This is a genomic window from Lysinibacillus halotolerans (genome assembly GCF_003711845.1).
Taxonomy (GTDB): Bacteria; Bacillota; Bacilli; order Bacillales_A; family Planococcaceae; genus Ureibacillus; species Ureibacillus halotolerans.
The window spans coordinates 1-115343 of the sequence record NZ_RHLQ01000001.1 but is presented as its reverse complement, the minus strand read 5'-3'; the positions used below and the strand labels follow the sequence as shown (position 1 = coordinate 115343).

At 36.2% G+C, this 115343-nt stretch carries 111 protein-coding genes, 2 pseudogenes and 1 other annotated feature (1 of these 114 running past the window's edge); of the genes and pseudogenes, 11 read left to right on the top strand and 102 right to left on the bottom strand.

All coding sequences use genetic code 11. From position 1 onward, the window contains the following. From dprA to EC501_RS00545, 6 genes are all read right to left on the bottom strand, one after another. Nucleotides 1-686, bottom strand: the 5' portion of a protein-coding gene (gene dprA, locus EC501_RS00570) for a DNA-processing protein DprA (protein WP_122970345.1). The gene continues 202 nt to the left of window position 1, outside the view; only the first 686 of its 888 coding nucleotides appear in the window; its start codon is at nt 684-686; its stop codon lies off the left edge, out of view. Nucleotides 687-896: 210 nt separating this feature from the next. Continuing rightward, nucleotides 897-1799, bottom strand: coding sequence for a succinate--CoA ligase subunit alpha (sucD, locus tag EC501_RS00565; protein WP_122970344.1), 903 nt, complete (start codon nt 1797-1799; stop codon nt 897-899). Between the two features lie 18 nt (nt 1800-1817). Beyond that, nucleotides 1818-2978, bottom strand: coding sequence for an ADP-forming succinate--CoA ligase subunit beta (gene sucC, locus EC501_RS00560; protein ID WP_122970343.1), 1161 nt, complete (start codon nt 2976-2978; stop codon nt 1818-1820). A 164-nt stretch (nt 2979-3142) separates the two neighbouring features. Further along, nucleotides 3143-3442 (bottom strand): EscU/YscU/HrcU family type III secretion system export apparatus switch protein, encoded by a 300-nt coding sequence (locus EC501_RS00555; protein WP_122970342.1) that lies wholly within the window; start codon nt 3440-3442, stop codon nt 3143-3145. Continuing rightward, the gene (locus EC501_RS00550; RefSeq protein ID WP_122970341.1) at nt 3439-5337 is read right to left on the bottom strand and encodes a hypothetical protein; all 1899 of its coding nucleotides are present in this window, start codon (nt 5335-5337) and stop codon (nt 3439-3441) included. The genes EC501_RS00555 and EC501_RS00550 overlap by 4 nt, the downstream gene beginning before the upstream one ends. Further along, a complete protein-coding gene (locus tag EC501_RS00545; RefSeq protein WP_122970340.1) occupies nt 5334-6122 on the bottom strand; it encodes a ribonuclease HII in 789 nt (262 codons plus the stop codon). Before EC501_RS00545 ends, EC501_RS00550 begins: the two co-directional genes overlap by 4 nt. 176 nt (nt 6123-6298) lie before the next feature. Here EC501_RS00545 and EC501_RS00540 point away from each other — a divergent pair, with 176 nt between their 5' ends. Then, a complete protein-coding gene (locus EC501_RS00540) occupies nt 6299-6829 on the top strand; it encodes a PCYCGC motif-containing (lipo)protein (RefSeq protein ID WP_122970339.1) in 531 nt (176 codons plus the stop codon). Nucleotides 6830-6967: 138 nt separating this feature from the next. Here the strand turns inward: EC501_RS00540 and EC501_RS00535 are convergent, their stop codons facing one another. The 24 genes from EC501_RS00535 to EC501_RS00420 all read right to left on the bottom strand — a co-directional run bounded on the left by EC501_RS00535 (nt 6968) and on the right by EC501_RS00420 (nt 30600). Next, complete coding sequence (locus EC501_RS00535; protein ID WP_122970338.1) at nt 6968-7465, bottom strand: VanZ family protein; 498 nt, start codon at nt 7463-7465, stop codon at nt 6968-6970. Nucleotides 7466-7735: 270 nt separating this feature from the next. Further along, on the bottom strand, nt 7736-8614 hold the full coding sequence (gene ylqF, locus EC501_RS00530) for a ribosome biogenesis GTPase YlqF (protein WP_122970337.1): 879 nt from the start codon (nt 8612-8614) through the stop codon (nt 7736-7738). 96 nt (nt 8615-8710) lie between these two features. Further along, nucleotides 8711-9274 (bottom strand): signal peptidase I, encoded by a 564-nt coding sequence (gene lepB / locus EC501_RS00525; protein WP_122970336.1) that lies wholly within the window; start codon nt 9272-9274, stop codon nt 8711-8713. 104 nt (nt 9275-9378) lie between these two features. Then, nucleotides 9379-9723, bottom strand: a complete 345-nt coding sequence (gene rplS, locus EC501_RS00520) for a 50S ribosomal protein L19 (RefSeq protein ID WP_036171707.1) — start codon at nt 9721-9723, stop codon at nt 9379-9381. 135 nt (nt 9724-9858) lie between these two features. Further along, nucleotides 9859-10587, bottom strand: a complete 729-nt coding sequence (trmD, locus tag EC501_RS00515; protein ID WP_122970498.1) for a tRNA (guanosine(37)-N1)-methyltransferase TrmD — start codon at nt 10585-10587, stop codon at nt 9859-9861. Continuing rightward, entirely contained in the window at nt 10587-11105 is a 519-nt protein-coding gene (gene rimM / locus EC501_RS00510) for a ribosome maturation factor RimM (RefSeq protein WP_122970335.1), read from the bottom strand. Before rimM ends, trmD begins: the two co-directional genes overlap by 1 nt. A gap of 329 nt (nt 11106-11434) precedes the next feature. Beyond that, a complete protein-coding gene (locus EC501_RS00505) occupies nt 11435-11668 on the bottom strand; it encodes a KH domain-containing protein (RefSeq protein ID WP_122970334.1) in 234 nt (77 codons plus the stop codon). A gap of 14 nt (nt 11669-11682) precedes the next feature. Further along, on the bottom strand, nt 11683-11955 hold the full coding sequence (gene rpsP, locus EC501_RS00500) for a 30S ribosomal protein S16 (RefSeq protein WP_122970333.1): 273 nt from the start codon (nt 11953-11955) through the stop codon (nt 11683-11685). A gap of 105 nt (nt 11956-12060) precedes the next feature. After that, nucleotides 12061-13419, bottom strand: coding sequence for a signal recognition particle protein (gene ffh / locus EC501_RS00495; RefSeq protein ID WP_122970332.1), 1359 nt, complete (start codon nt 13417-13419; stop codon nt 12061-12063). Between the two features lie 15 nt (nt 13420-13434). Continuing rightward, a complete protein-coding gene (locus tag EC501_RS00490) occupies nt 13435-13770 on the bottom strand; it encodes a putative DNA-binding protein (RefSeq protein ID WP_122970331.1) in 336 nt (111 codons plus the stop codon). Nucleotides 13771-13878: 108 nt separating this feature from the next. Next, nucleotides 13879-15072: an MFS transporter gene (locus EC501_RS00485; RefSeq protein WP_122970330.1), complete on the bottom strand. Its 1194-nt coding sequence runs from the start codon at nt 15070-15072 to the stop codon at nt 13879-13881. Nucleotides 15073-15220: 148 nt separating this feature from the next. Continuing rightward, on the bottom strand, nt 15221-16450 hold the full coding sequence (ftsY, locus tag EC501_RS00480) for a signal recognition particle-docking protein FtsY (protein WP_122970329.1): 1230 nt from the start codon (nt 16448-16450) through the stop codon (nt 15221-15223). Nucleotides 16451-16469: 19 nt separating this feature from the next. Beyond that, entirely contained in the window at nt 16470-20024 is a 3555-nt protein-coding gene (smc, locus tag EC501_RS00475) for a chromosome segregation protein SMC (protein WP_122970328.1), read from the bottom strand. A gap of 1 nt (nt 20025) precedes the next feature. Next, nucleotides 20026-20787 (bottom strand): ribonuclease III, encoded by a 762-nt coding sequence (rnc, locus tag EC501_RS00470; protein WP_122970327.1) that lies wholly within the window; start codon nt 20785-20787, stop codon nt 20026-20028. A 153-nt stretch (nt 20788-20940) separates the two neighbouring features. Beyond that, nucleotides 20941-21177, bottom strand: coding sequence for an acyl carrier protein (gene acpP, locus EC501_RS00465; RefSeq protein WP_122970326.1), 237 nt, complete (start codon nt 21175-21177; stop codon nt 20941-20943). A gap of 188 nt (nt 21178-21365) precedes the next feature. Then, a complete protein-coding gene (gene fabG, locus EC501_RS00460) occupies nt 21366-22112 on the bottom strand; it encodes a 3-oxoacyl-[acyl-carrier-protein] reductase (protein WP_122970325.1) in 747 nt (248 codons plus the stop codon). Further along, nucleotides 22105-23055, bottom strand: coding sequence for an ACP S-malonyltransferase (gene fabD, locus EC501_RS00455; RefSeq protein WP_122970324.1), 951 nt, complete (start codon nt 23053-23055; stop codon nt 22105-22107). Before fabD ends, fabG begins: the two co-directional genes overlap by 8 nt. 32 nt (nt 23056-23087) lie before the next feature. Then, nucleotides 23088-24077 (bottom strand): phosphate acyltransferase PlsX, encoded by a 990-nt coding sequence (gene plsX / locus EC501_RS00450; protein WP_122970323.1) that lies wholly within the window; start codon nt 24075-24077, stop codon nt 23088-23090. Continuing rightward, nucleotides 24061-24651, bottom strand: a complete 591-nt coding sequence (gene fapR / locus EC501_RS00445; RefSeq protein ID WP_122970322.1) for a transcription factor FapR — start codon at nt 24649-24651, stop codon at nt 24061-24063. The genes plsX and fapR overlap by 17 nt, the downstream gene beginning before the upstream one ends. 109 nt (nt 24652-24760) lie before the next feature. Continuing rightward, on the bottom strand, nt 24761-26806 hold the full coding sequence (gene recG / locus EC501_RS00440; RefSeq protein WP_122970321.1) for an ATP-dependent DNA helicase RecG: 2046 nt from the start codon (nt 26804-26806) through the stop codon (nt 24761-24763). Continuing rightward, complete coding sequence (gene sdaAA / locus EC501_RS00435) at nt 26799-27692, bottom strand: L-serine ammonia-lyase, iron-sulfur-dependent, subunit alpha (RefSeq protein ID WP_122970320.1); 894 nt, start codon at nt 27690-27692, stop codon at nt 26799-26801. Before sdaAA ends, recG begins: the two co-directional genes overlap by 8 nt. An 11-nt stretch (nt 27693-27703) precedes the next feature. Next, complete coding sequence (gene sdaAB / locus EC501_RS00430; protein WP_122970319.1) at nt 27704-28366, bottom strand: L-serine ammonia-lyase, iron-sulfur-dependent subunit beta; 663 nt, start codon at nt 28364-28366, stop codon at nt 27704-27706. Nucleotides 28367-28566: 200 nt separating this feature from the next. Further along, entirely contained in the window at nt 28567-30219 is a 1653-nt protein-coding gene (locus tag EC501_RS00425; RefSeq protein ID WP_122970318.1) for a DAK2 domain-containing protein, read from the bottom strand. 18 nt (nt 30220-30237) lie between these two features. Further along, nucleotides 30238-30600, bottom strand: coding sequence for an Asp23/Gls24 family envelope stress response protein (locus EC501_RS00420; RefSeq protein WP_122970317.1), 363 nt, complete (start codon nt 30598-30600; stop codon nt 30238-30240). Nucleotides 30601-30925: 325 nt separating this feature from the next. On the opposite strand from EC501_RS00420, the gene rpmB reads away from it, so the two are divergent. After that, nucleotides 30926-31114: a 50S ribosomal protein L28 gene (rpmB, locus tag EC501_RS00415; RefSeq protein ID WP_036202868.1), complete on the top strand. Its 189-nt coding sequence runs from the start codon at nt 30926-30928 to the stop codon at nt 31112-31114. Between the two features lie 204 nt (nt 31115-31318). Here rpmB and EC501_RS00410 read toward each other — a convergent pair whose 3' ends face one another. The 15 genes and pseudogenes from EC501_RS00410 to EC501_RS00340 form a co-directional block, all read right to left on the bottom strand. Then, the gene (locus tag EC501_RS00410; RefSeq protein WP_122970316.1) at nt 31319-31420 is read right to left on the bottom strand and encodes a stage V sporulation protein SpoVM; all 102 of its coding nucleotides are present in this window, start codon (nt 31418-31420) and stop codon (nt 31319-31321) included. A 15-nt stretch (nt 31421-31435) separates the two neighbouring features. Next, nucleotides 31436-32086, bottom strand: a complete 651-nt coding sequence (locus tag EC501_RS00405; RefSeq protein WP_122970315.1) for a thiamine diphosphokinase — start codon at nt 32084-32086, stop codon at nt 31436-31438. Between the two features lies 1 nt (nt 32087). Continuing rightward, the gene (gene rpe, locus EC501_RS00400) at nt 32088-32753 is read right to left on the bottom strand and encodes a ribulose-phosphate 3-epimerase (protein ID WP_122970314.1); all 666 of its coding nucleotides are present in this window, start codon (nt 32751-32753) and stop codon (nt 32088-32090) included. A gap of 2 nt (nt 32754-32755) precedes the next feature. Beyond that, complete coding sequence (gene rsgA, locus EC501_RS00395) at nt 32756-33637, bottom strand: ribosome small subunit-dependent GTPase A (RefSeq protein WP_122970313.1); 882 nt, start codon at nt 33635-33637, stop codon at nt 32756-32758. A gap of 11 nt (nt 33638-33648) precedes the next feature. Further along, complete coding sequence (pknB, locus tag EC501_RS00390) at nt 33649-35652, bottom strand: Stk1 family PASTA domain-containing Ser/Thr kinase (protein WP_122970312.1); 2004 nt, start codon at nt 35650-35652, stop codon at nt 33649-33651. Between the two features lie 2 nt (nt 35653-35654). Then, nucleotides 35655-36404, bottom strand: a complete 750-nt coding sequence (locus tag EC501_RS00385; RefSeq protein WP_122970311.1) for a Stp1/IreP family PP2C-type Ser/Thr phosphatase — start codon at nt 36402-36404, stop codon at nt 35655-35657. A gap of 13 nt (nt 36405-36417) precedes the next feature. Then, nucleotides 36418-37557, bottom strand: a complete 1140-nt coding sequence (rlmN, locus tag EC501_RS00380) for a dual-specificity RNA methyltransferase RlmN (protein ID WP_122970310.1) — start codon at nt 37555-37557, stop codon at nt 36418-36420. Nucleotides 37558-37588: 31 nt separating this feature from the next. Then, nucleotides 37589-38944 carry a 16S rRNA (cytosine(967)-C(5))-methyltransferase RsmB gene (gene rsmB / locus EC501_RS00375; RefSeq protein WP_122970309.1) on the bottom strand — a complete coding sequence of 452 codons (1356 nt, stop codon included), beginning with the start codon at nt 38942-38944 and terminating at the stop codon, nt 37589-37591. Continuing rightward, nucleotides 38941-39882 carry a methionyl-tRNA formyltransferase gene (gene fmt, locus EC501_RS00370; RefSeq protein WP_122970308.1) on the bottom strand — a complete coding sequence of 314 codons (942 nt, stop codon included), beginning with the start codon at nt 39880-39882 and terminating at the stop codon, nt 38941-38943. Before fmt ends, rsmB begins: the two co-directional genes overlap by 4 nt. A 2-nt stretch (nt 39883-39884) precedes the next feature. After that, nucleotides 39885-40376 carry a peptide deformylase gene (def, locus tag EC501_RS00365; RefSeq protein WP_122970307.1) on the bottom strand — a complete coding sequence of 164 codons (492 nt, stop codon included), beginning with the start codon at nt 40374-40376 and terminating at the stop codon, nt 39885-39887. A gap of 61 nt (nt 40377-40437) precedes the next feature. After that, nucleotides 40438-42852, bottom strand: a complete 2415-nt coding sequence (gene priA, locus EC501_RS00360; protein WP_122970306.1) for a primosomal protein N' — start codon at nt 42850-42852, stop codon at nt 40438-40440. Between the two features lie 5 nt (nt 42853-42857). Continuing rightward, a pseudogene (gene coaBC, locus EC501_RS00355) lies at nt 42858-43403 on the bottom strand (bifunctional phosphopantothenoylcysteine decarboxylase/phosphopantothenate--cysteine ligase CoaBC); the annotation flags it as partial. A 156-nt stretch (nt 43404-43559) separates the two neighbouring features. Next, nucleotides 43560-43784, bottom strand: coding sequence for a DNA-directed RNA polymerase subunit omega (rpoZ, locus tag EC501_RS00350; RefSeq protein ID WP_122970304.1), 225 nt, complete (start codon nt 43782-43784; stop codon nt 43560-43562). A gap of 4 nt (nt 43785-43788) precedes the next feature. After that, nucleotides 43789-44406, bottom strand: a complete 618-nt coding sequence (gmk, locus tag EC501_RS00345; protein WP_122970303.1) for a guanylate kinase — start codon at nt 44404-44406, stop codon at nt 43789-43791. A gap of 180 nt (nt 44407-44586) precedes the next feature. Next, a complete protein-coding gene (locus EC501_RS00340) occupies nt 44587-45462 on the bottom strand; it encodes a YicC/YloC family endoribonuclease (RefSeq protein ID WP_122970302.1) in 876 nt (291 codons plus the stop codon). Between the two features lie 257 nt (nt 45463-45719). On the opposite strand from EC501_RS00340, the gene EC501_RS00335 reads away from it, so the two are divergent. Together EC501_RS00335 and EC501_RS00330 are read left to right on the top strand one after the other, a co-directional pair. Beyond that, the gene (locus EC501_RS00335; RefSeq protein WP_122970301.1) at nt 45720-47402 is read left to right on the top strand and encodes an Rqc2 family fibronectin-binding protein; all 1683 of its coding nucleotides are present in this window, start codon (nt 45720-45722) and stop codon (nt 47400-47402) included. A gap of 289 nt (nt 47403-47691) precedes the next feature. Further along, nucleotides 47692-51372, top strand: coding sequence for a S8 family serine peptidase (locus EC501_RS00330; RefSeq protein WP_122970300.1), 3681 nt, complete (start codon nt 47692-47694; stop codon nt 51370-51372). An 82-nt stretch (nt 51373-51454) separates the two neighbouring features. Here EC501_RS00330 and pyrE read toward each other — a convergent pair whose 3' ends face one another. From pyrE to EC501_RS00115, 43 genes are all read right to left on the bottom strand, one after another. Then, entirely contained in the window at nt 51455-52087 is a 633-nt protein-coding gene (gene pyrE / locus EC501_RS00325) for an orotate phosphoribosyltransferase (RefSeq protein WP_122970299.1), read from the bottom strand. Continuing rightward, nucleotides 52088-52795 (bottom strand): orotidine-5'-phosphate decarboxylase, encoded by a 708-nt coding sequence (gene pyrF / locus EC501_RS00320; protein ID WP_122970298.1) that lies wholly within the window; start codon nt 52793-52795, stop codon nt 52088-52090. It abuts the gene before it with no gap. After that, the gene (locus EC501_RS00315; protein WP_122970297.1) at nt 52796-53707 is read right to left on the bottom strand and encodes a dihydroorotate dehydrogenase; all 912 of its coding nucleotides are present in this window, start codon (nt 53705-53707) and stop codon (nt 52796-52798) included. Then, nucleotides 53704-54477 (bottom strand): dihydroorotate dehydrogenase electron transfer subunit, encoded by a 774-nt coding sequence (locus tag EC501_RS00310; RefSeq protein WP_122970296.1) that lies wholly within the window; start codon nt 54475-54477, stop codon nt 53704-53706. Before EC501_RS00310 ends, EC501_RS00315 begins: the two co-directional genes overlap by 4 nt. Then, nucleotides 54477-57674 carry a carbamoyl-phosphate synthase large subunit gene (carB, locus tag EC501_RS00305; RefSeq protein ID WP_122970295.1) on the bottom strand — a complete coding sequence of 1066 codons (3198 nt, stop codon included), beginning with the start codon at nt 57672-57674 and terminating at the stop codon, nt 54477-54479. Before carB ends, EC501_RS00310 begins: the two co-directional genes overlap by 1 nt. Beyond that, nucleotides 57667-58767 carry a carbamoyl phosphate synthase small subunit gene (locus EC501_RS00300; protein WP_122970294.1) on the bottom strand — a complete coding sequence of 367 codons (1101 nt, stop codon included), beginning with the start codon at nt 58765-58767 and terminating at the stop codon, nt 57667-57669. The genes carB and EC501_RS00300 overlap by 8 nt, the downstream gene beginning before the upstream one ends. After that, entirely contained in the window at nt 58767-60041 is a 1275-nt protein-coding gene (locus EC501_RS00295; protein ID WP_122970293.1) for a dihydroorotase, read from the bottom strand. Before EC501_RS00295 ends, EC501_RS00300 begins: the two co-directional genes overlap by 1 nt. A gap of 2 nt (nt 60042-60043) precedes the next feature. Beyond that, complete coding sequence (locus EC501_RS00290; RefSeq protein ID WP_122970292.1) at nt 60044-60919, bottom strand: aspartate carbamoyltransferase catalytic subunit; 876 nt, start codon at nt 60917-60919, stop codon at nt 60044-60046. Between the two features lie 151 nt (nt 60920-61070). Then, nucleotides 61071-62360, bottom strand: coding sequence for a solute carrier family 23 protein (locus EC501_RS00285; protein WP_122970291.1), 1290 nt, complete (start codon nt 62358-62360; stop codon nt 61071-61073). Between the two features lie 19 nt (nt 62361-62379). Further along, nucleotides 62380-62925: a bifunctional pyr operon transcriptional regulator/uracil phosphoribosyltransferase PyrR gene (gene pyrR / locus EC501_RS00280; protein WP_122970290.1), complete on the bottom strand. Its 546-nt coding sequence runs from the start codon at nt 62923-62925 to the stop codon at nt 62380-62382. Between the two features lie 408 nt (nt 62926-63333). Beyond that, a complete protein-coding gene (locus EC501_RS00275; RefSeq protein WP_122970289.1) occupies nt 63334-64248 on the bottom strand; it encodes an RluA family pseudouridine synthase in 915 nt (304 codons plus the stop codon). Further along, nucleotides 64245-64724 (bottom strand): signal peptidase II, encoded by a 480-nt coding sequence (gene lspA / locus EC501_RS00270; RefSeq protein WP_122970288.1) that lies wholly within the window; start codon nt 64722-64724, stop codon nt 64245-64247. The genes EC501_RS00275 and lspA overlap by 4 nt, the downstream gene beginning before the upstream one ends. A gap of 109 nt (nt 64725-64833) precedes the next feature. After that, nucleotides 64834-67593 carry an isoleucine--tRNA ligase gene (gene ileS / locus EC501_RS00265; RefSeq protein WP_122970287.1) on the bottom strand — a complete coding sequence of 920 codons (2760 nt, stop codon included), beginning with the start codon at nt 67591-67593 and terminating at the stop codon, nt 64834-64836. 74 nt (nt 67594-67667) lie between these two features. After that, nucleotides 67668-67951 (bottom strand) — a binding site (T-box leader). Between the two features lie 81 nt (nt 67952-68032). Then, complete coding sequence (locus tag EC501_RS00260) at nt 68033-68569, bottom strand: DivIVA domain-containing protein (RefSeq protein WP_122970286.1); 537 nt, start codon at nt 68567-68569, stop codon at nt 68033-68035. A 97-nt stretch (nt 68570-68666) separates the two neighbouring features. After that, nucleotides 68667-69449, bottom strand: coding sequence for a YlmH family RNA-binding protein (locus tag EC501_RS00255; protein WP_122970285.1), 783 nt, complete (start codon nt 69447-69449; stop codon nt 68667-68669). Between the two features lie 133 nt (nt 69450-69582). Then, complete coding sequence (locus tag EC501_RS00250) at nt 69583-69864, bottom strand: YggT family protein (RefSeq protein WP_122970284.1); 282 nt, start codon at nt 69862-69864, stop codon at nt 69583-69585. Between the two features lie 138 nt (nt 69865-70002). Continuing rightward, entirely contained in the window at nt 70003-70479 is a 477-nt protein-coding gene (locus tag EC501_RS00245) for a cell division protein SepF (protein WP_122970283.1), read from the bottom strand. A gap of 16 nt (nt 70480-70495) precedes the next feature. Then, nucleotides 70496-71164, bottom strand: a complete 669-nt coding sequence (locus EC501_RS00240) for a YggS family pyridoxal phosphate-dependent enzyme (protein WP_122970282.1) — start codon at nt 71162-71164, stop codon at nt 70496-70498. A gap of 76 nt (nt 71165-71240) precedes the next feature. Then, entirely contained in the window at nt 71241-71477 is a 237-nt protein-coding gene (locus EC501_RS00235) for a PRC-barrel domain-containing protein (RefSeq protein WP_122970281.1), read from the bottom strand. Nucleotides 71478-71577: 100 nt separating this feature from the next. Continuing rightward, nucleotides 71578-72360, bottom strand: coding sequence for an RNA polymerase sporulation sigma factor SigG (sigG, locus tag EC501_RS00230; protein ID WP_097072057.1), 783 nt, complete (start codon nt 72358-72360; stop codon nt 71578-71580). 210 nt (nt 72361-72570) lie between these two features. After that, entirely contained in the window at nt 72571-73278 is a 708-nt protein-coding gene (gene sigE, locus EC501_RS00225) for an RNA polymerase sporulation sigma factor SigE (protein WP_122970280.1), read from the bottom strand. Nucleotides 73279-73413: 135 nt separating this feature from the next. Next, nucleotides 73414-74238 (bottom strand): sigma-E processing peptidase SpoIIGA, encoded by an 825-nt coding sequence (locus EC501_RS00220; RefSeq protein ID WP_122970279.1) that lies wholly within the window; start codon nt 74236-74238, stop codon nt 73414-73416. Between the two features lie 256 nt (nt 74239-74494). Then, on the bottom strand, nt 74495-75664 hold the full coding sequence (gene ftsZ / locus EC501_RS00215) for a cell division protein FtsZ (RefSeq protein ID WP_122970278.1): 1170 nt from the start codon (nt 75662-75664) through the stop codon (nt 74495-74497). Nucleotides 75665-75697: 33 nt separating this feature from the next. Beyond that, on the bottom strand, nt 75698-76990 hold the full coding sequence (gene ftsA, locus EC501_RS00210; protein ID WP_122970277.1) for a cell division protein FtsA: 1293 nt from the start codon (nt 76988-76990) through the stop codon (nt 75698-75700). Nucleotides 76991-77088: 98 nt separating this feature from the next. Then, on the bottom strand, nt 77089-77457 hold the full coding sequence (locus EC501_RS00205) for a small basic family protein (protein ID WP_122970276.1): 369 nt from the start codon (nt 77455-77457) through the stop codon (nt 77089-77091). Nucleotides 77458-77464: 7 nt separating this feature from the next. Then, entirely contained in the window at nt 77465-78181 is a 717-nt protein-coding gene (locus EC501_RS00200; protein WP_122970275.1) for a DUF881 domain-containing protein, read from the bottom strand. A gap of 53 nt (nt 78182-78234) precedes the next feature. Continuing rightward, nucleotides 78235-78945, bottom strand: coding sequence for a DUF881 domain-containing protein (locus EC501_RS00195; protein WP_122970274.1), 711 nt, complete (start codon nt 78943-78945; stop codon nt 78235-78237). Further along, complete coding sequence (locus tag EC501_RS00190; RefSeq protein ID WP_122970273.1) at nt 78923-79765, bottom strand: cell division protein FtsQ/DivIB; 843 nt, start codon at nt 79763-79765, stop codon at nt 78923-78925. The genes EC501_RS00195 and EC501_RS00190 overlap by 23 nt, the downstream gene beginning before the upstream one ends. Nucleotides 79766-79836: 71 nt before the next feature. Continuing rightward, the gene (locus tag EC501_RS00185; RefSeq protein ID WP_241559245.1) at nt 79837-80928 is read right to left on the bottom strand and encodes an FtsW/RodA/SpoVE family cell cycle protein; all 1092 of its coding nucleotides are present in this window, start codon (nt 80926-80928) and stop codon (nt 79837-79839) included. Between the two features lie 111 nt (nt 80929-81039). After that, complete coding sequence (gene murD / locus EC501_RS00180) at nt 81040-82389, bottom strand: UDP-N-acetylmuramoyl-L-alanine--D-glutamate ligase (protein ID WP_122970271.1); 1350 nt, start codon at nt 82387-82389, stop codon at nt 81040-81042. Next, nucleotides 82386-83360, bottom strand: a complete 975-nt coding sequence (gene mraY, locus EC501_RS00175; protein ID WP_122970270.1) for a phospho-N-acetylmuramoyl-pentapeptide-transferase — start codon at nt 83358-83360, stop codon at nt 82386-82388. The genes murD and mraY overlap by 4 nt, the downstream gene beginning before the upstream one ends. 76 nt (nt 83361-83436) lie before the next feature. Then, nucleotides 83437-85359, bottom strand: coding sequence for a stage V sporulation protein D (locus EC501_RS00170; protein ID WP_122970269.1), 1923 nt, complete (start codon nt 85357-85359; stop codon nt 83437-83439). 66 nt (nt 85360-85425) lie between these two features. Beyond that, nucleotides 85426-87633, bottom strand: a complete 2208-nt coding sequence (locus EC501_RS00165) for a penicillin-binding protein (RefSeq protein ID WP_174232623.1) — start codon at nt 87631-87633, stop codon at nt 85426-85428. Beyond that, nucleotides 87630-87998, bottom strand: coding sequence for a cell division protein FtsL (ftsL, locus tag EC501_RS00160; protein WP_122970267.1), 369 nt, complete (start codon nt 87996-87998; stop codon nt 87630-87632). Before ftsL ends, EC501_RS00165 begins: the two co-directional genes overlap by 4 nt. Next, entirely contained in the window at nt 87999-88949 is a 951-nt protein-coding gene (rsmH, locus tag EC501_RS00155) for a 16S rRNA (cytosine(1402)-N(4))-methyltransferase RsmH (RefSeq protein WP_122970266.1), read from the bottom strand. 32 nt (nt 88950-88981) lie between these two features. Beyond that, nucleotides 88982-89413 carry a division/cell wall cluster transcriptional repressor MraZ gene (gene mraZ / locus EC501_RS00150; protein WP_122970265.1) on the bottom strand — a complete coding sequence of 144 codons (432 nt, stop codon included), beginning with the start codon at nt 89411-89413 and terminating at the stop codon, nt 88982-88984. A gap of 299 nt (nt 89414-89712) precedes the next feature. Next, nucleotides 89713-91329 (bottom strand): bacillithiol biosynthesis cysteine-adding enzyme BshC, encoded by a 1617-nt coding sequence (bshC, locus tag EC501_RS00145; protein WP_122970264.1) that lies wholly within the window; start codon nt 91327-91329, stop codon nt 89713-89715. A gap of 131 nt (nt 91330-91460) precedes the next feature. Then, nucleotides 91461-91844: a DUF3397 family protein gene (locus EC501_RS00140; protein ID WP_241559244.1), complete on the bottom strand. Its 384-nt coding sequence runs from the start codon at nt 91842-91844 to the stop codon at nt 91461-91463. A gap of 5 nt (nt 91845-91849) precedes the next feature. After that, complete coding sequence (locus EC501_RS00135; RefSeq protein WP_122970262.1) at nt 91850-92752, bottom strand: ketopantoate reductase family protein; 903 nt, start codon at nt 92750-92752, stop codon at nt 91850-91852. 353 nt (nt 92753-93105) lie between these two features. Beyond that, the gene (locus EC501_RS00130) at nt 93106-93489 is read right to left on the bottom strand and encodes a transcriptional regulator (protein WP_122970261.1); all 384 of its coding nucleotides are present in this window, start codon (nt 93487-93489) and stop codon (nt 93106-93108) included. Between the two features lie 157 nt (nt 93490-93646). Next, nucleotides 93647-94396, bottom strand: coding sequence for an enoyl-CoA hydratase/isomerase family protein (locus EC501_RS00125; RefSeq protein WP_406927683.1), 750 nt, complete (start codon nt 94394-94396; stop codon nt 93647-93649). Between the two features lie 197 nt (nt 94397-94593). Next, a complete protein-coding gene (gene rpmF / locus EC501_RS00120) occupies nt 94594-94767 on the bottom strand; it encodes a 50S ribosomal protein L32 (RefSeq protein WP_036202717.1) in 174 nt (57 codons plus the stop codon). 24 nt (nt 94768-94791) lie between these two features. Next, entirely contained in the window at nt 94792-95325 is a 534-nt protein-coding gene (locus EC501_RS00115) for a YceD family protein (RefSeq protein ID WP_122970259.1), read from the bottom strand. Between the two features lie 143 nt (nt 95326-95468). Between EC501_RS00115 and EC501_RS00110 the strand changes: the two genes are divergently transcribed. Beyond that, nucleotides 95469-96677, top strand: coding sequence for a nucleotidyltransferase (locus EC501_RS00110; RefSeq protein WP_122970258.1), 1209 nt, complete (start codon nt 95469-95471; stop codon nt 96675-96677). Between the two features lie 28 nt (nt 96678-96705). Here the strand turns inward: EC501_RS00110 and EC501_RS00105 are convergent, their stop codons facing one another. Beyond that, complete coding sequence (locus tag EC501_RS00105; protein WP_421930377.1) at nt 96706-97761, bottom strand: SepM family pheromone-processing serine protease; 1056 nt, start codon at nt 97759-97761, stop codon at nt 96706-96708. 213 nt (nt 97762-97974) lie between these two features. On the opposite strand from EC501_RS00105, the gene EC501_RS00100 reads away from it, so the two are divergent. Beyond that, nucleotides 97975-98772, top strand: a complete 798-nt coding sequence (locus tag EC501_RS00100; RefSeq protein WP_241559234.1) for a hypothetical protein — start codon at nt 97975-97977, stop codon at nt 98770-98772. Nucleotides 98773-98813: 41 nt separating this feature from the next. Here EC501_RS00100 and coaD read toward each other — a convergent pair whose 3' ends face one another. From coaD to EC501_RS00085, 3 genes are read right to left on the bottom strand one after another with little or no spacing between them, the layout of a single operon-like run. Further along, on the bottom strand, nt 98814-99302 hold the full coding sequence (gene coaD, locus EC501_RS00095) for a pantetheine-phosphate adenylyltransferase (RefSeq protein WP_122970256.1): 489 nt from the start codon (nt 99300-99302) through the stop codon (nt 98814-98816). A gap of 26 nt (nt 99303-99328) precedes the next feature. Further along, a complete protein-coding gene (rsmD, locus tag EC501_RS00090) occupies nt 99329-99886 on the bottom strand; it encodes a 16S rRNA (guanine(966)-N(2))-methyltransferase RsmD (RefSeq protein ID WP_122970255.1) in 558 nt (185 codons plus the stop codon). Nucleotides 99887-99907: 21 nt separating this feature from the next. Then, nucleotides 99908-101320 (bottom strand): RNA polymerase II, encoded by a 1413-nt coding sequence (locus tag EC501_RS00085; protein ID WP_122970254.1) that lies wholly within the window; start codon nt 101318-101320, stop codon nt 99908-99910. A 54-nt stretch (nt 101321-101374) separates the two neighbouring features. Between EC501_RS00085 and EC501_RS00080 the strand changes: the two genes are divergently transcribed. Further along, nucleotides 101375-101764, top strand: a complete 390-nt coding sequence (locus tag EC501_RS00080) for a DUF7147 family protein (protein ID WP_122970253.1) — start codon at nt 101375-101377, stop codon at nt 101762-101764. Nucleotides 101765-101787: 23 nt separating this feature from the next. On the opposite strand, the gene EC501_RS00075 is transcribed toward EC501_RS00080, so the two are convergent. Continuing rightward, complete coding sequence (locus EC501_RS00075) at nt 101788-102060, bottom strand: YlbG family protein (protein WP_122970252.1); 273 nt, start codon at nt 102058-102060, stop codon at nt 101788-101790. A 212-nt stretch (nt 102061-102272) separates the two neighbouring features. On the opposite strand from EC501_RS00075, the gene EC501_RS00070 reads away from it, so the two are divergent. After that, nucleotides 102273-103205: a glycerophosphodiester phosphodiesterase family protein gene (locus EC501_RS00070; protein WP_122970251.1), complete on the top strand. Its 933-nt coding sequence runs from the start codon at nt 102273-102275 to the stop codon at nt 103203-103205. Nucleotides 103206-103270: 65 nt separating this feature from the next. Here the strand turns inward: EC501_RS00070 and EC501_RS00065 are convergent, their stop codons facing one another. From EC501_RS00065 to EC501_RS00055, 3 genes are all read right to left on the bottom strand, one after another. Further along, nucleotides 103271-103717 carry a YlbF/YmcA family competence regulator gene (locus tag EC501_RS00065; RefSeq protein WP_122970496.1) on the bottom strand — a complete coding sequence of 149 codons (447 nt, stop codon included), beginning with the start codon at nt 103715-103717 and terminating at the stop codon, nt 103271-103273. Nucleotides 103718-103878: 161 nt separating this feature from the next. Next, nucleotides 103879-105357, bottom strand: coding sequence for a UDP-N-acetylmuramoyl-L-alanyl-D-glutamate--2,6-diaminopimelate ligase (locus EC501_RS00060; RefSeq protein WP_122970250.1), 1479 nt, complete (start codon nt 105355-105357; stop codon nt 103879-103881). A gap of 121 nt (nt 105358-105478) precedes the next feature. Beyond that, on the bottom strand, nt 105479-106543 hold the full coding sequence (locus tag EC501_RS00055) for a CAP domain-containing protein (RefSeq protein WP_122970249.1): 1065 nt from the start codon (nt 106541-106543) through the stop codon (nt 105479-105481). A gap of 149 nt (nt 106544-106692) precedes the next feature. Here EC501_RS00055 and EC501_RS00050 point away from each other — a divergent pair, with 149 nt between their 5' ends. Next, nucleotides 106693-107058 carry a YugN family protein gene (locus tag EC501_RS00050; RefSeq protein WP_122970248.1) on the top strand — a complete coding sequence of 122 codons (366 nt, stop codon included), beginning with the start codon at nt 106693-106695 and terminating at the stop codon, nt 107056-107058. Between the two features lie 91 nt (nt 107059-107149). On the opposite strand, the gene EC501_RS00045 is transcribed toward EC501_RS00050, so the two are convergent. The 6 genes from EC501_RS00045 to coxB all read right to left on the bottom strand — a co-directional run bounded on the left by EC501_RS00045 (nt 107150) and on the right by coxB (nt 112697). Further along, on the bottom strand, nt 107150-107611 hold the full coding sequence (locus EC501_RS00045) for a DUF420 domain-containing protein (protein ID WP_122970247.1): 462 nt from the start codon (nt 107609-107611) through the stop codon (nt 107150-107152). Between the two features lie 50 nt (nt 107612-107661). Next, nucleotides 107662-108588: a cytochrome c oxidase assembly factor CtaG gene (ctaG, locus tag EC501_RS00040; protein ID WP_122970246.1), complete on the bottom strand. Its 927-nt coding sequence runs from the start codon at nt 108586-108588 to the stop codon at nt 107662-107664. Nucleotides 108589-108728: 140 nt separating this feature from the next. Further along, nucleotides 108729-109070: a cytochrome C oxidase subunit IV family protein gene (locus EC501_RS00035; RefSeq protein WP_122970245.1), complete on the bottom strand. Its 342-nt coding sequence runs from the start codon at nt 109068-109070 to the stop codon at nt 108729-108731. A 1-nt stretch (nt 109071) separates the two neighbouring features. Beyond that, a complete protein-coding gene (locus EC501_RS00030) occupies nt 109072-109695 on the bottom strand; it encodes a cytochrome (ubi)quinol oxidase subunit III (protein ID WP_122970244.1) in 624 nt (207 codons plus the stop codon). After that, the gene (gene ctaD, locus EC501_RS00025) at nt 109695-111587 is read right to left on the bottom strand and encodes a cytochrome c oxidase subunit I (protein ID WP_122970243.1); all 1893 of its coding nucleotides are present in this window, start codon (nt 111585-111587) and stop codon (nt 109695-109697) included. The genes EC501_RS00030 and ctaD overlap by 1 nt, the downstream gene beginning before the upstream one ends. A gap of 39 nt (nt 111588-111626) precedes the next feature. Beyond that, nucleotides 111627-112697, bottom strand: a complete 1071-nt coding sequence (coxB, locus tag EC501_RS00020) for a cytochrome c oxidase subunit II (protein WP_122970242.1) — start codon at nt 112695-112697, stop codon at nt 111627-111629. A gap of 1118 nt (nt 112698-113815) precedes the next feature. Between coxB and EC501_RS00010 the strand changes: the two genes are divergently transcribed. Beyond that, nucleotides 113816-114748: a COX15/CtaA family protein gene (locus EC501_RS00010; protein WP_122970240.1), complete on the top strand. Its 933-nt coding sequence runs from the start codon at nt 113816-113818 to the stop codon at nt 114746-114748. 180 nt (nt 114749-114928) lie between these two features. Continuing rightward, a pseudogene (locus EC501_RS00005) lies at nt 114929-115343 on the top strand (transposase); the annotation flags it as partial.

Sequence of the window (115343 nt, the reverse complement as noted above, 5' to 3'; positions counted from 1 at the left end):
ACAACAATTGCATTACTAATACCGCTAATAATACGATTTCTCATCGGAAAATGCCATTTCTGAACCCCAACATAAGGAGGATATTCTGTTATAAGCAAATGATTTCCTTCCATTTGTTCTGCAAGTTTTTTATTTTCTTTCGGATAAAGGTGGGAAAAACCGTGTCCAAGTATTCCAATTGTTTTACCACCATATTTGATCGTAGTAGAATGAGCTAAACTATCCGCCCCTTTTGCCAGCCCACTAACAATGACAATATTTTGTTCAACTAATGGCGGGATAATACAATTCATTGCTAAAGAGGAATAATTTGTCGCTTTTCTAGAACCAATAATAGCAATCTTAAATGGTTGGGTTAACAATGAAACGTCTCCCTTTGCATATAAAATGGTTGGAGGGTCTGTTAATTGTAATAAATTACTTGGATAATATTTACTGTAATAAGGAATAATTTTTATATTAGCAGAATCGTAGACATTTTTTAAATTCTTTTTTACTACCCTGTGATAACGTGTTAATAGCTTTTCTGCAGAATTTGTCGAAATGATTAATATCTCCGCTAATTCTGTCGGATGGAGTTTGCCGATATTTCGTATAGAACCGAGAGTTTTCGCTAATTTTTGGAATTTGTTTAAAGTGAGAGGATAAACATAATGGAGAGAAAGTAGTTCTTGTGAATACTCCACTTAATCACTCCTTTTATCCATATTCCATAAGTAGTAGGTTTCAAAAAGTTGAGCTGAAGATGCAGGGAAATATACTACTTTGAAGAAGTCCAAATAGCCCCATTCCTAATTAATAAGATAGAAATTCGGCTATTTATGAGGGAAGGCTATTCTTAAAAAACGTGACCGCAAAATAGAAAGGTGTAGCGTGAGGACGCTACACCTTGTATTTTAATTGGTTTTACATTTGTCGTATAGGCCTTTTTCTTTTAACACTTTTATTAAAGTCTCACCAATTACAGATGGTGTTGCAGCGACTTCAATACTGGCATTATTCATTGCCTTAATTTTTTCCTTCGCTGTTCCTTTACCACCTGAAATAATCGCACCTGCGTGTCCCATTCGTTTGCCAGGAGGGGCAGTTTGTCCACCAATAAAGCCAACAACCGGTTTTGTCATGTTTGCTTTAATCCATTCTGCCGCTTCTTCTTCTGCAGTACCACCGATTTCACCAATCATTACGACTGCATACGTTTCAGGGTCATTATTAAATTCACTTAATACATCGATAAAGTTTGTACCATTAACCGGGTCACCGCCTATTCCAACAGCTGTTGATTGACCGATACCCGCTTGCGTTAATTGATGTACAGCTTCATATGTTAATGTTCCGGAACGGGAAACGACGCCGACATGACCTTTTGTATGAATATAGCCAGGCATAATTCCTATTTTGCATTCATCAGCGGTAATCACCCCAGGACAGTTCGGACCAACTAGGCGTGTTTTCTTGCCTTCCATATAGCGTTTTACCTTCACCATATCCAATACCGGAATATGTTCCGTAATACAAATCGTTAAGTCTAATTCCGCATCTACTGCTTCCATAATCGCATCTGCCGCAAAAGGTGCTGGTACATAAATAACCGATACATTAGCGCCAGTTTCTTGAACAGCCTCTTGTACTGTATTAAAAACCGGTACTCCTTCGATTTCTTGTCCTCCTTTACCAGGAGTTACACCAGCTACAATTTTCGTGCCGTATTCTAACATTTGTTTCGTATGGAAAAGAGCTGTTTCCCCTGTAATACCTTGAACAATTACTTTTGTGTCTGCATTAATATAAACACTCATGTATTCTCCCTGCCTTCCTTAACCTACGAGTTCCACAATTTTTTCAGCGCCATCAGCCATTGAATCTGCCGCCACTATATTTAAACCAGATGCATTTAATAATTCTTTTCCTAAATCCACATTCGTTCCTTCTAAACGTACAACTAAAGGTACTTTCAAACCTAGTTGTTTAGCAGCAGTGATAACCCCTTCTGCGATTACATCGCACTTCATAATGCCGCCGAAAATGTTAACAAAAATACCTTTTACGTTTGGATCCGATAAAATAATTTTAAATGCTTCCGTTACTTTTTCTGTTGTTGCACCGCCGCCAACGTCAAGGAAGTTTGCAGGTTTCCCACCGTAGTAACTAATCGTATCCATTGTAGCCATTGCAAGGCCTGCACCATTTACCATACAACCGATATTGCCATCTAACGGAATATAACTTAGATCGTATTTTGATGCTTCGATTTCTTTTGGATCTTCTTCATCATAATCTCGTAGTTCAACAATATCTTTATGGCGATATAATGCATTTGCATCGAAATTGAATTTAGCATCTAGCGCTACGACTTCTTCATTACCAGTTACGACCAATGGATTAATTTCTAGAATGGATGCATCTTTTTCAACAAAGGCTTCATAAAGTCCTAACATTAATTTTGCCGCTTTATTCACAAGCTTTGCTGGTATATTCATATTAAACGCCATTCGTCGAGCTTGGAATGGAAGTAATCCTGTAACAGGGTCGATCACTTCTTTGAAAATTTTTTCTGGAGAAGTTTCAGCTACCTCCTCAATATCCATACCGCCTTCTTCTGAGCCCATTAAAGTAACTCGTGAAGTTGCTCTATCTAAAACAAAACTTAAGTAATATTCTTTTTTAATATCTGATCCTTCTTCAATGTAAAGTCGTTTTACTTCTTTACCTTCCGGACCCGTTTGATGAGTAACTAAAATTTTCCCTAGTAACTCTTTCGCGTAAGTACGAACTTCTTCTAAGTTCTTCGCGATTTTGACACCCCCTGCTTTACCTCGACCCCCAGCATGAATTTGGGCTTTGACAACGATTACATTTGAACCGAGCTCCTTCGCCACTTTTACTGCTTCTTCGGGTGAAAAGGCAACTTTTCCATTTGGAACAGCTACTCCATATTTTCTAAGGATTTCCTTCCCTTGATACTCATGGATATTCATGATACATCCTCCCATCAATCTTGTGGAAATAATTTTGTTAACCATAACCATTCTATACAAATATTCTGATAAAGTCTATATTAGTATTATTTGTATGATATTAGTTATTTTATTACAATATTATCTATTTTATCGCTATCAGTCTATCTATATTTTCTATTTTTTTATAACAATTTTTTATCATTATTCTCTTGATAGTTGCGATCAAGTCTATAAATGAAAGCAAATACTTCAGCAACTGCTTCGTATAATTCTTCCGGTATTGATTCGTTTAAATCTAGATTTCCTAATAGTTCGACAAGATTTTTATCCTCATAAATAGGAACATTATGGGAAGATGCTTTTTCTAAAATATTATCTGCTATCTTCCCTTTCCCTTTTGCAATAACTTTTGGACTTTGTTTTCCTTCAGGATTATAAGAAAGGGCAATAGCCTCTTTTCGAACAAACTTTTTTTCCCTCATATCCGAATATCGACTCCATTTTGACTTTTAGCTTCCTTGCTCTTTTCAATCGTATTAGCTGAAACTAGGCGGGAAACTGTTTTTTCAAAAGGTTTAATAAATATTCCTGAAAGATGATAATTTTTTTCTAAAAGTCCTGTTTTTAACATTTCTTTTAATGGCTCCGCTAATTGCTCTAATTGAGGATGATCATTATATAAATGTAGTGTGATGATACGATTTTGCACTTGCATGTCAACAACCGTTTCCTTTATTGCATCCATATTTAAATAAAATAAAATTCTTGCGTAATTAGCATCAATTTTTCCATTTTCCTTCATGCGACCATTCCACTGGATAGTTGCTTCCGTTTGTTTTCCTAAAAAATGAAGGGGAATTTGCATAATAAGTTGATGTTGATGTCCATTTTCCCCTGAAAGTAGTTGCATCCCATTTAATCTTGAAACAATATTGTCAGCAGCATCTTTTAAAGCTTGAGAGGTTTGCGAATCGTTTATAATCGTTAACAATTGTGGTTTTAATGATTGTACTGCTTCTTGAAAATCTTGAACTTTACTATTGAAAGATGCTTCATAACTCATCCCTAAACCTTTTAAAATCATTTTAAGAGCTTGTTCTATTGCCTTACTATCAATCGCTTTTTGAACCTCTGCTTCTGCTTGAAGAAGCATATTTTGTAATACGGGTTGAGACGATTCATTCATGATTTTAACTAAGTTTAACAACGGAGATGAAGTATTTATCATTTCCGGTTTCAATAAGGATAAAAGTTGGTCTTTTATCGTGATACTATTTTGTTCTTTTGAAAAAATAGGCATTGTATTTTCAGAAAAAGCTATAATCAATTGTTTGTGAAGTTGTTGTGCAAACCATTCAACTGTCCCTTTATTTAAAGGGAGGGTTTCAAAACGGGATAATAAATGTTGTAACTCAATTTTTTGGGTGCTTTGCAATTGATTTTGATTCGAAATCCATGATTCAACTTCTTTTACCATTTGAGACATTTCATTTGGTTTAGCATTTACCACATTGTGGATGAGTTGACTTGCAGAAGATTGATTGGAATAATTCGCTAACGTTTTAATTTGCTGAAAGCTTTCTGATATCCAATTTTCTATCGTTGCATTTTTAGGGAAAATTTCTGCCGCTTTTAAAAAATTGACTAATTGAGTCTTTTGAATAGAATTGGCATCAGTTACTAAAGTTTGAATAGCTTTTGATAATACAACACCTCCAGTTTCTAAACTAAAAGGTTTTGAAATCGTTTGTAATTGTTGCATTAATTGGGATTTTACTGAACTTGGAATGGTCTGATTTTCCATTACTAAGATAGTGAAATTTAAAATGGCATTGGACATCCCAGTCGTTTTACTACCAAAAAGAAATCCTTTAAATATTTCGTTTGTAAAGGGCATTTTCATTTCCACCATTTTTTGTATAGCTTGTAACCCCTCTTGTTTTGAAGTATTTGCAGGTAGATTATTTAACCAATTTTCCGCTTGTATCAATTGTTCTTTTGATAACGGTAGTTGATTTCTTAAAAAATAGGCAACTAATTGTTGCATTTCAGCCGTTTTTGGCAAGTTCATCATTTCAAGTAATTGATTCACTTGCTGGGCTACCGTTTGAGATTGCTGAATTGGACCTGAAACTACTTTTAACTCTGCTTGAGGGTTCATCCCCGTTACTTGGAAAAAATGCGAATCTCCAGCTTTTAAAGGGGTTTCAAGCTTGGCAAAAAATTTCGTTTGCCCAATTTGTACCTCTGCCATTTGATCTGGATATAATTTCTTAATCGTTCCATGAAAAACTTGTCCTTGTTTCAATACGAGGGGCTGTTGTTGTGTACGATTCGTTTGTTGGATTTGTATCGGACTAAACGAGGTGAATGTCATATCGGTAACCTCTCCTTACTTTCCATCATCGATTTAATTGGTTCAAAACTTTTCCGGTGTTCTTTTATCGGCCCATATTGCTTAAGGGCTTCAAGATGTTGTTTCGTTCCATATCCTGCATTTTGATCAAAGCCATATGCGGGATATTGAAGATGAAGCTTTTCCATATATTCATCCCGAGCATTTTTAGCTAATATTGAAGCTGCTGCAATCGACAAACTTTTGGCATCCCCTTTAATAATTGATTGTTGAGGGATATCGATTGGCAAAACAAGGGCATCTACAATACAAAAGTCTGGACGAATTGTTAAACTTTCCACACATTTTTTCATCGATTGTTTTGTTGCTTCGTATATATTGATTTCATCAATGACTTGGGCACTTTGAAAATGAATCGAATAGGCAAGGGCATGCCCTTTAATAATTTGAGCAAATTCCTCCCTTACTTTTTTTGAAAGTTGTTTCGAATCATTGATTCCTAAAAAAGGTTCACAATCCTTTGGAAGAATGACCGCAGCGGTAACGACTGGTCCTGCTAACGGCCCCCTTCCTGCTTCATCTAGCCCTACTAACAACTGTTGATCCGAAGACAAAAAGGAACGATCAAACTGTATTTTTTTCTCGTGCTCTTCTCGCTTTTTCTTCTCCTTTTCCCTACGACTAACCCATTGTTTCCAAGCTTTTTGAACTCCAGCCCGCTCATCCTTTTCGATATCCTTCATCCAGCTGGCATAAACTTTCGCAGCTTGTAAAGCTTCCGTAATCTCTTTCACTGTTTTTGTCATATGTATTACACTTCCCTAAATAAATCTATTTTTTATATCGGCATCTTTTATAAACATACAAGAGTTCGATTCAATATGTATTTATACTTACCCATTATTAATTTAACATAGTTGTCATTGTTCTTTCATACTTAGTGAGATTATAATGAAATGGATTGAATGGAGGAGACGATAATATGAAAAAAATATTTCCTCTTTTTGCTAGCATTCTCCTTCTTTTATCCGCTTGTGGAAATGCTACAAAAGATGAACAACATACGGAAGAACATACAGCTGAACATACTGATCAACATCTAGAGAACGATTCAACAACTAGCCACAACCATCTTTCTGGGGACCTTCAAGAAGTGACTGATTCTGTGAAACAATTACCTTCTTTTTTAAACTCCCAACCGGAAGATATTCGACTTGTTTATGAAGTAGCAGGACAAGCTACCGATATATTAAAATGGATTCCTTGTTATTGTGGGTGCGGGGAAAGTGCAGGTCATCGCAATAATTTAAATTGCTTCATTGCAGAAAAACGGGATGATGGATCCGTTGTATGGGATGACCACGGCACTCGTTGCCAAGTCTGTTTAGAAATTGCAGTAGCATCTGTCCAAATGTATCAACAAGGAAAGTCTTTAAAAGAGATACGAAATGCAATTGATGCGACATATGAACAAGGTTACGCAACGCCTACTCCTACGGACATGCCTGCATAATCATTTTTTCTTTTAGCATCTATTACCTAATAATAGCTTAGATAGCACTACTTAAACCACGCTATTGATTTTAAAACAAAAAGGGAACCCCGTTATTTGGGAGTTCCCTTTTAAAGTATTTTATTTACAAAAACCAAATTAATGGACACTGTTAATTGAAGAATACTTATTAGTTCTACTTAAGTATCTTTCAACAACCTTCCAAATACTATAACCTATAAAAGCACCGAGCATATTTAAAATGACATCATCAATATCAAAACTTCCTCTTCTTGTAACTAATTGTATGAATTCAATAACAAATAACAGTAAAAACATAAAAATAGAAAACCCACTTATTATGTTTACTTTTCTTATAAAATATGGAAGATAAATTCCCATAGGTAAAAACAAAATTAAATTACCAAAAAGATTTTTTATAGGTATATCCATATTCATACTTCCATCAAATATAGCCATGATATATGTATTTATTGTTTTGAAGGGAACAATATTAGATGATTTTTTTATATATTCAAACAGCGAAAAATCTGTATATACATAACCTCTCCTTGTCCCTAAAAACAAAGTAACAACCAATGCTAATAGATAGATAATAAAGCTAATGCTTAGTGCTATTTTAATTACTTTTTGCATGTATCCTCCTTTCCGACCCAATTTCTCTTTAACTATCTAGCTAAGGAAAAACTAATCATTCGGGAAATTTTGATAACTATAGTTTATCATTGGTCGTATCCTTAGAAAACAGATAGCTTTATATTCTCATCTTAACGGTTGATTTGGTCTGAAAATTGGAACTAAGTCAAATAATGAACGATACCAACATTGCTTAAAAAAGAACTATCCCTCATTTTTCCATTAAAAGGGATAGCTCTTCGTTTACACAAAGTTCAATTGTAATAGCTTTTAACTTTCAGCTACTGCTTCCTTTTCTAATTGTTCATCAACGATATCAAAGCTTAATTTGCCAAAATGTTGATTGCGTATATCACGAACGATAATTTCTGCCACTTGGTCATAGTCGATTTCTCCACCTGGACCAAATACATTTCTTCGTTTTCCAATATGATCAAAGGTTTCAACTAAATTTTCATGAACAAAGGTAATTCCATAACGTTCTTCCATTCGTTTCGGATAATGGATCGATAAAAAGCGTAATCCGTACACTGCTAAATCTTCCATATTGATAATCGTATCTTTAATGGCACCTGTTAAAGCAAGTTTTAACCCTACCTCTTGATCTTCAAATTTCGGCCATAAAATTCCTGGCGTATCTAGCAACTCTAACTCTTTTCCTACTTTAATCCATTGTTGGGACTTCGTTACCCCAGGTGTATTTCCTGTTTTTGCAATATTTTTCTTTGCTAAACGGTTAATTAATGTTGATTTACCGACGTTAGGGATGCCTACAATCATTGCTCGGATTGCTCTAGGCTTCATTCCTTTTGCTTTCATGCGTGCCCATTTATCAGCTAAAATTTCTTGAGCAGCTTTTGTCACCTTTTGCAGCCCTTTTCCATCTAATGAATTGATAGCAACAGCCATATGACCTTTATTTGCAAAATACTGAACCCATTTATGCGTTTCCGTTTCATCGGCCATATCAGCCTTATTTAAAATGAGAAGTCGAGGTTTTTGATTAATCACCTCGTCAATCATCGGATTTCTCGAAGAAAGAGGTAATCGGGCATCGATTAGTTCAAAAATAATATCAACAAGCTTTAGTTTTTCTTGAACTTCACGTCTAGCTTTCGCCATATGTCCTGGAAACCATTGAATCGTCATGTTGTTTTCCTCCTTATGTAATCTTGATGTTTACTACTTTTTTCTTATGTATCAAAAAGAAAAGGAGATTGCATAGAACCTCCTTCAATCGAAAAATTAATCTACAATTTTCATTTCGCTTAATGGCCAAAATACGATACTTGTATCTCCGATAATTTCATCTTGACTAACAACCCCAATATGGCGGCTATCTTTACTATAACGACGATTATCCCCCATGACAAATACGTATCCTTCTGGCACAACTTCTAAATTTGGATCAATTTCTTCTAAAGTGAAGTCTTGTGTTAGTGTACCCTCAGTTATTTGGGATTTATACTCGTCTAAATAAGGCTCATCAATTGGTTCTCCATTAATATAGAGCTGATCGTCTTTATATTCGATATGATCCCCTGGAAGTCCAATTACCCGTTTAATGTAATCCTTACCTTCTGGTGCATGGAATACTACAATATCAAATCGATCCGGTTCCCCGATTTTATAACCAATTTTGTTTACAATCATTCGGTCACCATTTTTTAATGTAGGCATCATGGATTCACCATCAACTACAATTGGTGTAAAGAATACATAGCGAATAATAAGAGCTATTCCAAAGGCAATAACGAGTGCTTTAATCCATTCCCAAAGTTCATTTTTTTCTTTTTTTGTTTTCTCCACGAGAGAAATCCCCCCATCTAACACTATTTTATTGTAAATGGATGATCTATGACAAGCAAAAAGAAAAGGGAGCTTGCAAACAAGCCCCCTTTCTTAAAAAGTGATTATCGAATTTCTTTAATACGAGCTGCTTTACCACGTAGGTTACGTAGGTAGTAAAGTTTAGCACGACGTACTTTACCACGACGGATAACTTCTAATTTAGCGATTTTTGGAGTGTGTACAGGGAATGTACGTTCAACACCAACACCGTAAGAAATTTTACGAACTGTGAAAGTTTCGCTAATTCCGCCACCACGACGTTTAATAACAACACCTTCGAAAACTTGGATACGTTCACGAGTACCCTCTACTACTTTCACGTGTACACGTACAGTGTCACCAGGACGGAAAGTTGGTAGATCAGAACGAAGTTGTTCTTTTGTAATTTCTGCAATAATATTTGACATTGTTTTTCTCTCCTTAGACAGATGCTCTTGCAGTCCTCTTTGGCCACAGCGGAACACCGTAATTCAGCACTTCATAAAAGAAGCACAGATTGAATATTACCATAAAACTATTGATTTATGCAAGTAATATATAAATTATTTTTGGTTCTTTAAAGCTTCAATAAAAGCTTGTTGGTCCTTTGTTAATTCCATTTGTTCTAGTAAGTCAGGACGTCTTTCAAACGTACGTTTTAATGACTGTTCTTGTCGCCATTTTTCAATGTTTGCATGATTACCAGATAATAAAACGTCAGGCACTTTCATCCCTCTAAACTCTGCTGGACGTGTATAGTGAGGGTGTTCAAGTAACCCCGTGGAAAAGGAGTCATGGATATGGGAATCTTCTTGTCCTAAAACGCCAGGCAGTAGTCTTACAACAGCATCAATAACCGTCATCGCAGGTAATTCTCCACCCGTTAAAACAAAATCACCGATGGAAATTTCATCTGTAACAAGATGTTGTCGTATTCGTTCATCATACCCTTCATAATGCCCACATAAGAAAACAAGTTCTTCCTCTTTAGCAAGCTCTTCTGCCTTCTTTTGAGTAAATCGTTCACCTTGAGGGCACATGAGGATAATTCGCGGTTTACGGCCTTCTGTAATCGTCTCTACCGCTTGAAACATTGGTTCCGGTTTTAATACCATCCCCGCTCCTCCACCGTAAGGATAATCATCGACTTGTTTATGTTTATTATTACTAAATTCACGAATATCCGATACGGATAATGTTACAGCTTCTTTTTCTTGAGCTTTTTTCAAAATAGATGAACCGAAAACACCTGTAAACATCTCTGGGAATAAACTTAAAACATGTATATTCATCATAAAAGCCCTTCCATAACGTGAATCGTAATCTTTTTCTCATCTACATCTATTTCTTTTACAATATCCTCAATGTACGGAATATAATGTTTTTTCCCGTTTGGTGCTTTAATCTCCCATACATCATTGGCACCAGTTTGTAAAATATCTGAAACCGTTCCGATTTTTTCTCCCTCTTCAGAGAACACTTCACAGTCCATGATTTCAAAGTAGTAATATTCATTTTCCTCTAATTCGTCATCCGCAAGTTGATCTTTCGTTACTTTTAGAAGACCTTCTTTAAATGGCTCTACAAGATTAATGTTATCGTAACCTTTAAACATTAATAATATAAAGTTTTTATGGCGACGAGAGCTTTCTACCGTAACCCACGTTGGTTTATTTTCATCTTTTTTGAATACCGCCAGTTTACTCCCTGGGGCAAACCGAACTTCTTCAAAATCTGTAGAAGAAAGAACCCGAACTTCACCACGAATTCCATGTGTATTCACGATTCTACCTACATTAAACCATTCCATAGTCATTATTCCACCCTTCAATCCGTTCTACTTCAGAATAACTGTCCCCTAATCCGCTCACATTTCTTACTTAAAGGGAACTGCCAAAACTGAAGTATTTACATGTAGTCGATTATTTTTCTATATTTATATCCTTCACTCTATCGACTTTATCATACTAAAAAGAGTAATAAAAAAGAAGGGATAGCCTAGGCTCCCTCCTATTTTATGTCCAGCTTTGGTGGTTAGCTGTTACGGTCACTTCAGTATGAACTAACCTATGCGAGTCGCATGCTAGAATCAAATCTTCAAGCACCTTCATAGCTCATCAAGCCACCTTCGCTTTTCTTTTAATCCAATATATCGACGTAAGTCTTTTTCTTATGGTGACTGCCTGCAGCTGAATAAACAATTGTACGAATTGCCTTTGCAACACGACCTTGCTTGCCTATGACTTTCCCTCTGTCTTGTGGATGGACAAAAAGTTTATAAACAATTCGACTCGAATTCTCATCCGTCTCAATACGAACTTCCTCCGGATAATCGACTAACGGTTTTACGATTGTTTCAATCAGCTTCTGCATGACGCCACCTCCGATTATTTACTGAATTTTTGGTTGTGGAATTTTTCCATAATACCTTGTTCTGAGAACAGGTTACGTACAGTATCAGATGGTTTTGCTCCATTAGCTAACCATTTAAGAGCTTTCTCTTCATCGATGTTTAATGTAGCTGGTGAAGTAAGTGGGTTGTAAGTACCAACTGTTTCAATTTGACGTCCGTCACGTGGTGAACGAGAGTCAGCTACTACGATACGATAGAAAGGAGATTTTTTAGCTCCCATACGTTTTAAACGAATTTTAACTGCCATTTTTTCTTGCACCTCCGAATAAGTTTCACACAAGATAGTATATTATCAATGTTTCTGTAGTTTGTAAAGTGTTTTTTCTTAACAGTAAAAAAAACCTTCAACTTTTTACTTAAATAATGAATCTAAACCAGGTAATTTCATCTTTTTCTTCCCTTTTCCTTGGGACATTCCTGTCATTTGTTTCATCATTTTTTTCATATCTTCAAATTGCTTCAGTAAACGGTTCACTTCTTGAATCGAAGTACCTGACCCTTGCGCAATCCGTTTTTTACGGCTTGCATTGATAATATCAGGATGTTTTTTCTCTGCAGATGTCATGGAATAAATGATTGCTTCAATTCGTCCCATTTGTTTTTCATCTACTTTAACGTTATCAAGACCTTTAATTTTATTGGCACCTGGTAACATTTTCAAAATTTCATCAAGGGGCCCCATTTTTTTCACTGCTTGAAGCTGCTCAACAAAGTCATCAAAGGTAAAGCTTTGGTTCATGAATTTCTCTTCCAATTCCTTCGCCTTTTCCATATCAACATTTGCTTGTGCTTTTTCAATTAATGAAAGAACGTCACCCATCCCTAATATACGAGAAGCCATTCGTTCTGGATGGAATGGTTCAAGGGCATCCATTTTTTCACCCATACCGACGAATTTAATCGGTTTTTCTGTTACAGCACGAATAGATAGCGCAGCACCACCGCGCGTATCACCATCAAGCTTCGTTAAAACAACGCCTGTAATTCCAATTGTTTCGTTAAAACTTTGGGCTACGTTAACGGCGTCTTGCCCAGTCATCGCATCAACAACTAAAAATACTTCATCAGGCTCTTTTAACGCTTTAATATTTTTCAATTCATCCATTAGTTCTTCATCAATATGCAAACGACCGGCCGTATCGATAATGACAACATCATGGTGTTCCTCTTTTGCTTGCTCTATCGCTTGGCGTGCAATCTCCACAGGGGAAACTTGATCGCCCAAGGCAAATACAGGAATGGAAAGTTGCTTCCCTAATGTTTGAAGTTGTTGTATGGCAGCTGGTCGATAAATATCCGCAGCTACTAATAAAGGTTTACGATTATATTTTTTTCGTAATACGTTCGCTAATTTACCAGTAGTTGTCGTTTTACCGGCACCTTGTAAACCGACCATCATAATAACTGTCGGTGGTTTTGTATTAAATTTAATTGGGCTTTGTTCGCCACCCATTAATGATGTTAACTCATCTTGAACGATTTTAATTACTTGTTGACCTGGCGTTAAGCTTTTCATCACTTCAGTGCCAACTGCACGTTCACTTACTTTTTTAACAAACTCTTTAACAACCTTTAAGTTAACGTCTGCCTCGATCAATGCAAGTCGAACTTCTCGCATCATCGCTTTAACGTCTTGTTCGGTAACGAGACCTTTACCTTTAATCTTTTGGATTGTTCCTTGGAGTCGTTCTGCTAACCCTTCAAATGCCATGTTTAGTTTAGCCTCCTAATCCGTTTCTTTTAGTTGATTAATTAATGTAAGACGATCTTCAACCGTTTTCGTTTCGTCTTTTATTGCAATTGTTAATTGCTCTAAGATTTGCTGACGTTCACCAAATTTTTCAAATAATCTTAGTTTATCTTCATATTCCTCAAGCATCGCCTCTGTACGACGGATATTATCATATACAGCTTGACGGGAAACTTTATAGCTTTCAGCAATTTCACCTAACGAAAGATCATCTAAATAATAAAGTTCCATATAACTTCTTTGTTTATCTGTTAATAATGCTTGATAAAAGTCGAAGAGAAAGTTCATGCGTGTTGTTTTTTCAATAAGCATCAAAATATCTCTCCAATCATAATTTGTCTACTGTATCATATATGTTTTCAAATATACTGTCAAGGAAATTTCCTTGTCCAAAAAGGTTTTCTATGTAGAATTTATTCGCTAGTTTTCTAACGGTAGATGTTGGCGAATACTCGCTTTACGACCATGGAATACAAAATAAACAACGATAGAAAGTAAAATCCAAATTACCGTCAAACTATACACCGAACGATAACTCATTTGCCCTAATAATAACCCATAAATATATGGCCCTACTCCAATTGCCAAATCCATAAAGATGAAAAAGGTTGAAGTTGCCGTCGCTTTCCGGTGTGAATCAGCTTCCTTAATAGCAATAGCTAAATAATTGGATTGAACTGTCCCGTAACCAATTCCGATGAAGACACTAGATAGCAAAATCATCCAACTACTATTTGCTTGACTGAGGACAAAAAAACCGACTACTAATATCGTAAGCATTGGATACGTTAATTTATTTTCCCCTAAACGGTCAAATAACCGTCCAGTAATTGGTCTTGTCAAAACTAATGCAATCGCGTACACAACAAAAAAATATGTTCCTACTGATGCATAACCAATATCGGCTGTATAAAGGGATAAAAAAGAAAGTAAACTCGAGTAACCAAGTGCTAACGTAAAAATACAAAGGGCAATCGGTAATGCTTTTTTCTCAAATACATCATTCCATGTAAAGGTTAATGATACCTTTTGATCCCCTTTTTGTTGTATTGGCGTAGCAACGGTTAAAAATATACCGATTAAATTACAAAAGGCTACTATAACTAAAATCCATATCAACATTTCAAAAGTAGCCGTTCTCATAATGATTATCCCGATAAAAGGTCCAATCGCCATCGCAATGTTCATTGCGGTTGCATAATAGCCCGTTCCTTCTCCACGACGTTCATCCGGCACTACATCGGCCATAATCGCGCCAGCTGCTGTCATTAAAAAGCCAAAGGTAAACCCATGCATTGCTCGAATGATCATGAGGAGGGAAAAGGATGAGGCGAATTGGTGGGCTAAAACCGCTATAAAGAAAAAGATTGCCGAAATAACAAGAATTTTTTTACTCCCAACTACTTCTACGATTTTCCCTGCAAATAAACGTGCAATGAGCGCCGTCAAAACATAAATCCCAACGGCTAATCCCGCTGCTCCTTGACTCATTCCAAAATTGGTAGTCACATGTAGAGTAACAGTAGCTAACAAGCTATAAAACACAATATGTGTAAAAAAATTAATACCCCATATCATAACGAAATTTTTCGTCCATAATTTTGGACGCTTCATATTGTAATCCCCCTTACGTTTCACCCAACATTATACTAAATCTTCTGTCAACAATCAGCATTACTTAAAACAAAATATTTCGGGTAAATATAAAAAGTGTAGATAAAGCAATACAACACTTTATCTACACTCAAGGTAAATTCATTTTTTAATCGTCAATTTTCTCTAATTCTTTTTCTAAACCTTCAGCAAATAACCCGTAAACATAACGTTCTGCATCAAATGGTTGAAGATCATCCATTTTTTCCCCTAGACCAACAAATTTAACTGGGATATGAAGTTTGTTACGAATCGCTAGTACGATACCACCCTTAGCTGTCCCGTCTAGTTTCGTTAATACAATACCCGTTACATTCGTCGCTTCTTTAAATGTTTGGGCTTGAACAAGGGCATTTTGTCCAGTTGTTGCATCAAGGGCTAATAACACTTCATGAGGTGCATTCGGAATTTCTCGGGAAATAACACGATGTACTTTTTCCAGCTCTTTCATTAAATTAACTTTGTTTTGTAAACGTCCCGCTGTATCACAAATTAATACATCCGCTCCACGTTTTCTAGCAGCCCCAATTGCATCATAAATAACTGCAGCTGGATCAGACCCTTCTGATTGTTTAATTACTTCACAACCAACTCGATCTCCCCAAACTTGAAGCTGATCAATAGCACCTGCACGGAATGTATCTCCTGCAGCAAGAATAACCGACTTCCCTTGGGACTTTAAACGATGGGCTAATTTACCAATCGTTGTTGTTTTACCAACACCGTTTACCCCTACAAATAAAATAACGGTTAATTCGCCATCCGGTTGTAAATTTAATTCTGCGATATCTTCCTCTCCTGCTTCGTAAATTTCAACAAGCTTCTCAGAAATAATCGCTTGAATACCTTCTGTATCTTTTATGTTTTTACGTTGTACTTCGAAACGTAATTTATCCATTAATTCCATTACTGTATCGAAGCCAACATCTGCTTGAAGTAATACTTCTTCTAATTCCTCGAAGAAGTCTTCATCTACTTTTCGGTAACGGGCAACTAAATCGTTTACTTTAGATGTAAAAGTATCACGAGTTTTAGAAAGTCCCTGTTTAAATTTTTGTGTAATAGACCATGCTGAAGGTTTTTTCTCAACTACTTCCGCTACAGGCTCGAGTTCATTTTCACGATTCGTATCAGATTGAGCTTTGTTTTCAGCCTCTTCAATTTCCTCGATTACTTCATCTACTATTTCTTCAACCGATTTTATTTGTTCACCCTCTTCAATTAACAGGGATGAATCATCGGATTTAACTTCTACCTCGGAATTTTCCAACTCTTGTTGAACTTTTTCTTCTTCGGTATTTCCAATAAGTTTTTCCTTCAATCGTTTAAAAAAGCTCATTTTCTTCCGCTCCTTTGTCCTACAATACAGCTTCCTCTTCAAGTTTTACTGAAACAAGTTTTGATACACCGGACTCTTGCATCGTAATACCATACAATACATCTGCCCCTTCCATCGTCCCTTTCCGATGGGTTATGACGATAAATTGTGTATCACTACTTAATTTTCGTAAATATTCACTATAACGTTGTACATTTGCCTCATCCAGCGCTGCCTCAACCTCATCGAGGATAACAAATGGAACTGGACGAGTGTTTAAAATAGCGAACAATAGCGCAATCGCCGTTAACGCCCTTTCCCCACCGGATAAAAGACTTAAATTTTGAAGTTTTTTCCCTGGTGGTTGTGCAACGATTTCGATTCCAGTTTCAAGTAAATTTTCAGGATCCAATAATACTAGATCTGCTTGTCCACCACCAAAAAGTTCTCGGAATACGTGTCTAAATTGAGTTTGAATCATTGTGAACGACTCTCTAAAACGAATAGACATTTCCTCATCCATTTCTCGAATCGCTTCATGCAATGTCTCTTGAGCTTCTAATAAATCATTACGTTGTTCTGATAAAAACGTATGACGTTCTAAAACTCTTTCATATTCTTCGATGGCTGTTAAATTTACCGGACCTAATTCTTCGATTGATTGCTTTAACAATTTTACTTTTCGACGTACTTGATCAACGTTTTCAAGTTCAATTGCATGTTGCTGAGCTTCTTCAAAATCAAGCTCATACTGTTCTTCCAACAATGTATGTAAACGATTGATTTCAAATTCTACTCTACTTCGTTTTACTTCAACTGCTCGTAAACTTTCTAAGTAACCTTTATGAAGTCTTTGCAGCTCTTTTAGTTGTTCTTCTAGTCGAGATAAAGTTTGTTGATGCCCTAAACGTAATCCACGATTTTTTTGGATTTCTTTTGTTAACAAATCCTTTTTAATCGACCATTGTTGAACAGTTGCTTCTATTTCCTCTTCAGAAGGACCGTTTACCTCGTCGTTTTGAATCCATTGAATTTCTTGCGTAATGGAAGTTACTTGTTCCTTCGCTTTAGAACGTTGCAGGGCGAGTTCAGCAGTCGCAATTTGAAGCTGACTTAACTGTTCTTGTACAACGGCAAGTTCAGAACGTTTTTGGGCCGACGTTTCTCGAAGAACATCCTTTTCTGTTTCCACTTGAGATTTTAACTGGGTAAGTTGATCAACGGTTTGATTCACTTCCTCCAGTTCCGTTTTCAGCTGTTCAAGCCGCTCCATCGCCTCTTCTTTTTGTTGTAGAAGTGTCGATTTTCTAGTCGTCATAGAAGTTTGTTCTGAAGAAGCAACATTTACTGTTGCCTTCAATGATCTTTCTTCCACTTCAATTGCGTGTAACTTTGCCTTTTGCTCGATTTCCTCGCTACGTAGGGCATCACCTTCCAGCTTCAATTCTTCTAATTTTTCCCGTAAAACCGTTAACGTCTCTTTTTCAACTGAAACAGATTTTTCTGCTTGCATAATGGAATTTTCCATTTGTTCAAGCTTCACTGTTAATTGATCAAGTTCAGCTTTTCGGGTAAACAATGAAGATTGCTGCTTGGAAGCACCACCAGTTAACGAACCACCAGCATTGACAATATCCCCATCAAGGGTTACAACTCTATATCTAAAGCCACAACTTCTTGCAATTTGACTAGCCCCTTCTAGATTCGAGGCGACAATTACATTTCCAAGTAGATTTTCTACAATGGAGCGATTAGATTCATCGAACTCGACTAGTTCATAAGCAAGACTGACGAAGGATGGATGATCAAGTGCTGATGCATATTGCGTATGCTGAAGTTTACGGGATTTCATTACCGTTTTCGGTAAAAAAGTTGCCCTTCCTGCTCGTTTTGCTTTTAACCAACCGATCGCTTTTTGAGCATGTTGCTCCGTTTCTGTGACGATATGTTGGGATGCTGCTCCTAAAGCTGTTTCAATCGCTTTTGAATATTTTGCGTCAACATGAACTAATTCTGCTACAGCACCTTCAATACCGCTTAGTTCTCCCCGTTCACGGGCTAACAAAATTTCCTTAACCCCTTGGAAGAAACCAGAAAAGTCTGCTTCAAGCTCTGCTAATGTTTCTTTTCTTGCTTTTAACTGTTGCTGATGTTGATAAGCTTGATATAACAATTGTTGCTTTTCTTCAAAGGATGATGAAGTGCTCTTCAATTTTTGTTGCATTACTTCATATTGTTCAAGCTTTTCTTTCAGTTTGTGCTCTAAATTTTGAACGATGGATTGAAGCTCCTGTCTTTGGGCAGTTACTTGTTCTAGTTTTTTAGCCATTTCTGCAGAACGATCATTCATCCGTTCAGCTGTTTCCAGCTGTTGTGTTAATTGCTGTTCAATATGCTTTAATTCATTTTTAACTGTAGCTTCTTCATTCAATAAATCAATGTATTTATCCTTTGATTGTTCAATTTCTTTTTCAATTTCTACTGCAGAAGAATTTAGCGTTAACTCTAATTGCTTAATTTCACTTTTTAGCTTTTGGACTTCCTTTTGCTTTTCAGCAAATTGTAATTTTTTCTCTTCTTCACTTACTGCTAATTCTTTCTCTTCGTTTTTAGCTTGTTGTAATGCTTGTTCCAATTGGGATAGTTGTTTTAATACATTGGATCGCTTTTCCTTTGTGAGGGCTTTCCGACCTTCCCAACGTTCTACCTCTGAGCTAGCTTCCACTAGTTGTTCTTGGGCACTGTCTAAAACTGTATCGATATCTTTTAATTTTCCACGGATATCATCAATCTGCCCTTCGTAATTAGCAATTTCTAAAGCATGTTGTTGTTCCGTCGATTGTAATTGTTTATGTTCTTCATTGATTTGCTCTAAATCTTTCCCATTATTCAATAAATCGTGGACCGTTAAAGCTATGTCGGACTCCCTTAATTCTTCCGTCATCCGTACATAGTCATTGGCAGCAGATGCTTGCATTTGTAATGGTTCAAGACGACCATCTAATTCATGGAGAATATCTAATACCCGATGTAAGTTTTCATCGGTTTCCACTAATTTATGTTCTGCTTTTTTCTTACGAATTTTATATTTTAAAACTCCTGCTGCTTCTTCAAAAATCGTTCTTCGATCATCTGGTCGGCTATTTAATATTTCATCGACTCGTCCTTGAGAAATAATCGAAAATGCTTCTTTCCCAAGTCCCGAATCCATAAACAAGTCCGTAATATCCTTCAGGCGACATTGCTGATTGTTCAGCAAATATTCGCTATCACCTGAACGATACACACGTCTCGTTACACTAATTTCCGAATATGGTGTTGCTACTTGCTCATCTTCATTATTTAATACAAGGGTTACTTCAGCAAAATTGAGTGGTTTCCTTGATTGACTACCTGCAAAGATAACATCTTCCATTTTCGCACCACGTAAACTTTTTGCCGATTGTTCTCCTAATACCCATCGAATGGCATCGGTTACATTACTTTTGCCACTTCCATTCGGACCAACTACCGCTGTAACACCTGGTACGAAATCAATACCAATACGATCAGCAAACGATTTAAAGCCTATTACTTCAAGTCGTTTAAGGAACATACTACTCCTCCTTAAAACTAGACTGATTTAATGCAACCATCGCATTTTGCGCCGCTTGTTGTTCAGCCTCTTTCTTCGATTTCCCACGTCCTATTCCTAGTTCTTTGTCGTTTAATAAAACGCGCGAAACAAAGGTACGGTTATGTGCTGGTCCTTTTTCATCGACAATTTCATAATGCAATACACCATTGTTTGATTGTTGAACCATTTCTTGCAATTGACTTTTGAAATCCATCACATGCGAAAAAGCACCGACTTCTACTTTTGGGAACACGATTCGTTCTAAAAATGCTACAACGATTTCTAACCCTTGATCTAAATAAAGAGCACCAATGAAGGATTCAAAAACATCCGCTAAAAGGGCAGGACGTTCACGACCACCTGTAAGCTCTTCCCCTTTCCCTAAAAGAACATATTTACCGAAATTTAATTCGTTGGCAAAAATAACAAGGGACGGCTCACATACGATCGATGCCCGTAATTTTGTTAACTCTCCCTCACTCATATGGGGATATCGCTCAAAAAGGTATTTAGATACAGAAAGTTCAAGAACAGCGTCTCCTAAAAATTCTAGTCTTTCGTTGTCTGTAAATAATTTGCGACGATGCTCATTCACATAAGATGAATGGATAAATGCTTGATAAAGTAAACTTTTGTTTCGAAAATAAATATTTAATTCCTCTTGTAAATATTCAAATTGATGTCTTACCTTTTCAGGTAATACCCCAACTTTTTGATGATTCCCTTTTTTTCTTATTGTCATGAACAATCTGCCTTCCTAATAGATTCTACCGTTTAGTTTACCTTGTTCAGTGATAGAAATTCAACTTTTCTTTGTATAATCAGTAAACTAATATAAAAAGAGGCACAAATTAACGCTTTACTTAGAATGCGAAATGTGTGCCTCTTTAAATTTTTAGCTTATTTTACTTTCAATGTAACTGATAGCATCGCCAACAGTTCCAATTTTTTCAGCATCATCATCTGAAATTTCCATATCAAACTCATCTTCAAGTTCCATTACTAATTCAACAACGTCTAATGAGTCTGCACCTAAATCCTCACGGAAAGAAGCTTCTAATTTCACTTCGCTTTCGTCAACGCCTAAACGGTCAACGACTACTTTTGTAACACGTTCTAATACTGTAGCCAAGTCGGTCACCTCCCCTCAAATAGTATATTCGAAATAGCTAATTTATCGCAAATGGATAAATTCGATATTTTCGTTATACAAATTTAAAAGTTTATATGAAGTTATTCATACAATCAACAATAAATTGTAAAGAAGTAAACTATTAATTACTTTCGTATTAATAATATTTTACTAACTTCAGTTTTTTATTACATATACATTCCACCGTCAATATGAAGAGTTTGACCTGTCATATAACTTGCATCATTAGAAGCTAAGAATACAACCGCCTTCGCGATGTCTTCTGGTTGTCCTAATTTAGCTAATGGAATTTGATTTAACATTGAGCTTTTAATGTCTTCTGGCAATTCATCAGTCATTTCCGTTGTAATAAAGCCTGGAGCAATGGCGTTTACTAAAATGTTACGGGATGCTAATTCTCTCGCCGTTGTTTTTGTTAACCCGATAACACCAGCTTTTGCAGCAACGTAGTTTGCTTGACCGGCATTACCCATTACACCTACGATGGATGAAATATTAATGATACGACCTGAGCGTTGTTTCATCATTTGACGAGTAACAGCTTTTGTACAAAGGAATACGCCTTTTAAGTTCGTATTCATTACTTCATCCCACTCTTCTTCTTTCATACGCATAAGTAGGTTATCTCTCGTTATACCAGCGTTATTTACTAAAACGTCAATGGAACCAAATTGTTCAATTGCAGCCGACATTAAATTTTGTACAGACTCAGTATCTGAAACATTCGCTTGTACTGCAATAGCTTTTGTACCAAGTTGTTCGATTTCATTTACTACTTCCTGTGCTTTTTGTTCACTTCCACTATAGTTTACAACTACATTCGCACCTTCAGAAGCAAGTTGCAATGCGATTGCACGTCCAATTCCACGGGAAGCACCTGTTACTACTGCCGTTTTTCCTACTAGTTTACCCAATTAGCTCTCCTCCAATAGCTTCCACTACTTCGTTAAAAGAAGCTTCATCATAAACACAATATGTTTTAACTGAGCGATCTATTTTTTTCACTAAACCTGATAATACTTTACCTGGTCCACATTCGATAAAAATAGAAACTCCTTGTTCAATCATATATTTAACGGAATTTTCCCACTGTACCGGAGAATATACTTGTTCAACTAATTCATGTTGGATTGAAGAAACATCTTTCAACTCTTGTGCCCATACATTTCCTACAACAGGAATTTGAGGGTCAGTTAGTTGAACATTTTTTAATTCTTCTCCTAATTTTTCGGAAGCACCGCGCATCAACTCTGAATGGAATGGACCACTTACTACTAATGGAATAGCACGTTTTGCACCAGCTTCTTTTGCTGCTACACAAGCTTTTTCCACCCCATCTTTAGTGCCAGAAATTACAATTTGACCAGGACAATTTAAATTAGCAAGCTGTACTGGATCACCTTCGCTAGTAATTTTGTCGCAAACTTCCTTTAAAGGTTCTGCCGCTAAACCTAAAATCGCCGCCATCGCACCTTGACCAGCAGGAACTGCTTCATTCATATATAGTCCACGTTTATGAACGATTTGAACAGCGTCTTCAAAGGAAATGGCTCCAGAAATCACTAATGATCCATATTCACCTAGAGAGTGACCAGCTGTGTAATCTGGTTGAATACCTGCATCCATTAATTTTTTTGCAACCATCACACCAGTTGTTAATAAAGCTGGTTGTGCGTTATAAGTCAATGTTAATTCCTCTACCGGACCATTTAACATTAATTTGGATAACTCAAATTGTAAAACTTTATCTGCTTGATCGTAATACGCTTTACTCTCTTCACTATTTTGAACAAACTCCTGTCCCATCCCTACTTGTTGAGAGCCTTGTCCTGGAAAAATAAAAGCTATTTTCGTCATGTTAATCCCCTTTTCTAACATCCCTTTTGTTATTACTTTTGGCTTTCCGCAATTGTCTCTTTAATAACTTCCGTAACATGGTGTTCCACCATAATTGAAGCTTGACGAATAGCGCTATAGATTGCCCTTGCATCGGAAGAACCGTGGGCTTTAATGACTGGTGCTTGTAACCCAAAGAGCGCTGCGCCGCCATACTCTGAATAATCTAATTTACCTTTTAAGTTTTTCAATTCATTTTTCATGAGCAATGCACTGATTTTCGTTTTTCCTGAAGACATGAATGCTTCTTTTAACATCGTCATCATTGCACCAGCTGTACCTTCGATGGATTTTAAAACCATATTCCCTGTGAAACCATCTGTTACAACGACATCGGCCACATTATTTAATAAATCACGCGCTTCCACATTGCCGATAAAATGAATGTTGGATTCTTTTAATAAAGTGAACGCTTGTTTCGTTAAGTCATTCCCCTTTTTATCTTCTGTTCCGATATTTAATAATCCTACTCGAGGATTGTCGATACCTCTTACTTTTTTTGCATAAACATAGCCCATAATGGCGTATTGTAAAATATTTTCTGGTTTTGCATCGGCGTTTGCACCTAAATCTAGCATTAAAAATCCTTGGCCATCAATTGTCGGTAAAGTTGTCGCTAATGCCGGACGAGCTACCCCTTCAATACGACCGACTTTAAATAAGCCACCTGCCATTAAAGCACCGGTATTGCCTGCCGATAAACAAGCGTCCGCACGTTTCTCAGTGACCGCTTCTAAAATTTTCGCCATAGAAGAATCCTTTTTACGACGTACAGCCCGAGCTGGGTCATCATCTCCTTCGACAACTTCTTCACAGTGGATTACTTGTAAACGCTCATGTTGTTTTAAATACGGTTGCAACTCTTGTTGTTTCCCGTATAGTTGAATTTCAATATTTGGAAAGTCTTCTAATGCTAACAATACACCTTCAACGATTGACTTCGGTGCATGATCGCCACCCATACCATCAATTGCTATTTTCATTTTGGTCACCTAAACCTTTCGTGCGATACATCTCAAATTCACCTTTAAAAACAGTTTCATTATTTACAGTTGATACAACATCTATATATGTACGATTTTTTTGATCGTCTTGGCCGCGTACTGTTGCTTTCGTTATCACACGGTCACCTGCTTTCACAGGTTTTACAAAGATGACATTTGATTTTACAGTCAATGCCAGTTCATCATTAATTACCGCAACCGCTAACGAGTTTGCTTGTGCAAATAAATGATGTCCCCTCGCAATGCCATTACGTTGGAAAACATGCTCCTCTTTCACATCAAAAATAGATAGGGCACGTTGATCTAATTCAATATCAATAATTTCTCCAATTACTTCATCAATTGGTAGAGCCTTTACTTCGTTCTCATAATTTTTAGCAGCTACGTCTTTTATACGTTCACGCAATTCAGGAATAGAAAGTTCCATCCTATCTAGACGTATGGTTTGAACGCTGACTCCAAACTCGGAAGCTAACTGTTCATCGGTGACGAATGGGTTCTGTTCAATTGTTTCCGTTAGTAGTCGTTGACGTTCTTTTTTTGTTCGCTTCAATCCCTCGTCACCTACTTCTAATTTTTTTAGCACTTGGTACTAATACCAGTATACATTTCAAAAAAAAAGAACGCAACAAAAAATGTTACGTTCATAAAAAAGCATTTATTTAGTCAATTCGTTCTCCCGTTAAAACTCCGGATTCCTCTAACATTTCACGCAAATAACGATATTCCGCATCTTGCCAAAACTGCTCATCATAAATAAGCTTTGCAGCATCCTGCCTTGCTACTTCTAACGTTCGATAATCATGGACTAAATCAGCCATTTTAAAATCTGGCAATCCACTCTGTTTCTTTCCAAAGAAATCTCCTGGTCCCCGCAATTCCAAGTCCTTTTCAGCAAGTTTAAAACCATCGTTTGTTTGGGTCATGGACAACATTCGCTCTTTCCCTTCATCTGTTTTCGGGTCTGCGAGCAAAATACAATAGGACTGATGCTGGCCACGCCCAACCCGGCCGCGTAATTGATGAAGCTGAGACAATCCAAATCGGTCGGCATCATAAATAGCCATAAAAGTAGCGTTTGGAACATTTACCCCTACTTCCACGACGGTTGTAGAAACAAGTACATCGATCTTACCTTCTGTAAATGCTCGCATCACTTCATCCTTTTCTTCTGAAAGAAGTCTGCCGTGCATTAAACCTACATTATAGCGACCATTAAAAATCGTCGCCAATTGTTCATATACTTCCACTGCATTTTGAACGTCCAATTTCTCCGATTCTTCAATAAGGGGACAGATTACATAGGCTTGTCTTCCCTGTCGTATTTCTAATTCCATTTTTGAAATGACAGCATTTAATTGTTCTTTCTTCAACCAATGGGTCTCGATTTCTTTACGTCCAGCTGGTAATTCATCGATTATCGAAACGTCCATTTCACCGAATGCAGTAATTGCTAACGTTCTTGGGATTGGAGTTGCAGTCATAAAAAGTACGTCGGGATTCATCCCTTTGTCTCTAAGAATTCTACGCTGTTCTACTCCGAACCGATGTTGCTCATCGGTAATGACAAATCCAAGATTAGAAAAAATAACATCCGGTTGTATTAACGCATGGGTCCCTATTAAAATATTAATTTCTCCATTTTGTAATTGTTCTAATAAAAGCCGTCTTTCTTTCGTTTTAGTAGAACCTGAAAGCAGTGCAATTTTCACCCCAATCGGTTCAAACAACGATTGTAAAGACTTAGCATGTTGTTCAGCTAAAATTTCTGTAGGTGCCATTAAAGCTCCTTGATAGCCCGCTGTAACGGCAGCATAAAGACAAATGGCAGCAACAATCGTCTTACCAGAACCAACATCCCCTTGTAATAGACGATTCATACGATGGGGCTCTTTTAAATCTTTACAAATTTCATTTACGACTCTTTTTTGAGCATTCGTAAGCTCAAATGGAATCCTTTGTATAAATTGACGCACTTTTTGTAAATCATAGGCAATGGCAATGCCCTTTTCATTTTCTTTCCTTGCCTTACGCAAAGATTGAATACGTAATTGGAAATGCAACAGTTCCTCATATACAAAACGTCTTCTAGCCTGTTTCGCCTGGTTTGCATCTTTCGGGAAATGAACTCCTTCCAAAGCATCTAAAATCGGGAGCAACTGATATTGCTCCAAAAGATGCTTCGGAAGTGTTTCATCCATGTCGCCACCGATTACATCTAACGCTTGTCGCATATATTTACGAAACTTATTTTGGTGAATGGATCCCTTTAAACTGTATACCGGTTCAAAATCTGCATTATCGGTTTTCGGGCCAAATTTGATGGATGTACCATTGATGACCTGTCTTCCTCTATCCCATTTCCCTGATACGGTTACGATTGTACCTGGCGTTAATTTTGTTTTTAAATAATTTTGATTAAAAAAAACAACTTTTACGAGATGTCTTCCTGCTAAAACGGTTACTTGAATTCGTGACTTATTTTTCCCTAAATAAAGGACAGAAGGGACACTTTCTACCCTTGCTTCAATGGTTACTTTCTCATTGTGAGGTGTTGTAGCCAAATCCTTCAAACGATAATCTTCATGTCGATATGGAAATGTCCAAATTAAATCTTCTATCGTATAAATTCCCATATCACCGAGGTGATCAGCCGTTTCTTTCCCAATTCCTTTTAAAGCTATAACCGGATCAGTAATACTAGTCAACTTTTACCGCGCTCCCAAAGATTTTCGCAGCAAGAGCCTGACCAGTAGGCGTTGCAGCTAAACCACCACGGGCTGTTTCTTTTAAGCTCGGGTGCATCGTTTGACCGATTCTAAACATCGCTCCAATTACTTCATCACAAGGAATCCGACTTGTTATCCCAGCAAGTGCCATATCAGCGGCAACCATTGCGTTGGCAGCACCCATCGCATTACGTTTTACACACGGCACTTCAACGAGTCCTGCAACGGGGTCACAAACTAATCCAAGCATGTTTTTCAACGTAATAGCAAAGGCTTCTGCACTTTGAGCTGGTGTTCCACCCGCCATTTCTACAATAGCAGCAGCTGCCATCCCTGCAGCAGAACCGACTTCAGCTTGGCAGCCTCCAGCTGCACCAGAAATAAAAGCGTTGTTCGCTACAACAAATCCAAAAGCACCAGAAGTAAATAAAAAGCGAATCATTTGCTCTCTGCTAGGATTCAATTTATTTTTCACGGCAAATAGAGTTCCCGGAACAACTCCAGCTGATCCCGCAGTTGGTGTTGCACAAATTGTTCCCATAGCAGCATTGACTTCATTTGTGGCAACCGCTTTACTTACTGCATCTAACAGTAAGTCTCCAGATAAACTTTTACCTGATGATATATATTTTTGTAGTAATACAGCATCTCCACCTGTTAAACCAGATACGGATTGAACACCATTTAACCCCCGTTCAACCGCCTGCTCCATTACAACTAAGTTTTTATCCATTTGTTCAAAAATGGCTTCCCTTGAACGTCCACTCATGTTCATTTCTTGTTCAATCATAATATCAGAGATGAGCTTATTTTCTTTATCCGCAAGTTCAACCAATTCTCGTACGTTTCGAAATAATACGTCCATCTAGCTCACTCCTAATTGTTAATTTTAGATACTTTCGTAATGTTTGGTATCATTGAAATTTGTTGTATGATGCGATCATCAACATTTTGGTCCACTTCGATGACCATTAATGCGGTTAAACCACGCTCAATTCGCGATACTTCCATATGACCGATGTTGACATGATGCATTGCCAAACAATTGGCAACGTTTGCAATACAACCGGCACGGTCGTCATGAACAACTAGTAAAGCCGGCATACCCCCCGTTAAACGTAGCTTAAATCCATTTACTTCACTGATTTCAATTTTTCCGCCACCGATAGAAATTCCTTCAACCGACAACTCATCTATTTCATCCCCTAAAACAATGCGTGCCGTATTCGGATGCTCCTTATTAGCCGTCTCTGGAATAATTTCAAATTCTAACCCCGCTTCTTTTGCAAGCTCAAAGGACGTTTTAATACGTTCATCAAAAGTATCAAAATCCAGCAATCCACCTACAATCGCTACGTCCGTTCCATGTCCTTTATACGTCTCTGCAAAAGAGCCATATAGATGAATTTTTGCCCATTTAGGTTTTCGACCAAATAAATCTCTCGCCACTCGTCCGATGCGTGCTGCACCAGCCGTATGAGAAGATGAAGGGCCAATCATAACCGGTCCTATGATGTCAAATACAGATGTGAATTTCAACCTATCTCCCCCTTAAACGATTATTCTATTCCAGATTCATAGAAAATCATTTCGATAATGTCTTTTAATTTAAGCCTAGTTTATCATGAACATTCTATGACATTCAAAATAAATAGTTTTCTAAAAATTTGTACACCCACGGTTGTCTTTATAAAAAATATAGCCTTCCCTATAATTTATGAGAAGGCTATCAAGATGGATTATTCGATTGATAAAATAAACGGATATAAGGATTGTTTTCCCTCTACAATTTCTACTTCAGCATCTGGATAATGACTTTCGATAAAGCTTGAAAGTTCATTCGCTTGCTCTGCTGTTGCATCTTCTCCGTATAAAATAGTAATAATTTCTGAATCTTCATCAACTAATTCAGAAACGACCTTTTTTGCTGCCTCTAACATTTTAGGCGTTGATAAAATGATTTTTCCTTCTGCTAAAGCCATATAATCATCTTTGCGAATTTCGACACCATCAATGGAAGTATCACGTACCGCAAAAGTTACCTGGCCAGTCTTCACATGGGAAAACGCCTCAGTCATTCCTTCTTTATTATCTTCTACGGAAGCTTCAGGATTAAAGGCTAAAATAGCAGCCATTCCTTGAGGAATTGTTTTCGTCGGTACGACTGCAGCTTCTATATCTAATAATTCTACAGCCTGCTCAGCAGCCATTAAAATATTTTTGTTATTCGGTAAAATTAATACACGTTCAGCTTCAATTTCTTTCACCGCTTTAACAATATCTTCTGTAGAAGGGTTCATCGTTTGTCCACCTTCTATAACATAAGAAGCGCCGATGCTGCGTAAAAGATTCGCTATTCCTTCACCCATGGCAATCGTTACAACCGCATATGGATGTTTTTCTTTTTTCTTTGCTGGAACCACTGCTGAATCGGAATGGTCATTGACAATAGCAGAATGTTGCTCTCGCATGTTATCTACTTTAATTTTAATTAAGCTACCATATTTTTGACCTGCAGAAAGTACAGCTCCCGGTGTTTCAGAGTGAATATGTACCTTTGCAATTTCGTCATCGGAAACAACTAGTAAAGAATCTCCCATGACATTTAACTCTTCACGGAACTTCATTTCATCAAACGGCTCTTTATCTTTTTCTAATCGAACCATAATTTCAGTACAATAGCCAAAAACAATCTCTTCCGTACTCATAAAATCTTGTGCCCGGTGATGTTCAGCACTAATTAAATCATCAAGGGATGCATCGTTACGTTCTGGAAGCGCTTCACCTTTTAGAGATGCAAGAAAGCCTTCATAAACGAAAAGTAAACCTTGTCCACCACTATCTACTACACCAACTTCTTTTAAAACCGGCAGTAAGTCAGGGGTACGATCCAATGATTTTTTCCCTTCAGCAACTAATGCTTCCACCACTTTAATAATATCAGTTTCCGTTTCTGCAACTTCTACTGCTTTTGCAGCAGCTTCACGGGCAACGGTTAAAATTGTACCTTCTACAGGTTTCATTACAGCTTTATAGGCCGTATCAACACCCGCTTGAAACGCATTTGCTAAGCGATAGGCATCAATTTCTTCTTCTTTTTCTATCGCTTTTCCGAATCCACGGAATAACTGGGACAAAATAACCCCCGAATTTCCTCGGGCTCCCATTAATAATCCTTTTGATAAGCTCTGGGCAGTTTTCCCAATATGTTTTTGTGCATTTACTTCTGTTTCTTTAGCACCAGATGTCATGGACAAATTCATATTCGTACCAGTATCTCCATCGGGAACTGGAAAAACATTTAACGAGTCAACATAACTTGCATTTTGTGATAGGTGATGGGCACCCATCTGCACCATTTCGGCAAATTTGATTCCGTCTAGTGACTTCATCCGATTTAAATCCTCCTCTTACACATTCATAACACGAACGCCTTGAACAAAAATGTTAACTGATTTAACGCTCATACCTAATGTTTTATTTACTGTGTATTTTACTTTTGATTGAACTTGATAGGCTACTTCAGAAATTTTCGTTCCATAACTAACTATAATATACATGTCAATATGAAGGTCTTGTCCTTCTTGACGAATAATAACGCCTTTAGTAAAGTTTTCTTTTCGTAAAATATCTGTTAAACCATCTCGAATTTGGTGTTTTGATGCCATACCAACAATACCGTAGCATTCAATTGCAGCTCCACCAGCTATTTGTGCAATTACATCATTTGAAATATCAATTTGTCCGAAATCATTATTAATTTCTACTGACATAAATTTGCCCCCTTGGCTCTTTTTGACTAATCTATATTGTACTACACAAAAATTCATTATAAAAGAAAACGTTAGCATCCGTCTACTTAATTACTGGAATCCGTCGATTTCCCTTCTATTCCAATATGCTTTATGTATACTATGATAGTGCTTTTATATAGCATTTCCATTTTCTCCGACTTTTTTCTAACTGTAAAGGATTTTTTCTTGAAAGGTTATGTGAAATAGGTTGCAACGATTTGTTGTCTATGTTAAATTATTATAGTATGTGAAATAAAGAACTGAAAAACAATCTTTCAGATTCATCTGTAAGGAGGGAATATACATGCCTAAACAATGTGTAGTAACTGGTCGTAAAACTCGTTCAGGCAACAACCGTTCACACGCTATGAACGCTAACAAACGTACTTGGGGTGCAAACTTACAAAAAGTTCGTATTCTAGTGAATGGTAAACCAAAACGTGTATGGGTATCTGCTCGTGCTCTTAAATCTGGTAAAGTTGAACGCGTATAATCAACTTCCATCATTGAAAACATCGGTTTTTACAAATTATGTAAAAGTCGATGTTTTTTTATGTACTAGAAAAAACTATATTAAAAAAGAACTGCCCTATCAATTTTAGAGGACAGTTCCTTCTTTTTTACTGAAAGTATTCCCAAATGCATTTGTTTTAATTTATAGGCGTTTTGGAAAATCAAATAAGTAATGAAATAAAAATTATTCCTTTTTCTTCTTCTTCCCGCCGCCTGTAAATAAATTAATGCAACTACGTGTAAGGCTACTAACAATTTTCGGCAATTGAAATGTATAAACTCTCAAACGCTGGCCTCCTTTTTAATCACTGCTTCTTATCATTAAACATATGCCTGATGAAAAAGAGATATACCCAAGCTCAGAAATCAATTCATTACTAGTAAAGCGAGATGTACCAATTTCAATTGTTTCATTTGTAGTCTCGTATTTTACACCACGTAATGTCACATTTTCTACTTCCTTTTCATAAGCAAAAAATGAAATATATCGATACTTTTCATCTCGTAATATAGTATGTTTGCCAGGCAATAGTATGCAAATTTCGTTATGGGAGTTTATAATTTTTATTTTTGTTTTTTGATTTAACATTTGAAAGCGATACATGGAACGAATGGCTGCCTCAAAATGATCTAAACGTCCACCTGTTACACCCGTTAAATAGATTTCTGACGGGTCGTATTTCATTGCCTTTAATAAAGCTAAATCGGTGTCCGTTTCATCTTTCTCAGCTTGAACTTTTTCAACGTTTTCAACGAGTGTAGATACTTTGATCCATTCTTCTTCTGATAACGAATCAAAATCTCCGACAATTTCCTTTGGCATAATTCCTTCTTCAATTAAATAAAGAGACCCTCTGTCAGCACCAATAAATATGACATCTTTTAATTGAAACGGTTTAAAAGAACATAGCTCCTGCTTCGGTCCACTAGAACAAATTACAACAGTTGTCATACTATTGAACAACGGCCTCGCCAGCTAATTTAATCTCTTGCAAAGCCTTCGTGCGATCTTCTTTGTTAAATATTGCTGAACCTGCCACAATCATCGTTGCTCCTGCTTTAGCACAAGGTACAACCGTTTCTGCCGTAATTCCACCATCAACTTCAATTTCAATGTTTAATCCACGTTCTTTAATGATTTTAAATAATGCCTCAATTTTTGGAACGACTGAAGAAATAAACTTTTGACCACCAAATCCAGGATTAACGGTCATAAATAATACAAAATCAATATCCTCCAAAATATGTTGAATCGATTCGATTGGTGTATGAGGATTTAATACAACGCCCGGTTTCACATTAAAGGATCGAATCAATTGAATCGTGCGATGCAAATGTCGACATGCTTCCACATGTATTGAGATATAATCAGCACCAGCTTTCGCAAATTGTTCGATATAACTTTCTGGGTTTTCAATCATTAAATGAACATCAAGAGGTAAGTTCGTAATCGGACGTAAAGCTTCCACAACGATAGGACCCATTGTAATATTCGGAACAAAATGGCCGTCCATTACATCGATATGAATGAGTTCAGCTCCTGCCTTTTCTACTTCTTTTACGTCTTGTCCTAATTTTGCAAAATCGGCTGCAAGAATGGATGGTGCAATTTTAATCATCATTAGTACCTCGGCTTTCGATCAAGTATTTCTTGTAAAAATTGTTGATAATGTTCATAGCGGTAAGAAGGAACTTCTTCCCTTTCTAGCGCTCCCTTTACAGCACATTTCGGCTCTTTTATATGCAAGCAACCTCTAAACTTACATCCTTCACTAAGCCGCTCAAATTCAGGGAAACAAGAAGTTAACTCTTCTTTTTCAATTGTATCAAAATCAAAGGAGCTAAAACCAGGTGTATCAGCTAATAACCCACCACAAACTTCAATTAGCTCTACATGGCGGGTTGTATGTTTTCCTCGACCAAGACTGTGGGAAATATCACTTGTTTGTAACTTTAATTCTGGTAATAACGTATTTAGCAAAGTAGATTTACCAACTCCAGATTGACCGGCTAAAACAGAAGTTTTCCCTTCTAAAACCGGTTGCAATCGTTCAAGTAAAGTTTTGTCATTTTTATAAGTTTCAATGATTTCATATCCAATGGATTTGTAATCATCGATATATTTTGTTAACTTAACCCGTTCTTCTTCATCCAATAAATCCATTTTTGTCAAACAAATAATTGGATTTACACGGAATGATTCCAGTACAACTAAAAATCGATCCAATAATATCGTATTAAAATCTGGTTCTTTTACTGAAAAAACTAAAATTGCTTGATCAACGTTAGCAATAGGGGGGCGTACTAATTCGTTCATTCTCGGATGAATTTTCATTATGTAGCCATCCGATTCCCCTTCTTTTGTATAATCGACAAAGTCGCCGACAAGCGGTGATTCCCCTCGATTTCGGAAAACACCGCGCCCTCGGCATTGAATTAACTCACCGTTTTGGTAAACATAATAATAACCGCTTAACGCTTTACGGATTTGGCCTTCAGCCATTTTTTCACTCCTTATTCTGCCCTATCATAGGGTATTGTCTCTTCTGCAATGTTAGTGGAATCACGTTCAATTCGATAGGCCGCTGTTTCTCCCTCAGCAATTTCTAATTGAATTCGATAATTCGTATCCTCCGTTATCGTGAATTCGTCATAAGGCTCCACCATCGAATGGGTCTTGTCTTCAATGAAAATTCGAACTGATTGTATTTCACCTAATTGAAACGGTTCGTAAGGAATTACAATATCTTTATAATACATTTTTACTTGTTTTTCAGCAGGACCTTTAGAAAGAACGACTTCAATTGTTCCGCCTTCTTCTAAACTTGAATTCGCCTTTGGATTTTGGGAAATTACTTCACCAGCGGGAACCGTATCAGAGTTTTCTTCACTATCTATTTCAACATTAAAGCCTGAGCTTTTTTCATACTCTTCTAATTCCGCCTCATCATACCCTGTTAAGTCTGAAACAGTTACTTCATTTTTTCCTTGACTTACTTTTAAAATAATTGTCGTTTCACTCGGAACAACCTCTTCTCCAGCAGAAGGCTGTTGTTCAACAATTGTACCTTCCGGCTCATCCGAATAGACTTGTTGAATATCAAAATCTTGATAATCGCTATTCTCTAAAATTGAAGTGACTTGATTAATTTGTTTTCCAACATAATCATCCACTTCAATTTTTTCATTACCTAAGCTAACAACTAATTCGATTTCTGTCCCTTCAAGACGGCTTAAACCAGCCTTCGGATTCGTTTTTATTACTAACCCTTCTTCTACTTCATCAGAATGGGCTTCTTTTTGTTCACCTATAGCAAATCCTTCACTTTCAAGTATTTCAATGGCTTCTTCAACTTCCATATTCGATACATCAGGAATTTCTATTTTCTTTGGACTTAACAAATTAAAGGCAAGGACAGAACCTAGAATAATAATGGCAATAATGGCCACAATAATGGCTACCATTTTTCGACGATTCTTTTTCTTATTGTTGTTCTTATTATTTTTCTTATCTTTTTCTTTAACAGGTACTTCTTTTTGAGCTTTTTCCGGCTTTACTCGTTCTGCCTTTTCCGTTTTTTGAGAATTCACCTTCGTATTAGCAATGTCGCTAAACGGTAAAGAATCTTTAATAATAGGAATTGCCTTTGTTTCATCATCATCAACGGGTGGTTGGAATTTCTTTTCCGACAAACGTTCTGGAGATAATACTGTTTGTAAGTCCTCTTCCATTTCCTCTACAGAAGAATAACGATGTAGGGGATTTTTAGCTGTTGCCTTCAAAATAACATTTTCCAAACTTTGTGGAATGGATGCGTCCAAAGCTCTTACAGAAGGTGTTTCCGTTTGTAAATGTTTTAATGCGATAGATACTGCCGATTCACCAGAAAACGGTAATTCCCCCGTTAATAACTCATACAACACAATCCCTAACGAATAAATATCCGATTGATTCGTCGCAGTACCACCCCGTGCTTGTTCAGGAGATAAATAATGGACTGTTCCAATAACAGAGTTTGTTTTCGTATAGCTTGTAGCACTTAAAGAAGTTGCGATCCCAAAGTCTGTTACTTTCACATTTCCTTCATTATCCACTAAAATGTTTTGCGGTTTAATATCACGATGAATAATTTGATTTTCATGGGCATGGGCAATGGCAGAAGTTAATTGTTTCATAATTTGAACACTTCTAGCTGGTGATAAAGGCGAAAACTCATTTATGTATTGTTTTAATGTTTTGCCTTTTATATATTCCATGACGATGTAGTGCATATCTTGATCTTCCCCAACATCGTAAATACTAACGATATTTGGATGAGTTAAACTTGTCGCCGATAATGCTTCCCTTTGAAAACGCCGATGAAATTCTTCTTCGTTTGACGCATCATAACGTAAAACTTTAACCGCCACATCACGATTTAAAATCATATCATGAGCCAAATAAACATTCGACATTCCACCGCCGCCGATAAGCTCCAGTATTTTATAACGGTCATTAATTCTTTTTCCCTTTAGCATAGTTACACCTCCTCATCGTTCATTGATAATAAAATGACCGATATATTATCTTCTCCACCTGAATCGTTTGCTAACTGCACTAGTTTTTTTCCTTTATTTTCAATTGAAAGGGGTAAAGTTAGAATAGCAGCCATTTCATCAGTTGAAATTTTATTACTTAAACCGTCTGAACAAATTAATAAATAGGACGGTTGAAATAGGCTTAATTCGTAAAAATCAGGTTCTATCGTCGATTCAGTTCCAAGGGATTTTACGATAAAGTTTTTTTGCGGATGGTTTTCTGCTTCCTCTTCACTAATTTCTCCATTCTCAACTAGTAAATTAACGTAAGAATGATCTCTTGTAACAAGAGATACATTTTCAGAAGTAAAATAATAAACTCTACTATCTCCGATATGGCCAATTAAACATTGATTACCGTCGATTAAAACCGCGATTAATGTTGTCCCCATACCTTGGCAACCTTCAGTAATGAGAGAGTGATTATATATTTTTTCATTGATTGCTTTAATCACTTCCAACATCCATTGTTTTTTTGCTTCAATCGTGTTTAATTGTGTGACATTTACATTAAGAAAGTGGGTTTTCATTTCCTCAATCGCCATTTCACTGGCCACATCACCAGCATTATGTCCACCCATACCATCTGCTAATATCGCAAGTTTAAAGGAATCGGGATGCTCTAAAAAAGCAACCCGATCTTCATTTACCATCCGTTTTCGTCCAATATCACTTTCGACTGTATACTTCACAGTAGTCACCCACCTACTTTATTTCATCTTGGCGTTCTTGCGCTCGTAACTGGCCGCATGCTGCTGCAATATCAGCACCTTGTTCACGACGAATTGTTACGTTAATTCCACGTTTCTTCAAAGTTTTTTCAAAGGCAAATATACTGCTACGTGAAGTTCTTACATAATCACGCTCTGGTACATAGTTAATAGGAATTAAATTAACATGACACTTAATCCCTTTAATTAAATCCGCTAATTCCTCTGCCACTTCAACAGAATCATTTTCACCTGACATTAAACCATATTCAAAACTTACACGACGACCCGTTTTCTTCGTATAATAACGTACCGCTTCTAAAAGTTCATCAAGTTTATAGGCGCGAGCAATAGGCATTAATTTTTGACGTGCTTCTTGGTTTGGTGCGTGTAAAGAAACAGCGAAATTAATTTGTAATTCTTCATCTGCAAATTTGTAAATCTTCGGTACGATTCCTGATGTGGAAACGGTAATATGACGAGCACCGATATTTAATCCTTTATCATTATTGATGACCTTTAAGAAATTCATCATCGCATCATAGTTATCAAACGGTTCCCCAATTCCCATGATAACGATATGGGATACCCGTTCACCTGCTTCATCTAATTCTTTTTGTACTTTTACAACTTGCTCTACAATTTCACCTGCTAATAAATGACGTTTTAAACCACCAAGGGTTGATGCACAAAATGTACAGCCAATACGACAGCCAACTTGCGTTGTTACACAAACAGAATTTCCATAATCATGGCGCATTAATACCGTTTCAATGGAATAACCATCTTGAAGTTGGAATAAAAACTTAATCGTTCCATCTTTCGATTCTTGTTTAATGATGGTTGATAGTGTTGTTAAAGCAAAGTTTTCTTTTAATTTTTCACGAAGGGATTTTGATAGATTCGACATTTCGTCGAAGGTTTTCACTCGTTTATCATATAACCATTCATAAATTTGACCAGCTCGGAAAGGTTTCTCCCCATTCTCTTTCAACCATTCTTGTAACTCATCAATTCTTAACGAATAAATGGATTCCTTTAGTTGAGGTTTTTCTTTTTTCACACGTCGAGCTGGCTTTTGTTCAGCCTCTTCTACTAGGTCTTGAATACGTTCATTAAATTTATTTTGATCCATTTGTGTTAGGATTCTCCTTTTTTATTTCTAACTAATCTTGCTTTTTTCTAAAAGTTGCTACAAAGAAACCATCGCTGCCGAAATCTTGAGGGAATACTTGTAGCATTCCACTTTGACTGCGATCTACAAGTTCCTTCGGTAAATTTTCTATTTCAATCGATTCCATTTCTGGATGGGTCGCTAAAAATGCCGATACAGTGTCTTCATTTTCTTCCTTATTGACTGTACAAGTGCTATAAACTAATCGCCCACCTTTTTTAAGGACTTTCACAGCATTGTTTAATAGTTCAAGCTGAATCGTATGGAGGCGAGACAAGTCTTCTTCCCGTTTTGTATATTTAATGTCCGGTTTACGTCTCATCACACCTAATCCTGAGCAAGGAGCATCAACTAAAACGGCATCAAAGGATTCAGCTTGTAAAAGTTCCGCAGCCTTCCGACCATCGATTGGTGCCGTTTGAATAATATCTAACCCTAAGCGGACACTTGTTTCGTCGATTAAATCTAATTTATGTGGGTGTAAATCTGTTGCTAAAATAGAACCTTCATTGGCCATTAATTCAGCCATATGAGTTGTTTTTCCGCCTGGTGCCGCACACATATCAAGGACACGCCATCCTCGTTTTGGATTTAACGCATTTGCCGGCATCATCGAACTTTCATCTTGAATCGTAATAAAACCATCTTTAAATGCTTTTGTCCTCGATGGTTGACCTGTTAAGAAATGTAAACACTCAGGCATTATTTTACTTTGTTTTGCTGAAACACCTTCTTGTTCCAGCATTAAAAGTACTTCTTGAACCGATGCTTTTGTCATATTCACTCGAACGGTTGGAATTGGTGGAACATTGTTTTCTTGTAACATTTCTGTTGTGCGCTCAAGACCATAAGAATTAATAAATCGCTCGACTAGCCATTTTGGATGACTCGTTTCAATAGCTAATCGATGAATAGGATCCGTAATCCCCTCTGTTGAACGTACACCTTGACGTAAAATCGACCGGAGGATGCCATTTACTAATGAAGCGATTCCTTTATGTCCTCTACGTTTTGCAATTTCCACTGATTCATTCACGACCGCATGATCAGGAACCCTGTCTAAGTACAGCATTTGATATAGGGAAAGGCGAAGAAGCCAATTTACCCAAAGGTCTATTTTCCCGCGGATAAAAGGCTCTAAATAATAATCTAATGTATATTTATGTTGCAAGGTTCCGTAAGTTAATTCGGTTAGAAGGGCTCGATCTTTTGCTTCAATTTTATATTTATTAATCGTTTGATTAAGTAGTAAATTACTGTATGCTTGATCTTTATCAACTGCTAAAAGGATGGCTAATGCGGCATCGCGCACATTACCGTTCCAAATTGGTACTTTCTTTTTTGTCATTCAAATTGGTCCCCTATCACAAGTTTTGACCCCGTTCCGCGCAAGTAATCTTGCGCCGTCATCCGTTTTTTGCCCGCTGGTTGAAGTTCAAAAACAATGATTGTTTTTCCGTCACCACAAGCGACCTCAAAACTATCTTTATTAATTTTCACAACTTTACCTGGCGCATCCTTTGTTAAAGTATCTCCCTCTTTAACTAACCAAATTTTCACATTCTCACCTTGAAAAGTTGTGTAAGCGGTTGGCCATGGCGTTAATCCACGAACTTGATTAAAAACAGTTCTTGCACTATTGGACCAATGAATTCGTTCTTGCTCCCTTGAAATATTATGGGCAAAGGTTACCTTTTCTTCATCTTGTGGAATACGTTCATTTTTCCCTTCAATAATAAGGGGTAACGTAGATTTTAAAAGATCTCTTCCGACAAGGCTTAATTTTTCAAACATAGTACCTGTATTATCAGTATCCTCAATAGCAATCTCAGCCTGAGAAATAATATCCCCCGCATCTAATTTTTCCGCCATGTACATAATCGTTACGCCGGTTTTCTCTTCCCCATCTATAATTGCTTGATGGATTGGTGCTCCACCACGATATTTCGGTAATAAAGATGCATGAACATTAATACAACCGAAACGAGGTGCATCAAGTAAAGTCTTTGGTAAAATTTGACCAAAGGCAGCAGTTATGACAATATCAGGATTTAACGATAAAATTTGTTCCAATTCTTGAGAACCACGTAATTTTTCTGGTTGGATGACAGGTAAACCTAAACGTAATGCTTCTTCTTTTACAGGAGGAGGTGTTAATACCTTTTTCCGGCCGACCGGGCGATCGGGTTGAGTGACGACTGCTAATACGTCATACCCTTCCTCATGAATCATTCGTAATATAGGTACTGAAAAAGAAGGTGTCCCCATAAATACAACTGAAGTCATTTTTACTCCTCCTCACCATACATTTCTGCTAGCTCTTCCTCCGGTACAACACGAATTAATTTTGAATCAAATAAAACCCCATCTAAATGGTCAATTTCGTGTAAAATGGCACGAGCATCAAAACCGCCAGCTTCCAATTCGTATACTCTTCCTTCACGATCACAAGCTTCAATTTTTACATATGTCGGTCTTTCTACTTCTCCAAAAAGATTTGGAAAGCTTAAACACCCTTCTATATCAACTTCTGACCCAGAAGTTTCTAAAATAGTTGGATTAATCATTTCTAATATATCTCGTTCTCCACCTAATTCAACAATTGCTACACGTAATGGAACATTAATTTGAGGCGCCGCTATTCCAACACCATCATATTCCACCATTGTGTCGTATAGGTCATCAAGAAGTGTAATAATTTCTTCGTTAATTACTGTAACTTCTTTACATTTTTCTGTTAGTACCTTTGCAGGATGTTTTACAACTTCTTTAATTGCCATTATTTTACCTCTTTCTACACTTCTTTAAGCAGCAAGGAAATATTCCTAACCAAAAAATCGTTTAAATCATTGTTGGATCTAAATCAACAGTCAGGATAATTCCCTTTTTAATCCAATCCGAACGGTATAACTTAATAAGTTGTAATAATGTCGGGATTAAATTTGGTTCTATTTTGTATTTTATCAAACATTGATAGCGATATCTATTTTGGAGACGACTGATTCCAGCTGTAGTCGGCCCAATGATGGAAATGTTAAAGGACAGTTTTGAACGTAACCAATCAGCAGCTTTTCCAGCATATTCCGCCGCCATCATGACATCATGATGGGATATTTGAATTAACGCTAAATAGTAATATGGAGGGTATCCAGCTTGATGACGCATATGCATTTCCCGTTCATAAAACGGTTCATACTCCTGGGACTTAGCTAATTCAATAGCATAATGTTCTGGTGTATATGTTTGAATGACTACTTCCCCTGGCTTACTATGTCGTCCAGCTCGTCCACTTACTTGAGTTAATAATTGGAATGTCTTTTCCGCAGCACGGAAATCTGGTAAATGGAGAGATGTATCCGCACTTAACACCCCTACTAATGTAATATTTGGATAATCAAGTCCTTTAGCAATCATTTGAGTGCCTAATAAAATATCCGCTTCCCCGTCACCAAAGGCTTGCAATAGTTGCTCGTGGGACCCCTTAGTTTTCGTCGTATCCACATCCATTCTTAACACTCTAGCTTCAGGAAATAATTTTGCAATCTCTTCTTCCACTTTTTGTGTTCCTGTACCAAAAAATCGGATATGATCACTTTGACATTGGGGGCATGTTTTAGGGACATGAATTTCATAGCCACAATAATGACATTTACATTTTTCATTACTACGATGGTAAGTTAATGAAATGTCACAGTTTTCACATTGGAGAACCGTTCCACAGTCTCTACAAAGAACAAAGGCCGAATAACCTCTACGATTTAAAAATAAAACGATTTGTTCTTTTCTTTCTAATCGAATTCGAATGGATTCTACTAATTGTTGAGAAAACATCGAACGATTTCCCTGTTTCAATTCATCTCGCATATCGACTACTTGAACAGTTGGTAATGACTGTTTTAAAGCACGTTCTTTTAATGTTAATAATGTATAAACCTTTTTCTTTGAGCGGGCAAAGGATTCTAATGATGGTGTGGCACTGCCTAATATAACTGGACATGAGTGGTAATTACTACGCCAAATCGCTACGTCTCTTGCATGATATCGTGGTGAATCTTCTTGTTTGTAAGTGGACTCATGCTCTTCATCTAAAATAATGATACCTACATTTTCAAAAGGAGCAAAAATAGCGGAACGGGCCCCGACAACAACTTTTACTTTCCCTTGATGTACCTTTCTCCACTCATCATATTTTTCACCAACGGATAATCCGCTGTGCATGACCGCAACTAGCTCTCCAAAACGGGAACGGAATCGCTCCGTCATTTGAGGGGTTAAGGAAATTTCCGGAACAAGTACAATCGCTTCTTTTCCTTCTTCTAAACATTTAGCAATCGCTTGTAAATATACTTCCGTTTTCCCACTACCTGTAATACCGTGCAATAAAAAGGTTTCAGGTTGTTTACGGTTCATTGCATCAGTTATTTTATAAAGGGCCGTAGACTGCTCATCTGTTAAATTTAAAAAATCTGTTTTTTTCACATCTTTTGTAAATGGATCACGGTACACTTCTTGTTGAATAAAAGAAGCGGCACCTAATTCAATTACAGCCTGTAACACTTGAGAAGATGTATTTAATTCTTTATAAATAATATCGGGCTCCATTATTTCCCCTACATGATTGAACATCCACTCCACAAGGAGCTTTTGTTTTTTAGCCCGTTTCGAAATGTTGTTAAAGATTTCAGTTAATGTTTCACGTTCTGGACAAATTCGTACTTTTCTTACTTCCTTCACTTTTCCCTTTTGTTGCACGACATTTTCCAAAGAAACCATTTTTTCTTTTAATGCTTTCTTAATGTCCGGAAGTAGATTATTTTTTTCAAATTGTTTCAAATATACCCGTTCAGATTTCTCAAACCATTCTTTTAATGAAGATGGTAAATGTTCAACATCCGTTTGCAATGTAATAACCTTTTCATATTTTGCACGCAAAGCAGAAGGTAGCATAACTTGCAAAGCATCAATTTCGTAACAAATTGTTTCATTTTTTAACCATTTGGCCAACTGTAACATTTCACCCGTTAAAACAGGTTCAATATCAAGTATTTGAGTAATAGGCTTAATCTTTTCAAGAGGAACATCTGTATCGTTTTTTAACGCCACAACAAATCCAAGTACATTTCGTGGTCCAAATGGTACTTTTACTCGACTACCGCACTCCATAATATTTGTCATTTCTGCAGGGACTAAATAATCGAAGGGGCGATCGACAGGATAGGCTGCGACATCTACGATTACCTCCGCAACGGTTATCATCCCTTTTTCGCTTCCCCTTCAAAAAATTCGACCACAATTTGTGTAATTTTTTCTGGTTCTTCTAAACGACCCTTTCCAACATACCCACACGCTAAAAAACCTTCCGACGGTTCGATAAATGAACAACCATCTTCTGCTAATTGAGCAATATTTCGTTTCACAGCTGGATGATCATACATATGTACATTCATGGCTGGAGCAAGCCAAACGGGACAAGTTGCTGCAAGTAAAGTAGTTGTGACCATATCGTCTGCAATACCATTTGCCAATTTTCCGATGACATTAGCCGTTGCTGGCGCTACTAAAATTAAATCAGCCCAATCCGCTAAATCAATATGGGCTATGACCTTTGAATCTTTTTCATCAAATGTATCGTAATAAACGTCGTTTTTAGACATCACTTGAAAACTTAATGGTGTGACAAATTTACGAGCTGACTCTGTCATAATGACTTTCACATTAAAATTTGCCTGTGTTAGTTTACTTACAAGGGCTACCGCTTTATAAACCGCAATGCCACCTGACACACATAATAATATATTTTTTTGCATGACTCACTCATCCTTTCAAATGACAAGCTCCCAAAGAATAATTCTCCGGGAGCTAATAGATCGTCATATCTTCAACTAATTATAAACAAAAAACCATTTAGAACTTCAATGAAAACGACTTAAACAAATAGAAGTTACTTCGTAAACTTTCTGAAATTAAATTTCGTCCTCGTAAATTGTAGAAGCATCTTGTTTCTCTTTCTTTAATAGACCAGCTGCTACTTCTTCTAAAGCTTTCCCTACTGGTTTATGGGAAACGTAGGATTCTAATTGCTCGTCACCTTGTTCTTGCATTTGACGAGCACGTTTTGATGCAAGACTTACTAAAGAATATTTTGAATCGATTTTACTTTTTAAAGCATCAACAGATGGGTACAACATAAAATTATTCTCCTCTCAACATAGACAAATATCTTTTTTCAACACGGTCACGACGACAATGTTCCGCAACAATGATAGCATTTATTTTATCACATGCATTCTGAATTTCATCATTTTCTACAACGTAATCATATAAACTCATCATTTCGAGCTCTTCCCGTGCTGTTTCAATTCTTTTTTTAATAATTTCCTCTGTTTCAGTACCGCGTCCAATTAAACGATTCTGTAACTCGGTAATACTTGGGGGTGCTAAAAATATAAAGAGGGCTTCAGGAGCTTTTTCACGAATTTGTGCCGCTCCTTGAACTTCTATTTCTAAAAATACATCTCGGCCTGCATCCAATGTTTCATTGACATAAGCAAGCGGAGTCCCATAGTAGTTACCAACAAACTCGGCATGTTCTAACAAACCGCCTTCTTCGATAAGCGTTTCAAACTCTTCCCGAGTTTTAAAAAAGTAATCCACACCATCGACTTCACCTTCACGCGGAGCACGAGTTGTCATTGAAATCGAATATTCATAATTTGTGCCGGCCTTTGAAAAAAGTTCTTTACGTACTGTCCCTTTACCGACACCGGATGGGCCCGATAGAACAATTAATAAGCCTCGTTCTTTTCTCATTGTTCTCAACTTCTCCCTTGCTAAACTACTATTACAATTATTTTATGATGTTCCTTATTAGAAACATTAGAAATGACTGGAGTAGTCGAATCGTCTAAACGTTAATTCGACTCCATTCACAAACTTCAATGAGCATGAAAACTCGTTCCTAAAAAAATTCCATATAACAGCATAAACCAATTATTCAATATTTTGTACTTGTTCTCGCATTTTTTCTAAAATTGTTTTTGCTTGAACAACTTCAATTGAAATATCAGCATTTTGATTTTTAGAGCCAATTGTATTAATTTCACGATGCATCTCTTGCATTAAAAAGTCTAGCTTGCGGCCAACTGAATTCGCTTCTTCCAGCGTTCCTTCTAATTGTTTAAAATGACTTTCAAGGCGATCCAATTCTTCTGCAATATCTACTTTTTCTGCGAAAATAGCGACTTCTGCAAGTATACGTTCATCTATACTATCTAAATGAACAACTTCCATAATTCGTTCATTTAATTTCGCTCGATATTTATTTACCGAATCAGTGGATAGAGCACGAATTTGCTGAATATGTTCTTTTAATTGAGTATTATAGCACAATAAAGCGTTTTTTAACTGATTACCTTCTAACTCACGCATTTCAACTAATTTTTCGGCTGCTTCTTTTACAGCATCTTCAATAGCTTCTTTTATTTCTTCTGGCGTCAACTCTTGTTTTTCATACGTCAACGCATTTTCCAAAGAAAGCAGTTCTTGCATAGACCATTTTTCATCAAAGGGGACTACTGAGCTTAATTGCTCCTTTGCCTGTTTATAAGCTTCAATTAATGGCCAATTGATTTGAATAGATAGAGAATCGTTCCCTAAGGATTTCAAATTTACAACGACATCTAATTTTCCCCGCTGTACATATTGGGATAATAGTTTTTTAGTAGCTATTTCAGCTTCTAGCCAGTCCTTAGGAAATTTTGTATAAACTTCTAAAAAACGATGATTTACAGAACGAACTTCAACAGTTAGTTGATAGTTATTCGTAGTTGTGACACCTCTGCCAAAACCAGTCATACTACGCACCAAGGTTCGTCACACCTTTCTTTGCATACTATTTTTAGTATAACACATCCTGAGCCTTAATTTAATGTTAGACGTATGCAAAAAGTAAATGTTGAATGCAACGATAAAGAACTATAGTATAATATGTTATATATTTTTGTCTTTGAACTACATTTTATAATGAAATATCGTTGTAAATGAAGTCTTACTAATTTTTATATGGATTTCTAACCATATAGGATTGATCGAAGATTACGTGAAAGAAGAAAAGAGGAAATAACATGGCTTTTGATGGCTTATTTACAATAGCAATGGCAAATGAATTAAAACAATTAGAAACAGGTCGTATTACGAAAATTCATCAGCCAAACGCCCTTGAAATTATGTTACATATTCGTGCTAAAGGGGAGAATTATAAACTATTATGTTCGATTCACCCGGCCTATGCGCGGGTTCATTTAACAGAACATTCGATTGATAACCCAGCTGAACCACCAATGTTTTGTATGCTTTTAAGAAAACATATTGAAGGCGGTATTATTCATACAATTTCAACCGATTCCTTTGAACGAATTTTAACTTTTAATATCGAAAGTAAAAATGAAATTGGAGATCAAGTTTTTCGCAAGTTGACAGTCGAGATTATGGGGCGTCACAGCAATATTATGTTAATCGATGATGAAAACGATAAAATTATTGATAGTTTAAAACATCTACCACCATCTGTTAATAGTTATCGTACCGTCTTACCCGGTCAACCGTATATTGCCCCTCCAAAACAAAATAAAGTCAATCCAGCTACGATGACCGATGACGAAATACAACAATTTTTCGCAGAAGAAAAAACAGCAAAACACGTTGTTGAGCATTTAAAAGGGTTTTCACCTATTCATGCAAACGAACTTTTATATCGTATAAAACAAAATGATATACTTCCTACTTTTAAAACTTTTTTAGAAGAAATTGTTGCTGGTGCACATCCCACTTATATAGAAGTAGATAAAAAAACTTATTTTTCACCAACAACATTAACCCACTTGAAAGGTCAAAAAACCCAATATGAGTCATTAAGCACCTTATTAGATCGGGTATTTTATGCCCGGGCTGAACGGGATCGGGTAAAGCAGCAGGCTGGAGATTTGGAACGTTGGCTTCAAAACGAACGCAATAAATTAACTTTAAAATTAAAAAAACTTCAAAAAGATTTGGATAATGCTTCGAATCTAGATAAATTTCAACTTTATGGTGAACTCTTAATGGCCCATTTATATCAATTCGAAAAGGGTATGAAAGAAGTAACCGTAACGAACTACTACAGTGAGAACGGGGAGCAAATAACAATACCTTTAAGCGTTAGAAAAACACCAGTTGAAAATGCCCAAAGTTATTACACGAAATATAATAAAGCAAAAAATGCTTTAGTTATGGTAAAAGAACAAATCGAAAAAACGGAAGATGAAATTCAGTACTTTGATATGTTAATGGCACAAGTGCATCAAGCATCCCCTTCGGATATAGAGGAAATTCGCGAAGAATTAGCGGAACAAGGTTACTTAAAAATGCGCAATAGTAAACGGAAGAAAAAGCCGACTAAACCTTCTCCAGAACAATTTGTATCCTCTTCTGGAATCCCCATTTCCGTTGGGAAAAATAATAAACAAAATGATTATTTAACTTTTAAAATAGCAAAAAAGACAGACATTTGGTTGCATACAAAAGATATTCCAGGATCCCATGTCGTTATCCATTCCAATGAACCAGATGACAAAACTTTATTTGAGGCTGCCACTTTAAGTGCTTATTTTAGTAAAGCTCGCGATTCTTCTTCAGTTCCCGTTGACTATACGGAAATTCGGCAAGTGAAAAAACCGAATGGAGCAAAGCCTGGCTTCGTTATTTATTTCGAACAAAAAACCCTTTTTGTAACACCCGACGAAGAGCTCGTACTAAAACTAAAAAAATAACTTTACAAAGATGAAGGCGATTGGTGGAGAATTCAATTTATTCTTACCAATCCCTTTTTGTTTTACCGTAATAACTCCCCTATTTCTTTCTATTTATCTATCTACCATTCCCCAAAATAGAAATGTCGAATTTTGAAAACTAAAAAACTACAAATTTCGATTTAAAAGTAACTATTTTGTAATGTATTCCCAATCTATTATCATATATTATTAAAATTAGAAAAAGTTGACTAAATATTATATTTATTCTATTTTTTCAGACTAATAGAATACTAAGAGGAGTGGATTTATGAAACTTAGAAAAATAGTACTTGTGGCAATTGCTTTCTTTTTGGCATTCAGTACACCACTGTTCGGCGTGAACAGTACGAGCGCAAAAAGTTTAAAAAACTTGCCTACCATTCAACAAGAAAAAAATGAACCAAACATCTCAAAATCTCTAGCAAATCCAAAAAACCCCGACAAAAAAGTTCGAATCGTCGTTGAACTTGACGGGGAGCCTGCTATTGAAAAAGCAACAAAAAAAGGCGTTTTATATAAGCAATTAAAACGGTCAGAAAAAGAATCCATTGAAACTGCCGTTACGGAAGAACAAGAAAGTGTTCAAGATACATTAAAAAAACAAGTGCCTTCCGTCAAATATATTGAAAACTTTTCAGTTGTATTTAATGGATTCTCAGCAGAAGTAGAAGCAAAATATGTTGAAAAAATCGCAGCTACATCTGGTGTTAAAGCTGTCTATGAATCTACTGAATATGAACGACCAGAAGTAAAACCGGATATGATTCATTCGAAGGAATTAGTTCAAGCTCAACGCGCATGGAATGAATACGGTTTTGAAGGTGAAGGTATGGTTGTCGGTATTATTGATACTGGTATCGATCCGAGCCATAAAGACATGGTTTTATCTGATGAAAGTACAGCCGAACTAACTGAAGAAGAAGTAAATGCTCTGCGATCAGATGGATCCATTAAAAATGGTCAATATTATACGACAAAAGTTCCTTTTGGATATAACTATATGGACGGTAATGATGAAATTTTAGATTTAGGTCCAGGTGCATCGATGCATGGTATGCATGTTGGTGGTACAGTTGCAGCCAATGGAGATGAAGAAGACGGTGGTATTAAAGGAGTAGCTCCTGAAGCGCAACTTTTAGCTTTAAAAGTATTCGGAAATGATCCAAACTTTTCATCCACTTATGGTGATATTTATATAAAGGCAATTGATGATGCCATCAAGTTAAATGCCGACGTTTTAAACATGTCACTAGGTTCTCCTGCGGGATATGTAGATGAATCTAGCCCGGAACAACAAGCCGTATCTAGAGCTACAGAAAATGGTATTATCGTTTCGATTTCTTCAGGAAACTCGGATATGTATGGCTCTGGATATTTTTATCCTTATGCTGAAAACCAAGACTACGGTGTGACAGGATCGCCGGGTATATCCTATGACTCAATCAGCGTTGCTTCCGTTGAAAATTCGATGATTACTGTATATAGTTTTTCTTATCAAGTCGATGGAGCGCCATCAGGAGAAGCCCTTTATTTATTAGCAAATGACGCCAACCCAATTGAAACATTTAGCGGACCAGTAGAAGTCATGGATGCTGGTTTCGGAACAGCTGCTGATTTTGAAGGAAAAGATTTCACAGGAAAAGTCGCTTTAATTTCCCGTGGTTCTAATACGTTTGTTGAAAAGGGACTGAATGCTCAAGCTGCAGGTGCAGTAGCAGCCATTATTTACAACAATACTGAAGGTACAATTAATATGGCAACTGACCCTGGTATTACGATTCCATTCATGTCCATTTTAAAAGTGGATGGAGAATCATTAAAAGCTGCTTTAGATAACAATCAAAGTGTGACAGTCTCCTTCGATGGAAACTTTATTGAAACACAAAATCCGAGCGCAGGACAATTAAGTAGTTTTACTTCTTGGGGTCCAACGCCTAACTTAGATTTCAAACCGGAAATTACAGCTCCAGGTGGAAATATCTTCTCAACATTAAATGATGATAAGTATGGATTAATGAGCGGAACTTCTATGGCGGCACCTCATGTAGCGGGTGGTAGTGCCCTTGTTTTAGAAAGGGTAGACCAAGAATTTGATGCAACTGGTGCGGATAGAGTTCAAATAGCGAAAAATTTATTAATGAATACAGCTCTTCCAATGGAAACAACTCCAGGTGAGTATGTTTCACCACGTCGACAAGGGGCTGGATTAATGCAACTTGCAAATGCTCTATCAACGGATGTTATTGTAACAAATTCAGAAACGGGAGAAGCAAAAGTTGCTTTAAAGGAAATTGAAAATGACCAATTTACCTTTACTTTAGTTGCTGAAAACTTCTCAAATGAGGAAAAAACATATAATGTTGAAACACAACTTCAAATCGACATGCCTGTTAATGCCGGCGATGGATTATATGTAACGGTTCCAAACACATATGGTCAATATGTTCTTACGGATGAAGATGCAGATATCAATACTCCAGAATCGGTTACAATTCCTGCAAATGGTACAAAGGAAATTACTGTATCAGTTGACGTTTCCAATTTACCAGAAGAGATTCGTTCCATTTATTCTAACGGCTTCTTTGTTGATGGTTTCGTTCGATTAATTGATCCAAATGAAGAAGTAACAAATAATGTACCATTAACTGTCCCATTCTTTGGATTTAACGGCGGTTGGGATGATGCAAGAATCTTTGATTACTTTGCTTGGGACAATTTAACTTATTGGGGTTATACTGCTTTAGCAGATGAACAAGGTTCCTTCATTACAGGAGCAGGCGAACAATTTGATTCTTCTCGATTTGGTTTCTCTCCAAATGGAGATGGTATTCGTGATCAAGCAATTCCTGTCTTTTCTTTATTCCGTAATGCGAAGCAATTGAAAGTGGAAGTTGTCGATATGAACGGGAAAGTTTTACGTACTTTAAGAACTGCTAACAACTTAACGAAACATTATACATCTGACAACCCATACACTTATAATACGAACTATGGTTGGGATGGGAAAATTAATAATGCAATCGCTAAAGATGGAGACTATATTATTCGTGTAAGTGGGGTTATCGATTATGAAGGAGCACAATGGCAATCCATTGAATTCCCTGTTAAGGTCGATACGGCAGCCCCTAGCGCTAAAGTAACTTTCGATGCTTCAACTAAGACAGTTGTTGTCTCAAATCCTACCGATAATAAAGGTGGAACAGGTGCAGAATACTGGCAAGTATATGTAAATGGAGAAGCTGTTTCAGAAACTCTTCCTCTAACTACATCAACATTTACAATTAGTGGAGAATTAACGAATAAAGATAAAATTTCGGTACAATTAGTAGACGTTGCACGAAATGCTCAAACCTATGACTTCCAACTAAATAGTAATGAAGAAACAACACCTCCTGTTATTTATATTGAAAGTCCAAATTACTTTGATATATTTAACACGAACGAAATCGAAGTGAATGGAACAATTGAAGATGATTCAAAAATCACTTCAGTTACGGTGAACGATGAAGAAGCATCATTCGATGGTGTTCAATTCTCTCATACTTTAAATCTTGAAGATGGTTTCCAAGACATTCGTGTCAAAGCAATTGATGAATTCTCAAATGAAATGCAAATCTCTCGTAAAGTTTTCGTTGATACACAATTCCCAACAATTTCTTTTGGAAAAATTCCTAAAAACACAAAAGAAAGTGTTATTGTAGTTCCAGTTACTTTAAAAGACAATTTTGATGAAGTTCGATTAACGGTAAATGGAGACGAAAAATTCTTACACGAGTTATCAGAACCATACGAAATGAAAGGTTTTGAAGAACAAGTGGAAGTAGAACTTCCATTAGTAAATGGAAATAATGAGTTCATTTTTGAAGTAGAAGATTTAGCAGGAAATGTAACAACGAAAACGATTCAAATTAAAAAGAGTGGGAAACCTGGCAAGGGAAAAAATAAATAAACTTAAAACCGAAAAAGCCTATGATGGTATCATCCATTATAGGCTTTTATCTATAAAAAGTTTTATAAGAGAGTAGCTTACTTTATTTAAGTTCTCCTGCCTTTAGTTTACTATGCCAATCTTGTAAGAAAGGAATATCGTTCCCTTCAATTATTCCCGTTTCTGATGCAGCTTCCACAAGATAATCAAAGTTTGTTAATGAAACATACTTCACTCCTATTTCCTCAAAAGCCTGTTCTGCGTGAGGTAAATTATATGTATATACACATACGACACCAACAACTTCACAACCAGCGGCACGTAATGCTTCGACTGCAGTAATGGATGAACCGCCAGTAGAAATAATATCCTCCACTACAACAACCTTTTGACCAGGTTGAATTTTCCCTTCAATTTGATTACCTCGACCATGTTCCTTTGCTTTTGAACGAACATATACCATTGGCAACTCTAAAAGGTCTGAAACCCATGCTGCATGTGGAATCCCAGCAGTAGCTGTACCAGCAACAACTTCTGTTTCACCAAAATGTTTTTTTATGTTTTCTGCAAGACCTCGAGCAATTTGTTTACGTACAGAGACATCTGAAATGGTTAATCGTGTATCACAATAAATTGGTGATTTAATACCTGACGCCCATGTAAATAATTCTGTTGGATTTAATTCAACTGCTCCAACCTTTAACATACCTTTTGCAATTTCCTTTTGTACTGACATTTAGTTTCCCTCCCATAATGAACAAACTTCTTTATATGCAGCAAGTGGATCCCTCGAGCCCGTTATAGCTCGGCCAACAACGATAAGAGATGATCCATCCGCGCGAGCTCCATCTGGTGTCGCAATCCGTTTTTGATCATGAACATCTCCACCAGCTAAACGAATGCCAGGCGTTACACGTAAAAATTCTTCTCCACATTCGTTCGCAATCATTTTTGCTTCATGAACTGAACATACAACGCCATCAAGTTGTGCTTGTTTAGCTATTTTTGCGTAATGCAATACTGATTCTAATAGAGATAAATGAATTTGTTGTTCGCTTTTCATTTGTTCTTCCGTTGTGGAGGTAAGCTGGGTTACTGCAATTAATTTTGCTCTTTTTTTGCCAACTGGAGTACCTGCTTCCAAACCTTCCAATGCCGCTTCCATCATCTGAATACCTCCGGCAGCATGAACATTAACAAGATCTACTCCTAAATGAGCTAACCCTTTCATTGCCGATTTAACCGTATTCGGAATATCATGAAGCTTTAAATCTAGAAAAATATCATGACCCTGTTCCTTCACTTTTCGAACAATGTCAGGGCCTTCCTGTAAATAAAGTTCCATCCCAATTTTAACGAACAACGGCTCTTGAAAGTGTTGCAAAAAATGAAATACTTCATGCTCTCCAGGAAAATCTAAAGCAATAATTGGTTTGTTATTCATTTATCGGTGGCTCCTTCCGATGATTTCTTTAATATGTTTCACACCAAGTTCTTCTAATTTAGCAGGTAATGCATCAATAATATTCGGGCACACAAATGGATCGACAAAGTTTGCTGTGCCAACTGCAACAGCAGAAGCTCCTGCCGACATAAAATCAATGACGTCTTGGGCACAAGAAACACCACCCATTCCAATTATCGGAATCGAAACCGCCTTGTACACATCGTATACCATACGAATGGCAATGGGTTTTACAGCAGGTCCAGATAGTCCGCCAGTTCCATTCGCAATGACCGGTTTCCCTGTTCGTTCATCGAGTCGCATACCAATTAACGTATTGATCATTGTAATACCGTCTGCCCCACCAGCTTCAACGGCTTTTGCAATTTCAACAATGTCTGTTACATTTGGTGAAAGTTTTACATAAACAGGTACAGTCGAAGCTGCTTTTACAGCTTCTACTAGTTCTCGGGCAACAACTGGATCTGTTCCGAAAGTTATCCCACCATGCTTTACATTTGGACAAGAAATATTTAGTTCTAAAGCTTTCACATTTGGAGCTGTTGATATTTTTTTTGCCACTTCTACATAGTCTTCCGTAGTTGTACCAGCAACGTTCGCAATAATCGGTACGTCAAAACGCTCTAGCCATGGAAGTTCATTTGCCATTACCTTTTCTAAACCTGGATTTTGTAATCCAATCGCATTTAGCATCCCAGCAGGTGTTTCAGCAACCCGTGGAGTCGGATTTCCTAAACGCGTTTCCACCGTAGTTGCTTTAATCATAATGGCTCCTAGCTTAGAGAGATCATATAGCCCACCATATTCTTTACCAAAACCAAAACAACCAGAAGCAGGCATGATTGGATTTTTTAATTCTAAACCTGGGAGTTGAATCGTTAAATGTCTCATAGTTGTACAACTCCTTTCGGGAATACCGGTCCATCTGAACATACTTTCACATAATCTTTATCCGCACTATCAGTCGTTTTACAAACACATGCAAAACAAGCACCTATACCACAACCCATCCGTTCTTCAAAGGAAAGATATCCTTGTTTATCCGGATAAAATTGTTCTAATGCTCTAAGCATCGGCATTGGACCACAAGCATAGAAAACATCAAATTCAGGTTTTAACTCCTCTAGTAAATCTGTTACAAAACCTTTCGTTCCCTTCGTTCCGTCCACTGTAACGAAATGGGTATCGCCTAAAGTTGAAAACTGTTCTTCATAAAAAGTCACTTCTTCCGTTGCAAAGCCGAAGACGTGGATCGTTCGAATACCTCGTGCATTTAACTGTTTAGATAGTTCATATAACGGTGGGACACCAATTCCACCACCAACTAGTAAAGCTGTTCCACCTTCTGGAGCTGTTTCCACGGAAAAACCATTACCTAAAGGACCGAGAACGTCAACTTCATCGCCAACTTGCCTTTGAGATAGGAGGTTTGTTCCTCTCCCTTCTGCACGATAGATGAGCGTTACTTCTCCTGTTTCTTTATCAATATTTGCAATACTTATAGGTCGTCGAAGAAGTGGCTCAAAGGTTTCTGACACTCGAATATGGACAAATTGTCCAGGATTCATGTCCTGAACAATTTGTCCTTGTATAGTTAGTTCAAAAATATGATGAGCAATTTCACTTTGACGAACGACGATCATTCGCTCTTGTTGAATCATTAATGAAATACCTCCGCTTTTGGCATTTCTTCTGCCGTAAATGTCATCGATTCGATTACTTCTAACATAGCTTCAGCTGTATCTAAGGATGTTAAACATGCAACCCCATTTTCAACGGATTCACGTCGAATACGGAAGCCGTCACGAGCAGGTTGTTTCCCTTTTGTTAATGTATTCACTACTAGTTGAGCTTCACCGTTTTGAATGACATCTAACAATGTTTTTTCCTTAGAACCGATTTTTCCTACTACATCGACTTGAATACCAGCTTCTGCAAAACTGCGTGCAGTACCTTCAGTTGCCATAATTCGATAGCCAACTGTGTTAAAACGTTTAGCTAAGCCAATTGCCTCTTCTTTATCTTTATCGGAAACTGTAAATAAAACCGTTCCGTGGCTTTTAATTTCCATACCGGATGCTACAAAACCTTTATATAATGCTTTTTCAAAGGTAGCATCTTTCCCCATTACTTCCCCTGTTGATTTCATTTCAGGTCCTAACGTAATGTCTACACGGCGAAGTTTTGCAAAACTAAATACCGGTACTTTTACGAAAACGCCTTTTTGCTCTTTAGCAAGGCCAGTTGTATAACCCTGTTCTATTATCGATTGACCAAGAATTGCCTTAGTTGCAATGTTAGCCATCGGTATGTTTGTAATTTTACTTAAGAATGGTACAGTACGACTTGAACGTGGGTTTACTTCAATTACGTAAATTTCTCCTTTTGAAAGAACGTATTGAATGTTCATTAATCCTACAATGTTTAACCCTTTTGCTAATCGAGTCGTGTAATCAACTAAAGTAGCTTTTTGTTCTTCTGTTAATTTTTGCGGCGGATAAACCGAAATTGAATCACCAGAGTGAACCCCTGCTCGTTCAACGTGTTCCATAATACCTGGAATTAATACGTTCTCTCCATCGCAAATGGCATCTACTTCTAACTCTTGACCAGTTAAATAGCGGTCAACTAATACAGGATGATCCGGAGATGCTTCTACAGCATTTTCCATGTAATGCTTCAATTCCTGTTCATTATAAACAATTTCCATTGCACGCCCACCAAGTACGTAAGAAGGGCGAACTAAAACTGGGAAGCCAAGTTTTTTACCGATTTCTAGTGCTTCTTCTGTAGATACTGCCGTTTCCCCTGCTGGCTGTGGAATACCTAGTTCGTGTAAAGCTTGTTCAAATTTATCACGATTTTCCGCTCGATCAATCGCCTCTAAACTAGTACCTAAAATGTTCACACCATTTTCAGCTAGTTTATTTGCTAAGTTAATTGCCGTTTGACCACCAAATTGAACTACTACTCCAATTGGTTTTTCTAAATCAATAATATGCATAACATCTTCAATTGTTAGTGGTTCAAAGTACAGCTTATCTGAAATTGAAAAGTCTGTTGAAACTGTTTCAGGGTTCGAGTTAATAATAATCGCTTCATAACCTGCTTCTTGGATTGCCCATACGGAGTGTACAGTTGCATAGTCAAACTCAACCCCTTGACCGATTCGAATCGGACCAGAACCTAATACAACAACAGACGGTTTATCCGTTACGATTGATTCGTTTTCATCTTCATAAGTTCCGTAGAAGTATGGTGTTGTTGATTCAAATTCCGCTGCACAAGTATCCACCATTTTATAAACTGGAATGATTCCTTGTTCTTTTCTATATTCGTAAAGTTCCTTTTCCGTTGTTTGCCAAAGTTCCGCAATTTTCTTATCAGCAAAGCCCATACGTTTAGCTTGGCGTAAAACGACAGGATTATTTACGTTTTCTGTTAAAGTTGATTCCATTTGTATAATGTTTTGAAGTTTATTTAAGAACCATAAGTCAATTTGGGACCATTCATGGATTTGTTCAATCGTTACCCCACGACGAAGGGCTTCAGCTATGAAGAATAGACGTTCATCTCCAGCTTTACGTATACGTTTTTCAATCCAGTTATCCGAATTGTCGTCTGCATGTTTTAATTCGATATGGACTTGACCCGTTTCTAAAGAACGTACCGCTTTTAAAATCGCTTCTTCAAACGTACGTCCTAATGCCATTACTTCTCCAGTCGCCTTCATTTGCGTTCCTAAATTACGTTTTGCAGATTCAAATTTGTCAAAAGGCCAACGTGGAATTTTAGCTACGATATAGTCAAGGGCGGGTTCGAAGTCTGCGTAAGTTGAACCTGTTACAGGGTTAATAATTTCATCTAAAGTTAAACCTACTGCAATTTTAGCTGCTAGTTTCGCAATTGGATAACCCGTTGCTTTTGACGCTAATGCTGACGAACGAGATACCCTTGGATTTACTTCAATAACATAGTAATTAAAACTATTTGGATCAAGGGCTAATTGAACGTTACATCCACCTTCAATTTTTAGCGCACGAATAATGTCCAATGAAATGTTACGCAACATTTGATATTCGCGATCCGATAACGTTTGGGAAGGAGCCACAACGATGGAATCCCCTGTATGGATGCCCACTGGGTCGAAGTTCTCCATGTTACATACAACAATCGCATTATCGATAGAATCACGCATTACTTCGTATTCAATTTCTTTGTAACCAGCAATCGATTTTTCAAGTAAACATTGAGTTACTGGGCTATATTTTAAACCGCTCGTTACGATTTCCTCTAATTCTTGATCGTTATGACAAATACCTCCCCCTGTTCCTCCTAGGGTAAAGGCAGGGCGAACGATTACTGGGTAACCGATTTTTTCAACAAAGTTCTTTGCTTCCTGTAAGTTATGAATAATATCTGATTCCGGTACAGGTGCACCAAGCTCATACATTAAGTTACGGAATTGGTCTCGGTCTTCCGCTTTATGAATCGCATCAAGTTTTGTTCCTAAAATCTCGATTCCTAACTCATCTAAAATACCCGAGTTGTTTAATTCAATCGCCATATTTAACCCTGTTTGACCGCCAAGGGTAGGTAGGATGGCATCTGGACGTTCCTTACGTAAAATTCGAGAAACAAATTCTAAAGAGATTGGTTCAAGATAAACTTTGTCCGCAATTTGCGTATCCGTCATGATGGTTGCAGGGTTCGAATTAATTAAAATTACACGGTAGCCTTCCTCTTTTAATGAAAGACAAGCTTGTGTTCCTGCGTAGTCAAATTCTGCTGCTTGCCCAATAATGATAGGACCTGATCCGATTACTAAAATAGTTTCTATATCTGTACGTTTAGGCATGTTGTTTCTCCTTCCCTGCATAGGCTTCCATTAATTCAATAAACTCATCAAATAAATGATTTGAATCCTCTGGCCCCGGTGAGGCTTCTGGGTGATATTGTACGGTAAACACCGGATATTTTTTATGGCGTAACCCTTCTACTGTTCCATCATTTAAAGCGACATGGGTTACTTCTAAATCCGTTCCTTCTAAAGAATTTTCATCGATGGCATATCCGTGGTTTTGAGACGTTAACTCTGTACGTCCAGTACGTAAGTCTTTTACTGGGTGATTCGCTCCACGGTGTCCGAATGGTAATTTGAAACTTTTTGCACCACAAGCTAGAGCAAATAGTTGGTGACCTAAACAAATACCGAAAATTGGCACTTTTCCGATTAATCGACAGATTGTTTCAATCCCTTCCGTAACATCTGCTGGGTCCCCAGGTCCGTTAGAAAGCATAATTCCATCTGGATGCCAAGCTAAAATTTGTTCTGCGGACGTGTTATAAGGGACAACTAAAACGTCACAATCCCTTTTATTTAATTCACGTAAAATTCCATGTTTCATGCCGAAATCCATCAACACGACCCGTTTTCCTCTACCTGGACTTGGATATGCCGCTTTTGGTGACACTTCTTTCACATGGTTCGTCATAAGAGGCGTTGCTTTTAACGTATTCACAATTTCCTCTACATTTACGTCTTCATCTGCAGCAGTTAACATTGCTTTTACTGCACCTTTAGATCGGATAATGCGAGTTAATTTTCGTGTATCGATTCCTTCAATTCCAGGAATGTCCTGTGATAGTAAGTAATCGTTTAATGATAAATCACTACGGAAGTTGGAAGGTTCCTTTGCCAACTCTCTACAAACCATCCCTTTAATAGCCGGCGTAATTGATTCAAAGTCATCACGGTTAATTCCGTAGTTGCCGATTAATGGGTAAGTAAATGTAACGATTTGTCCATAGAACGACGGATCTGATAAAGTTTCTTGATATCCAGTCATCCCTGTCGTAAAAACCACTTCCCCTCGAGATGCTTTATCACTTCCGAAAGCTTCCCCATTAAAAACTGTTCCATCTTCTAAAATCAATAGTCGTTTTTTCATTATTTTGCCTCCTCATAGACGATGTTGCCTTCTACCATTGTTAATACTGGCCATCCTTTTGCAGTCCAACCGTTAAATGGCGTATTGCGCCCTTTTGATGCGAACTCTTCTGCGTTGATTGTTTGTTCTTTTTGCAAATCGATTAAAATCAAGTCAGCCGAACCACCTACTTCAATTTTTCCGTATGGAAGGTTAAAAATTTCAGCAGGTTTTACAGTCATCCAATCGATTAATTGTTTTAACGTCCATTTCCCCGTCTCTACAAATTGGGTATATAAAAGGGGAAAGGCTGTTTCAAAACCAACAATTCCAAAGGGTGCTCCTACCATCCCACAGCATTTTTCTTCAACTGTATGAGGTGCATGATCTGTAGCGATACAGTCAATTGTGCCATCAAGTAATGCTTGATGTAAGGAATCTTGATCATCCTTTGCTCGTAACGGTGGGTTCATTTTCCAATTCGCATCGTCACTCGGAATATCCATTTCTTCTAATAATAAATGATGAGGACAAACTTCAGCTGTCACTCGAATGCCAGCACGTTTTGCATCCCTTACAGCCCGCACAGATTCCTTTGTTGAAACGTGACATACATGATATCTTGCTCCAGCTGCTTCTGCTAAAAGGACATCGCGGGCAATTTGTACTGATTCACAGATGGAAGGAATCCCTGGTAAGCCAAGCTCTTTGTTGCGTTTTCCTTCGTGCATTACTCCGTCATAGATTAAGGAATTATCTTCACAGTGGGCAACAACTACCATGTCAAGCTTCGCTGCATCTTGCATTTGTTCATACATAGTAGAAGCGAGTTGTACACCGACTCCATCATCCGAAAAGGCTACGGCACCGTGGGCTTTTAATTCCGCTAAATTCGTTCTGGCATCGCCAGACTGGGCAACTGTTAAAGAACCGTAAGGAAGAACACGAACTTTTGCATTTTCTTTAATTAATTGATTAATGAGTTCTAAATTTTCAACCGAATCGGGCACTGGTTTCGTATTCGGCATCGCACATATTGTCGTAAACCCACCCTTTGCAGCGGAGGCTGTACCTGTTTCGATTGTTTCTTTATGCTCAAATCCAGGTTCGCGTAAATGGACATGAACATCGACAAAGCCAGGCGCTAGCAGATGGCCATTTCCATCGATCACTTCAGCATTAATTGGTTGTTTTCCACCAATGGCTAAAATTTTTCCATTTTCAATCGTTATTGTTGTATCCACTAGTTCACTTTGGTCATTTAGCATTTTGATATTTTGTATAAATTTCGTCATGTTTATCTTCCTTTCAGAATCATTTCTAAAATCGCCATTCTCACATAAACGCCATTTCTTACTTGATCAAATATTCTAGAGCGATGACATTCGACTAATTCAGAAACAATTTCTACATCCCGATTAACAGGTGCCGGGTGCATAATGATTGCATTTTGCTTCATCTTCCCTTCCCGTTCAAAGGTCAAACCGTATTGCTCGTGGTAGCTTTCCTTTGAAAAGCTTTTATTGATTAAATGTCGTTCATGTTGAATTCGCAGTAGCATAATGACATCACTATCTTCTAAAAGGCCATCCCATGAGTGGTGGGCTTCAAATTCTCCTGCCCACTCCGGCGGACATAAAAACCGAACATTGACTCCTAACCGTTTTAAGGAGGTTGCGTTGGACCTTGCTACACGACTATGGGAAATATCACCGACAATCGTTACATTTAATCCTTCAAAGGATCCGAATTCCTTATAAATCGTATATAAATCTAATAGACTTTGAGAAGGATGTTGCCCTGCTCCGTCCCCTGCATTTATGACAGCCACTTCAATTCCTTCAAGTAATTCGTTGTAGTATTCATCTTCTTTTGCTCGTATAACAACAGCATCCAACCCAATCATCTCTAGCGTTTTCACAGTGTCATACATCGTTTCTCCCTTTAGAGCACTTGAAAAGCCTGCATCAAACGGAATGACCGTACATCCTACTTTTCTTTCAGCCATTTCAAAACTTGTTTTCGTTCTTGTACTTGGTTCGAAGAAAAGATTTGCTACGTTGTAAGATTTCGCTAATTTACTAGGCTCCCCTGCTTCAAATTGAGCTGCCCGTTCAATAATCGCCATAACATCTTCATTTGATAAATGTTCCATTGAAAGTAAATTTTTCATTGTCTTTTCCTCCAAATACACTTAATAAAAAGGCCTCGCAATCGTTTGCGAGGCTTAGGAGGTATGACAAGCTAAGGCTACGTTAAACAACGTACCTAGGTCTGTCTATTCCCCTTCTTTGCCTCTCTGGACAATTCATTAAAAGGTATCTTTATTCTTCTAAATTATTCACTTCTTTTTCTCTTCCCGGTAAAACAAGGTTTAATATAACCCCTACAATTGCAGCCAACGCCATCCCTTCAATGGCAAAGGATTCATTAAATCTTAGAGCCGCTCCTCCAATTCCTACTACTAAAATGACAGAGGCAATGACCATATTTCGGTTATTTCCGAAATCAATTTTGTTTTCAACAAGCATTCGTAACCCACTAGAAGCGATAATACCGAATAACAAAATGGAAATTCCACCAAGTACTGCTGTAGGAATCGTTTGTACTAATGCCATTGCTTTACCGAAGAAGGAGAACAGTATTGCTAATACCGCTGCACCTAAAATGACATACACGGAAAAGACTCTTGTTATTGCAAGCACACCAATGTTTTCACCATATGTCGTTTTCGGTGGACCGCCTAGAAAGGCACTAATAAATGTTCCTAATCCATCACCTAGTAAAGATCTATGCAAACCAGGTTCTTTTATATAATTTCGATTGACAACTTTACCTAAAACTAATTGGTGACCGATATGTTCTGAAATCGTTACAATAACAATTGGTACCATTGCAAGTAAAATCGGTGATGTAACATTGAAGTCATAATGTACACCTGGAATTAAGAAGTCTGGAACTTGAAAAAGTTTTGCATCTTTTACCGGTGTAAAGTCTACAATACCGATGATGGTTGAATATATGTAGCCAACGATTAACCCAAGGAGAATTGGCATCGTACTTAAAATATTTTTGAAATATACATTAAAGATAATCGCAGCGAATAAAGTAACCAAAGCTGCAGTAAAGTGTAGGAAACTATATTCTTCATTAACGTTCATCGCCATATCAACTGCTGTTCCTGCTAAACCAAGACCGATTACGATAATTACTGGCGCTACTACAATTGGTGGTAATAAACGCATGAGCCATTTATAACCTGTTTTCCAAATTAGCAGTGAAACGATTCCGTATACAATCCCAACCGCCATAGCTCCAATCATGGCATTACCCGGATGAACACTTTCTCCGTTTTCTATACCACCGGCTGCTATTAAAATCGGTGTAATGAAAGCAAAGGATGAACCTAAATAAGCTGGAACTTTAAATTGAGTTATTAATAAAAATACGATTGTTGCAATCCCGCTTGTTAGTAATGCAATGGAAGGACTTAACCCTACAAGTTGCGGTACTAAAATCGTTGATCCGAACATTGCAAACATATGTTGGAAACTAAGAGTAATAAGTTGTCCTGTTGTTGGTTTATCTTGGATGTCCAAAACTGCTTTTGACATGTTTATCCCCCACTGTCCTTTAATCTACTTTGTGTAGTGTTACATTATCTTCTCTATCAACCTCTGTTAAGCGAACGACGATTTTTTCTGAACTGGAAGTTGGAATGTTTTTCCCAACATAATCAGCTCGAATTGGTAATTCTCGGTGTCCTCTATCCACTAATACCGCAAGCTGAATTTGTGCAGGGCGTCCTAAATCCATAATCGCATCAAGGGCAGCTCGAACTGTCCGTCCTGTATAAAGCACATCATCAACAAGAACAATTTTTTGATTATTCACAACGTAGTCAATATCTACTTGTTGTACGAGGGCTTCCCCATTTTCATTTTTTGTCGATAAATCATCCCGATATAACGTAATGTCCAGTTCACCCGTCCGAATTGGTTTCCCTTCAATTTTTGTGATCTTTTCTGCAAGTCTTCGTGCTAAATAAGCACCACGTGTCTTAATACCAACTAAAATACATTCGTCGATTCCTTTGTTTCGTTCAATAATTTCGTGGGCAATTCTCGTCAATGCTCGATTCATTGAAGGTGCATCTAAAAGTTCTGTAATTTGTCCCATTTGAATTCCTCCTCCCATTCTTATTTCAAAAGCAGTATAAATAGCGTTCCATTTTCGTTAATGACTAAACAGAGAGTATACTTTAAGACATAAAAAAACCTCCTAAGCACCAGCTTAAGAGGTTGGATATACGTGTTGAAAAAACATGTTTGGACATTTTAATGGGTCAACAACATAGACACCATCGCCATTTTCCGTACTACGATTACAAGTCAATCAGTAGCAGTAAATGTCATCAAATTTCCATAACAATTCTACATGTACCTTCTCAGCCTCTCTGGACTGCCATTAAAGGTGAATATTTTATTTTTTAAGTTACTTTCCCATCACGGTGGGTTATTCACTGTTGTCAGTATAGACTTAAAACGACAGGAAGTCAACAAAGTTTATTAAATTAATTACATAATGTTAAGCTTCTTTTCGTAGTTGTTCTAATAATTCCACATAATCTTGAGGAAGAGGAACTTCAAATTCTAAATATTCCTCTGTTGTCGGATGAACGAATCCTAAAACACCTGCATGAAGAACTTGTCCTCCAAAATCAATCGTTTTCTTTGGTCCATACTTAGGGTCCCCAACTAATGGGTAACCAATATAGTTCATGTGGACACGAATTTGATGGGTACGTCCCGTCTCTAAACGACATTCCACTAAAGTAAACTTTCCGCTAATACGTTCCTTTACATGGAAATGGGTAACAGCATGCTTGCCATTATCGACAATTGCTTGTTTTTGACGATCTTTCGGATCACGTCCAATCGGTGCATCAATCGTTCCTTTATCATGGGCAATATGGCCATGTACTAACGCTGTATACTTTCTTGTTACAGTTTTATTAACAAGTTGTTCCACTAAAGAATGATGGGCATGATCGTTTTTAGCAACCATTAATAATCCAGAAGTATCTTTGTCAATTCGATGAACAATACCTGGTCTTAGAACACCATTAATACCTGATAAATCTTTACAATGGTACATTAAGCCATTTACTAAAGTACCTGTCATATGTCCTGGAGCTGGATGTACGACCATCCCTTTAGGTTTATTTACGACAAGTACATCTTGATCTTCATAAATAATTTCTAAATGTAAATTTTCCGGAATTACTTCTAACGGTTCCGCTTCCGGGACATCCACTTCAATGATGTCTCCTTCTTTTACTTTATATTTCGCTTTTACTTCTTCACCATTTACTTTAACAATTCCATCTCCAACCCAAGTTGCCACTTGTGTTCTCGACCAATCTTCTTGAATGGTTGATAGCGCTTTATCAATACGTTCTCCTGCATTGTTTTCGTCTATTGTAATTGTTACAACTGTCATTCTTTCACCTTTTTCTTTTCATCCCGCTCTTCTTTGAGCATTACTAAAATAAGCATAATAACTGAAATTGTTAACGCTGCATCAGCAATGTTAAATATTGGGAAATCATAATTAATAATTGGAATAAGGATATCAACAAAATCGACAACTTCACCACGGAACAGTCGATCGATAAAATTCCCTAATGCGCCACCTAATAAAATCATAAGGCTAATGGCAAATAAAGGCTTCCCCTTCGCCTGTTTATGGAAATAATAAATAACACCTGCGATAACAACGAGCGTTACGATGATAAAAATCCACATTTGACCTTGTAGCATACCCCATGCGGCTCCACGGTTTCGATGGGAAAGAATCGCAAACCATGGGTCCCAAACAGAAATACGTTCACCATACTCCATATTTTTCACGATTAACCATTTAGTCCATTGATCTAATAACACAACAATTGCAGCTAAACTATAGTATTTATACACAGTATTCCCCCGTTTGCCAATAATCTTTACCAGAAAGTAATGTTATATTTCCTTTTACAATCAGTATAAAACAACCGCCCCCGGGAATCGAGAGCGGTGATTCATCTAATTAAACATAATATTTTTCTACCACATCAGCACAACGGCTACATAATGTTGGATGGGATTCATTTTGACCAACTGTTTCCGAATAGGACCAGCAACGTTCACATTTTTCCCCTTCTGCTTTCTCCACTACAATAGCAGTTTTTTCAAGAACAAGGGCATTTTCAGGAGCACCTTCTTTATTTGCTACCACTTGAAGTTGAGAAACGATACAGCTTTGAGCAAAATCAATAGCTGGATCATTTAGAAGTTCAGTAATTTCATTATCGGCATAAATTGTTACTTTCGCTTCTAACGATTTACCAATTGTTTTTGCATTACGTGCTTCTTCAAGAGCTTTTAACACTTCATCGCGGATAGCAATTACTTTATCCCATTTTGCTCGGAGTTCTGTAAAGTTATTACGTTCATCAACCTCAGGGAAATCCGTTAATTGTACAGATACTTCCTCTTCATTTAAGTAAGACCATAATTCATCCGTTGTATGCGGAAGGATTGGTGTTAATACTTTAAGTAAAGTTAACAAAGTATCATACATAACCGTTTGCATTGCACGGCGATTTTTATTATCTTTTGCTTCAATATAAACAACGTCTTTAGCAACATCTAAATAGAATGCTGATAATTCAACCGCAACAAAGTTATTGATTGTATGGTAAACAGATGCGAATTCATAACGGTCATAAGCTTTACGCACTGCTTTTAAGACATCTTGTAAGCGCATATACATGTATTGGTCCATTTCCCGCAATTCTTCATACGCAACTCGATCTGTTTTTGGATCAAAATCAGATACGTTACCGTGTAGGAAACGAAGGGTATTACGAATTTTACGATACACTTCTGAAATTTGTTTTAACATATCCATCGAAATGCGAACATCACCAGTATAATCAACAGACGCTACCCATAAACGGAGGATGTCAGCACCATATTGATTCATCACTTTTTCAGGAATAATGACGTTTCCTAATGATTTACTCATTTTGCGACCTTCTCCATCTAATACAAAGCCGTGGGTTAATAACCCTTTGTAAGGTGCGTATCCGTTAATGGCAACAGAAGTGATTAATGATGAATTGAACCATCCACGGTGTTGGTCAGATCCTTCAAGATAAAGATCAGCCGGATATTTCATTCCTCTTTCTACAAGGACACCTTGGTGGGATGAACCGGAGTCAAACCATACATCCATAATATCGTTTTCTTTAGTAAATTTACCATTTGGACTACCTGGGTGAGTAAATCCTTCTGGTAGAAGGTCTTTTGCTTCCCTTTGGAACCAAATATTTGAACCATGCTCACGGAATAATTTTGAAACATGGGCAATCGTTTCTGGCGTAATAATTTCTTCTCCATTTTCAGCATAGAATACTGGAATTGGAACACCCCAAGCTCGTTGTCTTGAAATACACCAGTCTCCACGATCACGAAGCATATTGTAAAGACGCGTCTCACCCCAAGATGGTGTGAAAGCTGTTTCTTCAACTGCTTGTAATAATTCATCACGGAAAGCTTCTACCGAACAGAACCATTGTGGCGTAGCACGATAAATAACAGGTTTTTTTGTACGCCAGTCATGTGGGTAAGAATGGGTGATGAATGATAATTTTTCTAAAGCGCCTACTTCTTTTAATTTCTCTGTCATCACTTTGTTAGCATCATCATAAAATAACCCTTCGAATCCAGGGGCCTCATGAGTATAGCAACCTTGGTCGTTAATTGGGCTAAGTACATCTAAACCATATCTTTTCCCCACTAGGAAGTCATCTTCCCCGTGACCAGGAGCTGTATGAACACACCCAGTACCTGCTTCTGTCGTTACGTGGTCACCAACCATCACTAATGAATCGCGACCATAAATTGGATGTTTAGCCACAACATATTCAAGTTCTGCACCTTTTACTTCTTGAATTACTTCCGCATTTTCCCATTCTAAATTTTGGGAAACTGTTTCAAGTAAGTCTTTTGCGATAATGAATTTATTATCATTGACTGATACTACAACATACGTAATTTCAGCATTTAAAGAAATTCCTAAGTTCGCTGGAATCGTCCATGGTGTTGTCGTCCAAATAATAAATTTAGCATCTTGTGGTACAACACCTTTTGCATCTTTAATTTCAAAGCTTACATAAATAGATGGTGATTTAATATCTTTATATTCAATTTCCGCTTCTGCTAATGCTGATTCAGAAGAAGGGGACCAATAAACCGGTTTTAACCCTTTATAAATATATCCCTTTTCAGCCATTTTTCCGAACACTTCAATTTGACGTGATTCGAATTCTGGCTTCAATGTAATATAAGGGTCATTCCAATCACCACGAACTCCTAGACGTTTAAATTGAGTTTTTTGGTTTTCAATTTGTTCATAAGCGTATTTTTCACAAAGCTCACGGAATTCAGCAATTGTTAATTCTTTACGCTTTACTCCTTTATTTGTTAACGCTTGCTCAATTGGTAAACCGTGCGTATCCCAACCTGGAACATACGGTGCATGGTAACCAGTCATTGAACGATGGCGGGTAATCATATCTTTCAATACTTTATTTAAAGCATGACCGATGTGAATGTCACCATTTGCGTAGGGAGGTCCATCATGTAAAACGAAGTGAGGTCGATCTTTTGTCCGCTCATTTACTAGAGCGTTAATGTCCATTTCTTCCCATTTTTCTTGCATTTTTGGTTCATTAGCTGGTAAATTTCCGCGCATGGGGAAATCAGTTTTTGGCATTAGCAATGTATCTTTGTACTCTACCATAGTAAAATCCTCCTTTAATGTTTCCTTAAGTCTAATTGTTAAGCACCTAAAAAATAAAAAAAGCTTCACATCCCTGAAGGGACGAGAAGCTATTACTCGTGGTACCACCCTAATTTGCGGAAAACGAAATGGTTAACCGCCTCTTAGACACTGTAACGTCGTGTGAAACGAAATCACTTAATCAAAAATCGTCCACCTATTTTAATTATAGGTTAACGGGTGTGTTACCGTTCTAACACCTTTTCAGTGATTTAGCTCAGGAGTGATCTTCTTTTTTGAATGTTTCGTTCGAGCTTTCACCATCCTCGAATCGCTTTTATCCACTTTCAAAAAATACTGTCTCCTTCAACGCCCAAAATATCAATTTTTCATACTCGTGTATATCAGTATATGGAAATGAAGAAATTCAGTCAAGTAAATCGATGAAGATTGACAGAAATTAACCTTCCGTTGTTATTTCTAAATCATCATCTTCTTGTCGTGCATGGTTTTGGATTTCCGTTAACCCAATTTCATATTCTAATAAATGTTCCCAATCATCCGTGTTTAATAAATCTAATTGGGCTTCTACTAACATTTTGAAACGATTACGGAAAACTTTCGATTGTTTTTTCAACGCATCAATTTCAATAGCAATTTTACGAGCTTTTGATAATGCTTCATTTACAATTCGATCTGCATTTTTCTCAGCTTCTTTAATAATTAATTTTGCTTCTTGTTGTGAGTTACGACGAACTTCTTCAGCTGCTTCTTGTGCAACTACAATCGATTTTTGTAACGTTTCTTCAAGTGTATTATAATGACTCATTTGCTCAGTCATTGTTTTTACTTTATTTTCTAATTCCTTCTTTTCACGAATAAGAATTTCATAATCTTTTATGATTTGATCTAAAAATTCATTCACTTCGTCTTCTGCATATCCTCTGAAGCCTCTAGTAAATTCTTTATTATGTATATCGAGAGGTGATAATGGCATTCGTCAACACTCCTTCTTCATTTAAATATATAAATCTATTATACAGCTTGTCGTTGAAACATGACATCAAAATTTCGTAATTTTTTACTTTAATCTACTATTTTTTCTCTAATCGGCCTATTTGAAGTCGAAGTTTATCCTTTTTCGTCCGTCCTTCAGACATTATCACTTTTAATCTGCCAAATCCACGAGCCGAAAGAATATCACCTTCTTGTACTTCAAAGGAAGCATCCTCTCTTATCGTCCAATTGACTTTAACTTTGCCTGCTTTAATTAAACTTTGAGATTTTTGTCTCGATATATTAAGAACTGTGGCAATAATAACGTCTAATCGCATAGAAGATACTGTATAGGTTTTATCGAACCATTCTTCTTCTAGTTTAATTAATTGATGAGAATCAATTTGTTCCAACTTCACTTTTGATTTACCAATAGAAGTTAAATTCACTAATACGTAATCTTGGACTTCTTTAGCGACTGCAAATTGAATTATATCCTCTTCAATCCGAATATCACCGAACTTACTACGTCCAATGCCTAACGATAATAAAGCTCCTAATACATCTGGATGTTTTAACTGAACAAACTTAGAAGGATAATTCACTGCAAAAAAGGAAATTTCAAAATCATTCTTCGTTGGTTGAAAATAATTGGGACAAATAAAAAGTCTTTGTCTTTCTGCTTCATCAAACCCTCCAAAATGTTGAACGGATAGTTCGTTATTTTGACCAACAATAGAAGAAACAATAAATCTTTCCCGAGGATCAAGAAAATCCGTTAATTTTGGTGCAAATCGATCTTCTACCTCCCTTTGCCACCCGATGACTTTTTCGATGAAAGTTTGTTCGTCTTTTCTAAAATGTTGAATTAAATGCTCCATTTTCTCAGCTCACTTTGAATAACTATATATTTAAATACTGCCCAATTTATCGTATTAAAAAAGGGACGTTTCAAAATTGTTGGAAACGTCTCCTTAAATATCGAAAGAATGACTTCTTTTTTTAGTATTTGACTTAAGTTAACATGTTATATAGATTGAAAACGACAATTTTTATCCCACGTTCGATGAAAGTCAGTAATAAAATCGCAATAATAGGCGAAAAATCAATCATACCGATAGGTGGGATGAATTTTCTAAAGAAACCTAAATATGGTTCACATAATTTTGCAAGAAGTCGTCCAAAGGCCGAACCTTGTGCGGCCGGAACCCAAGACATTAAAATGTAAATGATAAGCATAAACGAATAAATCGAAAAGGCCATTGTAATAACTGTACTGATTGAATAGATCATCATATAAATTAATTACCCTCTCTAAATTAAAGTTCCTCTTGTAGCAAAGTAGCCTTTATAAAAAGTTAGTATGTACCTATAGAAATAAAATACTTCTACATTGCTTGAGGGTCACTTCATCCCCCATTTAGGGGAATGAAGTTAAAATTCCTCATATAAATAATTTGATATTTCCCCAGATACTTCCACATTATCCGGTGTACATAAGAAAATATCTGTACCGATACGTTGAATATCTCCACCTAGAGCATAAACCGTACCGCTTAGGAAATCGATAATACGAATTCCCGCTTCACGATCGATGCGCTGTAGATTTACGATAATTGCCCGTTTATTTTTCAAATGCTCAGAAATATCTTGCGCCTCTGCATATACACGTGGCTCAACAATTACAACTTTTGAATTTTTTAGTGAGTTTGCCGCCTGTAAGCTGACAACATTGCGTGGTTGTGACTGTTGGGGTTCAACCTCAGCAAGCTTTCTTTCCTTTTTAGGTCGTGACTTTACAACGGGTTGCTCTTTAGAAATATGAACTGGTTTACTTGATGCTTCGATTTCTACTGATTCATCTTCTTCTTCTAAATAAAAGAAATTTTTAATTTTATTTTTCATACTCATCTAGTATCCCTCATTTCTATCCAACAAGAGCTGTTCCTATTCTTACAAACGTTGCACCTTCTTCTACTGCAATGTCGAAATCATTTGACATCCCCATTGACAGTTCTTGGCAAGGTGCAAAGGGCAAGTTCAACTCAACAACGTCCTGCTGTAATTTTTTTAGTTCACGAAATACATGGCGAATAATCGTTTCATCTTCTGTATTTGGAGCCATCGTCATTAATCCAACTACTTGAATTTTATCGAATTGTTGTAAAGATTGAATGAATGGAATAACTTCTTCCTTCGATAATCCATGTTTCGTTTGTTCTCCTGAAACGTTAACCTGTACAAAACATTTTATCGTTTTTTCAGCCCGTTTATTAATTTCTTCCGCTAGACTAAAACGATCCAATGAATGTAAGTAGTCGATTTCATTTATCACTTGTTTCACTTTTCTTGATTGTAATGACCCGATGTAATGCCATATCGCTTGATTATTCATTTCGCCCTTTTTACTTAATAATCCTTCTGGACGATTTTCACCTAAATGATTTAATCCAGCTTCAACGGCTTCAACCGCTCTTTCTGTAGACACTTGTTTCGTTACAGCAATAATCGTTACATCTTGTGTCGCTTGTGTGCGTTTTTTGGCTTCATCAATTTTTTTCGATATAGTATTTAAATTATCAATTATTCTTGCCATTTTAAACCCAACTTTACATCAATAGTTTCCTTCATTGTATCAATCTAGTAAGTAATTTTCAATGAATAGTACTGCTTTAACTCTCTTCACGCACTAAAATAACATCTTTCCCTACGACGAGAATATCAGTAATTGGTACTTTTCTTACATGTTCTTCATTTTGCATAAAAGACATAAACTTTTTAGGCTCTGCAACGAGAAAAGCAATAATATTTCCTGTCTTTTCGCAAACTTCCGCATCAATGATATATCCGATAAATCTTCCATTCCCCGCTTCTATAATTTCCTTTTGTTGTACATCTGAAAATCGCAAGAAAATCTCCTTTCCTCTACTTTTTAATGGGATGAAATTATATAAATTCTCTTTTCTACTTAAAAATAAAAACGCACTTAAAATAAGTGCGCTGCATTTGTTATCCTAGTTTATAGTCTTTTTGCATTGTCTCAATGGCATTTTTCTCTAATCTCGAAATTTGCGCTTGAGAAATACCGAGTGATTTTGCAATTTCAGTTTGTGTTTCGCCATAATAGAATCGTTTAGATAGAATCATTTGTTGTCGTTCGTCTAATTTTTGCATACTTTCTTTTACACTAACATACGCAACCCATTGGTCTTCCGACACATCATCATCTCTTAATTGATCCATAATATATACTGCATCACCGCCATCTGAATAAATAGGCTCCTGTAAGGATAAAGGATCCTGAATGGCATCTAATGCATATAATACATCTTCTTTTTTCATTTCAATTGCTTCAGCTAACTGTTCGATTGTCGGTTCATATAAATTTTCCGAAATAAATTTTTCCTTTGCCTGCATTGCTTTATAAGCAATGTCTCTTAATGATCTAGATACTCTTAATGCGTGATGATCTCGTAAATGTCTTCGAATTTCACCAATGATCATCGGTACAGCATATGTTGAAAAACGCACATTATGCTTCAAATCGAAATGATCTATAGCTTTTAATAATCCGATGCATCCTACTTGGAAAAGGTCATCTGCTTGTTCACCACGATAAGAAAATCTACCGACAATACTTAATACAAGCCTTAAATTACAAATAACAAGTTCATCTCTTACCCATTCTTCTCCTGACTGTAAGCGAACGAACAGCTCTCTCATCTCTTCATGTTTTAGCACTGGCAAAGAAGCAGTATCTACACCACAAAGTTCTACTTTTGTACGAACCATCTTCTTTTCCTCCGAACTGTCTGTTTTTTATCTCTGAACTGTTTTTTAAGTTTGTCCGGAAAAAAGAAGAATATGCACAAAATCCTTGTCCAATTTCATCCAATCAATTAGAGAAAGGAGCGTTCTAATTTGAACTTCATACGTTGTTCAATTACTTCGAAATAGCTTCATTCGCATATTTAACAGAAGAAAATGTAGGCCAATATGAGCTTATGAAATTGGTTGGTTTAAATGTTCTCGAAGATCTAATATAATTTTCTTTTCTAATCTTGATATATAGGATTGGGAAATTCCTAAATGGTCAGCCACTTCTTTTTGCGTCATTTCTTGCTTTCCATTTAAGCCAAAACGGCATTCCATAATATATCTTTCCCTTTCACTTAAGCCATTAATTGCTTGAAACATATGTTGCCGTTCGATTTTCTTTTCAACATCATTCATAATAATTTGTTCTTCCGTTCCTAATATATCTGAAAGGAGTAATTCATTTCCGTCAGGATCTGAATTCAAAGGTTCATCTAACGAAACTTCTCCCTTCATGCGGCTCGTCTTTCTTAAATGCATTAAAATTTCATTTTCAATACATCTAGAAGCATAAGTCGCTAATTTTATATTCTTTTCTGTATTAAATGTTTCAATTGCTTTAATTAAGCCAATGGATCCAATACTAATTAAATCCTCTATAGGCGTACCAGTATTATCGAATCGTCTTGCAATATAAACAACAAGACGTAAATTTCTTTCAATTAGTGTGTCTCTTGCTCTCAAATCACCATTCATAAAGGCTTCAATAACTGTCATCTCTTCTTCTCTAGTTAATGGTACTGGCAATGAATCGTGCCCTCCTATATAGTACGTTCCTTTGAGTCGAAACTTACTCCAAATTTTTCTAAATAAGTCGATTAATTTATTAAACAATCATTTTCCCCCTTTATGTGTAAATTTGATGAATACGAATACGCTTGTATTCGCTGTCCAGATTAGTTGCCTTCAAGTAATCTGTGACATCCGTCGGAGCATTTACTACTATGAAACTTTTAAAAAAACAAGTAGTTATAGTGCCAAAACGTGAAGAATCATTTGTGCGTCTTGAGGATACCTCGCATCATTTCTAGTTAAAACAACATATTGATCAACAATTTCCTTTGAAACACTACCACTAATTTTTAATTTATCAAATCGGAAGGCAAGTACTAATGAACGTTCTTGTTGGACTGTCGATAAAGAAAGCACCCGCACTTTTGGATAAACGTAAGTAGGAAACATTTTTAATTGATAAGGGTTTTTATCATCCCACGTAAGTAATGCTTCTTGGAAATCACTCGGGAGCTCCTTACTTATTGCTGTATAGGAGAGAAAATGAACCGGTTTTCCACTAATTGGTTCAATACATTCGTTTCCCGTATCAATAAAACCCTTTAAACGATATGTTTTTTTAAATAGCTCAAGGTCACAATCCACTACAAATGAATGTTGAATTTTTTCTTGCATCATATTTCTCCACTTTGTGTGAATCGTTGTTAAACTTAAAAAGGCGATGGCTATGCATAAAATAAAAAAAGCAACCTCGGATTGATTTAGTAAAAAAGGAAGTAGGCTTGTTAAAACACCACCAAGAAAGAAAGTAGTAATAAATAAGACTGTTCCTTGTTTTAACAACGATTGGAGTCGAAAAGAAAATGCAAGTCCAATTAATACAATGAAACTTAGTACAGCTCCAAATAACGTTTGATAAAAAATTGCTGCGATGAATCCACTACAAAACGCACTAAGGAGCAATCTACTCCTTTTTACATACAATCCCGTTATTTCTTGTGTGAACTTTAATAAAAAATAGTTAAACAACGTATTGTATAGTATGAGTAATTCTCCAATCATTTCAGCGTCCTCCTAAAAATAGATTACCATTCGTCTGTTAAAGAAAATGTCAAAACATTGTATGAAATCTAAATTTCTTTTTGACAAAATTTTCTATTAAAGGAGAAAATATGACACGAAAAACAGAAACGTTTTAATTATTAAAATTCCTTTAATCATTGGTAATAAAGGAATGAAAGAAAATATCATGAAGTATTTTTACATAAAAAAAGGAGACTCATAAACTATGAGTCTCCTTTTTGTCGAATTATGTTCATTACCCTCTATTTCGACGATTTCGTAAAAATGTCGGAATGTCTAATAAATCATCTAATTGCTGAGCCTGTCTTTGTGGTTCATGTTGTACATTTTGTTGTTGTTGCTGTTGTTCTTGTACTCGTTCACGAATTGGTGCTTGCGGTTGCTGTGTTTGTCCACCACGTACAGTTCCCATCGGACGAGAATTTTGTTGACGTTGCTGTTGTGAAATTACATCTTCAGAAAAACCAGTTGCGATTACTGTTACGATAATTTCATCATTTAAGTTTTCGTTAATAACCGAACCGAAAATCATATTCACTTCTTCATCAGATGCAGAAGCGACAATATCAGCAGCCTCTTGAACTTCAAATAAACTTAAGTTAGAGCCACCTGTAATATTCATAATAACACCTTTAGCTCCATCAATTGAAGTCTCAAGAAGTGGACTTGAAATTGCTTTTTTAGCTGCTTCCGTTGCACGATTTTCACCTGTTGCAATCCCGATTCCCATAAGAGCAGAACCTTTGTCAGACATTATCGTTTTAACGTCAGCAAAGTCTAGGTTAATAAGACCTGGTGTTGCGATAAGATCGGATATACCTTGTACACCTTGACGTAATACATTATCTGCTTCACGGAAAGCTTCAAGCATTGGTGTACTTTTATCAACAATTTGTAATAATTTATCATTCGGAATGACGATTAAAGTATCAACAGCTTCTTTCATTGCTGCAATACCACCAATTGCTTGAGTTTGACGTTTACGGCCTTCAAAGGAAAAAGGACGTGTTACGACACCTACAGTTAATGCTCCTAAATCACGGGCAATAGAAGCAATAACAGGAGCCGCACCTGTACCAGTTCCTCCACCCATACCAGCAGTTACGAACACCATATCTGCGCCACGTAGAACTTCTTCAATTTGTTCGCGACTTTCTTCTGCTGCTTTTTTTCCTACTTCCGGGTTAGCACCTGCACCTAGCCCTCTTGTTAACTTGTTACCAATCTGTAATTTATATTCAGCTTTTGATAGATTTAAAGCTTGTGCATCTGTATTTACAGCGATAAAATCCACGCCTTGTACACCGTGCTCAATCATTCTATTTACTGCATTATTACCGCCACCACCAACACCAATGACTTTGATGTTAGCCAGTTGGTCTATACTCGTATCAAATTCTAACATAGTTTCTCCTCCTGCCACATTTATCTCGAAATATTATTCAAAGAACTTATCAAATAGTTTCTTAGCTTTATTGATTACGCTTGTTTTATTCGTACTGTTGCTTACTTTTTCCGGTGCGTTTGATTGTTTTTTAGGAGGTGTTGATCCGACACCAGTTGTTGCTAATGCAGGTGTCTGATTTGTACTTCGACCATAAAACTCATCATCTAAATGCGCATATCGTATTAAACCAACAGCAGTTGTATAAGCAGGTTCTCGAACTCCTATATAGTCTGGAGTATAAATTCTTACACGTGTTTGCATAATTTGTCTAGCAAGCTGTGCAATACCTTCTAATTGAGCAACGCCACCTGTAAGGACTACTCCACCTGGTAAGTCACGAACTCCTAATCGAGCTAATTCATCTAAAACGAGTTCGAATAACTCTTCAAGACGTACTCCGATCACTTCGGAAATAAATTTTTGACTATATTGATCCATTGCATCTGTACCTGATACCGGAACTTCAAAAATTTCTTCATCCGAAGCATCATCGTAAAATGCATGTCCAAACTGTTTTTTTATTATTTCGGCTTGTTCTGTTGGGGTTTTTAATACTATTGATAAATCTTTAGTTAAATGTTCGCCACCGACTGGAATAACTCCTGTTCTAGTCAGCAAACCATCTTCAAAAACCGCAACTGTTGTAGAGCCTCCCCCTATATCAATATAGGCAGTTCCTTGATTTTTCTCATCTTCAGTAAGTGCGAAAAATCCTGCTGCTAATGGTTGTAAATAAATTTCCCTTATTTGTAACCCAGCACGCTCTACACAGCGAAGTACATTGTGTACTAATGTCTTTGAAGTTGTAATCATTGTAGCATCCATTTCTAAACGAATACCAATCATACCTCGAGGGTCTTTGATTTCATCTAGATTATCTACAATAAATTGACGTGGAATTAAGTTAACAAGTTCTCTCTCTGGTGGAATTGACATCACTTGTGCGGATTCAATTACTCTTTCTAAATCTTCATCTGTAATTTCACGGTTTTCACTATTGACTGCAACAACCCCTTTCACAGGTTGAAGAGTCGTTTGATTTGCAGGAATACCGAGCACCACTTCATCTATTTTGATGCCAGTCATTCTTTCTGCTTGATCTACGGCTTTTTTAATTGATTGTACGGTTGCATCTATATCAACAATAGCACCTTTACGGATACCGTTTGATTTTACATTACCTACACCAATCACATGTAATTGATTGTCAGTAATATCTCCTATCAAAACTTTAATAGAGGATGAACCAATATCGAGTGAAATATAAATATCTTGGTGATTCATCATTCCGCACCTCCTTCGTTTACTACTATATTTTATTCTATTGTAATTCCCAGCTATTGTCTAAATAATTCCGTGTATACTCTTTAATTTTACAGCTATTATACTGTATTTTCATCCTTTTTTATATGTCTCTCTTCCCATTTTGTTATCAAAATCCGTCGAATTACTGCAATATTTTGGAATAATCGAACTCCAAAGGCGAAAATGGCTGCTAAATATAAGTCTACGCCTAGATGAACACCTAAAAATGCTAATCCAGCAGCTAAAGCGATATTAAAGAAGAAACCGGATAAAAATACTTTATCATCATAAACTTGTTGTAAATTTGCACGGATTCCACCAAAAATTGTATCAAGGGCTGCAAGCACAGCAATGGATAAATAATTTTCATAGACTGTAGGAATTTGAATATCCGCTAATAACCCTAATCCTAGACCTAAAATTAATCCTAATAATGGTAACCACATACTTTCTTTATTCCCCTTTATTGTCTTCAACTATATATTGACTTGATAATTTCCCATCATAGGGAGCAATAGTAATGTCTGATTGTGCTTTATTAATCGTTAAATTTAAATTATCCAAGTAAAAATCATCTTTGAATGTTGAAGCAAATAAATAACCATAAAGTTTTTCGGCTTTCTCATAAGAATCGGTGATTACCTTCATTTCAACTTCAGTATCAATAGGAACACTATTCACCGTCGTTTCTCCATTAATTTCACGGATTGCTGAAGTATGGGTAAGTCGTTGTCCATCGATTTCCACGTAAAGACCATTATAATGATAAATTTCGTTTACTAAGCGAATTAAAAGGTCCGGTGATATATTTTCAATGGAATAACCGGAATTTATAAGCTCAATCGCCGGTGATATATTTAAAATTACACCCGGTCCAGTGACAGATGTAAGTCCAACCTGTTCATTTAGATCTTCCACTGTATTTTCTAAAAGATCGGCTTGTTGTTCTTTTTCATTATTTTCATATTCCTCAATCAAATCGTTGTAGCTTTCGATTTCGGATAACAATTCCGAATGACGTTTTTTTTCTTCAGATAATTCTTGTCTTATTGCCCAAATGTCTCGTGTATCTCTCGTTGTTGGATTTTGTACTGTATTGTATTGAACAGCAATCATCAAACCTACAATAAATGATACAATCGTTATTCGGGTAACTATTTTTTTATTCAATCGTTTCCCCTCCTAAACAATTCTCTTATTTTTAGGCTTGTCCCCGAATAATATTATATTTCATTATTAATGGAAGACATTTGGATCCGATCGCTTTGTTCCATTGTTACGACAATATTATCCATCAATAATTGATCGAAAACACCACCAACAATTTTTAAAGAAGCCATTAAAGTTTCAGCATTTCCAATTGCTTCTATAACAAATGGTGCTGGAAATTGGTGACCGTCAATTGTTATGACTGGTCCATTACATTTAATATAGGAATTGGACTTTAATCTTTGGCCATTAATGGAAATAGCCTCCGCGCCAGAAATTTTCAATTCATTAATCACTGATAAAACATGACTTTCATGAACAATATAGTCATTTGGATTAGTAGAATTTGGATCGTATACGTTATCTTTTAACGTTACTTTAATGCCTTCCCCTTTAACTGGTATCAAGCCCAGTTGCAATCGAAGTTTTTCAGCATCTTCTATTAAATCCTCATATTGGTCTTCATTTTTAGCAATGCTTTTTTCATAGTCTCTAATTTGATCTTGCAAATCGTTTAATTCTTCAGCCAGCTCTTTATTTCTTTCCTGTTGTTCAATCAGGTCTTCCCGGTAGGATTCTTCTTGATCTACATATGAATTGTTCATTTTTGCTTTATCTTTTGTCAAATTATAGGAATAGCCAATAATAAATCCTGTTGCGATACATACAATGAGTACGATGAACTGCTTTTTTGTAAATTTATTATTGTGAAGTGGTTTCTTCATCCGCCATCACTTCCTGTTCTTCGATATCTTGTCCTTCTGTCCCATCGATATCAAAGTCAAATTGAGCATATTCATCTTGATAGGATTTGTAATATGAACCAACTTCAATATCTATTATGCCCTTTTCAAATTGGCCAGCCCCTTCAATTTGTGCAACAATCGAAGGATAATAATTTAATTTTTTCGCTAGAGATGTAATTTCAGCTCTAACTTCGTAACCATCATTCATATAGAGGGTAATAGCATAAGGATCAGCACTCGAAGGCGTTGAATTGATTTGAGAAATTAACGAAAGAACTGTGGGGTCTAACTTTGAAAGCTCAACTAACAATTTTTTTCGTAACTTTTCATCTTCAAAATTTAAAAATAATGGAGCATCAATTGGACCTGAAAAACTTGATTCTTTGAAAATTTCTCCATTTTCCAACATCGGGTACAGATCATTATCTATTGAAATATAGGCGACCTTCTCATATTCTTCAACTTCAATTTCAACAGAGGAAAGCCATTTTCTTTTTACATTCACATCTTTTACCCAGTATTCTTCAAGAATCTTCTCCTCAACATCACTTGTTTTAAAGCCCCACAACGAGTCTCCAGCTTTTAAATCCGATTGTTTTAAATACACATCTTCCGCTACTAATTCGGACCCGGTAATATTAATATTCTTAATATCACTATAGGAAGATTGAAAGTAAAGGAGTAAAAATAATGTTAAAAAGAACAATAAAAGTAGTGTGATAAATTTTTTATTTGTTCTCTTTCTACGTTTTTCTCGTAATGTTGGGATGCGTTCTTCTATGTCAATGACTTTATCCATAATTTTTACTCCCCCTCTCCTTTTCCCATTTATATCCATCGCCTCATTATAAGTCAATCTGTTTAAAAGACTTATTCATTATAAACTTCTGATTGATTTGAGAAACAAACGACAATGGCTACAACAAACCAGATAATCATGAGTGACGTCCCACCATAACTAATAAACGGTAATGTCACCCCTGTTACAGGGATAAGACCAATGACAACGCCGATATTTAATGCAGCTTGAAACCCAACCATCCCTACTAAAGCTGAAATAGCATAAAAGTCGGAACTTCTTACAGTTTGAATGGCCAGTCCACAACCGGAATAAATGAAAATTCCAAATAACACTAAAACGAAACAACCGCCTAGAAACCCAATTTCCTCCAATATGATGGAGAAAATAAAATCATTTTGTGGCTCTGGTAAATATAAAAATTTTTGACGGCTTTCTTGAAACCCATGTCCAAGTATTCCTGCTGGTCCGATTGCGAGCAAAGATTGAACAGCTTGGAAGCCACTTCCTAAAGGATCTTCCCAAGGATTTATAAAGGCTTCGATTCTTTTTAATCGATAGGGGGCAGAGGCTATTAAACCAATTAACCCAACAACTCCTAGTACAATAAATCCAACGTATAATTTAATAGGGTATCTGGCGATAAACAATAAAATAAATGCAGATACAACTAAAATAAATACGGAACCAAAATCAGGCTGTAACATGATTAATGCACAAGGAAGAATAATGATTAAAAAGTGCTTTATTTGAACAACTCTCTCACTGTTTTTTACTTTACTCAATAAAAAACTTAAATACATTAATGTTGTAATTTTAACTAACTCAGCAGGTTGAATAGTTAAAGGACCAAGCCCTATCCAGCTACGTGAACCGTTTCGAACAATACCAATCCCAGGGATTAAAACAAGTACTAATAAAATTAAAGATAGTACATATAGAGTAATCCATGTTTTTTCACGAGTAAAAACCGGCATATTTGCTACAAATATAAAGACGATAATCGCAAGCAAAAGATACATACTTTGTTTAATATAAAACGGCAATTCGCCTTCATAATGAATAGAACTCCAATATGTACCGGCAGAAAAAATAAACACAATTCCTATTAATGACAACAAGAAAGCAGAAATAATGAAGAGCCTCTTATAAGTAAATTTCAGTTAAGGCATCCTTTCCTCTTATGAACTAAGAAATCAAAAAAACAAAAGAGGTGTGCTTAGAAAATCTTAATTCCTAAGCACTAATGTTATTACAATTTGGAGGGATTAAAACTAAAGTTTCATGACAGCTTCAATGAACAAGTCGCCTCTAACTTCAAAACTTTTATATTGATCCCAACTAGCGCAAGCAGGTGAAAGTAGAATGACATCACCACTTTCTGATATGGAGGCAGCTTTTGGAACTGCATCCTCCACATTTTCCGCTAGTATTGTCTCGCTTATTCCACAAGATTGAGCAAATTCTATAAAGCGTTTACCAGTTTCTCCAAATGCAACTACACCTTTTACATGATTCATGGCTAGACGTAATTCTTCAAAAGAGTGTCCTCGTTCTAATCCACCAGCTATTAAAACAGTTGGTTGATCGAATGCTTCTAACGCCACTTTCGTTGCTAAACAATTCGTTGCCTTTGAATCGTTGTATATTTTACGGCCATTCCATTCCCGTACAAATTGAGTACGGTGTCGAACACCAGTAAAGGTTTTTAATACTTCTTCAATAGCCTGTTTATCACATCCATATAAAATGCATGTAGCGACGGCAGCTAAAATGTTTTCTAAATTATGTTTTCCTGGAAGAGCAATGGATGCTCGATCCAAGTAAAATTCACCTTGCCAATAAATCGCCGTTTCATCTGCACTAATTCCCTCTTCTGAACGTCCATTCGTACTAAAAGGAACTTTTTTAGCTCTCGATTTCATAGCAAGCTGATTAACAATTTCTTGATCGGCATTATAAATAAACCAATCTTCCTCATCTTGATTTTTTGTAATGGCATATTTCGCTTCAACATATTGTTCAAAAGTACCATGATAATCTAAATGGGCATCATATAAATTCATTAAAATAGCGATGTCCGGTTTAAATTCAATTGTCCCCATTAATTGGAAAGAAGATAGTTCCGTAACGATAACATTTTCTTTCGTTGCTTCTGCTGCAACGCCACAAGCAACGGTGCCGATATTCCCCGCAATTAAGGGATTTCTTGAACCACGATTTAACATTTCAAATATTAACGTTGTCGTCGTTGTTTTTCCGTTTGTGCCTGTTATCCCAATGATTGGTGCTTCACTTACTAAATAAGCAAGTTCTACTTCCGTAATAACCGGAATTCCACGATGGATAGCATCCGATACAATCGGATTTGAATAAGGAATACCTGGATTTTTTACAAGCAACTCAAAACCTTCATCTAATAAATCTTCAGGGTGACGACCACAAATGACGGTAATTCCTTTTTTTAATAACCCTTGGGCTTGGGGATTTTCATCAAAGGATTTGGAATCATTTACTGTTACAAAAGCTCCTAACTGATGTAGTAACTCTGCAGCAGCTACGCCACTTTTTGCTAATCCTAAAACTAATACTTTTTTATGCTGTAATTTTGAATATGGAATCATAGTAATGCCTCCGATACAACTGCAATTAATGCTACAACTAAAGCTGTCGTCCAAAATACGCCGACTACTTTACGTTCTGACCATCCTGACAATTCAAAATGGTGGTGAATTGGACTCATTTTGAAAATACGTTTGCCACGTAACTTGAAACTTGCAACTTGTAAAATGACAGATAACGTTTCAATGACAAAAACTAATCCAACTAAAAGAAGTAGCAATTCTTCTTTTACAAGTATCGAAACGAGGGCAAGGGCTCCACCTAATGCTAAGGAGCCCGTATCCCCCATAAATACTTTTGCTGGGTTTGCATTAAAAAGTAAGAACCCTAGCAATGCGCCGGTAACTGCAAAAGTAAATAGCGCTACATCAGCTTGTTCATTATAAAGGGCAATAACTCCATATGCCGCAAAGGCGATGGATGCTGTGCCTGCCACTAATCCGTCTAATCCGTCTGTTAAGTTGACTGCATTTGAAAAGCCTACTAACCAGAATATTAAGAAGGCTACATATAAAATTCCTAAATCAATTGACCAGTCTGTAAACGGTATACCGACGGAAGTATCAAATGAACCTAAACGTAATAATAGGAATGCAGCAATTGAAATAATAATTTGACCGATTAATTTTTGTAAAGATGTTAAACCTAAGTTTCGTTTAAAGATAACTTTAATGCCATCATCTAAAAATCCGATTAAACCAAAACCAGCTAATACAAGTATCATTACGATTGATTGTGTTGTAAATAGATTAAATATATTTCCAACAATTACCGTCGTAGCAATAATCGATATTAAAAAGATTATCCCACCCATAGTTGGGGTACCGGCCTTTTTCATATGAGACTGGGGACCTTCTTCTCGAATACTCTGTCCAAATTTTAATCGTCTAAGTATTGGGATTAATATTGGAGCTAGAACCACAGAAGCGATAAATGAAATTGCTAGAATGGTTATTGTTGTTGTAATTGTCATGATAAATCTCCTTTAATTCTGTTCATTCTTAAATGATTCATCCTAATAATAGATGTTTTCTTTCCATTTTTAAAGATTAGTTTTCTTCTAAATAAAGATGGATTGTACCATCTTGTTGAATAATATTCTCTGCTTCTGGTAATTGGGAAGTAACTTTCTTTCCATCTCCGTGTATTTCAATATTGAATGGATATTGTAATTCCATGATTTCATCTAATGTGTAACCGACTAAATTAGGAACTCGCTCCGTAATTGGATCTCCCCAACGATATTGTTTTTCAAGTTGTCCTTCTCGATCTACTTCTAATCCGATTTCAGGTGCAATGTCCTCAATGATTTGACCAACGATTGGAGCTGCAATTGTACTACCAAATACAACTGAACTTTTTGGATTATCAATCGCAACATACACAACAACTTCCGGATTATCCGCAGGGGCAAATCCTATAAATGATACGATATATTCACCGTCTTTATAACGTCCATCCTCAACTTTTTGGGCAGTCCCCGTTTTGCCACCAATACGTAGACCATCCCGGTAAGCTTGACGACCTGAACCATTAGCAACGACAGACTCAAGGGCTTCCCGGACTTTTTTTGACGTTTCTTCACTTATAACGTTTCTTTTTAATTCAGGCTTACTTTCAAGTATTGTGTTACCAGACTCCGAATCATACACTCGTGATACAACATAAGGTGTAAAAAGTTTCCCACCGTTTACAGCTGCTGCAACGGCTTGTACTTGCTGGATTGGTGTGACGGCAATCCCTTGACCGAAGGAGGTCGTGGCATGCTCCACTGGTCCGAAAGATTCTTCTGAGAATAAAATTCCAGATGCCTCACCAGCAATGTTCGATCCAGTAGGTTCCCCAAAGCCAAAATCTTTAATATATTGAAGTAATTTTGTCGCCCCTACCCGTTGTCCCATTTCAATAAATCCAGGGTTACAAGAATTTTCGACGACTTCTAAAAATGTTTCACTACCATGTCCTTCCCTTTTCCAACAACGAAGTCTTGAATCTTCCACGATTGTATAACCTTTGTCATAAAACATATCATTCTCTAAATCAACTACATCTTCTTCCAAGGCAGCACTTAACGTAATGATTTTAAAAGTCGAACCTGGTTCATAGGTCATCCAAACAGGTAAGTTGCGATTGTATATCGATTGATCTGTTTCTTCAAAATTTGAAGGATCGTATGTAGGATAAGATGAAAGTGCTAGTATTTCTCCAGTATTGACATCCATCGCAATTGCTAGTGCTTGATCTGCATTGTATTTTTCCATCGCCTGGGATAATTCCCGCTCAACAACTTCTTGAACTTCCAAATCAATCGTCAGCTCAACGGTAGCACCTTGCTCGCCTTCCCGCCACTCATCATCAACGTGGGGTAAGGAATTCCCCTGTGCATCTGTAAAAAGACGAATTGCCGCATCTTTTGATGTGAGTAGTTTATCGTATTGATATTCAATACCAGCTAGCCCCTGTGTATCATACCCTGTAAAACCTAAAAATCTAGATAGTAAACTCCCATATGGATAATGTCGTACATAATCGACACCACTATATAAGCCATCAATTTTAAGGCCTTGAATTTGTACAGCTTGTTCATACGTAATGTTTTTTGCTTCAGGGGCTAGTTTCACCAAGTAATCTCTAGTGTTCATTTTTTCGTATAATTTTTTCGGATCTAACTTTAAAACGGAAGCAATTTGATTTGCTGCTTCTTCGATATTATCATTTTGAGCTGGCATAAAATAAAGGGTTGGAGCCAGTTTATTCGTAACGATAACTTTTCCAGTACGATCTACAATTTCCCCTCTTTCAGATGCAAAGGGAATTTCCCGGTCCCAGTTTTCTTTCGCCAATTCTGTTAGTTTGTCATGCTGGATGACTTGGACATAAAACAATCGAACGACAACTGCTAAACCAAAAAGTACAAAACCAAATATGATTAACTTTAACCTTTTTTTTGAAATGGTAGAAATCCACTTCATTCGACATTCACACCTCGTTTTTAACAAAGTATGAAATAAAAACAACTTCTATTCGAAAAGGTTTTGTTAATCTTGCGGTAAGTCTTCACCTTCCTCCGTTTTTTCCTCTTTCGCTGAGTATACTTCTTCTGGTGTCTTCAACTGAATAACAATTGGTGAATCATCAGCTATTACAGTATTTGGAGAAACACTTTGACTTGTTACAAACCCTTCTCCTGCAACTTCTATTCGTAAACCGGACATTTGTTTATAGACTAATACATTTCGTAAAGACCAATTATCAAAGGACGGAAGGGTAATGGCTCCATCAGTCTTTAAAAATATTAAACTACCTTTTGGAATAGATAAACCTTCTTTAGGATATTGGTCGGTTATTTTTCCACCTTCACCAATAATAATCGGTGTTAACCCTTCATTCGTTAATGCTGTCTGAACTTTTTCCGCATCATTACCAACATAATTTCCCATTGATTCTGTTTGTACTTCTACTGCATCTTCAGGATTAATATTTAAATATTTTAAACTATTTTCCATAACCGAAGTGAATACTTTTGCTACTGGTTCAGAACCAGCCTCGGTTAATTTTAATTTAGGTCGTTTCACGGCTACATAGACAATGAGTTGCGGGTCATCGGCAGGTGCCATTCCTAAGAAGGAATATAAATAATTGTTTTTTCCTGTTAAATATCCAGAGCCATCGGTATCAGCAATCCATGCAGTCCCAGTTTTACCTGCTACCTCATAGCCTCCAATGGCAAATCGTTTTGCCGTCCCTGCTTCAGCTGTAACCGTAGAAGCTAGTACTTCACGAACTTGTTTTGCCGTCTCTTTCGAAATAGGTTCACCTTTTACTTTTGACTTTTCTTCTTGAATCACTTTACCTGTATTGGAATCTACTATTTTATCAATCACATATGGTTGCATCATTTTGCCGTCATTTGCAATGGCCGTCATTGCCTGGACAAGCTGTATAGGAGTTGCTGTTGAACCTTGACCATAGGATGTTGTCACATAGTTTACTGGATAATTCGTTAGTAGTGTACCTGATGCCTCATTTGGTAACCCAATATCAGTCTTTTTACCAAAACCGAATTTTTTAAAATAATCAATTAGCGTTTCGTTTCCGATATCTTCTAATAAGTTAGCCATAGCTGTATTAGATGAACGTTGAAATCCTTCTAAATAGCTAATTTTCCCCCAACCTACTTGGTTATGGTCACGAATCGTTCTATCTAAAATGGTATAACTACCAGACTGGTATTGTGCATTTGGTTTCCATTTTCCAGTCTCTATGGCAGTCGCTAGTGTGAAAGTTTTCATCGTTGAACCAGGTTCTATAGCAGACTCAATTACTTCATTTGTCCAAGAATCTAACCCCCCTCTTGTATCCGGGTCAAAGGTCGGCCGTTGGGACATTGCTAATATTTCACCCGTTTTCGGATCTGCGACTATAGCTACCATCGACTCAGGGTTGTAGTCTTTATACACGTCTGTCATCGCTTCTTCTAAAAAATTTTGAATCGTTTTATCTAAAGTAAGATAGATATCATCTCCGTCTTTCGCCGGTTGAACCATCTTTTCAGAGTTTGGAAGTAAGTATCCAAATAGATCACTTTCATAATGAACGGAGCCGTTTTCCCCTTGTAACTCCTTATCATAAATATATTCTAAGCCCATTTTACCTACTGTTTTAAAGGAACCATCCTTTTGTTCTTCTTTTAAGGCAAAACCAATTAAATGGGAAGCAAAAGGACCATTTGGATAATATCGATTAGTATCGCTGGCAAAAACAATGCCTGGTAAATCTTCTTTTTTAATCGCATTCATTACTTCATGGCTAATACTACGACCAGCTGAACCAAACTCTACTTGCCATCTTTCTTTTGAAACTCCTTCTTTCAAAATTTCATAGATATCCGATTCTTCCATAGCTATATGTTCAGATAATACTTTAGCTGTCTTTTCAAGATCTACTACATGTTGTGGGTCGTCTTTTTTCGTAGTTGCTTTCGGACTGACAACTGCAATTAACCTGTAACTTAATGTATCTTCTGCTATGACACTGCCATTACGATCTAATATTTTTCCCCGATCTGCCGTTAGAACCGCTTCCTTTTCATATAATGCTGCAGCCCTTGCTTCTAATTGATGTCCATTCACTTCTCCCGTTGCTTGGATAGTAAAAATTCGTATAAATAATGAAAAAAAGAGCCCTCCATAAATAATAAACATTAGAAAGGCTCCCCATTGGAATCGAAATCTCTTTTTTTTCATTCTCCCGGCACTACCTTTACATTGTTCTCATTAAGAGTCAAACCGAGTGCTTTTGCTTTTTCCCAAATTCGTTCATACGTAGATAACTCACTAACTTGAACTTTCAAGTCAACATTTTGTTTTTCAATTTCAGAAATTTGAGATTCAATCTCCTGTATTTCCATCGACGTTTGCTGGATTGAACTTTGCTTATGTAATATCGAAACAGCCAATACAGCAACGATGGCAACAAATGCAATATATAAAAACTTTTCTTTAGCCGTAATTCTTGATTTTTTTCTTTTACTTTGTTGTTTTTGGGGCTGTTGATGTTCAGGAACTACTGGCTGTTGAATATACGAATCTTGCCTAACACGTACTGCCATTTACCCACGTCCTTTTTCATTTATTTTTTCAGCGATTCGAAGCTTGGCCGAGCGTGAACGATTATTTGCCTCAAGTTCCTCCTCTGAAGGGACAATCGGCTTTCTAGTCACCAGTTTTAATGTTGGTTTAAACTCTTCTGGAATAACAGGTAAACCAGGTGGTAAATCAGGAAGTGATGAAGCCTCTTTAAAAATCGATTTTGTTAAACGGTCTTCTAAAGAATGGAAAGTGATGACACTTATTCTTCCACCAACTTTCAACAATTCGATTGCATCTACAAGTGAATCTTCAGCTGCACCTAGCTCATCATTTACAGCTATACGTATAGCTTGAAAAACTCGTTTAGCTGGATGTCCACCCTTTCTTCGGGCTGGGGCTGGAATTCCTTCTTTAATTAGTTCAACAAGCTGACCCGTTGTTTCAATTGGAGCAACTTTTCTAGCTTCTTCAATTTTGCGAGCAATTTGTTTCGAAAACTTTTCTTCCCCGTAACGGAAAAAAATACGAACTAAATCTTCATAAGACCACTTATTTACTACATGAAAGGCAGTAAGTTCCGCCGTTTGATCCATACGCATATCTAAAGGTGCATCATGATGATAACTAAACCCGCGTTCAGGTGTATCTAACTGGGGTGAAGAAACACCTAGGTCATATAAAATACCATCAATTTTTTCAATATTAATTTTTTTCAATTCCTCTTTGACATAGCGGAAGTTTGAATGAACAAAGATAATACGATCCAAATAATTTGCTAATCGAATTTTCGCATTTTCAATCGCTATCATATCTTGGTCAAAACAAATAAGTCTTCCTTCTGATGATAATTGCTGTACTAAGTATTCGCTATGTCCAGCGCCTCCTAAAGTACAATCCACATAGTAACCATGTGGATTGATGTTCAATCCATCAACAGTTTCTTTTAATAATACGGTTGTATGATCGAACATAAACCATTACTCCTTTTTGGCTCATACCTTAACTAGAAGTCAAAGCCAATTAAATTTTCTGCAATTTCATTAAAAGAATCCTCTGCTTCGTTGAAATAAGATTCCCAAGAATCCTTTGCCCAAATCTCAATTTTACTTGATACACCTAGTACAACACATTCTTTTTCAAGTTTTGCGTAAGTAGCGAGTGTGGATGGGATATTAATTCTTCCTTGTTTATCAATTTCAACTTCTGTTGCACCTGAAAAGAAGAAACGTGCAAAGGCACGAGCATCTTTTTTTGTCATAGGCAATTCTTTTAATTTTTCTTCGAGTTTTCGCCATTCATCCATAGGATATCCAAATAGACAGTTATCAAGTCCGCGAGTAATAACAAAAGTATTCCCTAATTCTTCACGGAATTTGGAAGGTATAATTAGTCGTCCTTTTGCATCAACGGAATGTTGATATTCTCCCATGAACATGCTACTCACCCCACTTTAGTAAATAATGTACCACATTCCCCCACTTTCCTCCACATTTTTAAAGAGATTGTTAAGAACTTTTTATAATTTATGTATATAGTACTTTTCTACATTTTCCGTTTTATGAAATTCGACTCAACAATCTAAGACATTTCAACATTCATAGACAACTTTTTACTTATCAAATCCATTCCACCTCTGCAAATTAGGTCCGTTTTTAGGTATTTAGACATAAAAAAACTGTTCCAAAAGTTAAAATGCTAACTTTTGGAACAGTATCATAAAAAAAGGATCGTATATTACAGATGAATGACATAATGATTACGTGAAATCGACAAAGGTAAAGCACATAAATCCTGTATAAAATTCGGTCCATAACTGTTCAAATATTGATAAGGGTTATAAACTCTTTCTTGGAAATTATCATTCGGATAGATCTCTGCGTTGATTAAATCAAACTGACGAATGATCTTTTCGTGTTTATTGAACACTTGCTGCTCAATTTTTTTACTTAAATAGTTCAGTTGTACTTTATGATATTTTAAATTTTTCTCTACAATCGAATGTAAATTTAAATCCTGGGTATTCAAATGGCTATTTAATTTTTCATATTGTTCTTTTAATAATTGGTGTACATGTTCAATTTGCTTTTTTGCTTCCAAATCTTGAACACTTTCGATATATTGCGCCTTCAAACTTTGCGCTTTTCCTAATAGAACTTCTGGGACAGATAATTCATACGCTGATAGTAGTTGATCTACTTTTCGATCCACTAAAGTAATATTTAACCTCGGTGCCAATATAGGCATTTGTAAATCCATTGCATAAAATGCATCTTTCAAAGTTCCCCAATATGCTAATTCTCCAGGGCCCCCAACGAAAGCTAATACAGGAATGGTCATTTCTTGCATTAAAGGTCTTGTCACAACGTTATTACTTAACTGTTCCGGTTTTGTTTTCGCAACATTTAAGAGTTGTTCTTCAGAAAGTTTTATAAGTCCAGTTGAATCTTGGTAATAATGGTCCTTTCTTTCTAATAAATAGCGCTCACCTTCTTGCACATAAAAAAGGTTGGCATTCGTTACCGTTGCATTAATTGGAGTACCAAAACCTTCATTATGTAATAACCGTTCCTTGTCCACTACTGCCTTTGCAATTTTCTCGTTTTGCTCAATGATTTTCACAAAATAAGACGATTCATATTGGCGGAATGGTGTGTATGCGGCATCAACCATTAAAAGGCCTTCGGTTTTAAAAAATTCATTCATCAGTCGCGCAAAGAAATCAGTGAATGTTTCACTTTTTTCGAGTTGTTGAAGACATGATTTATATAGATCATGTGTATATGCCGTTTCACCGAAATCTTGGAAAATTTTATTCAACAATTGACGCATTTCATCTTGGCGAATCGGAGTTGTTGAGGCCATCGTCTTTTTATTTGATCGTTCATGATAAACCCTTTTCTTCGGAGCCCCATTGACGATTGTATAAGTATGATTAATTTCATCTAAATCGTGATCCTCGCCAGCAATCCAAAAAATCGGCACAACTCTTTCGTTTAATTTTTCACTTTGCTCTTTCGCTAACAAAATAACGGAAATTGCTTTATGAATAGAGTATAAGGGACCTGTTAATATTCCAGCTTGTTGTCCACCTACTATAGCAACTGAACCATTTTCAAGGGCACTTAAATTTCCTTCAATTTTATTGGAAATACCTAGAGGTTCCATATAAGAGCGAATAATTTTACTTAACTCTTTTGTTTCGTAATATTTTGATTTTAAATAATTGAATCGAGTAATAAATGATTCATCATTATACTCATACTCATAAAATGGTTTTAATTTTTCACTTCCAGACCAATAATCATCTAATAATTGATTATTAACTGGTAGTTCAATCTGTTCCAGCCTCATAAAAAATATCTCCTCTACTCATTGAACAGTTATCTAAAAGATGTTCTAATTTCTATCTAATCTGTTATATTTATAATTCACTTTCTATATTGTAAACCTTCCATCAAGTTCTTCAAAAGAAAATGCTTATTTTAAATCATGACATAGTTTATTATACTTTGAATTAATCCTACAATCCAAATAACGAAATAGGAAAGGGTTAATAAAATGAAGAATAATCGCCATATTTTTTTAAACAACGATAAAATTTTTATTTCCTTTTTCGTACGCCAATCTATGTATGTAAAAATTATGGCAATAAAAATAGCCACTATAAAGACGATTCCACTATAATTTCCTCCCCATAAACTAGAAATCGAAAGGGGAACTGAGAAAAACAATACGAAGGTCGTAACATCCGATGCCCTTCCTATCGATTGAATATTACTCTTTTTACGTTTTCGCCAAATAACATATGTAAAGAAAAACAAAATGATAGGGAAAAATATAATTGTACTTACGATGTATTGAATCATTGTTTTCACATTTTCTCACCGCTCTCTTCTATCGCTACTATTAAATGATATAGTGTAGTTAATATCGGTAAAGTTTTCCCTCTTTTTGCTGCTCTTTTTAAAACCGCTCCAACAATTGTATCAATTTCCGTCGGTCTTTTATGTAAAATGTCCGCTAACATGGATGAAGTGTTTATAGCTGTTTTCCTACATAACTTTTCCACTTCTTCAAAAGGAAATATGGCTTTTTTCTCCGGAAAAGCAATCATAAGCTCATTATATAATTTCTCCAATAATTTATAGGTATGTGGATTTTCTATTAACATACCATTTTTCACTCGCAAAATTGCGGTTAACGGATTGATAAAACAATTCAATAAAGCTTTTTCGAATAGCATGTCTTCTACATTTTCTACAAAAGTAACTTGAAATAATTCATTCGTTTTTTGTGAAAATAAATGAAACGGTGTTGCCGTGCCCCTTTCCATAGCAATTTTTAAAACACCTTGTCCTCGATGTACGATCGTATAATCATTTTCCCTTTCAGCACCGAACTGACAAGAACCAAAGGCGATTGTTTTCTGTGGTAGTTGAACTGCTTCTTCTAAGTGGGCTAAACCATTTTGTAAAAAGAGGAGTGGGATATCTTCATGGATGGTACGAAGTATAGGATAAATTTGATTTAATTCCCCATATTTCACTGCAATTATAACAATCGATTGTTTTGAAATACCTTCTAAATCCATTGCTACTTGGACTTTTGTTTTGGTCATTGTACCATCTAAATTTTTCCGTACTAAGCCATGCCGTAAAAGTTGTTCTGCTTGGTTTTCTCTACGAACGATTAACTTTACAGTGTCATTGCATTCTGATAAAAAGCTGGCAACTAACATACCGACCGAACCAGCTCCAATCACAATAATATCCAAATCGTCACCTCCTATTACGAACGAAAAGTAAAGGTCTACCCGATGAGGCAGACCTTGTATTTTTTACTATTATACCGGATTTTTTCGATACGGTAATGTAATTTGTTTGTTATTCCTTTTTAAATGCATAGATAAATCAGTAGACAAACTATTCCGATGAAACTTTTTGTCTACTATTAATAAAGTAAATAAATCCATGAATGCATGAACCTGTTGCAATCTCTTTTGCCAAAAAGAACAAAAGAAAATACATATTTCCCTCTTAATGTTCTCAAATAAAAGATTGGAATAAAAATCCGGTATTGCCTATCTATTCAACATTTTATTTAATTCAAAAATAAATTTTCAAACATTTATTTTTGATGTTCGATGAAGCTTGCCCCTTGTTGTAGCCATTTTAAAATTCTTTCATGTTCAGTTTGTAATTCCCGATATTTTATTTCTAGTTCATTATATGCTTCTGTTAATTCATCAAAACTACTAAGTGCTAGTTTTAAATGGCTGCGCATTAATTGCTTCGGACGCTTTCTCACACTATTTAACATTTGGCCATATTGTTGACGTAATGTTTTATTCCATCGAAAACCGCACGCTTGTTTTGTACGATTTAATACACTCGCCGCTTCAGCAAATGCTTCAAGTTGTGTTTTACCATTTTGAACAGCTTGAATAACGATTTCAGCTAATTTTTCATCGTCATCTGCTGTCCACTGATCTTTACGTCTTTTTCCATCCATTTCTATCACCTCTCATTTTTTACTACTATATGCAGGTCAATAGATTAAATAGAATAACAATCATAGAAAAATAGGTTGAGACCTATTAATTTCTTTCTACTCCCTTTCTATATAAAAACAAAAAATAAAAACGCCTCTCTACACGAGGGCGCATTCACTATTTTGATTTATTTAAAAAGCGTTGAACAGCTTCATTATGAGCGTCACTTTCCCATAGTTTTGCACATAATCGAATCTCTTCCATCACGCGTTCATACATATTTTTTTCTTTCCAATTTCGAAGTTGTATCTCTTTATACGCTTGGTGGACGGATGGATGTATTTCCCTCATATCAACAATGAAATTTTCAAGGGCTTTTTCCTTTGAACCTTCAAATACGACTGACGCCCAACCCATTTCATATAAACGTTGTGCGTTATAACTTTTAGCGTCTATTAGCATTTTTAAAGCGTGGTCATGTCGTAAACCTCTTTCAAATAGATAAGTTCCTCCACCCCAACCACTTGTGATCGATAGAGTTCCTTGAATAAATCCACATTTAACATGACTAGCAACGAGACGAAAATCACAAGCCGTTGCAATTTCACACCCTCCACCAACCGCCGCTCCGTTAACAAGGGCAATCGTTGGCACACGTAAAGTAGCTAAGTCATATAAAATATGTCCCATTTTACTAAGCATACTAAAGGCTTCTTCTTCAGTATGAAGACTATGAAATTCAGACAAATCTCCACCAGAGCAAAAGGCTTTTTCACCGCTACCCGTTACGACTAAAAAACGAACATCTTGTTGATGTTTGATATATGAAATCGTTTCTTTTAATCCTTCCATCACTTCATCATTGACCGCATTTCTTTTTTCTTGTCGATCAATCGTAAAGGTTACAATCCCATCATTGTTCTCCATTTTGTAAGCCACAACTAAACATCCCCTTTAAAATGAACCTATTCCATTAAAATAGTAAAGGAGCTGTCTATAATTTACAAGGGAGTTTCTAATATAGGAATTCCTTTTGTTTTATACTTTCATTTATTTAAACAAATAAAAAAGGCTATTAGAGAGCCATGGTCTCTCTAATAGCCTTATCATTAGTAAATACTGAATTATTTACTAACTACTTCTTTACCTTTGTAGTGTCCACAAGCTTTACAAACGTGGTGAGCTAATGTTGCTTCGCCACAGTTTGGGCATGCTACCATACCAGGTACAGATAATTTGAAATGCGTACGACGCTTTCTTTTTGCAGTTTTAGAAGTTCTTCTAAATGGTACAGCCATTATTGGCACCTCCTTACAGATTATCTATTCATCTGTTTGATCAAAATACTTAGCTAAATCAGCAAGTCTTGGATCCACTTTTGGTTCGTCATTTTCCTTTTGACGAGCAACATCTTCATCAGTTGAATAGCTCCAGCCTTTACCGCCTTGTACTTTTCCTTCCGTATCCTCTTTAAATACTTGCATCGGTACTTCAAGAAGTACAAGTTCTTCTAGTACTGGTTTTAAGTCGATTACTTCACCATCAATATAATGTATATCTTCATCGTCATGACCACGATGTTCAGGATCTATCCAGCTGAAAACCTCAACTGCATCGACTTCAATTGGATATTCAACATCTTCCCAAGTTCTAGATTCAGGAAGAGTTAATGTCGCTGTCATCGTAAATTGACATGTCATTTGCGATGCACCGAAAGTACAGTGTCCTTTTACATGAACGGGTGAAATATGACGAATATCTTTGTTTCGTTTCATTACATCATCCAATTGTACTTCTGCATCTATCGGCATCCCATTTTGGCGATACTTCGATAATTGATGAATTGACCATTTCATTCATTAATCACCTCGAGACAACAATGTTGATTATATAATGTGTATTTTTAGATGTCAAGATATTTTCTTGTCACTAGACAAAATGAGTACTATAATTTTTATAAATTGATAGTAGGAAAAAATGATTTTTAGGAGTGTAGCAAATGAAAGCAGTCGGCGTTGTTGTTGAATATAATCCGTTTCATAACGGACACCTTTATCATGCAAAACAATCAAAAAATCAATCCAATGCCGATGTCGTCATTGCTGTGATGAGTGGACATTTTTTACAACGAGGTGAGCCGTCTCTCGTTGATAAATGGCATCGAACAAAAATGGCATTACAAAATGGTATAGATCTTGTTATCGAACTTCCTTATGTTTTTAGCACTGGACATGCTACCCACTTTGCAGAAGGGGCTATAACGCTTTTAAATGCAATTGGATGTGAAACTTTTACTTTCGGAAGTGAAGAAGGCACTATTGAACCATTTTTCAATACGTATCATTTAATTAAAGCCCATGAAGAGGAATACAACTCGCTAATAAAACAGTTTGTTACAACTGGGATTAGTTATCCCCAAAGTTTATATATGGCATACGAGCAACTGCGACAAAAAGTATCAAAAGCAACAATTGATTTATCTCAGCCAAATAACATTTTAGGCTATCACTACATCGAAGCGGCGAAACGATTGAATTTATCCATTGAACCGTCAACCATTCAACGTATTCAAGCAGGCTATCACGATAGCATCAATGTCAATTCATCCATTGCTAGTGCAACTGGAATTCGAAAAGCCATTTTTGAAGAACAATTATTACAAAGGGTGAAAAAATACGTCCCTTCTGAAACCTATTTACAACTGGAAAATTGGAACAATCAATATCATACATTTATCCATTGGGAATCATTATGGTCATACTTGCGTTACGCTATTTTGAGAAATACCCCAGAACAGTTAACCCAATTCGCCGATGTATCTGAAGGAATTGAACATGCACTAATAAAAGCTGCTAAAAAAAGTGATTCCTTTTTCGACTTTATGAACAATGTGAAATCAAAAAGGTACACTTGGACAAGGCTTCAAAGAATGCTTACTCATATTTATACTGGGATAACGAAGGAACAGCTTCATCAATCTTCTAAACCATCTTATATTCGCTTATTAGGTATGACAACAACTGGACAAGCTTATTTATCGGAAAAGAAAAAACAATTCACCCTTCCATTAATAAGCCGAGTTGCTTCTGTTAAAGACCCAATGCTTGCATTAGACATCCGCGCAACCGATATGTATGCACTAGGAGTGGAATTATCAACGAAAGAAAAGATAGCAAAGGATTATCAAACTCCCCCTATTCGTTTATAAAAAATATTAAAAAGGGATGACAATAATGTCATCCTTTTTTTGGTTTTAGTTGTTCTAAATATTCTAAAGCATCATCAATCGTTTTAACTGGTACAATTTCCATATCTGTACCGATTGTTTTAGCTGTTTCAACAGCAGCTTCATAATTTGATTTTATATCCGGATCGGCATGACGCATTTCATCGGTTATTTCATCATCAGGAGCAAAAAAGATTTCGATTCCGTCTTCATCTGCTGCTACTACTTTCTTCTCAATACCACCTATACGCCCAACAGTGCCATCTTCATTCATTTCACCGGTACCCGCAATATGATAACCTTTTGTTAAATCTTCATCGAGCAGTTGGTTTAATATTTCCAATGTAAACATTAACCCCGCTGAAGGACCACCAATATTTTCAGTATTTACTTTCACATTCGGTTCAGTTTTAATAAGTTTACTTTCAGAATAAGTAATTCCAATCCCGACCCGATTATTTTCTGCACCAGGAATTGGTTTTAATGAAACAGTCCGATCCAATAATTCATCGTTACGATCGATGACAAGATGTACTTTGTCATTTTCTTTCTTCTTACTTAATATATTTGTAAGTTCCTGTGCCTTTTCAATTAACTGACCATCCACTTCAACAATTTCATCACCTGCATGTAATTCACCATCTGCTGCTCCATCTTTTAAAACATTTAATACCGTTACCCCATGATACTCGATCGTATAAGGTAATTTTGCTCTTTGAAAAGCAATATAAAGGGCATTAAATTGAGAATCCGTCATTAACTTAAGCTGCCGAACACTATATTCTTCATCGTCCTCTTCCTCTTGTCGAACTTCTTCTTCTTTGTAAATTTCTTCAAAGTCTTTGAAATAGGCGATCGCATATGTAAGAGGTGTTGCTGGAGCCATTGCTACCGTCATTAAGCTCATTGTTCCTTCATGATTTTTATCTCCGTCTTCCACCGTAACAAATTCACTTACATCATAGGCACTTCCAGGTTTCATAATATAGTAGTCCAGCTTATAGAAGCTGAGAAAAAACACAATGATAAGCGAGATAATTAAATAAACAAGGGATTTATTCAATATGTATGGCACCTCCTGAAGTTACCTTTTATAGACTATTTTATTCAAGTGTCGCATATATTAGTTTAGCATTTGCTTAAATGGAAAACAAAAATTTGAAAAGAGATGATGCTTATTCCACTACTTTATCTATTGATTTGTATATTGTTGATTTGCTTGCTACTACTTTTCCCAGGAATCGCCCATGAAGGTACGGATTTAGGGGTAGAACTTTTTATGGAGGCACTCTTTCCATATCTATTGCCATATTTAATATTAACCCAATGGTTTATACGATTAACACCAACAAAAAGTAAATCTTCTTCTAGATTCAAATTATATTTTAAAACTTATGGTATTAGTGCCCTTGGTGGTTTTCCAACTGGTGCTGCGACTATTACTTATTTGAAAAAAAGCAATCAAATTTCCCTTCGTGAAGCAAACATCCTTTTAAGTATTTGTCATAGTCCAAGCCCATTATTCGTTTTAGGCTTTGTTGGGAACGATTTATTAAATAATACTGCATTTAGCTGGAAATTTTTAATTTTATATCATGCCGTTTCGATCATTATTTTAACCGGAGCTTACTATTACTGTCGTCGAGAAAAGGAAAGCGACTTTACTTCTGCTGTTCCACCTAGTAACCAATTGAATCCTTTTACTAGCAGTATTAAAGATAGTATACCGACTGTATTAGTCGTTGGATCTACCATTATTTTTTTCACGACGATTTACACGGTTGTCATGCATTCTGTTAAAAGCTTTTTCCCAGACATACATAATAATCTGATGCTTCTTATAGCAGCAATGCTAGAGATGACAAACGGTTTAAAAATTGGACAAGAACTATTTTCGAATCAACCAACCTTACTTCTAGTAATTTTAGCAACTTTTTTAACTAGTCAAAGTTTAAGCATTCATATGCAAGTTGCTGTTATTGCAAAAACGGAGAAACTGTCGTTAAAACCATACTTTTTCATGAGACTTTGCTATACCCTTCTTATTCCAACCCTTTTCTACCTACTATTTCTATAAAAAAATCGACAAAATCATCTTTGTGATTTTGTCGATTTTATTTATTGTTGACTATATTTTTCGATTAATGCCTTTTCAATGACTTCAGGAACTAGTCCAGAGACAACTCCACCATAGCGGGCTACTTCTTTCACAATACTTGAACTTAAAAATGAATATTGATTTTTTGTCATAATGAAAAAGGTTTCAATCGATTCATCTAAAAACTTATTCATCGAAGTAATTTGCATCTCATACTCAAAATCTGATATAGCCCGTAAACCACGAACAATGGCCTTCGCATTTTTTGCTCGGGCGTAATCGATTAGTAATCCAGATGAACTTTCAATGCGCACATTCGGAATATCCTTTGTTACCTCTTGAATAAGGTCCATTCTTTCATCAATTGAAAAAAGTGGATTTTTTGATGAATTGTTTAAAACGGCTACATAAATAATATCAAATACATCCGCTGCCCGTTTAATAATATCTAAATGTCCATTCGTAATCGGATCAAAACTACCTGGTACAACTGCAATTTTTTCAGACAATGGTTTCTCCTTCTTCCCTTTATCAATTACATATGAGTAGACCGATAAATTGAAATGATCGTACTACCATATGTTTCTTGACGAGTTAATTGATATGGACCATAATTCGATGGCAAACTTACTTCAACTGCATGTTCACATACGATAATGGCATCTTTTGATAATTTATCATTTTCTATTAATGTACTTAATAAATCGTAATATTCTGTTTTACGGTAAGGGGGATCTAAAAAGATATAATCAATTTGAAGATCCCTTTTTATTAATCCTTTCACAGCACGGGTTGCGTCGGTTTTGTATGTTTCAGAAACCTCTTCATAACGACATTTTTTTATATTGTCCTGCAACGTTTGAAAGGCCCGTCCATCCTTTTCAACGAAAATTGCTTTACTCGCACCTCTACTTAATGTTTCGATGCCTAAGCCTCCACTACCTGCAAATAAGTCTAAAACGATACCACCATCAAAAAACGGTCCAATAATATTGAAAATAGACTCTTTCACTTTATCGGTTGTTGGTCTTGTCGTCGTACCTGTTACAGCCTTTAAAGGCATTCCTTTTCTTTCACCTGCTACAACTCTCATATGATCACCTTGCCTTTATTGTTAATTGCTGTAGCTATTTATCGTAATGGTTGTATCATTCTTAGTAATTTCCACATTGAATAATTTTTTTAACGAGTTTTCTTCAATATAATATGTCCCAGCAATGATTGTGATTGGCTCTGACGTTGTATTATACCGTTGTTCATTATAAACATAAAATCCATAGTTTTGTGGGAATCTGTATCGATTCGATTCATTTTCTACGTAGTATCCATTTTTTCCCACTGAAGTTTTAAAGCCGAGCTTTTTCAGAACAGCATCTGCTGGATAGAACAACATACTATCTTTATACACGATATCCCCATCAAGTATTTTTTCAGAGTTCAAATAAATTTCTCTACTATCAAGAAATAGTAAAGGATAAACCCCATCCATTTTCTCATTCATTGTAAAATATTTTGTATGAAGGTCAAAAATAGATGATAATTCTTTATCTAATATTTCTGAAGAAATTTTTTCACCTTTTAACGATTTTAACTTCTCCACCCAACTTGATAATTGATCATCTGACATGTTAGTTGTTAAAGTATTAACCATTTCCTTTGCCTTGTCCCCACCGATTATAGAATCGGTTAAAAATGAAGTAACCACTTCCCGTAACCATCTTGGGTTTTCATTTAATTGATAGTTTTTAGCCACTTGGAATAGAGGAATATTTTCCAAAATTGATTCCAACGAAAAATCTTCTAGAAATAAAACTCTTTCTCCTTGTCCATCCACATTTTTAGCTTGTACAATGGCAATATGTTCATCTGATAATAACTTCGAAGATTTTAATTGCTTCGTAAGATCTGGTGACAAAGGATTAGAAGAATAAAAAGAGAAATGATCAGATAGTTGTTGTACCGTTAAATCACCAACTTGCCAATAGAGCTCATGAACTCCACCAGCACCACTAAACATTGAATAATTAACAAGGGACAAGGATTGTTCTCCGATTAACGGTAACCCAGTTACCCAACTACCTTTTACATCATTATCAGTTGAAATATGTACTGTTGAATATGTAGCCTCACCATTGGAAAGGTTGACAAATATATCTTTTAAAAACTGTTGAGAAGTTAAATCACCTTCCAAAGGAATTATGTATGATAAAGCTTGACTATGTCCTTCTCCCGATTCAAACTTCGTCTTATCTTCGCTTAAACGATTACAACTATTAGCAGAATCCATAAAACAATCAGGGCTTACAGCTAAATTTGGCCATTGAATGTTAATCGTTCCACTTGGTAAATTGTGAAACTGATGACGAATATCTAAGTTTCCGCTCCGGTAGGTGATATCAATTTCTTGAGTATATGAGAAATTACCATCCCCTGACTCGAGCTTGTCGGAATAAACTTGATACTGAAAAAAAAGCATCACACTTATTGAAGCAATAAGCACTCCAAAAAAACTTATTGCATATTTCATGTGCCTAACCCCCTACATCGTGATACTATTGTTATCGGAAAGGATGTGTGAAAGTTGATTCAACAATTTATTGAATTAGGACAAGGTTATGGAGATATTTATGAACTTTGCGAACTCATTAAAACAAACGAAAACAGATTCCATAATGCTTTTATTTTTATTTCAACTAAAGGCGACAAAAAAGTCGCATCAATTGCTGTAGCATTGAAACCTGTTGGGGATAGCAAATTTATGCCTATTTATATTTGTCGTGAAGGGATTCCATATACACCGGAAAACCCTTCTAAAAGACTTGAAATATTTGAAGAAACATTAAGTGAAATAGGAAAAAAAGCTATTCCAATGGAAATTAAGCATTCTTCATTCTACTCTGAAACCGTTTTGTTCTATCAACATTTAATCGGTATTTTAAGAATGAATCATTTCATCCCACCAAAGCAATAAGAATGATCTTGGTTTCCTCGCAATTATAAACCTACTTTATAATCATATTCTTTTGCTTTATCCGGTTTCGCATTTTCAAACTCAGTTTTTAAAAATGGACGAAACGATTCAACAACGTCTTTCACAAATGGAAGACGTTGTATTTTATTCAACGTTGATTGTATCTCATCCCGATTACAATAAATGACGACATATTTTAACTTTCGAGAAATATAATGAACATGTCCATATTTTCTTAAACTTTTTGCATGTTTTAGCTGGTGAACATAAACAATTAAACCTTGTCGTTCCTGCATTTCAATTCCCTCATTTCTTACATAAAAGCATACCATAATGTCAATTTTGTTAGCAACAGAGTTTAGTGACACGGGAGAAGAATTTCCGTTATAATCATCTTTATAGAGTTAACTTGTTTTTAACTATTCATTCACAAAAATAAAATAGAATGGTATTCATCTGAAATATGAAATTATATAATTGAACTGTTCCATTATGAAGGAGGATCTCAATGGGAAAGAAAACGAAAGTTGCGATTGCAATTGCTGCTGCCAGTGCAGCAGCATGGGCCGGAAGCAAAGCGATATCAAAGCCACAAAAAAGAGAAGATAAGGAAGTTTTACAACATACTCATCCAATCGTTCTTGCACATCGTGGTGGCTCTCACCTAGCCCCTGAACATACAATGATTGCCTTTGAAAAAGCTGTATCTTTAGGTGTCGATGGTTTCGAAATCGATATTCGTTTAACAAAAGATGAGGAAATTGTTGTCTTTCATGATGAAACAGTAGACCGTACAAGTAATGGTGCCGGTTTTGTTAAAGATTTAACAATTGAAGAGTTAAAACAATTAAACTTCGGATATCACTTCGAAGATTTAGAGGGAAACTTCCCTTATCGTGAACAAAAAGTTGAAATCGTAACATTACGGGAATTATTTGAAATTTATCCGAATATGTACATTAATATTGACATTAAAGATGGACCAGATAGTTACGAAGGTAGTTTAATGCCATCAAAATTATGGCGTCTTATTGAGGAATTCGGAGCTGAAAACCGTATTGTTGTGACAAGCTTCTATAGTGAGCAAGTTGATCGTTTTAATTTATATGCCCAAAATCAAGTTGCTTTAGGGGCTGGAGAAAATGATGTAAGAAAAGCGTTTACAGCATTTACTAGTCAATTTGGCCATTTATATCATCCAAAGGTGGATGTTTTTCAAATTCCAACAAAATTTGGTGTCGTCTCTTTAGAGTCATCAAAATTTATTCAATTTCTTGGAAAACTGAATATCCCAGTTCATTTTTGGACGATTAACGATCCTAATACGATGGAACGTTTAATTAAATTAGGGGCAAAAGGAATTGTAACTGATCGACCGGATATCGCCGTACCATTATTACAGCAATTAGAAGAGGAACGAAATAAAGACAAAAAAGAGTAGATGAAGTCAAAAAGACTTAATCTACTCTTAAAAAAGGGCAACTTTTCGAAGTTACCCTTTTTCCATTATGCTGAGCAAGAACAGCTTCCTCCGCTACCACAACCACTTCCACAGGAAGAATTTGTTGCAAAGAAAGGGTTACTTACAGGTACTTTAACTGCTTCAGAAACAGATTTTCCAATAATTAAACTAATTTCATCCAATAAATCTTGGAAATCGTTCTCTGCTAGTTTTAAACTCGCAACACGTTTATCTAAATCAAGATTTCGTTTTTGTTCGCGAATTTTTTTCATGATTGTATGATAATCAGGATGATATTTACCAAAACGTTGTACATCCTCATATTGTTCTTTCATTCGTGTAAATGCTCGTATTTGCTCTACAAGATCTTCATTACTATAAACATCATGATAAGCATTACGTAACTTTTGAGCTTGTTCTGAAGAGAGGAGCATTGCACTCAATTCATCTGCTTCATCTAAAATGAAGGCCCATTCTGATGTCATTATCACCATTATTTCCTCCAATCTGATATTATCATAGCAGAATTTGAATCATGTTTGTATAACAATGGCTTATAATTATGTTATTAGTATATTTTAACATGTTAATTGCGTTGTATCGAATTGTTTGAATGATTAATAATAGAGAAGAAAGTTGAACGAAAAAATAGTTATTCTACATGATCGGTAAGACGTTTTTCGAGAACAGCCTTGACACATTCGTAATCGGAGAATTGTATTTCTTTAGTACCAATTGTTTGTGTCGTCTCATGCCCTTTCCCAGCAATTAATATTGTATCCCCTTCTTTTGCATTAAGGATAGCTGTTTCAATCGCCTTTGCTCGATCCAATATCATTTCATATTGCTGTTTTGGAGAAAATCCAGCTGCAATTTGTGAATTAATCAGTTCTGGATCCTCACTTCTTGGATTATCAGTCGTTAAATAAATGAAATTCGCATATTTCGAAGCAACTGCGCCCATTTTAATCCGTTTATGTTTATCCCTATCTCCACCACAACTAAAGACAACAATTAAATCTCTCTTTACAGTTTTATTTAACGTTTGCAATACTGCTCGTAAAGCAGCCTCGGTATGGGCATAATCAATATATATATCTAAATTAAAATCATTTGGAATTGCTTCAAGCCTACCTTTTGGTAAAGTAAGCTTTTCAGCTGCTTCGCAAATGTCTGCAATCGGAAATCCGAGTTCACTTACCGATGTAATCGCAGCAATCGTATTTTGCAAATGATGTTCACCAACAAATGGAACGGAAAATACCTTTTGCCCTTTATTACTTTGAAGACAGCAAGTTGATGTTGTTACCCCTTCTGCAAGAAGCTGCAATTGATAATCGACCCGATTTCCTAGACCAAAATAGGCTTTTTTCTTTTTAGCTTGAAGCCCAACTGTACGACAAAACGAATCGTCCCCATTTAAAACAAGTCGTTCAGATAATGTGGAAAGGATTTGTTTTGCTGCTTTATATTTATCATAGGACCCGTGATCTTCAATATGATCCTCTGCTAAGTTTAAGAAAACACCTATATTAATAGCACAATCATCTAGTCGATGCTTTGCAAGTCCCATGGAGGATGCTTCAAGTACAACATATTCCACTCCACGACTTACGGCAATTTTTAAAATTCTGTGTAAATGTTTCGGTTGTAAAGTTGTTAAATGTTCATAATCTAATAGTAACTCTACTCCATTAATATAAATTCCATTCGTTCCAATCACTATTACATTTTTATGTAGTGCGTGTAGTAGTTGACCGATAAAATGACTGACGGTTGTTTTTCCATTTGTTCCTGTAATAGCAATAACTTGCATTGCTTCAGCTGGGAAATGATTTAGTTTAGCAGCACTATACGACATGAATTTTAAAACATTTGGAACCCATATTACTGGAACTGATAGCTTTAATGTATCTAATTGTTTTTCATCTTCAATTACTATACCGACTGCTCCATTTTCAATTGCCGTATCAACATATTTTAGTCCATCCGATTTTCTACCTTTACGAACGATAAATAAATCGCCTTTTTTTACACCTTGTGCATAATCCTCTATTCCAGTTACTTCAACTCGAATTGAGCCACCTTTTACTGTACATGGCCATTCTTTTAAAAGTTCTGCCAGTTGCAAGTTGTCACTCCTTTTCCCTATTTTATGCCTAGGTTTTTATCGTGACACTAAAAAGTGAAAGGCTAAGAAAAGACTGGACACAACGAAAAACCCTTTAGTCCAACTCGACTAAAGGGCGACTTTATTCATCTTCATTTTTTTGAATAAATATTTGTGTATAGTAATTGATAAAAACTCCTGAACCGACGTGGGTATAATCACTACTAAGCATATACTCCCGGTGCGTTCTAGAATTTAGCCAACCATGGGCAGCTTCTATCGAATCAATATAAGCCGTCGCAATATTTTCTTCAGCTTCTTCATAAAGAATCCCTTCTTCCTCTAATCGGTCCTTTAATGACCCATTTGTCGGCGAATCATGGGATAAATAATTTTCTGTATACATATCTTCACTATGTTGCATAGCAACTACTGATACATACACATCATAATTAATGATTGGTATATCGTTGTTCACACGAAAAACGTTTAACAAATCGAAAAGCTGTGCTGCACTGTCTTTATTACTTTCTTCTATTAAATAGGAATTCGGGCTTGGAGGTGATATTAACTCACCTACAAAGGACATTTCATAAGGGCGGTGTAAAACTAAAGTTTGACTATCTAAAAAACGTATACCACTCAATTTTCCACTTTCACTATCGATATATAGTTGAGCAAAAATGTCACCTAATTTAGTTAAGATCCGTGTATTCATATCATCTTCGCTCAATGTAAAGGTATAAATGTTTTCACCAATTGTAGCTGTAATCTCTGACTCCATAATCGTCATTTGGTAAATTTCCGCCAATGATTGACCCATTTTATACGGAGAGACATCTGCTAATTCACCACTACTATAAGCTTGGGTAACCTTATTATCTTTCACTGCAAACATACTAAATTTGTTATAATCCTCGTTATATACCCACCAATCGTAACCATATGGCGAACGGTCATAACGAGATGGCTCTCCAAATAGCTTTAATAATTCATTACTTTGTTTACCGATAAGTGTTGATATTCCTGTTTCAGGACGTGGTAGTGCATCTTGAATTTCTTTCGGCTCGCTATCCGTTTTGGGTATAACTTGTGATGATGAATTGGGTCCTTCTAATGGTTCATAATTATCTTCCATGTTTGAAGAGTAAAAAAAGATAATTGCAAGCAAGGACAGGACGATTAAGATTCGAAAAAGAGTTTTCATGCGTTCTTTATCCTTTATTTTTATTAGTACTATTATATCAATAATATCGTGGTTGACACAATGTTGCCATTGCAACAAAAGATATTTTGCTCTATTATAAAAATTGAGCGTATACTTCATGTACGATTTTGCTAAAGGAGGATTTATTAATGTATTTTGAGAACAAAACACTTGAAAATATAACAGCTGAACAAGAACTTCTTGTAAGTGTTATGGGAAAAAACGGTCTTGAATGTGACGGTGCTTGGGACTACGATCGTATGACTTTCGATAAACGCTTTGATTTAAAAGAAGGTCGCTATTATTTACGCGTATTTTGCAGTGCCATTTCTGGGGATGTTGGTAATCGTAGCGCTGTATTAAAAATTGGTAAACCAGCTCTTGGTAAATACTATTATCCACACGGTGTTGAATACGGTGAAGATGAAGTTTTCCCAAAACATTTAGTAAATGAATGCGAACAAATTTTAGCGAACGTTAAAAAAGATTTTGCAGCATATGGTATCGAAGCTTAATTTCAACATTTAAGGTAAGACACTTTGTCTTACCTTTTTTATATTATTTAAAACAAAAAGGGCAATCAGTTAGATTGCCCTTTCGTTCCCATTAAAATCCTAAGATTGCTTTTATTAAAGATGTCGTTTGTCCACCTTCATAAATAACATATAACAGTAAATAAACTGCTACCCCTGTTATTGCTACGAAAAACCAAATAATACTCGTGATTGGTCCGATTCGACGATGGATCGTTAATTTTGTTTTCAATCCTGTAATTATGCTTACAAGTCCAAATACTGCTCCCACTGTCGCTAAAACAATATGGAAAACTAAAAAGAACGTGTAATAACCTTTTAATTCCTCTGGTCCACCAAAGGAAGTGTTTCCGATAAAAATCGTTCTAGAAGCGTAAATGATAAAGAAGATTGACGCCGCTACGCCAGCAGCTAACATTACTTTTTTATGTGCTTCAATTTTTCTTTTATAAATTAGACCCCATCCAATTGCAACTAAAACGGCACTTATAACAATAAATGAAGTACTAATCGTAGGTAGAATAGGTACACCCATTAAACATTCTCCTATCTTTTAGTAATCTATATTTTCTTTATATAAACAATTTAATTAAAATTGTTGCTCTGTTGCTTTGCTGCTTGAAAATCTCTTAATGCCTTTTCGTTAATATCCTTCTCATCTGCTTTTTCAACTCTCCACCATTCAAAAAATACTTTAAACAATACAATACCAAAAATAATTTCTTGAATGATTTTCATTAAAACCCCACCTAATTGTTGATCAGATAGAGGGCTCATATTATTAAATAGCTCTGGTCCAGACAGTGATAACCCTGCTAATGTTGTAGAAGGAACACAAAGCTCCATCGCTTTTAACCAAGTTTCTCCATCCGTATATGTGGCGTACATTGGATTTGGATTAAAGATGATTAATGCACAGGCAGGAGTAATTAAAACCGCATTGGCGATAATATAACCTAATTTTGATAGATGTTTCATTTTTCGCTGCCCCGGAACATTACCTACTAATGGCCAGTTCATAAAGAAGGCTGCAGCAAATAAAAGGAAAGTAAAAATAACATGATACGTTTCATTCAGCTTAATAACATCAAAAATACCAGGCATATGATACAAAGAAAACATCAATGCAAACACAAAGGCTGCAACAATCGGTTGTGTAAATACTTTAAAAATATTACGTACAACCGGCGCTTCAATCATGACTTTCCAAACCCACCATGGAACACCTTTGATCAAGAACATTGGAACTAATAAAAGTAGAAAAGCCATTTGAACCATATGATATGTAAACATAATATGTGACATTAAATCAATGGGCGAGCCTTTTAGTACATATAATAAAATCATTGCTAATATAAAGTATACTGCTTCATTTCTCTTTAAGGGCTCACTTACTTTAAACGATTTTCTCCAAGTAGTTGTTAATAAAAAATAGAGAACGGTTAACAATACGATAAACCCAATTAAATAAGGACTCCATAATGCTTGAAATCCAAATATACTTAACGGCATAAATCATGCGCTCCTTTAAACTTCAGTAGTTCTATTATAGAACGCTTACATCATAACATCAATGAACGAACTATGACAATTAACTATATTTGCGGTAAAAAAAAGCACTTCTAGATTGCCTAGAAGCGCTTTTTTCAATCTTACCACCAAATGATCGTTAAGAAAGTTAAGAAGAATGTAAATGCAATTACAGCTCCAAACCATACGAATGTTTGGATAACACCGATATGGTGTCCTTTCTTATCATCCATATGCATGAAAGAATATAGTTGTAATACAACTTGTACTGCAGCTAGTAGTAGAATAAAAGGCTTAATGAAATAAGCGGAAAAATCAGCAACTACTACAGTAAATGCTAGAAATGTTAAGAAAATCATAATCGCAAAATTGATTACTTGCTTACGCATGTGCACGGCGTTATGATGACGCTCATACTCAAACTGTGCTTTTGTTTTAGCTTGAACTTGTGTATCGTGTCCCATATTATCCTAACACCCCCATCAAGTAAACAACAGTAAAGATAAATACCCAAACTACATCAATAAAGTGCCAGAAAATAGAAGCGGCATAGTATTTTGGAGCGTTGTATAAGTTTAGTCCACGTCTTGCGTTACGAACTAGTAAGCAAATGATCCAAACTAAACCGATAACAACGTGCAATCCGTGAGTCCCTACTAATGTAAAGAATGCTGAAGAGAACGCGGATTGAGTATAACCAAAACCAATGTGTACATAGTGATAGAACTCATAAATTTCAAGGGCAAGGAATCCAAGACCTAAAAGAACTGTAATTGTCATCCATAATTGAACGCCTTTGAAGTTATAGTTTTTCATATGATACATTGCATAAACGGATGTTAATGATGATGTTAAAAGTAACATTGTCATAACAAATGCTAACGGTAGTTCAAAAAGTTCTGCAGCTGAAAATTCCATACCAGCAGGACCTTTGTCTTTTAAAGAAAGGTAAGTAGCAAATACACTGGCAAAAAGCGTAATATCACTACAAATAAAAATCCAAATTCCTACGAATTTATTTTTAGCTTCCGGAGTAGCTTGTTCCGGTTTATCTGGCCAAGTTTGTGGGGTGAATTTAGTTTCTTCCATTATTTGTTACCCCCTTTTCCATAAAGTTGCTCTTCAGTAGCAACAATTTCCTCAACATGTACATGGAAACCAAGATCATCTTTCATTGAGCGAACAATCATAGCTCCAACTGTAATCGCTAAACCAATAATAATAACTGGAATAGACCATGCTTCACCATCTGGGTGATATAGTGCACCGAAGGCAGCAACGAATAAACCAATTGACATAACTAAAGGTAAAATTGAGTTATTTGGCATATGGATTTCACCAAGTGGTTCAGCATATGTCATACCTTCTTCATTACCTTCATGTTTTTCTAACCAATAAGGGTCGTATCCACGTACTAGTGGAGTTTGTTTAAAGTTATAGAACGGTACTGGTGTTTTAAGAGCCCACTCAAGTGAACGTCCATCGCCCCAGTAATCACGACAATTTAATGGTTTAGATTTTGCAGAAATAATGATATTAAATACTAAAATTAGAACACCAATGGCCATCATAATCGCACCGATTGATGAAATAAAGTTAAATAAATCCCATCCTTGGTCTGCCTGGTAAGTGAATACACGACGAGGCATACCCATTAAACCTAAGAAATGCTGAATGAAGAATGTTAAATGGAATCCGATAAAGAAGAACCAGAAAGTCCATTTCCCTAATGTTTCATTTAAAGCACGGTTAAACATAATTGGCCAATAGAAATGCATTGAACCAAAGATTGCTAATACGATACCACCAACGATTACGTAGTGGAAGTGAGCTACAATAAAGTAAGAATCATGTAATTGATAGTCAAGTGGTGCAGTTGCCTGCATAACACCTGTAACACCACCAGCTACGAATGATGGAATAAATCCAAGGGCATATAGCATTGGAACTGTTACTTTAATCGAACCGCCCCAAATTGTTAAGATCCAGTTGAATACTTTCATCCCTGTTGGAACGGCAATCGCCATTGTTGAAACGGCAAAAATAGCGTTTGCAGTTGGCCCAAGTCCAGTTGTAAACATGTGGTGAGCCCAAACCATGAATCCTAAGAAACCGATTAAAATTGTAGCGAATACCATTGAAGAGTATCCGAATAAACGTTTACGAGCAAATACCGGAATAATCTCAGAGAATAAACCGAATGCAGGTAAAACTAAGATATATACTTCAGGGTGACCAAAAATCCAGAATAAATGCTCCCAAATAATTGTATTACCACCCATTACATGGTCGAAGAAATTAGCTCCGAACATGCGGTCAACTAACATAAAGAATAAAGCCACTGTTAGTGGAGGGAATGCGAATAAAATTAATGCACTTGTAATTAAAGTAGTCCAAGTAAATAATGGCATACGCATAAATGTCATACCTGGTGCACGCATCGTAATGATCGTAACGATGAAGTTAATACCTGAAATCAATGTACCAGCACCAGAAATTTGTAAACCTAATACATAAAAGTCAATACCATGACCAGGTGAATATAAAGATAATGATGCATAAGAAGTCCATCCAGCATCAGGTGCTCCACCTAAAAAGAATGATAGGTGTAAAAAGATTGCACCTAGGAAGAATAACCAAAATCCTAAAGAGTTTAGGAATGGGAATGCAACGTCACGTGCACCAATTTGTAAAGGTACAACGGCGTTCATAAAGCCAAATAGTAATGGTGTTGCTGCTAAAAATAGCATCGTCGTACCATGCATTGTTAATAATTCATTGAATGTACCGGCTGAAACAAAATCATTATTTGGTAACATTAACTGAATACGCATTAAAAGCGCTTCTAAACCTGCGATTGCGAAAAACAAAGTCCCGGCTAATAAATACATAACGCCTAGTTTTTTATGATCGACAGTTGTTAAGTAGTCCCATAATGTTGCTCCAAAGCCCTTTTTCTTTGCAACTGCAACAGAGCTCACAACTTTAACCTCCTTCAAGTGTTTCTATCGAAGTAGAAATTATTCTTCTACAGATAAACTCATAATGTAATCAGCAACTGCACTTATTTCTTCTTCAGACAGTTCACCATATTTACCAGTCATTAAGTTACCTGGTTTAACGCTTTCTGGATCTGTAATCCATTTTTCTAAGCTTTCTTTATTGTGTTCTAATACACCAGCAACACGGTTACGGTCACCAAATGTTGTTAAGTTTGGCCCCATAGCACCTGAAGCACCAACGCCAGATACTGCGTGACAAGCTAAACAGCTATTCGCAAATGTTGCTTCCCCTAAATCGGCAGAATCAGCAGATGCTGTTTGACCTTCTGTTGCTTGCATAGAAGCAACCCAATTTTCAAACTCTTCAGGAGCAAGTGTTTTTACTTTGAAGTCCATTAACGCATGGGAAGGACCACAAAGTTCAGCACATTTACCGAAGAATACGCCTTCTTCAAGATCTTTTGACTCTTCGTCAAACTGTAAATAGAATTTGTTCACGTTTTCTACGTTAGTATCCATTTTACCACCGATAGATGGAATCCAGAATGAGTGCTTAACGTCTGCAGCTTTTAAGTTAAAGTAAACTTTTTCACCAGTAGGAACAACAAGTTCTTGTGCTGTTACAATACCTTGTTCTGGATATTCAAATTCCCACCAATATAATTTCGCAGTAACATTAACAGTTAATGCTGATTTGTTTCCTTCTTCGTCAACCTCATCCATTGCTTTTACGTCAGCAAGTTTATAAGTAGAAATTAAAGTAGGAACAGCTAAGATTAAAAGTAAAATGATTGGAATAACTGTCCAAATTACTTCTAATGTATGACTTCCTTCTACTTGTTTTGGCATGTGGTTCTCGCCTTGTTTTGAACGACGGAACTTAACGAAAGCATATAAATAAAGGAATGATACTACTATTACTACTAAAGCCATAATTGTGATGGAGAATAATAGTAAGTTTAATTGTTCTTTTCCCACTGCTCCAGCTGGTTTAAGTGTTGAAATATAATCTTCACCACATGCAGAAAGAAAAACTGTCATTACCGCTAACAGCGAGAAAAGACGCCATTTTTTAAGCCCTTTCATCATAGCTTAATTAACCCCTCTTTCTTTGTTGTATTTTCATGTGTAACTAGGACGTTGGTTTTATAGTTCTATGTGAATCCCTTTTCAAAGAAGAATTCCAAAAATAACAAAAGTCAATTGATCATAATAAATCATCGTTTGTATTAAAAGTTGAACCACATGAGCAAGTTATCCATATTCAATATAATAGCTAAAATAATAAAGCCTGACCAACTTTCCTAAAGTTAAAAGCACTAAGTTTTATAATACCATAAAACAATTAGTCATTTTAAAACTTTTCCTATAGTAGCATTGGTATATTTGCTATTCGATATTCCTCACTATGGGTTCATATGTAAAGTAAATATCCTGTGGATGCCATACAAACTTGAAAAAAGCTAGCGCTTCCATACCGAAAGGATTTTATCCGCTACTACTTATTAGCAGTACGAAGTTGTCAAATAAACTTTTTCAACAGTATCGATACTGCCCTGTTCTAAACTATAGTTTGACTATAGAACACTATGCTCTTATCCCAACTCGTCCCCACATGACGGCGTAAAGATGCCGTAATAACAAAAATTTACCTACAATTTTAAGGAATGGAAACAAAATGTCCGATGCTTCGTTTATTGTTATGAGATTGATTACTCTTTAAATGAAATAAATTTGTGTATTTACCCATGTAAAAAATAGTTCGTACTATGTTTCAATCTACAATCCCTATCATAAAATAAGTGCAGAAATTTTTATCAACGAAGTTTTTAGGACATATCATCAATTCAATGCACGCCCTATAACATTTTGCCTCTCCTTTCATTTTTGTAAGCATATTCCGCTAACAATAACTATATCGAAATTTGTCCTTTATTTCTAGATATTAAGTAAAATTTCGATAAGTTGACCAAAATGCAATTTGGGTTAGCTACATTGTTTTAAAAGAACATCTATATAGTAATCCATTTTAGGGGGGGAAATGTGAATGTAAAAGCACGAATTTATGAACAATTTGTGAAAAGACATAGCCCCAAACTAAGGTCTAACTGTTTGAAGTTGTCTTTTACCTATTTATTCGCTATTATCATAAAAGGCATAAAAGCTTTTTATAAGTTTATAGATAGAAAAAGTAGGTGGCTCTTAAAATGCAACATTATCAAAGTAAATTACTGAAATGGATTGCTTTTGCTACGACAATCGGTATGTTGCTTATTCTTATTGGAGGAGCACTTGTTACAAAAACTGAAAGCGGTTTAGGTTGTGGTCGAAACTGGCCAGATTGTAACGGTTCACTAATTCCAAAAGAAATAACAACTGAAGTTTTAATTGAATTTTCCCACCGATTAGTGACAGGTTCAGTATCTATCCTCGTTCTTATTTTAGTCATTTGGACATGGCGTAAACTTGGTTCTATTCGTGAAGTAAAATTTTTAGGAATTTTAGCAATCTTTTTCTTAGTAGCTCAAGCATTAATTGGAGCTGCTCAAGTACTTTGGGGACAAGGCGACTTCATTCTTGCACTTCATTTCGGTATTTCATTAATTTCATTTGCATCGGTTTTATTATTAGCGATGATTGTTTTCGAAGTAGATAAAAAATTCGATGCCGATAAAGTTTATATAAGTAAAAAACTTAAAATACACACTTTCGGTGTCACGTTATATTCATATATCGTAGTGTATACTGGTGCGTTAGTAAGACATACACAAGCAAGTTTAGTTTGTTCTGATTGGCCGTTTTGTAACAATGAAAATCCGTTCGCATTGCCAACGGGATTACATCAATGGGTTCAAATGGGACATCGTTTTGCGGTTTTATTAATATTCGTTTGGGTTACATATATTGCAATACATGTTATAAGACATTACAAAGAACAGCGAGTTATTTACTGGGGATGGATTATTGCCTTCTTCATTCTACTAACACAAATGATGACGGGTATGTTAATTATTTTCACAAAGCTTAACTTAATCGTTTCTTTATTACATTCATTCTTTATTTCGTGTCTATTCGGTTTATTCTGTTACATGATTTTACTTGTATCTCGAAGCAACTATAATGAGAAAAATAGTAAATAAATTTAAAGGGGCAGTGGAAAATAAAATGTACCCTATAAGAAAGACACTTGAAAAAAGGTCTGAACTGAACCCCGAATAGTGGACACTTTAAAAAAAGTGGACCTATTCGGGGTTTTTCTATTTTCTTCAATGAACTACCCCGTTATACTTAACATACTATTTATGAACGGGAGAATTTTTATGAGTAAGATAATTTTTAATGAACATCAACGTAGACTATTAGAAACAAACCAAAATGTTGCATCAGTATCAGATCGCGCCATCCAATATACAGCCGAATTTAAAATAAAAGCGGTTAAGGAAAATCAATTAGGAAAAGGACCAGCTCAGATCTTCAATGAAGCTGGGTTTGATTTAGAAATTATTGGTCTAAAGAAAGCTCAAAGTTCCCTTGCACGCTGGCGTAAAACCTATCAAACACTTGGAGAATCAGGATTTTTAGAGGAACGACGCGGAAAAGCAAGTTCTGGTCGTCCAAAGGCTGAACACTTGTCAGCTGAAAAGAAATTAGAAAAAGCAGAAGCGCGTATTCGATTATTAGAGGCGGAGCTTACGCTCCTAAAAAAGCTCGAAGAAATGGAAAGGCAGGCGAAGA

Coding starts and splice junctions, on each gene's coding strand:
- ftsL (WP_122970267.1), bottom strand. CDS start 87,998: ATGGCAGTACGTGTTAGGCAAGATTCGTATATTCAACAGCCAGTAGTT.
- rpe (WP_122970314.1), bottom strand. CDS start 32,753: ATGATTAAAATTGCACCATCCATTCTTGCAGCCGATTTTGCAAAATTA.
- coxB (WP_122970242.1), bottom strand. CDS start 112,697: ATGATGAAAGGGCTTAAAAAATGGCGTCTTTTCTCGCTGTTAGCGGTA.
- rpmB (WP_036202868.1), top strand. CDS start 30,926: ATGCCTAAACAATGTGTAGTAACTGGTCGTAAAACTCGTTCAGGCAAC.
- EC501_RS00255 (WP_122970285.1), bottom strand. CDS start 69,449: ATGGAGCATTTAATTCAACATTTTAGAAAAGACGAACAAACTTTCATC.
- EC501_RS00010 (WP_122970240.1), top strand. CDS start 113,816: ATGCAACATTATCAAAGTAAATTACTGAAATGGATTGCTTTTGCTACG.
- EC501_RS00260 (WP_122970286.1), bottom strand. CDS start 68,569: ATGCCATTATCACCTCTCGATATACATAATAAAGAATTTACTAGAGGC.
- EC501_RS00285 (WP_122970291.1), bottom strand. CDS start 62,360: ATGTCAAAAGCAGTTTTGGACATCCAAGATAAACCAACAACAGGACAA.
- ftsZ (WP_122970278.1), bottom strand. CDS start 75,664: ATGTTAGAATTTGATACGAGTATAGACCAACTGGCTAACATCAAAGTC.
- EC501_RS00295 (WP_122970293.1), bottom strand. CDS start 60,041: ATGACGAAATTTATACAAAATATCAAAATGCTAAATGACCAAAGTGAA.
- EC501_RS00550 (WP_122970341.1), bottom strand. CDS start 5,337: ATGACATTCACCTCGTTTAGTCCGATACAAATCCAACAAACGAATCGT.
- EC501_RS00035 (WP_122970245.1), bottom strand. CDS start 109,070: ATGGGACACGATACACAAGTTCAAGCTAAAACAAAAGCACAGTTTGAG.
- EC501_RS00240 (WP_122970282.1), bottom strand. CDS start 71,164: ATGGCAAGAATAATTGATAATTTAAATACTATATCGAAAAAAATTGAT.
- ftsY (WP_122970329.1), bottom strand. CDS start 16,450: ATGAGCTTTTTTAAACGATTGAAGGAAAAACTTATTGGAAATACCGAA.
- EC501_RS00220 (WP_122970279.1), bottom strand. CDS start 74,238: ATGATTGGAGAATTACTCATACTATACAATACGTTGTTTAACTATTTT.
- EC501_RS00545 (WP_122970340.1), bottom strand. CDS start 6,122: ATGACAAAAACAGTGAAAGAGATTACGGAAGCTTTACAAGCTGCGAAA.
- EC501_RS00055 (WP_122970249.1), bottom strand. CDS start 106,543: ATGAAAACTCTTTTTCGAATCTTAATCGTCCTGTCCTTGCTTGCAATT.
- EC501_RS00540 (WP_122970339.1), top strand. CDS start 6,299: ATGAAAAAAATATTTCCTCTTTTTGCTAGCATTCTCCTTCTTTTATCC.
- rpsP (WP_122970333.1), bottom strand. CDS start 11,955: ATGGCAGTTAAAATTCGTTTAAAACGTATGGGAGCTAAAAAATCTCCT.
- EC501_RS00485 (WP_122970330.1), bottom strand. CDS start 15,072: ATGAAGCGTCCAAAATTATGGACGAAAAATTTCGTTATGATATGGGGT.
- plsX (WP_122970323.1), bottom strand. CDS start 24,077: ATGAAAATAGCAATTGATGGTATGGGTGGCGATCATGCACCGAAGTCA.
- bshC (WP_122970264.1), bottom strand. CDS start 91,329: ATGAGGCTGGAACAGATTGAACTACCAGTTAATAATCAATTATTAGAT.
- rsgA (WP_122970313.1), bottom strand. CDS start 33,637: ATGGCTGAAGGCCAAATCCGTAAAGCGTTAAGCGGTTATTATTATGTT.
- pyrE (WP_122970299.1), bottom strand. CDS start 52,087: ATGTCAGTACAAAAGGAAATTGCAAAAGGTATGTTAAAGGTTGGAGCA.
- EC501_RS00045 (WP_122970247.1), bottom strand. CDS start 107,611: ATGGGTGTACCTATTCTACCTACGATTAGTACTTCATTTATTGTTATA.
- sdaAA (WP_122970320.1), bottom strand. CDS start 27,692: ATGGACGTATTATTTCGAAACGTACGAGAATTGGTTGAACTTGCGGAT.
- carB (WP_122970295.1), bottom strand. CDS start 57,674: ATGCCTAAACGTACAGATATAGAAACTATTTTAGTAATCGGATCAGGT.
- EC501_RS00315 (WP_122970297.1), bottom strand. CDS start 53,707: ATGAGACATTTAACGATTCAACTCCCAGGTTTAGAATTAAAAAATCCA.
- rpoZ (WP_122970304.1), bottom strand. CDS start 43,784: ATGTTGTACCCATCTGTTGATGCTTTAAAAAGTAAAATCGATTCAAAA.
- rimM (WP_122970335.1), bottom strand. CDS start 11,105: ATGGAATGGTTTAATGTAGGTAGAATCGTGAATACACATGGAATTCGT.
- EC501_RS00100 (WP_241559234.1), top strand. CDS start 97,975: ATGGAGGCACTCTTTCCATATCTATTGCCATATTTAATATTAACCCAA.
- EC501_RS00290 (WP_122970292.1), bottom strand. CDS start 60,919: ATGAAAAATTTACTTTCAATGGAACATTTATCAAATGAAGATGTTATG.
- EC501_RS00420 (WP_122970317.1), bottom strand. CDS start 30,600: ATGTCAGTAGAAATTAATAATGATTTCGGACAAATTGATATTTCAAAT.
- gmk (WP_122970303.1), bottom strand. CDS start 44,406: ATGAGAAAAGAACGAGGCTTATTAATTGTTCTATCGGGCCCATCCGGT.
- mraY (WP_122970270.1), bottom strand. CDS start 83,360: ATGACAATTACAACAACAATAACCATTCTAGCAATTTCATTTATCGCT.
- smc (WP_122970328.1), bottom strand. CDS start 20,024: ATGTTCCTTAAACGACTTGAAGTAATAGGCTTTAAATCGTTTGCTGAT.
- EC501_RS00535 (WP_122970338.1), bottom strand. CDS start 7,465: ATGCAAAAAGTAATTAAAATAGCACTAAGCATTAGCTTTATTATCTAT.
- EC501_RS00335 (WP_122970301.1), top strand. CDS start 45,720: ATGGCTTTTGATGGCTTATTTACAATAGCAATGGCAAATGAATTAAAA.
- EC501_RS00165 (WP_174232623.1), bottom strand. CDS start 87,633: ATGAAAAAAAAGAGATTTCGATTCCAATGGGGAGCCTTTCTAATGTTT.
- priA (WP_122970306.1), bottom strand. CDS start 42,852: ATGATAACCGTTGCGGAGGTAATCGTAGATGTCGCAGCCTATCCTGTC.
- ffh (WP_122970332.1), bottom strand. CDS start 13,419: ATGGCATTTGAAGGGTTAGCAGAACGACTCCAAGGAACAATCCAAAAG.
- EC501_RS00250 (WP_122970284.1), bottom strand. CDS start 69,864: ATGATGATCTATTCAATCAGTACAGTTATTACAATGGCCTTTTCGATT.
- trmD (WP_122970498.1), bottom strand. CDS start 10,587: ATGAATATACATGTTTTAAGTTTATTCCCAGAGATGTTTACAGGTGTT.
- EC501_RS00190 (WP_122970273.1), bottom strand. CDS start 79,765: ATGGATAAAGTCATTGACATAGAAGAACGCATCCCAACATTACGAGAA.
- fabD (WP_122970324.1), bottom strand. CDS start 23,055: ATGACGAAAATAGCTTTTATTTTTCCAGGACAAGGCTCTCAACAAGTA.
- EC501_RS00170 (WP_122970269.1), bottom strand. CDS start 85,359: ATGAAGTGGATTTCTACCATTTCAAAAAAAAGGTTAAAGTTAATCATA.
- EC501_RS00050 (WP_122970248.1), top strand. CDS start 106,693: ATGTATTTTGAGAACAAAACACTTGAAAATATAACAGCTGAACAAGAA.
- rnc (WP_122970327.1), bottom strand. CDS start 20,787: ATGACAATAAGAAAAAAAGGGAATCATCAAAAAGTTGGGGTATTACCT.
- EC501_RS00205 (WP_122970276.1), bottom strand. CDS start 77,457: ATGTGGTTACCATTATTAGGATTAATTTTAGGTCTAGGATTAGGGTTA.
- EC501_RS00195 (WP_122970274.1), bottom strand. CDS start 78,945: ATGAAGAAACCACTTCACAATAATAAATTTACAAAAAAGCAGTTCATC.
- EC501_RS00330 (WP_122970300.1), top strand. CDS start 47,692: ATGAAACTTAGAAAAATAGTACTTGTGGCAATTGCTTTCTTTTTGGCA.
- EC501_RS00115 (WP_122970259.1), bottom strand. CDS start 95,325: ATGAAATGGTCAATTCATCAATTATCGAAGTATCGCCAAAATGGGATG.
- rsmB (WP_122970309.1), bottom strand. CDS start 38,944: ATGACAAAAAAGAAAGTACCAATTTGGAACGGTAATGTGCGCGATGCC.
- EC501_RS00075 (WP_122970252.1), bottom strand. CDS start 102,060: ATGCAGGAACGACAAGGTTTAATTGTTTATGTTCACCAGCTAAAACAT.
- ftsA (WP_122970277.1), bottom strand. CDS start 76,990: ATGAATCACCAAGATATTTATATTTCACTCGATATTGGTTCATCCTCT.
- EC501_RS00030 (WP_122970244.1), bottom strand. CDS start 109,695: ATGGAAGAAACTAAATTCACCCCACAAACTTGGCCAGATAAACCGGAA.
- EC501_RS00085 (WP_122970254.1), bottom strand. CDS start 101,320: ATGAAATATGCAATAAGTTTTTTTGGAGTGCTTATTGCTTCAATAAGT.
- EC501_RS00405 (WP_122970315.1), bottom strand. CDS start 32,086: ATGACAACTGTTGTAATTTGTTCTAGTGGACCGAAGCAGGAGCTATGT.
- EC501_RS00505 (WP_122970334.1), bottom strand. CDS start 11,668: ATGCAGAAGCTGATTGAAACAATCGTAAAACCGTTAGTCGATTATCCG.
- EC501_RS00245 (WP_122970283.1), bottom strand. CDS start 70,479: ATGAGTATGAAAAATAAAATTAAAAATTTCTTTTATTTAGAAGAAGAA.
- rplS (WP_036171707.1), bottom strand. CDS start 9,723: ATGTCAAATATTATTGCAGAAATTACAAAAGAACAACTTCGTTCTGAT.
- EC501_RS00275 (WP_122970289.1), bottom strand. CDS start 64,248: ATGACAGTTGTAACAATTACAATAGACGAAAACAATGCAGGAGAACGT.
- pyrR (WP_122970290.1), bottom strand. CDS start 62,925: ATGGGACAAATTACAGAACTTTTAGATGCACCTTCAATGAATCGAGCA.
- EC501_RS00490 (WP_122970331.1), bottom strand. CDS start 13,770: ATGCTTATTGAAAAAACAACACGCATGAACTTTCTCTTCGACTTTTAT.
- rpmF (WP_036202717.1), bottom strand. CDS start 94,767: ATGGCTGTACCATTTAGAAGAACTTCTAAAACTGCAAAAAGAAAGCGT.
- EC501_RS00070 (WP_122970251.1), top strand. CDS start 102,273: ATGGGAAAGAAAACGAAAGTTGCGATTGCAATTGCTGCTGCCAGTGCA.
- pyrF (WP_122970298.1), bottom strand. CDS start 52,795: ATGAATAACAAACCAATTATTGCTTTAGATTTTCCTGGAGAGCATGAA.
- ileS (WP_122970287.1), bottom strand. CDS start 67,593: ATGGTAGAGTACAAAGATACATTGCTAATGCCAAAAACTGATTTCCCC.
- rsmH (WP_122970266.1), bottom strand. CDS start 88,949: ATGTTCGATCATACAACCGTATTATTAAAAGAAACTGTTGATGGATTG.
- EC501_RS00130 (WP_122970261.1), bottom strand. CDS start 93,489: ATGGATGGAAAAAGACGTAAAGATCAGTGGACAGCAGATGACGATGAA.
- murD (WP_122970271.1), bottom strand. CDS start 82,389: ATGATTCCATATTCAAAATTACAGCATAAAAAAGTATTAGTTTTAGGA.
- EC501_RS00140 (WP_241559244.1), bottom strand. CDS start 91,844: ATGATTCAATACATCGTAAGTACAATTATATTTTTCCCTATCATTTTG.
- EC501_RS00300 (WP_122970294.1), bottom strand. CDS start 58,767: ATGAAAAAACGACTATTGATTTTAGAAGATGGAACAGTTTTTAATGGG.
- ylqF (WP_122970337.1), bottom strand. CDS start 8,614: ATGACGATTCAATGGTTTCCAGGACATATGGCGAAAGCTAGACGTGAA.
- rsmD (WP_122970255.1), bottom strand. CDS start 99,886: ATGAGAGTTGTAGCAGGTGAAAGAAAAGGAATGCCTTTAAAGGCTGTA.
- mraZ (WP_122970265.1), bottom strand. CDS start 89,413: ATGTTCATGGGAGAATATCAACATTCCGTTGATGCAAAAGGACGACTA.
- sucC (WP_122970343.1), bottom strand. CDS start 2,978: ATGAATATCCATGAGTATCAAGGGAAGGAAATCCTTAGAAAATATGGA.
- fmt (WP_122970308.1), bottom strand. CDS start 39,882: ATGACTTCAGTTGTATTTATGGGGACACCTTCTTTTTCAGTACCTATA.
- EC501_RS00555 (WP_122970342.1), bottom strand. CDS start 3,442: ATGAGGGAAAAAAAGTTTGTTCGAAAAGAGGCTATTGCCCTTTCTTAT.
- pknB (WP_122970312.1), bottom strand. CDS start 35,652: ATGCTAAAGGGAAAAAGAATTAATGACCGTTATAAAATACTGGAGCTT.
- sucD (WP_122970344.1), bottom strand. CDS start 1,799: ATGAGTGTTTATATTAATGCAGACACAAAAGTAATTGTTCAAGGTATT.
- rlmN (WP_122970310.1), bottom strand. CDS start 37,557: ATGGATCAAAATAAATTTAATGAACGTATTCAAGACCTAGTAGAAGAG.
- EC501_RS00125 (WP_406927683.1), bottom strand. CDS start 94,396: ATGGAGAACAATGATGGGATTGTAACCTTTACGATTGATCGACAAGAA.
- def (WP_122970307.1), bottom strand. CDS start 40,376: ATGGCAATTAAAGAAGTTGTAAAACATCCTGCAAAGGTACTAACAGAA.
- ctaG (WP_122970246.1), bottom strand. CDS start 108,588: ATGCCGTTAAGTATATTTGGATTTCAAGCATTATGGAGTCCTTATTTA.
- sigG (WP_097072057.1), bottom strand. CDS start 72,360: ATGGTTCGTACAAAAGTAGAACTTTGTGGTGTAGATACTGCTTCTTTG.
- EC501_RS00310 (WP_122970296.1), bottom strand. CDS start 54,477: ATGATTCAACAAGAGCGAATGATCGTCGTTCGTCAAAGTGAAATTGCT.
- EC501_RS00425 (WP_122970318.1), bottom strand. CDS start 30,219: ATGAAGTCACTAGACGGAATCAAATTTGCCGAAATGGTGCAGATGGGT.
- EC501_RS00110 (WP_122970258.1), top strand. CDS start 95,469: ATGAAAGCAGTCGGCGTTGTTGTTGAATATAATCCGTTTCATAACGGA.